This is a genomic window from Pantoea dispersa, assembly GCF_014155765.1.
Taxonomy (GTDB): domain Bacteria; phylum Pseudomonadota; class Gammaproteobacteria; order Enterobacterales; family Enterobacteriaceae; genus Pantoea; species Pantoea dispersa.
Genome location: NZ_SCKT01000002.1, coordinates 537873 through 653215, shown reverse-complemented (window position 1 = coordinate 653215; position 115343 = coordinate 537873). Strand labels below are relative to the sequence as shown.

Sequence of the window (115343 nt, the reverse complement as noted above, 5' to 3'; positions counted from 1 at the left end):
TGGTCAGCTGCTGGAGGTTGATCACCTGCCGCATACGCTGCAGCCAGAGCTGGCGTTCACCCCCGGCCAGCCCGCCACGGGCGGCGAGGAGCTGGCGGACGAGATGCTGAAGCTGATTGAACTGCATGATGCTTCGACTATTGCCGCGCTGATTGTCGAACCGCTGTCCGGATCCGCCGGCGCGATTATTCCGCCGCACGGCTACCTGCAGCGCCTGCGTGAGATCTGTACGCAGCACGATATTTTGCTGATTTTTGACGAGGTGATCACCGGCTTTGGCCGCATGGGACGCTGGAGCGGCGCGGAGTATTTTGGCGTCACACCGGATCTGCTCAACTTCGCCAAACAGATTACCAACGGTGCCATTCCGCTGGGCGGCGTGGTGGCCAGCAGCGAAATCTATCACACCTTTATGTCTCAGCCGCTGCCGCAGCACGCGGTTGAGTTTGCGCACGGCTACACCTATTCGGCGCATCCGGTGGCCTGCGCGGCCGCACTGGCGACGCTGGACGTGCTGGAAAACGAGGCGCTGATTAGCCAGTCGGCCGAACTGGCACCGCATTTTGAACGTGCGCTGCACGGGCTGCGCGATTGTCCGCAGGTGGTGGATATCCGCAACTGCGGGCTGGTCGGTGCCATCCAGCTGGCACCCCGTGAAGGTGACGCGACCGTGCGGCCGTTTGAAGCGGGCATGGCGCTGTGGAAAGCCGGCTTTTACGTCCGCTTTGGCGGCGATACGCTGCAGTTCGGCCCAATGTTTGATACCCAGCCGGCCGAACTGGACCGGCTGTTTGATGCGGTAGGCGAAGCCCTGCACGGCCTCAGATAATCTCAGTGCTGTAGCTGACCGGCTGCGGCGGAATAAATGCCTGCACCGGCGTCAGTTCGCCGCGGTATTTGCGCAGCTGCACCACGGTGATTTGTCCGCTACAGCCCTGCGCCAGCGATGAAGTGCCGATATCCAGCGTCAGCACATTCGGATTGCCGTGGCGACACAGCGGTCGCAGCGCGGTGGGATCGACCGGATCGTACCAGGCGCCGGTCGGCAACTGCACCACACCCGGCATAATGCTTTCGGTGACGCGAGCGCTGGCCAGCACGTGACCGCGCTGATTGTACAACTCGATAATGTCGCCGTCGGTAATGCCGCGCGCGGCGGCATCGTGCGGATGCAGGCTGCACACCTCACGTCCTTCGCGTTTGCCGCTCAGGCTGTAGTCACCAAAATCCAGCTGGCTGTGCAGACGCGTGGCCGGCTGATTCGCGATCAACCACAGCGGATGTTCCGCATCCGGCTGCTGCTGCGGCGCGCGCCACACCGGATGGCCGGGGCAATTTTCATAGCCAAAGCTGGCGATGGTGGCGGAAAAGATTTCGATTTTGCCGCTCGGTGTCGGTAGCGGTGCCGCCGCCGGATCGGCCCGAAACGCATTGATCATCCGCCCGCCATCTTTCAGCTGCGGCAGTTCAATCACACCCTGCAGCCAGAACTGGTCGAAGTCAGGAATCGTCACCTGATGCGCGGCCAGTTTTTCCTGCAGCTGCGCATAGTGATGGCGCAGCCAGCCGCGGGCGTCGCGTCCTTCGGTGAATGCCTCTTCACGGCCTAAACGACGCGCCAGTTCAGCAAAAATGGTGTAGTCATCCTGCGCCTGCGCGTAAGGTTGCGCCACCGGCTGCATGGCAAACAGATGACGATCGGTCGGCGCACCGCCGATATCTTCACGCTCCAGCGTCATGGTGGCAGGCAGCACGATATCCGCATGGCGCGCGCTGGCGGTCCACGCGGTCTCGTGCACAATCAGCGTATCCAGCTGGCAAAACGCCTGCCGCAGCCGCGCCAGATCCTGATGATGATGGAACGGATTGCCGCCCGCCCAGTAGGCCAGACGGATGTGCGGATAGGTCAGACGCCGGCCGTTGTAATCAAACTGCGTGCCGGGATGCAGCAGCATATCGGCGATGCGCGCCACCGGAATCAGCCGGTCAATACCGTTCTTACCCTGCGGCAGCGCCGGGAAACTCACCAGATTATGATGCTTACCGTAATGGCCGAGTGCGCCGAGCGCATAGGTGTAGCCACCGCCCGGCAGCCCCGGCTGGCCCAGCGCGGCCGCCAGCACCAGCCCCAGCCATACCGGTTGCTCACCGTGTTCCGCGCGCTGCAACGCGTGCGCCACGGTAACCAGCACGCGCTTGCCGTGCAGCTGGCGGGCAAAATCGGTGATTGTTGCCGCGCTGACGCCACAAATCTCAGCCGCCCACTGTGCGTCGCGCCGCGTACCGTCCTCTTCGCCGCGAATATAGGCGACCATTTGCGGCCAGCCGACGGTGTAACGCGCGAGGAAAGCTTCATCGGTGCGCTGCTCGTCAATCAGCACCGACAGCAGACCGAGAATGAAGGCCGCATCGGTACCAGGACGCAGCGCCAGCCACTCTCCCTGCGCCTCATCGGGCAGATCGCTCTGCAACGGGCTCACCGAAATAAAGCGTGCGCCGCGCTCTGCCGCCTGCTGCATAAAGCCGCGTTCGGTGTGTTCGCTCAGACCACCGCTTGCCACCTGCGAGTTTTTCAGCGCCAGGCCGCCGAACGCCAGCACGATCTCGCTATGCCGGGCGATCTCTTCCCAGCTGACGCCGCGGCGGGCGATCTCATTCATGTCGCCAACGATATGCGGTAACAGCACCGAAGCCGAGCCGGAACTGTAGCTGTTCACCGAGCGCACATAGCCGCCCATCACCGTGTTAAGAAAGCGGTGCACCTGGCTCTGCGCGTGATGAAAACGGCCGGCACTTGACCAGCCATATGAGCCACCAAAAATACCTTCCGGTCCATACGCGTCCCCGACGCGCTGCAATTCGCGCGCCACCAGCGTGTAAGCCTGCTCCCAGCTCACCGCCACATAGTCATCATTGCCGCGACGCGGATCCGCGCCGGGCCCATTTTCCAGCCAGCCACGGCGCACCATCGGTTGCGCCACGCGCGCCGGGTGATGCAGGACATTGTGAAAGTTTTGCAGCAGCGGGCTGGGATCGGGATCGCCGTGAAACGGTTCGATAGTCAGTCGATCGCCCTGCTGGCGGGCAGTAAAAGCACCCCAGTGGGCGCTGTGCATCACCGGTTTTTGCGTCATCATGCTTCCTGGAGTCAAAAATGAAAAACGGTGCTTACAGCACCGTTGCAATAAAGTTTCTTACCCGTCCGTTTTCCGGATCGTCGAGCACCTGCTGCGTCGGCCCCGCCGCCACAATCCGCCCGCCTTCCATAAACACGATGTTATCGGCCACCTCGCGCGCAAAACCGATCTCGTGCGTCACAATCACCATGGTGATGCCGGAGTGCGCCAGCTGTTTAATCACCTGCAGCACTTCACCCACCAGTTCCGGATCGAGCGCAGACGTGGGCTCATCAAACAGCATCACGCCGGGATCCATCGCCAGCGCACGGGCGATCGCCACACGCTGCTGCTGACCACCGGAAAGATTCTGCGGCCACTCTTCTTCGCGCCCGGCCAGCCCCACCTGCTTAAGCAGCGACAGCGCTTTGCTGGTCGCCTGCTGGCGGCTCTGTTTTTTCACCCGCATCGGCGCATCGACAATGTTTTGCAGTACGGTGCGGTGCGGGAACAGGTTGAACTGCTGAAACACCATGCCGATTTCGGCACGCTGACGCGCAATCTCGCTGCTGCTCAGCTCGTGCAGCGCCTGGCCTTTCTGCTTGTAACCAATGATCTCGCCACCGATACGAATCGTGCCACCATCCAGTTTTTCCAGATGGTTGATGCAGCGCAGCAGCGTCGATTTGCCTGAGCCGGACGGTCCGAGGATCACCGTCACCGAGCCAGCCGGGATATCAAGATTAACTTCATCCAGAATGGTGACGCCGGAAAAACGTTTGGTCACCTTACGTAAGGCGATCGCTTCAGCCATTGCTTACGCTCCTTTCGGCTTTAGGCGCGGAGAAACCGGGCAGCGACTTGAGTAAACTGCGCTTTTCACGGCGCGTGACGCCACGGCCAAAGTAGCGCTCGACGTAGAACTGACCAACCGACAGTACTGAAGTCATCAGCAGATACCACAGCGTCGCCACCAGCAGCAGCGGGATCACTTCATAGGTGCGCTGATAGATGATCTGCGCCGAAAACAGCACATCCTGCAGGGAGATCACCGATACCACCGCCGTGGTTTTCAGCTGGCCGATGATTTCGTTACCGGCCGGCGGCATGATGGCACGCATCGCCTGCGGTAGTACGGTATGACGGAAAATCTGCGCCGGACGGTAACCCAGCGCACGGGCGGCTTCCAGCTGGCCGTTGCCAACGCTCTGAATCCCGGCGCGCACGATCTCAGCCGCATAGGCAGACTGATGCATTACCAGCGCGATCACCGCCGCGCTGAACGGGCTGACCAGCGCATTAGACTGGGTACTCCAGATCTCACCCAGAGCCGGCAGCGACAGCGAAATGGTCGGGTACAGCGCCGCGATGTTGTACCACAGGAACAGCTGTACCAGCATCGGCACGCCGCGGAAAAACCAGGTATAGAACCAGCTGACGCCGACCAGCACCGGGTTGGATGACAGGCGCATCAGCGCCAGCACCGTGCCAAAGGCGAAGCCCAGCACCACCGAAATCGCTGTCAGCTGCAGCGTCATCAGCACGCCCTGCAGGATTGACTCGCCGGTGAAGTTTTCCGCAATCACGCCCCATTCGAAGCGCGGATTGTTGATCATCGAATGCGCCATCGCCACCACGCACAACAGCACCACCAGCGCACTGAGCCAGCGTCCGTAGTAGCGTTTACCGACGATTTTCAGATCGTCGGTGTGGTCGTGAAAGTCACTCATTGAAAGATATCCTGATTACGTTTTGACTCTTTAACCGCGCCAAAGCCGATGCCCCAGTTATCCAGGATCTTCTGGTAGCTGCCATCTTTAATCAGCGAGTTCAGCGCTGCCTGTACGGCAGGTTCAAGCGCGGAATCTTTCGGGAAGGCGACCGATACCGGCGCATCATGCACGGTGATTTCGCCGCTCATGGTCAGCGGTTTGATCACTTTCACCTGCCACAACAGGCCTTCGTACGGACCGAGGAACATCGGCACACGCCCGCTGACCACGGCCTGAACACCCGCCGGGCGATCCGGGAACACTGACACTTTAATCGGTTTTTTCCCGGCCGCTTCACAGGCTTTGCTGGCCTCTTCCAGACGGGTCACCTGAGTGGTGCCGGAACCGGCGCCGACTTCTTTACCGCACACCTCGTCGAGGGTTTTGAACGGCGCGACGTTGGCGTCTTTCCGCGAAATAATGCCGAGACGGCTGGCGTCGTAGTAACTCACGAAGTCGATAATTTTGGCGCGCGCCGGCGTGGCGTTGATGTTGGACAAGGCCACATCGTAGCGGCCGGTTTTCAGTCCCGGAATGGTGTTGTCGAAGCCGCCGGTGTCACGCCACTGCACCTGAATGCCGAGACGCTCACCGACCGCGTTCATGATGTCAATTTCACGGCCGGCCAGCGTTTTGTTGTCTTCTTTATAGAAGGTGGTGGGCGGCGTGTTGGGGTTGGTTCCTGCCACAATATAGCCGCGCTTCGCCACGTCGGCGGGCACCAGGCTTTTCAGCGCGGCATCAGCCTGAACATGCAGTGAGCTGTCGGTTGGGACGGATTGTTCGGCGGCAAACGCGGTGTGCGCACTGAGAGCGAGTGCGAAAAGGGTGATACCTTTTGCGAATTTCACTGGAACCTTTCTCCTGATATTTAAAATGTTTCCCGGCAGGGAAAAGGCGTCGAGGTAGCGATGTATTTTTCCCTTTGCCCATGTCGCGAAAGCCGCGCGGCGCAAAGGATTGTCATCCTCTAACGTCCCGCAGCCATTCTCTGGAAGATAGGCAGCGATCACAAATGCGAAAAACAGATATCTATTGCCGAAATCCGGCAATAGGGTTCTTTGCTGGCCTGAACGCGGCCCTGTCGTCGCGCAAAAATCAGATTGTTACCGCAAATCAGGCACCTGCTTATCCTGCCACGCTGGATGATTTGCTTATTAGCCATAACGTTCCTGTCTAAGCCACTATGTTGCCCTCTTGACAAAAACTGACAAAAAAGCGGCACGGTGAGGCGATTTACGCAGGAATGTAAAGAAGTTGCACACCAATATACAATGCAAACCATTCTCATTATCATGCGCATTTGCTTACAAATGTTAACGCATCAGGGAGATGATATAAGTGAATGTAACTGTATGTGGCAAAAAGCGTCCGGTCGCACTGTACCTGGCAGGCCTGTTAACCTCACCGGTGTTTGCCGCTGAACCCACGGAGAAGCTGGCCGACGATGAGTCAATGATTGTGACGGCAGAGCAAGAGCTGAAGCAGCAGCCGGGGGTTTCCACCATTACCGCTGAAGACATCAAAAAAAGTCCGCCCGTTAACGACCTCGCGGACATCATCCGCAAAATGCCCGGCGTTAACCTCACCGGTAACGGCGCCAGCGGCAGCCGCGGTAATAATCGCCAGATCGACATTCGCGGCATGGGCCCGGAAAACACTTTGGTGCTGATCGATGGCGTGCCGGTCACCTCCCGTAACTCGGTGCGTTACAGCTGGCGCGGTGAGCGCGACTCACGCGGAGATACCAACTGGGTACCGCCGGAAATGGTGGAACGCATTGAGGTGATACGCGGTCCGGCCGCTGCCCGTTATGGCTCCGGTGCCGCCGGCGGTGTGGTCAACATCATTACCAAACGCCCGACCAATGACTGGCACGGTTCGCTGTCGCTGTTCACTAACCAGCCAGAAGATGACAAGGAAGGCGCCACCCGCCGCGCTAACTTCAACCTCAGCGGTCCGCTGGCCGGTGAGGCACTCACCATGCGGCTGTACGGCAACCTGAACAAAACGGATGCCGACGCCTTCGACATCAATACCGCGCAAAATGGCGCTTACGCCGCCGGACGCGAAGGGGTGCGTAACAAAGATATTAATGGAGTGCTGTCGTGGAAAATCACCCCGACGCAGATTGTCGATTTCAGCTATGGCTACAGTCGCCAGGGCAATATTTATGCCGGCGACACGCAAAACAGCAACAGCAATGCCAGCGCCAACGGGCTGGTTGAAGCGCTGTACGGCAGCGAAACCAACCGCCTGTATCGCCAGAACTACGGAGTGGTGCACAACGGCATCTGGGACTGGGGCACCTCTAAGCTTAACTTTAGCTATGAGAAAACCAACAATACCCGTCTGAAAGAAGGCTCCGGCGGCAGCACCGAAGGGATGATCAACAGCGATACGTACGCTACCAGCCGGCTGGAGAGCTATCGCGCCGGCGGCGAGATCAATTTCCCGCTGCAGCTGCTGGTCGATCAAACCGTTACGCTGGGTGCTGAGTGGAATCGCGATGAACTTAACGATCCGGCATCGGTACAGGCCACCAGCGCACCGGGTGTCGATTTCGGCGGCGTTTCCAGCGATGGTTCGCAGCGTGACAGTAAAAACAGCGCCACCATCAGCTCGCTCTATTTCGAAGACAACATCGCCGCCACCGACTCCACCGAAGTGATTCCCGGCCTGCGCTTCGACTATCACGATCAGTTTGGCGCTAACTGGAGCCCGAGCCTCAACCTGTCGCAGGGCCTCGGTGATTACTTCACGCTGAAAGCCGGTATTGCGCGCGCCTTTAAAGCGCCAAATCTGTATCAGTCCACTGAGGGCTATATCCTGTCGACGCGCGGCAACGGTTGTCCGATTGGCCTGTCACGCTGTTACCTGCTGGGCAGCAAAGACCTTGATCCCGAGATCAGTGTGAACAAAGAAGTGGGCATTGAATTCAGTCATCAGGGCTATGTCGCGGGCATCACCTGGTTCCGCAATGATTACAAAAACAAAATCATCTCCGGCACCACGCCGGTGGCTTCAACCGGCTCGTATAACCTGCTGCGCTGGGAAAACGGCGGCAAGGCGATCGTCGAAGGGCTGGAAGGCAATCTGAGCATCCCGCTGATCGCCGACACGCTGGAGTGGCGCACCAATGCCACCTATATGTTCCGCTCGGAGAGCAAAAAAACCGGCAACCCGCTGACGGTAATCCCGGAATTCACCATCAACTCGCAGCTGGAGTGGCAGGCGACCGAGGCGCTCAGCGCCAACATCAACTGGACGCAATATGGCCGGCAGAAGCCACGTCAGTATGCCGAAACCAGCCTCGAGGCCAGCCGCGGTCTGTCGCAGCGTGAAATCAGCCCGTATTCCATTGTCGGGCTGAACCTCAACTACGACATCACTAAAAACCTGAGCGCCAACGCCGGTATCAACAACCTGTTTGATAAGCGCGTTTATCGCGAAAATGCCGGGGCATCGACCTATAACGAACCGGGCCGCGCCTGGTACGCCGGTGTCACGATGTCGTTCTGAGGAATGGACGCCATCGGGTAAAGTGATGGGGGTGATCACACCCAGTCTTCAACCATCAGTCCCGCAACGCGTTGGAACTCCCGCGTGTTTTAAGCACCGCCGTCTGTGCGGCAGGCCTGCGCGCTAGCCGGATGCTCAGCAGCGCGCCGGCCGCCAGACAAATCGACATACACACTATCGCCACGATGAAGGCATGGGTAATCTCTCCTGGCCCCTTGCCCGTGCCCAGCACGGCATAAAAGATCCCGCCGATAATGGCCACGCTCAGCGCCGTGCTCAGTTGCAACGTGGAGCTGGCGATACCGGCAATCATCCCGGCCCAGGCGGGTGCCACGCGTCCGGTGACGATGTGCATCAGCGTCGGCAGCGCCAGCCCCTGGCCAAACCCCACCACAAACAGCCCCACGGCCAGCGGCAGCGCCGCCGGTGACACACCGACCGGCGTGCTGGCCATCAGCCATGCCAGACCCAGCAGGCCGACCACTTCCAGCACCATCCCAGTGGCGTTAACGTAAGGCCCAATCAGCCGTCGCGCAGAGGGCGTGGACAACGGCCCCAGCAGAAAACCCGCACCAAAGGGCAGGAAGATCAGCCCGGCGCTCAGTACGCCCTGATGCAGCGCGCCCTGTAAATAGATCGAGAACAGCAGGAAGAATACGCCAATTGAGTAGAACAGCAGCGCCAGCAGCAGGGACAGCCCCAGACCCGGCACGCTGAAAATCGCCGGATCGATCAGCGGATCGCCGCCCTGCTTTGCCAGCCGGCTTTCATAGCGCCAGAACAGAGTGCCCAGCACCGGCACCAGCAGCAGCGATAGCCACGCCCACAGCGGCCAGCCCGCTTCCCGCCCTTCAATCAGCGGCACGATCAGCAGACCCAGCGTCATCATCGACAGTCCCATTCCGCCAAAATCCAGCTTGCGCGCGTGCTGAGCACGCGTCTCTTTAATCAACGGGATGCCAAACAGCACCACCAGCAGCGCCACCGGCAGATTGACCAGGAAAATGGCGCGCCAGCCGCTATTAAACAGGTTGAGTGAGATCAGGATGCCGCCCAGCGCCTGGCCAATCACCGAGGCCAGACCAAATACCGCGCCGTACAGGCTCAGCGCGCGTGATTTCTCCGCCTCCGGGAAAATAGCCTGAATCGAGGCCAGCGCCTGCGGTGCCATAATCGCTGCAGTGATGCCCTGCAGCACGCGGCCAGCGATCAGCGCGCCCGGTGACCAGGCAAAGCCACACAGCGCAGAAGCCGCTGCAAAACCGGTCAGGCCAACGAAGAACATGCGCCCGCGGCCAAACAGATCGCCGAGGCGACCGCCGGTGATCAGCGTGACGGCGTAAAACCCGGCATAAGACGAGATGACAAATTGCTCCGCCGAGCCGGACGTGGCCAAGTCGCTCTGAATCGACGGCAGCGCCACATTGACAATAAAGAAGTCCAGCGGGGGTAAAAATGCGCCTGTCAGCAGGACGATAAACATCGCCCAGCGGCGTGGCTCGGGATTTAACGCGTGCGGATCAGACATCACAACACCTCACTAAGGAACCGATTGGTTCCAATATGGATAAAAAAATTAGTCGAGCAGACGCATCGTGCAGTCCACTACGGCGTTCATTTCTGCTTCCGTTGCCCCGGTTTTACCGAGGATGCGCATCCCTTCAATCTGGCAAACCAGTAAGCGGGCCAGCACCTGCTCATCACGCTCGGGCAGTTCTCCGCTCAGCTGACCGCGCACCAGTGTTGCCGCATACAGCTGCTGCAAACGCCGGAACATGCGCCCTGTGCGTTCGGCAATCTGTTCATCATGCGCGGCCATCTCGGTGGTGAGTGAAACCACCAGACAACCGCGCCGCCCTTTCTCGCCGCTGGAGAGCGCGGCATAACGCAGCAGCGAGGCACGAATCGCCGCTTTAACCGCGCCGGGCTGCGCCAGAATATCCGAGGTGGCTTTCAGACCTTCGGTCATGTAGATATCCAGCGCGGCCAGCAGCAGCCCTTTTTTATCGCCGAACGCCTTGTAGAGACTGCCGCGCGATAAACCGGTTCCGGCGATCAAATCCGGTAGCGACGCCGCTTCATAGCCGCGATCCCAGAAAACGTGCATGGCGCTGCGGGCGGCCTCTTCCAGCTCGAACTCGCGCGGGCGACCGATGACGGTCAGGTTCTTCATCACTGCCCTCCCCTGTAATTATAAACCAACTGGTTCCTATCTTAGCCGCAATGCCGTGGCTATTGCAAGTCAGCCGCAGCCCCTTCTCGGCGCGGTCGCTTACGCGTGGATATTCACGGTTAAGTGATGCGTTACACAAAAAACTGACGTAACGCGTCGGCCAGCGCCTGCGGTTGCTCATCCGGGATAAAGTGACCACAGTGCGCGAGGCGAATCCCGCTGACGTCGGCCGCAAAAGTGCGCAGCGGCTGGGCCATATCAGCAATAGAGCCCTGATCGGCGCTCACCGCCAGCAGCGGGATCGCCAGTTTGCCCCGGGTTTGCAACAACTGACGATTCTGCTCCGCTGAGGTGCTGACCTCACGATACGCCGCCATGCCGGCGCGCAGCGCGCCGTTTTGCTGCAGCAGCCGCACATATTCCGCCATCTCTTCGTCACCAAACACCATCGGGCTGGCTGCCTTGCGCTGCAAAAACCACTGCAGATAGAGCGCTTCACGACCGGCGATCAGCGCTTCCGGCAGATCCGGCAACAGGTGAAAAGCAAAGTGCCAGGTTTTCCAGGCTTTGTCCGGCGTCGCAGGCAGCGCATCCGGCAGCGTCACGCCGGGAATGCCGGCATCCAGCAGCGCCAGCTTGATAATGGCATCACCGTGCAACATCGCCAGCGGCCAGGCAACCCAGGCACCCACGTCATGCGCGGCCAGGTAGTAATGCTCAACACCCAACTGCTGCAACAATCCCTGCACGCTGTGCGCCAGCGAGGTGGTGTCATAACCGCTGGCAGGCTTGTCGGAATCGCCCTGGCCGGGCAGATCCGGCGCAATGATGAAATAGTCTGCCGCCAGCTGCGCCATCACCTTACGCCAGGCAAACCAGCTCTGCGGAAAGCCCGCCAGCAGTACCAGCACTGGTCCCTGCACATTGCCGCCGCTGACGTAGTGCAGCCGCACGCCCGCGACAGTGGCGTAAGCATGGTTAAATTGCGGCAGGTGACCGACGGGCTGTGACCAGCGCGGCGCGGCGTCCAGGGCAGGCAGTGACATAAGCGTTCTCCGGTTATTTTGGTAAAGAGTATTTCCTTATTGGATGCGATTATGCGCTACCGCGCCGTTAACGCGGACTCATTAAGGAAATGGTTATTTCCTTAATATTAACGACAGCCACGCGCGCCTTGCAAGCGAGTCTGTGAAATAGATCCGGAAGCGAAGGGCGGAGTGAACGCCCCGCCGCCGCGCCTGAGTGATGTGCGGTTATCCCGCCTTCTTCGACGTGGGTTTCAGCGATCGATTGAGATCCTGAATGCGTTTCATGGTTTTAACCGTGCGTGCCGAACTGGCGGAGGCCACCGCCAGAATCAGCATTTCGAGGCACACCAGCACCGTACCGTGCAGCGGCATGCGACCATTTTCACCGCCGCGCGGCACGTTAATTACTACATCCGCCTGCTGCGCAAACGCCGAATCCAGCGCGTGGGTCAGCAGAATCACCGGCATACCCAGCCGCTGCGCCTCTTTCAGCGTCGTCATGCCCTCACGGTGCGCCGATTTCTGTGCCATCATGATCAGTACATCGCCGCGCTGTAGCGTAATCAGCTGTTCTGCCAGCGCAATCCCGGCACGGTTAAGCGTCACCGCCGGCAGGCCGATGCGCCGGAACAGTCGCGCGCTGTACTCCGCCAGAATGCCGGAAGCGTTGATGCCAAACAGCGCCACCTGACGCGCTTCCAGCAACAGTGTCACCGCAGCCGCCACCGCCTGACGGTTAACCGGTTCAGCCAGTACTTCGCAGGCGCGCTGATGGCCGCCCAGCACAAAATCGATGCCGGAGTTGATGTCACACGACAGTTCGCTGATGGTCGCGCTCATCTTCTCTTCCGAGTTTTGCGCCGGGCCAAACCACGCGGCCAGCGTGGTTTTCAGATCGCGCAAACCGGCAAAGCCCAGCGCCTGCACGGTGCGCACCACGGTGGCGTCAGAGGTTTGAGTGGCCTGGGCGATATCCAATGCAGTCGCGTCTAATATAGCCTCACGATGTTCGTGGATATATCGCGCCACCGTTTGCAGGCTGGCCGATAATGTCGTGACGCGCGCACGGTAGCGTTCACCGAATACATCCACCCGATTTTTAATGTTATTTGCCGCCATTATGTTGCCTGTTAGTAATATCGCATCGTTGTGAACCGCGTCGGCAGGCCGGCTTGTAGTGAAAATTTGCGCCGCTACCGCTGTCCACTCCCTTCTCGCCTGGCTTAACCCGGCCAGCTTCAAATGCTATAAAATAAATAATAAGCTGATTTAAAATAAGTTTAATGATAATCCCGGTTCAAAAGTTTCTGCCGCGTTCTGCTGTAGTATCCACACCATCATTTACGTTTACTACTACATTTTTTCATGTTTGAATGATTCTCAATTACATCTCAGCCGCCTTTTTCTGCTGACTGATGGCATAACAATGCCGGGCCGCGAATGTCCTGTTCGTCACCGGCAGCATTTTACTGATAGCTTCGTTGCGCGGAATAAATAATCCCGCAATTACACCAGGTTTATATTCGATGCAGAACAACTCACCGCGGGCGGTTAAATTACTGTGCCATCCGGCTATCCTTGCCGCTATTTACGGCGTAACGGCACTCAGCAGTACTGACAGCCTTGCCGCTGAACAAAACAGCACCCTCACCGTGACGGCGCAGCAGCAAAACAGTGACGACGGCTATAGCGCCACCAGCAGTTCGGTCGCCAGTAAAACGCCGGTGTCGCGCCTCAATGAAGCCCAATCGGTGAGCGTGGTGACGCAACAGCAGCTGGAGGATTATCAGGCCGCCAGCCTCGCCGACGCGCTGCGCTTTGTCAGCGGCGTAAGCGAAGGCAATACGCTGGCAGGTACCGAAGATGGCTTTGTACGCCGCGGCTTTGGCAGCAACTCGGATGGTTCCATCTATCGTGATGGCGTGCGCAGCAGCCAGGGGTTGAATTTCGACGCCACCACCGAACGTGTCGAGGTACTGAAGGGCTCGGCTTCGCTGCTGTACGGTATCCAGAATCCCGGTGGCGTGATCAATATTGTGAGCAAAAAGCCGCAATACACCTGGCACACCAAAGTCAGCGGTCGCGCAGCCAGCGAGGGCGGCGGCGCCGGCACGCTGGACGTCACCGGCCCGCTCGGCAACGGTTTTGCTTTCCGCCTGATTGCTGAAAAGCAGAATCAGGATTACTGGCGCAATTTCGGCAGCGATAAACACACCTTAATCGCCCCCTCGCTACAGTGGTATGGCGAGCAGGCCAGCTTCCTTATCAGCTACGAAGATTATCAGTACGATATTCCCTACGATCGCGGCACGGCGTTTGTTAACGGTAAGCCAGTAGCGATTGGCTATAAAGATCGCCTGGACGATAAAGCTAACCATGCGTGGGGCCACAATAAAACCCTGAACGCGCATTACGACTGGCAGTTCAATGAGGCGTGGAGCACGCGCCTGACTTTTGGCTGGAACCAGCGTCAGTACGACAACAACGAAGTGCGGGTTACGGCGATCAACCCCACTACCGGCGTGGTGACGCGCCGCGCCGACGCCAACCGTGGCTTCAACCATAAAACCAAATACGTGGCGTGGGATGTGATCGGTTCGCCGCAGCTGTTTGGCATGACGCACGATGTGGTGTTCGGCACCGATTATGAAATGAACCAGACTTACCGTGCGCACCAGTATCAGGGTAAAGCGAACACCGGCTTCAACCTGTACGATCCGCAATACGATATGCTGGCACCGATCACCAATAGCAGCAGTGAAAACAGCGCCAACGCCAACCTGCTTAACCGCCTGCACAGTCGCTCGGTATACGCCAAAGACAGCATTTCGCTCACCGACGACTGGATTGCGGTGCTGGGCGGACGTTATCAGCACTATGAACAGCGCGCGTCAAAGGGCTTCGATCCGGTGGTGCAAACGCTGGACAGCGAGGGCAACAAGTTCCTGCCGCAGGCCGGGTTGATTTACAAACTGACGCCGGATGTCTCACTGTACAGCAGCGTGAGCAAATCCTTCACGCCGTCGACTGACGTCGACGATGACGGCAACGTCGGCAAGCCAGAACAGGGCACCACATGGGAAGTGGGCAGCAAGTGGCAGATTTCGCCCCGGCTGTTTGCCAGCGTAGCGCTGTACCGCATCGACGAACGCGATATGTCGCTTAATATCAACGGCACCACGCGCGCCATCAATAAAGCGCGTTCGAGCGGCGCTGAATTTGAGCTCAATGGTGAAGTGCTGCCGGGCTGGGATCTGAGCGCCAACTACAGCTACGATAAGGCCGAAATCGTCGACGATGGCGTCAACCCGGCGAACAAGGGCAACCGCCTGCAGAACGCACCGCGTCACGCCGGGGCACTTTACCTGAGCCATAATCTGACGCTGAACGGCATTCCCGGTGACTTCCGCGTCGGCGGCGGTGCGCGCTACGTTGGCTCACGCGCCGGTGATCCGGAGAACAGCTTTACGCTGCCGGATTATGTGGTCGCCGACAGCTTTATCGCCTGGAATAATCAGCTGTTTGGCGAGAAAACCCAGCTGAAGCTTAATCTGAATAACCTGTTCAATAAGCACTACTACACCTCCAGCGGCGGCAACCTGCGCGTGCGCGAAGGGGAAACCCGTAACCTGATGGTCGAGGCCAGCGTTGAATTCTGATCGAGCGAAAAAGCCGCTGACGTGGCGTGCCTGGCTGGCTGCCCTCCTGCTGCTGGCGTTCAGCACCAGCGCGCTGGCCAGGGTGATCACCGATATTGACGGCAATCGGGTAGAGATTCCCGATAGTCCGCAGCGCATCGTACTGGGTGAGAGCCGCATGCTGTATACCCTGGCGCTGCTGGCGCCGGATGACCCGTTCCGCCACATCGTCGGCTGGCCGCGCGATCTGCAAAAGTATGACAGCCAGACGTGGAACAGTTTTGCGCAGCGGTTTCCGCAGATGCTGAACATACCGACGCTCGGATCGGGCGGCCCTCAGGCGATCAATCCGGAGCAGATTCTCGCCCTGCGACCGGACGTGGTCATTCTGCCGAGTCTGGCGCGCTACGATGATGCCGATCTGAGGCTGGTCAGCATCCTTAATGCTGCGCATATTCCGGTAGTGAAGATCGATCTGCGCGTACATTTGTTAAAGAACACCCGGCGCAGCGTAGAGATTTTTGGTGAGGTGCTGAATCAGCAGGCACGCGCGGCGGCGTTCAACCGCTTTTACAGCGCGCATCTGCAGGTGATCGAGGAACGGCTGGCGCGCTATCACGGGCCGAAACCCACGGTGCTATTGCAGTTGCATCTGGGACGGCGCAACGAGTGCTGCGTGACGGCGATTAACGGCAGTCTGGGCGAGCTGCTCAACGCCGCCGGCGGCGACAATATTGCTGGCAAAACTCAGCACGGCGTGTTTGGCCGTTTGAGTGAGGAGCAGGTGATCGCAGCCCAGCCTGAGTATTACTTTGCCACCGGCTTTGGCGATAACGCCAGCGCAGGCCTGCTGCGCCTCGGGCCGGACGTCGCGCCCGACGCGGTGCTGAGCAGTTTCCGCCAGCTCACCGCGCAGCAGAACGGCCTGCGTGAGCTGAAGGCGATTCGCAACGGCCATGCAGCGGCAATCTGGATGAATTTTTATCTCAGCCCGTGGCATATTGCGGTGACCGAGTTCATGGCAAAAACGCTGTATCCGCAGCTGTTCGCCGATATCGATCCGCAGCAGACGCTGGAAACCCTGTTCCGCGATTTCCTGCCGATCCCCTATCGCGGCACACTGTTTATGCGCATTCCGGCGGTGGATTCATCCAGCCAGCACAAGCCATAGCGGCGCAGCGGTTGGATCAGCTCGATAAATCGCGCCGCTACAAAGCGTGCCAGTGACCAGTACCGTTATCACATTCTGCACCAATCGTAGCGGCGCAATTTATTGCACGAAAACACAGCGGCACAGCGGTTGGATCAGCGCGATAAATCGCGCCGCTACGAAACGTGCCAGCGACCCGTACCGTTATCACATTCTGCACCAATCGTAGCGGCGCAATTTATTGCGCGAAAACACAGCGGCGCAGCGTTTAGATCAGCGCGATAAATCGCGCCGCTACAAAGCGTGCCAGCGACCAGTACCGTTATCACATTCTGCACCAATCGTAGCGGCGCAATTTATTGCGCAAAAACACAGCGGCGCAGCGGTTGGATCAGCGCGATAAATCGCGCCGCTACAAAGCGTGCCAGCGAATAATTCCGTTATTACATACTGCACCAATCGTAGCGGCGCAATTTATTGCGCAAAAACACAGCGGCGCAGCGTTTAGATCAGCGCGATAAATCGCGCCGCTACGAAACGTGCCAGCGACCCGTACCGTTATCAAATTCTGCACCAATTGCAGCGGCGCAATTTATTGCGCGAAAACACAGCGGCGCAGCGGTTGGATCAGCGCGATAAATCGCGCCGCTACAAAGCGTGCCAGTGACCAGTACCGTTATCACATTCTGCACCAATCGTAGCGGCGCAATTTATTGCGCAAAAACACAGCGGCGCAGCGGTTGGATCAGCGCGATAAATCGCGCCGCTACGAAACCTGCCAGCGACCAGTACCGTCATCACATTCTGCACCAATCGTAGCGGCGCAATTTATTGCGCAAAAACACAGCGGCGCAGAGGTTTGATCAGCGTGATAAATCGCGCCGCTACGAAACGTGCCAGCGAATAATACCGTTATAAACACTTATTTATGCCTGCGGCTGGCGCTTAAACACCCAGAACGCCCAACTGTGGTACAGCAGCGTCAGCGGCAACACAATCAATAAACCCGTCACCACGAACCCCTGCGTCACCGGCGAGGAGGCCTGCTGGTGCATCTCCAGCTGCCACGGCAGCAACCACGGATAAAGCCCGCACGCCAGCGCCGCGACCACCACGCCCGTCTGCACCAGCGTGATCATCAATAACGCCACCATCGCTTCCCGCCACAGCGTAAGCAGCTGCAACAGCCACAGCGCAGGCAACAGGCTCAGCAACACTTTTCCCGGCCAGCGCTGCCAGCTCTGCTGCCACAGCGCCGGCTCCAGCAGCAGCACGGCGATAAAGCAAGCCAGCGTCACCACCCACCACAGCATGGCCAGCGCCCGCGCCCGCTCCACCACCGGCTCACCAATGCGCCAGCACAGCCAGCAGCAGCCCAGCAGCAGATCAACCGCCACCAGCCCGAGACCGCACAGCAGCGGCACCAGCGAAAAATCAATCACAATCCCGCTGGGCGGACGCGACACCAGCATCAACCCGCTCATCCAGCCTGGCAGAAACGCCGCCAGCAGCGAGCTGAACATCAGCAGCCGGTCCAGCCAGCGTCGCCCGGTCTCGCCAGGCTGGCCGCGATACGCCAGCGCCAGCCCGCGCAAAAACAGCGCCAGCAGGAAGAGAAACAGCGGCACTTTCAGCGTTTGTAACAGCAGACTGTACAGCGGCGGAAACAGCGCCAGCATGCCGCCCGCCAGCAACACCAGCCAGGTTTCATTGGCATCCCACAGCGGCAGCAGACTGTGCACCATCCACTGCCGCTCTTGTGGCTGGTCGAAACTGTACAGCAGCATCCCCACGCCGCTATCCGTGCCATCCAGCGCCAGATACATCAGCAGGGCAAACAGCAGGAGCACCGCAGAAAGTTCGACCAACATTCTCACCCTCCTCAGGCTGGCGTCTGTATGGTTTCCGCTACCGCCGTCGCCTGCGGATCCGGCAGCGGTGCCGCCAGGTGGCGCAGCAGATAACACAGGCCAAAGGCAAAACTCAGTGCGTAAATCACCACCACCGACACGAAAATGGCGACGCTGCTGCCGAGGGACATTGGCGCCAGGCTGTCGGCGGTACGTAGCATGCCGTATACCGTCCACGGCTGCCGGCCGACCTCCGTCACCACCCAGCCCGCCAGCAGCGCAATGAAGCCAGCCGGTGACATCAGCGCCAGCAGACGCAGCACGCGCCGCGACTGATCAAGGCGGCCGCGCCAGCGCTGCACATTGCCCGCCAGGCTGCTCAGCAGCATCAGCAGCGCCAGTCCCACCATCAGGCGAAAGGCAAAAAACACCGGCAGCACCGGCGGCAGGCTGTCGCGCGGGAATTCACCCAGGCTTTTGATGTGGCCGCTGAGGTTATGGCGCAGGTAGAGCGAACCGATAGCCGGGATCGCCAGCTCGGCGTGATTCCGCTGCTGCGCCTGATCGGGCAGCGCAAATAGCCGCAGCGGCTCGCCCTCCCCTGGCGCAGGCGGCTGCCAGCCGCCCTCGATCGCCGCCAGTTTAGCGGGCTGATAGTCACGGGTGTTTTCGCCATGCAGATCGCCCACCACCATCTGCAGCGGCAGGATGCACAGCGACACCATCAGCGCGCTGCGCAGCATCAGCCGGCTGGCGGCCTCGCCAGCATTACGCAGCAGGCGCCACGCCGCGACGCCACCCAGCAAAAACGCCACGCTGATCCACGAGGCCAGCAGCATGTGCGCCAGCCGCCAGCCAAATGAGGGCGCGGAAATCAAACTCCAGGCGCTGTCAGGCATAAACTGACCGGCGTCATTGAGCGTAAACCCGCGCGGCGTTTGCATCCAGGAGTTAGCGGCGAGGATCCAGAAAGCGCTAAAAATCGCGCCGAGCGCCACCAGACAGGTAATGGCGAAATGCACGCCGGGTTTCACCCGATCGATGCCAAACAGCATCACGCCGGTCAGCGCCGACTCGAGGAAAAAAGCGATCAGCACTTCATACAGCATCAGCGGACCGATAATGCCGCCCGCTTTGCTGGCAAACACCGACCAGTGGGTGCCGAACTGAAACTCCATGATCACGCCGGAGACGGTGCCAATCGCCACGGTGAGCGCGAATACCTTGATCCAGAAGTGCAGCGCCTGATGCGCTTCCGGCCGCCTGCCCCATAGCCAGCGCGCTTCAAACCACACCAGAAACGGAGCCAGCCCCAGCGTCAGCGCCGCCAGAGTAATGTGCATGCCCATCGTCAGGGCAAACTGACCGCGCGCGATCAGCAGCACCCACTCCTGGCTACTCACGGCTCGGCTTACCGCTGTAGCGGGTGATCGGCTTCTCCTCGTCACCCTGCATGGCGCGTGCGAAGGTTTCCAGCGCCGCCAGCAGTGGCCGGATACCCTGCCACAGCGCCTCATCATTTAGCAGTTTGAGCACACCGCTGACGCCCGGCGCGCTTTTCTCCTGCTGCGCCGTGTCGCTGGCCGGCTTCATCGCCAGCAGGGCATCGCGTAGCGCCAGCAGCAAATGGTTGAAGCGCTCTGGCGGCACGGTGCTGAGCGTCATAAACAGCAGCGACAGGTTCTGAACCGCATTCTGCGTGCCGGGCCGGTTAAGCCCGGCGGCGACGATTTTGCCGATGTCATTGTTGGCTTTTACCACGTCGTTAGCCAGACGCAGGAAACCGTGCTGATGCAGATTCTCCAGCAGCTCATTCAGCGCTTCCTGCGCGCTGGGTTCGGTGCGCGTCGGAGTGGGTTGATAGTGCAGCGGTTCGGCCATTAGCTTTTCTCCGGATGCGAAACGTGTTCAGGCGGCAGCCGGTATTCAGGCTGCTGCCATTTTTGTTCAACGGGCAGATGATCCAGCGGCGTGCGCTGGCCGTGGCGGAAGTTGTGCAGCGGAATCGGGTGCGGCTGTGGCGCATGCGCCAGTTTGCGCATCATCACCGCAATTTCCTTGTAGGCGGGCGTGTTGACGTCGGGATCGTGATGTTCACCGGTCAGCCCGTTAATACCCGGTTTGCCATGGTGAATAGGAATGAACAGCACATTGCCGGCCATCCGTTCGGTCACCACCACCGGCACCTCTACGCTGCCCCGGCGCGAACGCAGTTCCACCCAGTCGCCCTGCTGTAATTGCCGCTCCTGCGCCAGCTGCGGCGAAATCTCAACAAACCAGTTGGGCGACAGCGATTTGATGCGCCCGCCCTGCCCGGTCTGATTAGTCGACTGGAAATGCTCCAGCATACGTCCATTGTTGAGCAGCAGATCGTACTGCTCATCGGGGGCTTCCATCGGTGGCTGCCACGTCAGTGGATACAGACGCGCTTTGCCATCAGGAAAGGCGAAACGCTCGGTGTACAGCAGCGGCGTGCTGCTGCCGTCGGCGTTTACCGGCCACAGCTGTGACTGCCAGCCGACGAGGTTCTCATAGCTGACTCCGGCAAACAGCGCGGCGATACCCGCAGCTTCTGCCATGATGGCGCCGGGATTCGGGTAGTGCCAGTGATGGCCGAGACGCGCCGCGACCTCCGTCAGTATCTGCCAGTCAGGCCGGCTGTCGCCGAGTGGCGCAAACGCAGGCGAGAAGTGCTGAATGCGCCGTTCGGTATTCACGAAGGTGCCCTCTTTCTCCAGGCTCGGACAGCCGGGCAGCACCACATCCGCGAACTGCGCGGTACGGCTCATGAAGATGTCCTGCACCACCATGAAATCCAGCCGGCTAAAGGCTTCGTGCACTTTGGTCGAGTCCGCATCAGAAAAGGCGGTCTCTTCGCCGATGATGTACATGGCGCGCACCCGCTGTTTATGCGCGTCTTCCACCATCATGAAGTTATCCAGCCCGGCTTCCTCGGAAAGCGCTTCCGGTGCCACGCCCCAGGCGCGCGCCCATTTTTCCCGCACCTGCGCATCGGTCACTTTTTCGTAGCCGGGATAGACATTGCTTAAGCAGCCAAAATCGCTGGCGCCCTGCACATTATTGTGACCGCGCATCGGGTAACCGCCGGTGCCAGGGCGGCCGTAGTTGCCGGTGACCAGCAGCAGATTGGAGAGCGCGGTGCTGGTATCCGCACCGTGGCTGTGCTGCGTAATGCCCATCGCCCACAGCAGGCAGGCGCTGCCCGCGTTGCCGATCATCTCGGCGGCTTCGGTCAACTGCGCCACGCTCAGACCGGTGATTTCACTGGCCATCTCAAGCGTAAACGGCGCCAGTGACGCGCGATATTCCGCCACCTGATTCACGCGCGTGCGCAGGAATTCTTCATCGGCATAACCGTGATCGAACATGTAGCGCGCCATCGCCGACGCCCACACCATGTCGGTACCGGGACGGATGCGCAGATAACAGTCGGCGCGCTCAGCCATTTCGTGACGGCGCGGATCGACCACCAGCAGCTTTTGTCCGCGATGTTTGTGGCTCTGCTTGATATGTGACGCGAAAACCGGGTGGTTTTCCGCCAGGTTGCTGCCAACGGTGATGATCAGGTCGGTCTGCTGCAGATCGCGCAGCGTACCGGCATCGCCGCCGTAGCCCACGGTGCGAAACAGCCCTTCCGTCGCCGGGTTCTGGCAATAGCGCGAGGAGTTGTCCACGTTATTGGTGCCGAAAATCAGACGGGCGATCTTCTGCGTCAGGTAGGCTTCCTCATTGCTGGCTTTACTGGAACCAATAAAACCAATGGCGTTACCGCCGTGCTGGCGCGCCACCGCGCGCAGGCCGTCGGCCACGCGCTGTAGCGCCTCTTCCCAACTGGCCGGGCGGAACTGGCCGTTTTCACGAATCAGCGGCGTGGTCAGCCGGTTCGGGCTGTTCACAAAATCCCAGCCAAATTTGCCTTTGACACAGGTTGAGATGCCGTTAACCGGCGCATCGGCCACCGGCTGGATTTTCAGGATATGGCGATCGCGCGTCCAGACTTCAAAACTGCAGCCGACACCGCAATAGGTGCAGACGGTTTTGGTTTTTTTAATTTCGACTTTGCGCAGCGCATCATCGATCAGCGAAATTCCGGTGATCGGCTCCATGCCGATGCTGTTTTCCAGTGATTTGACGAAATCTATCAGCGGCCGCTTCAGGTCTTCATCCATCGCGGTGAAGGGACCGGCGTCGGGCTGCATGGTTTTTTCCAGCAGCGCGTTGCACGGACAGACGGTCACGCAGTGCCCGCAGCTGACGCAGCTGGAACCGGCAATCTGCGTCCCGCCATCCCACAGCACGCGCGGGTGATCGGCGTTGTAATCAATCGACAGCGTCTCATTCACCTCGACATTCTGGCAGGCCTCCACGCAGCGTCCGCACAGAATGCACTGATCCGGATCGTAGGTATAAAACGGATTACTGTGGTCTTTGCTGTCCGGTTTGCGCTGGTAGGGGTAATACTGAATCGGAATGTGCATATCCGCGACGGTGTTATGCAACGTGCAGTCGCCGGTATTGTGTTCACATACCGTGCAGTAGAGTTCGTGGCGATTGAGGATGCGGTCCATGCCCTCCTGCTGTGCCGCCTGCAGCACCGCGCTCTGGCTGACCACGCGTAAGCCCTCGGCGCTGCGTAACGTGCAGCCGCGCACCGCTTCGCCATCCACCTCCACCCAGCAAACATCACAGGTTTGCAGCGGCGGCAGCGCCGGGTGATAACAGACATGAGGCAGTTTTTTTCCCTGCTCCTGCAGAAAATCAATTAACGGTTGATTTGCGGTTCCGCTTAAGCGCTCACCATTAAATATAATGGTACATTGTGCTTCGCTCATTTAACGCCTCGTTTAAGCCATCGCTCATAATTATTCGGGCCGGCCAGCGCCGGTTATTATGTAAAGTTATGCTTAGAGCTTAGAAACAAATATCTTTCGTGCAAGCAGGCCGACTCGCTTAATAACTCGCATGGCTTACGCAGCGTTAAAATAATCATTACGTTAGTGATTTTGTAACTAAAAATATCATTTCAGTTACGCCCGTCCCGCTTTAATAAATCGCGACTGCTTATTTTTTGACGTGACAAATATCACATCTCTGCCAGGCTTAATTTACACGTTCCACTGTACAAGGAGATAGGTATGACTTCATTTACTAACAAAACGCTGATTACCCAGGAATATCCAAAGCCGCCATTCAAAAAGCAGCATCAGCCCATTCCGGGATTAGCCAGTAAGATGGAACCCCGTCCCGATCACGGTGAAACCAGCTATCGCGGCACTGGCCGTTTAACCGGGCGCAAGGCGCTGATTACCGGTGGCGACTCCGGTATTGGTCGCGCGGTAGCCATTGCGTATGCCCGTGAAGGGGCAGACGTGGCGATCAACTACCTGCCGGAAGAGGAGCAGGACGCCGCTGAAGTGGTGCAATTAATCGAAGCGGAAGGCCGTAAAGCGGTGGCGATTCCGGGTGATATTCGCTCAGAATCTTTTTGCCAGCAGCTGGTGAAAGAGGCAGCAGAAAAACTCGACGGCCTGGATATTCTGGTGAATAACGCCGGTCGCCAGCAATTTAATGAGTCTATCCGTACGCTCTCAACGGAAGATTTTGACGCCACCTTTAAGACCAATGTTTATGCGATGTTCTGGATCACCAAAGCGGCACTGGAATATCTGCCTGCCGGATCATCCATTATTAATACCTCGTCGGTTCAGGCGTATGAACCGAGCGCCATCCTGCTGGATTATGCGCAAACCAAAGCCGCGATCGCCGCCTTTACTAAAGCGCTGGCGAAGCAGCTGGGCGAGCAGCAAATTCGCGTCAATGCTGTAGCACCAGGACCGTACTGGACCGCGCTGCAGGTGTGCGGCGGTCAGCCGCAGGAAAAAATCGAGAAGTTTGGTGCCAGCGCGCCACTGGGGCGTCCGGGTCAGCCGGCTGAAATCGCGCCGTTGTACGTGACCTTCGCTGAAACCACCAACAGCTTCACCTCAGGTCAGGTGTGGTGCTCCGATGGCGGTACCGGTACCGTCTGACCGGGGAATTCCACCCGCATTACGTGGCTGCCAGCAGGCGGCCACGCTGCCGTTTCTGCTGACAGGGAAGATCCATGAATAATCAAACGTTCCAGTCGCCGGTGCGCGAACGGGGCTTCGCGCGTCTCGGTGACTACGCGGCCATCGGCGAGGGCCGGTCGGTGGCGCTGATCGCGCCCGACGGCGCGATTGACTGGTGGTGCGCGCCCAACCTTGACTCCGCCCCGCTGTTTGATCGCCTGCTCGATCCCGAGATCGGCGGTTTTTTCCAGATCGAACCTGATGCCCCTTATCGTACCGAACGCGCCTACCGTGCTGACAGCAACGTACTGGAAACCCGCTTTTTTACCGATAACGGCAGCGTACTGCTGACCGAATCGCTAAACAGCACGCTGGCTGGTCGTCTGCCGTGGAGTGAGCTGGCGCGGCGCGTGGAAGGCGTTGACGGCGAAGTGACGCTGCGCCTGACGCTGCGCTTTGGCACCGTTGCCGAAACCCGCTCGCCGTGGCAGGACAGCACCGAACAGGGCGACGTCTACCACGTTGGCGATCTGCTGGCGATGCTGCGCACCAGCGAGGACTGGCAGATCGAACAGCGTGACGATGAGCAAATCAGCGCTACGCTGCGGACGGCTGCGGACAGTCGATCGCTAGTGGCGTTGCTGGTCACCGAGCGCGAACCGCTGGCGGTGCCGCCGCTGGAGGCGATCGATACCCGGATTGAAACCAGCCATACCGCCTGGTGCGACTGGACCCGAAGCCTGAGCTATCAGGGGCGCTTTGCTGAGCACGTGCGCCGCTCGGCGCTGTCGCTGAAATTTTTATGGTATTCCCCCACCGGCGCGCTGGCGGCGGCAGCCACTACCTCGCTGCCGGAAGGCATTGACGGGGAAAAGAATTATGACTACCGCTATGCATGGGTACGCGATGCCTGTCTGATCATCAAAGCCTTTGTTTTTCTCGGTGCGCTGGAAGATTGTAAAGCGGCGTTCTCCTGGCTGTCGAAAACCATCATTCGCCATGGTACCGCGCTGCGCACCTGCTACACGCTGGAAGGCGACGAAGTGCCTGCCGAACGCTTCGTGCCGCTGCGTGGCTATCATCATTCCCAGCCGGTACGCGTGGGCAACAACGCCCGCGACCAGCTGCAGCTGAGCATGTACGGCGATATGCTTGCCACCGCCGAGCTATTTATACGCGCCGGGCACGTGCTGGATTTAGCCACCTCGCGCATGCTGGGTGCGCTGGCTAACCACTGTGCCGATTTATGGCGGCTGAAAGACAGCGGTATCTGGGAACTGCCGGAACAGCAGCACTATACCCATTCAAAGATGGCCTGCTGGCTGGCCCTCGACCGTGCCGTGGCGCTGGCCGAAGCGCGCCACATTGAACCGACCTGGCTGAAACGCTGGCAGCGCGAGCGCGACCGCATCAGCAGCTGGATTGAAGCGCACTGCTGGAACGAAGAGAAACAGGCGTATGTGTTTTATCCCGACAGCAACGGCAGGCTGGACGCTGCGCTGGCGCTGGTGCATCCCTATGGCAGCCGCGTCAACCCGGCACGTATGCAGGCCACCTACCGTGCCATTGAGCAGGAACTGGGGCACGGTAGCGCCATGCTGTATCGCTACAGCGGCACGGAACAGGAAGAGAGCACTTTTATCGCCTGCTCGTTCTGGCTGGTGGAAGCCTGGGCGGCGCTGGGAGAATGCACGCGCGCCGAGAACGCCATGCAGCAGATTCTCGGCAAACTGTGCCAGCGCGGCAACGTGGAAACTTTCAACGAAATGTTTGATGTGCGCAGTGACGAATGGCGCGGCAATATGCCGCAGGGCCTCAGCCATCTGGCATTAATTTGCGCCGCACAGGCGCTGACCGATCATGGCTGAAATGCCCCGCCGGCTGGCGGGGCATGATGTTAACGTGAAGGCTGTGGCGCACGAAACACCAGCAGGATACCCGCCAGAATCGCCGCCATGCCCAGCAGGCTCAGCCACGGCAGTCGGTTACCCAGCAGCAGATAGTCGAGCAGCGCGGTAATCACCGGCACCAGATAAAACAGGCTGGTGACGTTAACGATACTGCCCGCGCTCAGTAAGCGATACAGCAGCAGCTGGGCCACCACGGAGATCATCACGCCGAGGAACAGCGCGGCCAGCCAGAAATGTAGCGTGAAGCTGACATGAAAAGGTTTAACCGGCAGCAACAGCAGGCACAGCAGTAAACTCACGCCGTACTGCAGCGGCAGCACCTGCGCCGGATGCTGCGTCACCCGCTGCTGCATGATGGCACCGAAGGTCATGCACAGCAGCGCGGCCAGCGCAAACAGCACGCCGCTGAGCGGCAGCTGCGACGCCGCCAGACTGCGCCACACCAGCAGTATCAGCCCCGCCAGCGCGACCGTTAAGCCCAGCAAGCGCCTGCCCGGCAAACGCCGCTCCACCAGGCACAGCGTCAGAATAGGCTGGATGCCCATGATGGTGGCGATCAGCCCTGGCGTCACGCCCTCCGCCATCGCCTGGAAATAACACAGCGAATAAGCGCCGATCAACACCAGGCCGGTCAGCATCACGCGCGGGCGCGTACCGGGCTGCGGCAGCCAGCGGCGGCGAAACAGTCCCACCAGCAACAGTGCGACCAGCGCGATGCTAAAACGCACCACCAGCAGTGCCAGCGGTGAGGCATTATCCAGCCCGAGACGCGAGAAAATGGCTGCGCTGCCCCACAGCAGCACAAAGCCTGACGTCGCTGCCTGCGAAGTCAGCGAAGAAGAAGAACGCATAGCATTGCTCCTGAAACAAACGTTGTTAGCGCGCTCGCTAAGCGAGGCGCAGAAAGTTCGATACTTAGCGAATCACAACGCGTGCCGGAGGTGGCGGGCAGCAAGGCGCATACAGGCGAAAGTCAGATGACGATGCGGAATCAGCAGAGAGTGTCATAAACGCGCCTGTAGCATGGGGTTGAGGCCAAACGTTAACAGATTGTTTACACCCTGTCATCCATTCAGCCGTTGCGGAAACACCTCACGCAGCCAGTCGATCAGCACCCGCAGGCGCTGGGTGAGATGGCGGCTCTGCGGATAGACCACGTGGAACGGATAGTCGGACGGACGCCAGTCGGCGAGGATCTCCACCAGCCGTCCGGCCTGCAAATCCGCGGCCGCAGCGTAACGGAACGTCTGAATGATGCCCAGACCCGCCACCGCCGCGGCAAGGTGCGCGTTGCTCTCATTGACGCCAACGCGGTGCGCGGTCTTGATCTCGATTCGCTCTTCACCATGGCGAAAGCGCAGCGGAACGCGCGCCCGCTCTGCGGCGACAGATAGCTGATGATGCGGTGGCCATTGTTCAGCTCCTGCGGATACGCCGGAATGCCGTAGGTCCGCAGATAGCCGGGCGTGGCACAGGTGATCATTTGCGCATTGCCTAAGTGCCGTGCCACCAGTGACGAATCGCTCAGCGGACCGCCGCGCACTACGCAGTCCACGTTATCACTGATGAGATCCACGGTGCGATCGGACACGCCAAGGTCCAGGGTGATATCGGGAAACCGGGCGACAAAATCGGGCAGCGCCGGCAGCAGTACATCACGCGCCGTTGAACCGCCGATATCCATACGCAGCTGACCGCGCGGCTTTGCCGTGACGCTATTGAACGCACAATCGATATCTTCCAGATCGCGCACGATGCGCAGCGCCCGCTCGTAGTAATCGCGCCCTTCTGCCGTCACCGTGACCCGGCGCGTGGTGCGCTGCAACAGACGCACGCCGAGATGCGCTTCCAGCTCCTGCACCAGCTTACTCAGGGTGGCGTTAGGCATATCCAGTGAATTGGCCGCCCGGGTAAAGTTACCTGCCTCGACCACGCGGGCAAACGCCCGGATTGCCAGCAATTGATCCATTGTTACCCCTAACCTGATTATCCACCCAGAGAAATAGTCCTTTCGATTTTACACCATTTATCCGTAAAAGCGGCAGCGCTACAGTGCACTTCAGCGACGGCAAGGCCGTCACCACTTAACCTGATCAACTGTGGAGTACATACTATGAACCTGATTCTGCAAGACAAAATTGCTTTAGTGACCGGCGGCACCTCCGGTATTGGCCTCGCCACTGCTCAGGAACTGGCGGCACAGGGCGCACGCGTGTTTATCACCGGTCGTCGTCAGGCTGAGCTGGATGCAGCCGTCGCCAGCATCGGCGCCACCGCCACCGGCATTCGCGCCGATGCGGCACAGTTAAGCGATCTCGACGCCGTCTATGCGCAGATTGCGCGCCAGGCCGGCCGGCTGGATATTCTGTTTGCCAACGCCGGTGGCGGCGACATGCTGCCGCTGGGGGCCATCACAGAAGAACATTTTGATCGTATCTTCAGCACCAACGTCCGCGGCGTGATGTTCACCGTGCAGAAAGCGCTGCCGCTGCTGAGCGATAAGGCATCGGTGATTCTCACCGGCTCCACCGCCGCAATTCAGGGTACGCCGGGCTTCAGCGTTTACAGCGCCAGTAAAGCGGCGGTGCGTAACTTTGCCCGCTCGTGGGCGCTGGACGTGAAAGATCGCGGCATCCGCATTAACGTGGTGAGCCCTGGCCCGGTACAGACGCCAGGCTTAGGCGGCCTGGTGCCGGAAGATCAGCGCCAGGGGCTGTTCGATGCGCTAGCCGCGCAGGTACCGCTCGGTCGTCTGGGTGAGCCGGGAGAGATTGGCAAGGTGGTGGCGTTTCTCGCCTCCGACGCCGCCAGCTTTATTAATGCAGCCGAACTGTTTGTCGATGGCGGTATGGCGCAGGTGTAAGCGGGTATTGTACCGGTGCGCCGCCCGGCGCACCGGCTTTCTGCCTGAAGCATGGCTGCGGTTAACGCAGCGAATGCTCACCTGCCACCGCTGCCGGCTCGCCAGCGGTGAGCTGCTGCTCCAGCTGCTCCAGCGATATGCCTTTGGTCTCCGGCACGCGACGCAGCACAAAGACAAAGCCCGCCGCACAAATCACGCCATACAGCATAAAGCTGCCCGCTGCACCAAGTCCGGCATTGAGGATGGGAAAGGTATAAGTCAGCACAAAACAGGCAATCCACAGCGCCAGCGTGGCGACGGACATCGCCAGACCGCGAATCCGGTTGGGGAAAATTTCCGCCAGCAGCACCCAGGTGACCGGTGCCAGCGTCAGCGCATAAACCGCAATCGCCGCCAGTACCAGAATCAGCACCGGCCAGCCGGTGATGCCCAGCGTGTAGGCACCGGCGATCAGTGCATAACACAGCGTCAGTCCTCCGGCGCCGATCAGCATCAGTTTGCGGCGACCGAGCCGGTCCACCAGCGGCAGCGCCAGCACTGTTGCCAGCAAATTGATCAGGCCGGTGGCCACGATCGACTTCAGCGTACCGTTGATATCGAAACCAGCCGAAGCAAAAATCTCCTGCGCATAATTGAAAATCACGTTGATACCGCACCACTGCTGGAAAATCGCCAGCACGATGCCGGTGATGACAATCGGCAGCGTGCGCGGAGCCAGCAGCGAGCCGGCGCGGGCGCGCGTTTGCTGGCGATCCTGTTCCAGCGCGCGGGCAATCTCGCGCTGCGTCTGCTGCGCATAAGCACACGAACCAATTTTATTCAGCATCGCCAGCGCGCGCTGCGGCTGGCCCACCAGCATCAGCCAGCGCGGTGATTCCGGCACCCACATCATCAGCAGCAGAAACGCCAGCGACGGCACGGCAGCCGAGGCGAACATCCAGCGCCAGCCAACCTGACCGTTCCAGGTTTCACGCAGCGCCGCATGGGTTGATGCGCCGACGACCGGATCGGCAATCATCAGGTTGACCAGCTGCGCCGTCAGCACGCCAATAACGATTGTCAGCTGGTTAACCGCGACAAACTTGCCGCGCTTGTCTGCCGGGCTGATCTCCGCGATGTACATCGGGCTTAGCGCCGAGGCGATACCAATGCCGACGCCGCCGAGAATGCGCCACCAGACAAACAGCGTAAAGCTGCTGGCCAGCGCGGTGCCGATCGCCGACACCACAAACAGCAGTGCGGCGACGATCAACGGCAGCCGCCGCCCCAGCTTGTCCGCTGACCAGCCGGACACCAGCGCGCCAAACACGCAGCCCACCAGCGCCGAACTCATCGCCCAGCCGGATGCCGCCGGATCGGTGACGTTGAACCAGGCCTCATAGAAGGGTTTGGCCCCGCCAATCACCACCCAGTCATAGCCAAACAGCAAACCGCCGCAGGCTGCCACCAGACAGATGCTCCACACGTAACGCATATTCAGATGTTGATGATTGTTCACGGCCACTCTCCGCACCAGGGTCAAAGTGCGGCTATCACACCACCGATACTGCAGGGTGAAAGTTCAGGCCCTCACAGATTTTAGTAACAGGAGTTTAGTAAACTACGCCGTACCGGGATCGGCCTCGACATAGAGATAACCGATGCCGAGGACCTGACGGGCGCGATCCAGCTGACCAAAATGCACGTTGGTGGCTTTGCTTTTCAGCGCATCGCGCGGATCGAAGGGGTTGAAATCAATCTGGTGCACAATGGTCTGCAGCCAGCTCTCACCAAAAGTACAGCTGCGACCGTACAGCCAGATTTGATTGATATTCAGCGTATTAAGGAAATTGTACAGACTCATGCCGATGGCTTCCGCGCTGCGCTGCGCCCACTCGACGATCCACGGCTCGCCGGCCTGCCAGGCGGCCAGCAGCTGACGGCTGGTGGGCTGCAACGCCTGCGGCGCGCGCTGATGCGCCAGCCGCTTAAGCGTGCTGAGCGAGGCGACCGTCTCCAGGCAGCCCTGCCGTCCGCAGTTACAGCGCTCCCCGTGCGGATCAATAATGGTGTGGCCAATCTGCCCGCTGCCGTACAGGTTGCCGCGAAAGATCTCGCCGTTGATGACAAACGATGAGCCGATGCCGTAATCGACATTGATGACGCAGAATTCGGCCAGCACATTGCGGTTCAGCCACTTTTCCGCCAGCGCCAGCATCACGCAGTCGTTATCGACGCGGACGTCAACCGCCAGCTTCTCCTCCAGCAGAAACTTCAGCTGCAGCGGGGTGCGCCACGCCGCCTGCGGCATATGCTGCGAGACGCCGGTTACCGGATCGACCTGCCCGTGCACCGCCAGCGCCAGATTAATCTGCCGCTTCGGCCAGCGTTTACAGGTCGCGCGCCACACCGTTTCAATCTCTGCCAGCAGCTTCTCTGGCGTCTGCGCGTTGATGCTGATTTGCTGATAGTCGCCCTGCGCCACCAGCTGCGCATCCGCCAGCTGCAGTTCAATGCTGGTCGGCTTGACGCACAGGCACAGCGTCCACGCGCCTTGCGCTGGCAGCTGAAAACTGCCGTTGCTGTTGCCGCGCGTGCTCAGCGTGGCGCTGGAGTGCTGCACGTGGCCCTGCTCCAGCAGCTCCTGCAAAATCTTGCTGGCTGCCGGTATGGTCAGGCCGCTGAGTTGCGCCAGCTGCGATTTGCTCAGACGTTTATGACGCCACATCAGCTGCATAAACAGCGCTTTATTGTGCTTACGCACCTGGAAATTATTCAGTCCGACGGTTTTCACGCGGCCTCCTTTCGCTTCATCCGCGCTCATCTTACTAAACAGTGTTTACTGACTTCTGTGATGGTTGCGCCATCCTGCGCGCCTGCCGTGCTTTAGAGTCCCTGCTAATAACAACCCGTTCGGGCTATCCCGGTAAAAAACGTTCTGATAATGCCGGGCGAGCGCTTTATCTGGCTGTGCTGACACCAACCCTACAGAGAAAACATAATGACAACATCACCTGCAACCCATCCGTGGCTGATCCGCCTCGGCATTCCGCCCGCGCTGGCCTGGGGCTATCTGGCGGTCCTGCTGTTTATGATTGGCGACGGCGTCGAGTCCAACTATCTCGCGCCCTATCTGCACGAAAACGGCTTCTCCCTGAATATCGCTGCCTGGGTAATCGCCTTTTACGGCGTCACCGTCACGCTGGGCTCATGGCTGGCCGGTTCGCTGTCAACGCTGATCGGCCCGCGTAAAGTGATGCTGGCGGGCGGCCTGATCTGGATTGTGTTTGAAGTGCTGTTCCTGGCCGTGGCGCTGCCGTCGCACAGCGTGCTGCTGCTGGCGCTAACTTATGGCCTGCGCGGCGTGGCTTATCCGATGTTTGCCTACGCCTTTCTGGTGTGGATTCAGTCGGCGGCCCCGGCGGAGATGCGCGGCTCCGCCACCGGCTGGTTCTGGCTGGCGTTTACCGGCGGGCTGCCGACGCTCGGTTCGCTGGTAGCGATCTTCTCTATCCGCCTGGTGGGCGAATACGCCACCTTCTGGCTGTCGCTGGGTCTGGTGGCGATCGGTTTGCTGGTGATGCTGCTGGCGCTGAAAGAGCGCAGCGGTTATCAGTCGCTGCTGGATGCCGAACATCGTCAGCAGGGCACGCTGCGCACGCTAATGGGCGGCATCGATATTCTGTGGCGTGAGCCGCGCATCGCTGCCGCGGCAGTGGTGCGCATCATCAACACCACGCCCTACTTCGGCTTCTTTATTTTTCTGCCGGGCTTTTTCACCGAACAGATTGGCTTTTCCCAGACCGAATACCTCAGCCTAATCACCATCATGGGACTGGTGGGCATGAGCTTTAATCCGATCGTCGGCAAGCTGAGCGACCGCATCGGCTGGCGCAAAGTGCTGACGGTGTTCGGCGGCCTCGGTTCCGGCGTCTCGATGCTGCTGATGTACTTTGTGCCGCAGTGGAGCCACGGCAGCTTTGTGCTCAGCGTCATCTGCGCCTGCCTGTACGGCATCACGCTGTGCGGCTACGTGCCCGCCGCCGCGCTGTTCTCCTCGCTGTGCCAGCCGAAGGACAAAGGTAACGCCATGGCGATTTACTGCTTCGCCGCCGGTTTGTCCACCTTCTTCGGTCCGGCGCTGTACGGGGCGATCAACGCGCTGCTCGGCACGCTCGGGGTGATTTGGGGCTACGCCTTCCTGTATCTGGTGAGTGCGTTTATCTCGTGGCGTTATCTGCTCAGTCCGCTCGACCCGGGCGAGCAGCACAACCCGGCGGCGCAGCGCCTGCGCCGGTTAGATTCCATCGCATCGGAGTAAACGGAGCGTTATGAAAGAGTACGATTACATTGTGGTGGGCGGCGGGAGCGCGGGCTGTATCGTTGCCGCGCGCCTGGTGAGCGAAGGAAATGCGCGCGTGCTGCTGCTGGAGGCCGGGCGCGACGAATACCATCCGGTGCTGAAAATGCCCGCCGGCTATATGAAGTTTCTCGCCAGCGACCGGTTTCTGACGATGCATCAAACCGAAGCGCAGCCGCAGCTCAACGGACGCGGCGTGATCGTGCCGCAGGCCAAAGTGCTGGGCGGCGGTTCGACTGTCAACGCCATGGTCTACATGCGCGGTCATAAACAGGATTACGCCGACTGGAACCAGGCGCTGGGTCATCAGGGCATCGACTGGTCGTGGGAGGCGCTGCTGCCGCACTTTACCGCCATCGAAGATAACGATCACCTCGGCGCACCCAATCACGGCGTTGGCGGTCCGATGAAGGTGTCGCATCTCGGCCACTTCAGTCCGCTGAGCCGCGCCTATGTCAAAACCCTGCAGGGGCTGGGTATTCCCTACACGGCGGATTTTAACAGCGGCAATCCGTCTGGCGTCGGCTTCATGCAGCACACCATTGACGGTCAGACACGGCAGCGCTGCAGCGTGGTCGATGCGTTTATCAACCCGCTGCGCCATGACGCACGGCTGACGCTGGTTACTGGTGCACAGGTTGAAGAGGTGCTGTTTGACGGCACCTGCGCCAGCGGCGTGCGCTATCGTCAGGATGGCCAGCCGCAACAGGCGCGCGCCAGCCGCGAAGTGATTCTGGCCGCCGGTGCCTACCAGACGCCAAAACTGCTGATGCTCTCCGGCATCGGTCCGCAGGAGCAGCTGAAACAGCATGGCATAGCCGTGCGCCATGCCTTGCCGGGCGTGGGTAAAAACCTGCAGGACCATTACGAAGTACCGGTGGTTGCCAGCACGCGCGGTGCGTTTGGCTACTACGGCCAGGATCGCGGCTGGCCGATGGTCAAAGCCGGACTGCAATATCTGCTGTTCAAAAGCGGCCCGGTGACCACCACCGGTGTGGAAACCTGCGCCTTTTTCGATCCGCTCGATTTCACGGCGACGCCCACCATTCAGATGTTCTGCGTGCCAACGGTATATCTCGATCGCGATGTAATGGGTGCCGATCCCGGTGACGGTGTCACGGTGAACTCCCTGCTGCTGCGCCCTAAAGCCACCGGTGAAGTCACGCTGCGCGATAACAACGCCAGCAGCCTGCCGGTGATCGATACGCAGATTTTCGGCCATCCGGACGATTTAGCCCGCACCCTCGCCGGTTTTCGCTTTGCGCGTCAGGTGCTGGCCGCCGCGCCCATCCGGGAGATGGTCGATCAGGAGATCTTCCCCGGTGCGGAAGTCACCAGTGATGACGCGATAAGCGCCCACTGCCGGCGTATGGTGAAAACCGGCTATCACCCGGTCGGCACCTGCCGCATGGGCCACGATGACGATCCGCTGGCGGTGTTGCACGACGACCTGCGCGTGCGCGGCGTACAGCGGTTGCGCGTGGTGGATGCCTCAATGATGCCGAATATTATCAGCGGCAACACCAATGCGGTGGTGATGGCCGTGGCGCATCGCGCGGCGGAACTGGTTCTGCAGTTGCAGCGCGTTGAGCACAAGGAGGCCGTGTATGAGTGACAAACTGGCGCGCCTGCAACAGGCGCTGGCGCACTGGCAGCTGGATGCGGTATTGCTGACGCGTCGCGATAACATCGCCTGGCTGACCGACGGGGCCAGCTATTATGTGGTAGAGCGTGCCGAGACCGGCGTTGCCAGCCTGCTGATCGGCCGCGACAGCGTGCTGCTGCTGGCACCGGACAATGAGCTACCGCGCATTCTGGCCGAAGAGCCGCTGCCGTTCAGCTGTGCGACCCGGCACTACCCGTGGTACCAGTCGCTGAGCAGCGTGCTGCCGGCGGGCAATATCGGCAGCGATACGCCCATGGCAGGATTGAGCGATATCCAGCCGCAGATGATCACGCTGCGCCAGGGGCTGAGCGCAGCGGAACAGCAGCGCTTTCGCACGCTGGGACAGGAGACGGCGCAGATTGTCGAAACGGTGGCGCGCCAGCTGCGCGTGGGCGTCAGCGAATGGCAGGTCGAAGCCGACATTGCCGCTGGCTGTCTGGCGCGCGGCATTCGCCCGATGTGCACGCTGGTGGCCGCTGATGAGCGCATCGCCGCATTTAAACATCCGGTGCCGACACGCAAAACGCTGCAGCGCATGATGCTGATCACCCTCGGTGCTGAACGGCACGGCTTGCATGTCAGCCTGACGCGCCTGGTGCATCTTGGCGAACCCGACCCGGCGCTGCGCCAGCGCATTGTGACGCTGGCGGAGATCCACGCCGATATGCTGTATGCCACCCAGGCGCAGCGCAGCTGGTCAGCGGTTTTTGCCGACATCACTCAGGCTTATCAACGCCACGGCCACGCTGAGGCATGGCGCGATCATCATCAGGGCGGTCCGGCCGGCTACGGCTGCCGCGACTGGATTATCACCCCGGAGAGTCGCGGCGAGGTGCAGCCCGACACCGCCGTGGCGTGGAACCCGACGCTGAGCGGCGTGAAAAGCGAAGACACTTTTTTGCTCAGCCGCAGCGGGCTGGTGCCGCTCACGCGCAGCGACAGCTGGCCGCTGATTCGCCTGCAGCGCGGTGATAATACCCTTGAGCTGGCCGACTGGCTGATTCTCCCGACATCCTCATAAGGAAGCGACTATGTCCCCACGTTTAGCCAATAAAACCGCCATCATTACCGGTGCCGGCAGCGGCATCGGCAGCGCCATCGCCACCCTGTTTGCGCGCGAAGGCGCCCGCCTGGCGCTGTTCGATCGCGACGCACACAGCAGCGAAGCGCTGGCGGCGCAGCTACAGCAGCAGTCCGGCCAGCGCTGTCTGGCCTGCGCAGCCGATGTCACGCAGCCGCAGCAGGTTAGCCGCGCGGTAGAGCAGGCGCAGCAGGCGCTGGGGGATATTGATATCCTGATTAACTGCGCTGGCGTAAACGTTTTTCGCGATCCGCTGACGCTGGACGAGGATGACTGGCAGCGCTGCATGGACACCAATCTGAAAGGGCCTTACAACCTGATACGCAGCGTCCTGCCGGCGATGTTGGCACGTCAGTATGGCAACATCGTTAACGTTGCCTCGGTGCACGGGCACAAAATCATTCCCGGCGCGTTCCCTTATCCGGTGGCCAAACACGGGCTGATCGGCCTGACGCGTTCGCTGGGCGTGGAGTACGCCGCGCAGGGCATCCGCGTAAACAGTATTTCGCCCGGTTTGATCATGACGCCAGCCGCTGAAGCCTGGCTGGCGAGCTGTCCGGATCCGCAGGCCGAGCGTGCGCGTCAGGCGGCGCTGCTGCCGTGTAAACGCATCGGCGAGCCGGATGAAGTGGCTTACACCGCGCTGTTTCTCGCCAGCGACGAGGCGCGCTTTATCAATGCCACTGATATCCTGATCGACGGCGGGCGCAGCCAGATGTATCACGAGTGAGCCGGAATCACCGGTTACGGATGCACGCGCCGGCAATGGTCGGCACCCGCCGCCACCGGATGGGCGGCGATATCAGCGCGGTCGGCGCGGATTGTCGCGGTATTGACGTCAAAGCGCTTGTCGCGGTCAGCCAGCAGCGCCGGATTAAGCTGACCGTCGGCGGTAAAGCCCATCATCAGCGTCGGCGCGCCCAGCGGCAGCGTTTTATCGCGGTCGGTATGCCAGGTGTGCCAGGTTTTTCCGTAGGTGTTGACGATTTTGCTCATCAGCGCGTGCTCCGCGGCCGGCGGCAGGCCGGGCGCAATCAGCGTACCGGATTTCACTTCATAGCGATGGCTGTGCCAGTACTGCTTTTCCTGCGCCGGCAGCTGCTTAAATAAACGTTCGCTGATGATATATTCCACGCCCATTAATTTGGCGTCTTTTTTGTTACCGTCAAAAATAACCGCCTGCATCACATCGTCATTAAGAATGGTGACGTAGTGATGGGCCTCCATCTGCCCCTGCTGATTTCCGCAGTAATAATGAAAACCATCCAGATACGTATTGATCGCCTCAATCGGCGGCCGCGACTGCAACGCCGCCGCCCCGCTCTCCAGCAGCGCGGTTTTCCCCGCCTCCGGCGCACCAGGTGCCGTAACCGGCGAGGCGCTGTTATTCGCGCCACAGCCGGATAATAACAATAACGCCAGCGCGCTAAATACACGATTTCGCATTTCATCACCCCATTCTTTTATTGAGTGATAAACATAGTTAATCAGCGTCAGGACGCGAGCGCAGCGGGAGCCATATCCGGCGGCGGATTAAAACCGCCACGCGGTAAATATCAGGCCGCTCAACTGGCCGCCGATTCAGTGATGAATGTGTCGGCCACTGTTAGCAGACTGACAGGCTGAGAGGCGAAGCTGGGGGGTGGGTGAATAAGTTTCGTGAGTGAACAGACGATTCCGCTATCATGAGTGAACGCTCATAAAACAAGGCTGCACCGATGAGAGAGTTACCGCCTACCGCCATGCTGCGCGCGTTTGAAGTGGCGACGCGCCATCCGACCTTTACTGCCGCCGCTGAAGAGCTGTTTATCACCCAAAGCGCCGTCAGCCATCAGCTCAAAAACCTGGAAGAGATCTGGGGCGTGCAGCTGTTTCAGCGCGGCAAAACGCTGAGTCTGACGCCGGCCGGCGCGGCGCTGGCACCGATAGTGCGCGAGTTTTTCAGTAATCTGGAAACCACCTTAGCCGACTTACGCGAGCAGAAAGGCCGCGTGCGGCTGCGCGTCAATACCACTTACTCATTTGCGCTGAAGTGGCTGTTGCCGCGCCTGCCGGGCCTGACGCGCCAGCATCCGGAAATTCTGGTGACGCTGGAAAGCACCGATGATGCGATTACCTTCTCGCGCCAGGATTCTGATGTGGCGATCCGCTTTGGACATGGCAATTATCCGGCGCTGCACAGCGAATTTATGTTTCGTGAACAGCTGTTTCCGGTTGCCAGTCCGGCGCTGCTGCAGCGCTTCGGCACACCGCAGGAACCGGCAGAACTGCTGCGCTACCCGCTGCTGATGCGTGATGGCGCCGATCTGGTGCCAAAGTGGGAGATCTGGTTTCAACAGGTCGGCCTGACGCTGGATGCCTTACAGGAGAGCGTACGTTTTGCCGACACCAATATGACGCTGGAAGCCGCGCTGCTGGGGCAAGGCGTGGCGCTGGCGCGCAGCGGTCATGTTGAAAAAGAGCTGCGCGACGGCAGCCTGGTGCGGCTGTTCAACGTCGCGTTTTCCTCGCCCGCCGCCTACTATTTCGTCTGTCCGCAGGGCATCGAAAGCCAGCTGCACATCGTTGATTTTCGTCGCTGGCTGCTCGCTGAATCACGTCAGGCGCAGCAGGATTATCAGTAAAGCATGAGCTTTTACTCATAGCGCAATGATAAATCTTCGCTTTCCAATCCATTTGCGGCTGCATAGCATCAGCCTATGCCTGATTACATTATTGTCTTAACGCTGTGCGCCGCGCTGCTGCACGCCAGCTGGAACACCTTACTGCGCGGCGGGTCCGATCGCCTGTGGTCGATGACCATTATGTGCGTGGCGATCGCGCTGGTGTGTGCGCTCAGTACGCTGTTTTTGCCGCTGCCGGCGCGCGCCAGCTGGAAATATGCGCTGCTGTCGGCGCTGCTGCACGTCGGCTATAACCTGTGCCTGGTGCGCAGCTACCAGAGCGGCGATCTCGGCCAGACCTATCCGATTGCGCGCGGATCGTCGCCGCTGCTGGTGACCTGCGCCGCCGCGCTGTTTGCCGGCGAGCACATCGCCTTTACTACGTTGTGCGGCATCGTGCTGGTGTCCGCTGGCATTGTGTCGCTGGCGCTGCGCGGCGGCAAACTGGCGCTGCCGGGCCTGCGCTACACGCTGGCGACCGGTGCCTTTATCGCCGCGTACAGCGTGGTGGACGGCATGGGCGTGCGCGTTGCCGGCAATGCGTTTGCTTATACCGCGTGGATGTGCAGCTTGTGGGGCATATTAATGCCGGCGGTCTACATTGCGCTGCGCGACAGCAAAAGCCTGCTGCAGTGGCGACCCGGCGTGCTGAGCGCCGCGGCGGGCGGCCTGGTTTCGCTGCTGGCCTACGGCATCATCATTTACGCCATGACGGCAGCGCCGATGGGCGCGGTGTCGGCGCTGCGTGAAACCAGCGTGCTGTTTGCTGCCTTGCTGGGCGCGCTGTTTCTCGGTGAAGCATTAACGGTAAGAAAAATGCTGGCGTGTGTGGTGATTGCACTCGGCACGCTGATGATCGGTTAAGCGATGAGGAGATGGCAGCATGTCTGAACGTTGTAAAATCGCCCTGCTGGGCCCCGGTGCAATTGGCACCACCGTCGCGGCGGTGCTGCATGAAGCCGGGCGCACCCCGCTGCTGTGCGGCCGCACGGCCCATGCCCAGTTAACGCTACGCTACGATGCGGGCGAAATCAGCGTGCCAGGTCCGGTATTGCATGATGCCTCGCACGTGACACAACGCTGCGATTTGCTGTTCGTGGCGGTTAAAACCACTCAGGTCGCGGACAGCGCCGCGTGGCTGGCCACTCTGTGCGATGAAAAAACCGTGGTGTGCGCGCTGCAAAATGGCGTCGAGCAGCAGAGCCAGCTGGCACCTTACGTCAACGGCGCCTCGGTATTACCTTCGGTGGTGTGGTTTCCGGCGCAGCTCGAGCCGGATGCATCAGTCTGGCTGCGCGCCCAGCCTCGCCTGACCTTGCCGGATGTGCCGCAGGCCGCACGCGTAGTGGATGCGCTACGCGACACGCGCTGTGAGGTGGCACTGGCCGCGGACTTTCTCTCCATTGCCTGGCGCAAGCTGTTACAAAATGCCGCCGCCGGTTTGATGGTGCTGGCCAACCGTCGCGCCGGCATGTTTAGCCGCGGCGATATCACGCAGCTGGGATTAGCCTATTTACAGGAGTGCCTGACGGTGGCGCGCGCGGCCGGTGCGGTGCTGGACGACAGCGTGCCGCAGGAAATTATCGATGGCTTTCACCGCGCGCCGCCCGATCTGAGCACCTCGATCCTCGCCGATCGTCAGGCCAACCGCCCGCTGGAGTGGGATACCCGCAATGGTGTGGTACAGCGCTATGGCCGTCAGCATGCTATTGCTACGCCGATTAGCGATGTCGTGGTGCCGCTGCTAGCAGCGGGCAGCGAAGGGCCGGGCTGATAAAACAGGTTGCCTGTCGTGTGGGGAGAAACAGTTATGCTGCGAATTGTTTATACAACGGCCAGGTTTTGATCGCGCCGCTACCAAGAGAGTGCGATGTTGAGCTGATTTAAACCATCGCCTTCCCGGCATAATCACGATGACGGCAACAGGACGCGTTTATGACAGATTACGTTTTTTACCGCAAACAACAGGTTGTCGCCACGCTGGAACGATCGGATGTGGAACGTGCCCGGCTGCTGATGGCGGACGGTTACAGCAAGATGGATGAAGAAATTAATGCAGCCAGCGCGCAGGCGGCGCTGCGGCGACTGGCTGATATTCGCCATGAAGAGCACATGACCGAACACGCTTTTGCCACCGGTTCGGTATTCAGCGCGGTGGTCAGCGCCCTGTTCAGACACTGACGTTATGCGCCAAACGCCCCATCAATGGTGTGCATGGCGCCGGTGACGAAACCGGCTTCGGGTCCTGCCAGCCACGCCACCATGCCAGCCACCTCTTCAGAACGGCCATGGCGTTTAATGGCCATGAAGCTGTGCATCAGATCTTTCATCGGACCATTTTCCGGATTGGCATCGGTATCAATCGGGCCCGGTTGCACCACGTTAATGGTGATGCCGCGCGGGCCGAAATCCCGCGCCAGGCCGCGCGCCAGCCCCTGTAAAGCGGATTTACTTAGCGCATAAGACGCCATACCGGGAATCGGCATGCGGTCGCCATTGACCGAACCGATGATGATGATGCGGCCGCCGGCTGGCATCTGTCGGGCGGCTTCAACCGCAGCATGATACGGCGCGTGAATGTTAATGCGGAACAGGCGATCGACCGCGTCCGGATCCTGTTCCAGCGCATCGCCAAACAGGGCGATGCCAGCATTAACCACCAGCACATCCAGCGGTCCACTGTCGCGCACGGTAGCAATCACCGCATCGCGCTCTGAGCTGTCGGTATGAACGGCAGCCGAACCGGTTTCGTGCGCCAGTTTTTCGGCGGCCTCCGGCGAACCTGAGAAGGTAAAGGTCACGCTGGCACCCTCATCAGCAAAGCGACGCACGATAGCCGCACCAATACCGCGACTGCCGCCCAGAACCAGAACCTGCTTATCGTTAAAGCCACTCATTTGCATCTCCACGTGTGATTTCTTAGTATGCATTACAAAATGAGCCCGATTTAATGTCAATGCAATTTTGTAGCGAGCACTATAAAATATGAAATCACCTGGTCGTCCCCGTAACTTTGACCCCGAACACGCCGTAGCGGTTGCGCAGGGGTTATTCCATGCCAAAGGTTATGACGCCGTCAGCGTCGCCGATGTCACTGACGCGCTGGGCATCAATCCGCCGAGCTTTTACAGCGCGTTCGGTAACAAGGCCGGATTGTATGCCCGCGTTCTCGATCGCTACGCCACTACCGGCTCGATTCCCCTGGCTGAGATACTGCGCGACGACCGCCCGGTGGCTGAAGCCCTCGATGCATTACTGAAAGCGGCGGCGCTGCATTATGCCCGGGATGAGGTGTGTGCGGGTTGTCTGGTGCTGGAAGGGATCCGCTGTCAGGATCAGCAGGCGCGCGAGGCGGCCAGAGTGTTTCATCGCGCCGCTGAGGATACCATCCGGCGCTATATCGCGGCCCGCTACCCACAGGACGCGCAGCGCCTGACCGATTTTGTCAGCACCGTGATGTCCGGACTTTCTGCCAGAGCGCGTCAGGGCCACAGCGTTGAGCAACTGCTGGCCAGCGCGGAGCTGGCGGGCCTGGCGGTGGCTGCTGCGCTTGAGGCGTGATCGCTTTTCAGCGATGTTTTGACTGCGAAGTGATGCCGATCAACTGGCTGAGTCGGTGTCCGCCACCGACCGCTGGAACATGCGCATAATGCCGCCAAGATGCCAGTGCAGAAGTTCCAGCGCCTGTTCATCCTCGTAATTAGTTAACCGCGCCACGATCGCCTCATGATCGTTTTGCGAACCCTGAAACTCATCCGGCGTGCGCGTCAGGTGATTGAGAAAGGCACGAATGCGGTTGATGCTGGTTTTGTAAAAACCGACCAGCTCGCTATTCTGGCTGGCTTCAATCAGTGCCATATGAAACGCCGCATCGGTTTCGCGGTAGGTCTCCGGCGCGTTTTGTAATGCATCGCGTCCACGCGCCAGCTGTTCGTTCAGGCGCGCGATCAGCGCCTGACGATCATGTTGCAGCGCCAGCTTTAATGCGCCTGACTCCAGAATCTGCCGCATCTCACAGGTTTCGCGCATCTCCCGCTCATTAAACGAAAACACAAAAGTGCCGCGCTGCGGGATAATTTGCACCAGACGCTCCATCTCCAGCTTTTGCAGCGCCGCTCTAACCGGCGTCCGGCTCACATTAAGCTGGGTGGCAATGTCGTTCTCGGAAATCAATGCACCGGGTGCAATCTGGCAATTCACGATCAGGTCCCGAATATGATCGGCCAGAATGCTGCTCAATGACTGCGGGCGGAGGATGTTTTTCGATGACCAGTCAATGATGAGTTTATCGGCGGGCATAGCGTGACGAGCGTCCTTTAAACAGCGAGCATTTAGGGGGTCAGAATGACGATGGGCACTGTGTTTTGTAGTATACAAGAGACAGATCCCTCAAACAATAACGGGCCTGTTTGAGGGAACGTTGGGTTATGAGGTGAACAAGTATGTCTGCTGCTGGATATGCGCTGGATTAAGTGCCATGCCCATGCCGGGTCCCTGCGGTACCGGGATTAACCCGTTCTGCGGCACCAGCGGATCGCGCAGGAAGTACTGATGAATATCGTTCCATTTCACCAGATACTCCTGATAAGGCGTGTGGATCGGCGATTGCGTGGTGCTGAAATGGGCCGTTGCGATGCTGGAATGACCGTGCGGGATCACTTGCAAATCGTACAGGGTGGCGATAGCGGCAATTTTTAGCGTTTCTGAAAGCCCACCGCACCAGTAGATATCGGGCTGAATCACATCCAGCGCCCCGGATTCAAAGAAGCGTTTAAAACCCCAGCGCGTGTACTCATGTTCGCCTCCCGCCATCGGGATGGACAGTTTGTCTTTGAGTCGTTGCATACTGCCGATTCTGTCGGCCATTACGCACTCTTCCAGCCAGCGCGGGCGATACGGCTCAATGCCCTTTGCCAGTTCAAGCAGATACGTCACATCCATCGACTGCCAGCAATCAAACATCAGATCGTAATCATCCCCCACGGCTTCGCGCAGCGTTTTTGCCAGTTCGATGTTTTTCTTCAGCCCTTCTCTGCCGCTCATCGGGCCGTGGCGGAAAAACCATTTTTGTCCGCGATATCCCAGCGCCTTATACTCCAGCGCCCGCTCGTGCACCCGCGCCATATCCTGCACCGCAAAGCCCAGCATCGATGCGTACGCCGGAATTTCTTCCCGTAACGACCCGCCCAGCAGGCGAAACACCGGTTGCTGCATCCATTTGGCACGCAAATCCCACAAGGCACAATCCACCGCGCTGATCGCCAGCATGCCATCGCCCTGACGCCCATGAATCTGCGCCCGGTACATCTGATCCCACAAACGCTCGGTGTCGCGCGGATCCTGACCCAGCAACAACGGCCGCAACTGGCCGTGAATGATTGATGCAACGGCATGCGGCACCGGCCCTGCCAGCCCGTCTACGCCCTCATCCGAAACGATCTCAAGAAACACAGTGGTAATGGCAAAACCGTCTTCCAGCTGAACGCCACCGTCATGATTATTCACGGTACGAAACTGCGCATAGACATCGGTGGGACGTGCGAGACGCTCCTCCCAGAAATCGCCCTCTCCCGGCATCACGCCTTTCACCTGAAGTAACCGGACATCAATAATCTTCATACTACTGCCCCTCACGTTGTTCATTGCTGGCCTGGTAAGCCGGTATACGCTGGCGACGAAAGATGATGCTCAGGGTAATGATCGAGAGCATCGCCATCGCCGCCAGCCAGTAAAATCCGCCGTTATAACTGCCGCTGCGGTCGCGTATCACGCCGATGACCCACGGATTCACCACACTGGCAATACTGCCCAGCGCATTGATCAGGGCGAGGCCGCCCGCCACCACGGATGCCGGGATAAACTGCGCGGGCAATCCCCAGAACACCGGCATCGCGCCGAAAAAGCCAAATGCCGAACAGCACAAAAACATCATTTTCACCAGCGAGTTATCGAACCACGCAACGCATAACAGCCCGACAAAGGAGAAGATCAGCGCCAGATAGTTGGCCAGCAGCCGTGACCCGGGACGATCGGCTATGCGTCCCAGCACCAGCATGCCGGCCAGACCAAATACGTAAGGGATGATGGTGATGAACCCGGTCTGAACATGACTTAAGCCGGTTTCGCTGATGATCAGCGGCAGGAAGGTGCTCACCGCACCGTTGAGGTTCGCCAGTCCGTAATAGGTGAGGCTGAACAACAACACCAGCGGGCTGAACAGCGCTTTCAGCAGACCGCCATGGCCGCGCGACGGCAGTTTTTGCCGCTCAGCAGCCAGTGTTGTCACCAGCCAGTGCTGCTCATCTGCGCTGAGGAAGCGGGCATCTTCCGGCCGGTCGGGCAACGCAAAGGGGACGATCAATCCCAGCACAATCGCCGGAATGGCCTCCAGCAGAAACATCAGCTGCCAGCCGCGCAGCCCCAGCCATCCGTGCAGCTCTAACAACAGGCTGGAAACCGGCGTGCCGATAATCAGCGCGATCGGAATGCCGGTCATAAACGAGGCGATGATGCGTCCGCGCCACGCCACCGGAAACCACAGGGTGAGATAAAACACGATGCCGGGGAAGAAACCGGCTTCAGCGGCACCCAGCAGCGCGCGCATCACATAGAGGCTGTTTTCACTCCACACAAACATATGCGCACCGGAGATGATGCCCCAGGTCACCATAATGCGGGCGATCCACCAGCGCGCGCCCACCCTTTCCATTAGCAGATTGGAGGGCAGTTCAAGGATGGCGTAAGGCAGGAAAAACAGACCGGCGGCGAGGCCAAAACTGGCGGCGCTGATGCCGAGATCGGCATTCATGGTGAGGGCAGCCACGCCGATATTGGCGCGATCGATCACCGCAATCACGTAGCAGCCAATCAGCAGCGGAATCAGTCGCCACGACAGTTTACGGATCACCCGCTTTTCAATTTCAGTATCTGTACTTTGCATGGTCTTTCCCGGTGTTGGTGACATGGATAAAAAATGCACTTGTATACAAGTTCTGTTGTATACATCCGCTGAACACTCTTCAATGGGCTGAGTACGGAAATGAGATATGAAACGTTTCAGCGTGAAGCCGCTGGTAAACGTTTATAAGAGGGGCGAGCCGGGCGAAGATGAGCTAAAAACGTGGTGATTAATCGAAGTGAACAGAGTGCGCTGGCACACTCCGGGCAGGGTTATTTTATGCGCAGCCATTGTATAAACGCGCGCATGGCAGGTGACATGGCTTTACCCGCTATCCAGCAAAGTGAATAACCCGGGAATTCCATCTCCCAGGGTTGCAGAAGGCGACAAAGCTTGCCGGCGGCCAGCGATGCACTGACCCGTTCCGCCGTTAACTGAGCAATACCTGCGCCAGCAATAGCGGCCTGCCGCTGCCTTTCGCGATCGTCTACCACCAGATTTCCATGCACGGGAATATCAAAAATTTTCCCCTCATTTAAAAACTGCCAGGGCTCTACCCTGCTACTTCCCGGCCAGCGCCAGCCGATGCAATTGTGATTGAGCAGATCTTCCGGGACTTCAACCGCACCATGCTTTGCCAGATATGCTGGCGCAGCGACCACAATCTGATGGAGCGGCTTGCCTAATGGAATAGCAACAAATCCCGGTTCCAGCACCTCGCCTAAGCGCAGTGATAAATCATAGCCGCCGCGGCTCAGATCGACCGGCGCATCGCTGGTTGTGATATCCAACTGCACGTTGGGATAATCAGTAAGAAACCCGGCAATATTGTGATCAATAAACATTTCAGCACCCGATCGAAAAGCATGAACGCGAATCAGCCCCTTAATATCCTGGCTTCTGGCGTGTGCCTGCTGCAGGGTCTCATGCAGGTTATTCATAATGGGTGCAGTCTGAAGAAACAGGGACTTGCCATCATCGGTAAGATATACCGCCCGGGTGGTCCGGTTCAGCAAACGTTGCCCGAGTTGTGCTTCCAGCGCGGTGATTTGCTGACTGACGGCTGACGCAGATACCCCTAATATTTCCGCAGCGGCTCTGAAATTCAGTTGCTGAGCAACCACGACGAAAGCCCGTAAAGCCAGATACTCCGCGCTGTTAATCATTATTGATGTCCTTTATTAATTGCCACTTAACACACCATTAAGATACAGGAACTTCACGCCTGTAAGTATCTCGTTATAATCACTCAAATCATAATTAATAAATAATATCAGGAGCACTTTATGCTGCAGGAAAACCTTGAATTAGCCCAGAGATTACAAATTATCGAAGACAAACTGGCTATTTATGAATTGATTGCGTCACATCCTCCCAGCGCAGATACTGCAATGGCGGAATATACATTATCGGTTTATCTGGAGAAGAGTGAATTCAATCGCGGCCCTCATCTTGATGGCGCGGAGGGTGCAGAGGCGATAGCCGCCTTTATTTCGCGGCCTGAGCATGAGGAAGCACTGGCTAGCGGATTAGCGCATTTTACCGGATTACCCTTGATTGATCTGCGCGAAGACAGCGCGGTAGTCACCTCTTATTTACAGTTAATTTATCTGGATGATAAAGGCGAATCACGCATGCTGGCCAATCACGGCAGCTCTCCTGGGTATCGCATACATCGCGTTGTAGTGAATCGCTGGGAGTTGAAACGCATTGCGGATCAATGGAAAATTCATCGCAGGACGTTGATTCCGGTGGACGGTAGCGGTTTATCACGCGCATTGCTTTCCCAGGGGCTGAAAGATGTATTCAGCCGGCAATCACGATAATTAACGCGACAAGACAGTCATTGAGCCAGACCACGATATGCAGCTAAGTCATCAATGACAATACGCTACGAGACTGGCGGCGCAGGTTGGTGTCCAGCATGGCAACGGTCTGGCTATTCCTTTCAGCCAAATCCTTTGATGATGTACTTGCCTGTAACCTGTGAAATTTATCAAAGCCGACATTCTTATCCTGTAGCAATGCAGCATATTTCCCTATAAATCATCGCCTCACCAAAGAATATCATGTGCAGAATGCTATTAGCTTTAAGCATCAGCATAATGGGTTATTTCAGCCGCTGCGCCTTTTGACAGTCTCATACTCTAACGCTACGCTTAATTGCAAGGATATATGTCGCAAACTTGCGTAAAGATAAAATATTTCCTAAGGTGACCGCCTTTCAGCCTCTTATAGCTTTCATTTCCCTTTGTGAAGTGCCGGCTGCGAAAGCTATAAGATCGCTCCAATTTTACTCATGGGGAGTTTATGAGCACCGGAACGATGACCAATAAACCTGATTTGACCGTTGACGATATTACCGTCATTGACAACAAATTATTGAAACGCGCCGTCAGCGCAGCAGCGCTGGGTAATACCATGGAGTGGTTTGATTTCGGCGTTTATAGTTACCTTGCCGTGATTATCGGCCAGGTATTTTTCCCGGACGCCAGTAATACCGCGCAGCTTATTGCGTCGTTTGGTACTTTTGCGGCCGCGTTTTTAGTGCGCCCGATTGGCGGCATGGTATTTGGTCCACTCGGCGATCGCTTTGGCCGGCAGAAAGTGCTGGCCTTTACCATGATTATGATGTCGATTGGCACCTTCTGTATTGGCCTGATTCCCAGCTATGCCAGTATCGGTATTGCCGCGCCGATCCTGCTGTTGCTGGCGCGTCTGGTGCAGGGCTTTTCCACCGGCGGTGAATATGGCGGTGCCGCCACCTTTATTGCGGAATACTCCACCGACAAACGCCGCGGTTTTATGGGCAGCTTCCTGGAGTTTGGTACGCTGGCCGGTTATCTGCTGGGCGCCAGCCTGGTGACCGGTATGATTGCGCTGCTGCCGCATCAGGCGATGATGGACTGGGGCTGGCGCATTCCGTTCTTCCTGGCCGCGCCGCTGGGGCTGTTTGGCCTGTATATCCGCCTGAAGCTGGAAGAGACACCCGCGTTTAAAGAGCACATGGATAAGCGTGAAGAGGCCGAGCATAACAAGCCGCAGCTCACGCTGTGGCAAATGCTGCGCACGCAGAGCAAGCCGCTATTGAAGTGTATTGGCCTGGTGCTGCTGTTTAACGTGTCTAATTATATGCTGACCGCCTACATGCCAAGTTATTTAACCGGCATTCTGGGGCTGAGCGAAATATCCGGCCTGTTGCTGGTGATGGTGGTGATGTTTATCATGATGCCGCTGACCTTAATGTGGGGCCATTTTACCGACCGCATCGGCCGTAAACCGGTGATTGGTTTCGGCGCGCTGGGATTATTAGTGCTGGCGATCCCGGCGTTCATGCTGATTGGTTCTGGCAACATGCTATGGGTATTTGCCGGTCTGGCCGTGCTGGGCTTACTACATACCTGCTTTAGCGGCACCATGCCAGCGACATTACCGGCACTGTTTGTCACCGATATTCGTTACAGCGCGCTGGCTATCGGCTTTAATTTGTCAGTCTCGCTGTTCGGTGGCACCACACCGTTAATTACCGCATGGCTGGTCGACACCACGCACAATACCATGATGCCGGCGTATTACATGATGGGTGCCGGCGTGATTGGTTTGTTAACAGTATTAACGCTGAGTGAGACAGCACGTAAGCCACTGAAAGGTTCATCCCCTGCGGTAGCGACTAAAGCCGAGGCGCATAAACTGATTGATAAACTGCGTAAACAGCGCAGCCGTAAAAAACAGCAGCCAGCATAATCCTCGCTGATATTCACATCAGGTGCGCTCAATGCGCACCTTTTTTTGTGCCCTGCGTCAGACTTATAGCTCAGATAATCGCCCCGGGCTGCGGTAGACTGACCCTCTCTGACTGTTTTTTACTCATTAAGGGATAATGATGTCATCTGCAGTGGCTCCCGCCGTTAATCAAAAGCGCGTACTGATTGCCGGATCCGTCGGCAATTTTATCGAGTGGTATGAATTCGCCGTGTACGGTTTCATGGCCACGCTGATCGCTAAACATTTCTTCCAGCTGGAAGGAGAAAGCGCCCTCACCAGCCTGATCCTCACCTATGCGGCCTTTGCGGTGGCGTTCTTTTTTCGCCCGTTAGGGGCAGTACTGTTTGGCCGCCTGGGCGATCGCTATGGCCGTAAACCGATGCTAATCGCGGTGCTGGTATTGATGACGCTGGCCACCGTCGCCATCGGTCTGGTCCCGGTTTATGCCAGCATTGGCGTGGCTGCGCCGCTGCTGATTACACTGCTACGCATTTTGCAGGGACTGTTTGCCGGCGGAGAATACGGCGGTGCGGTCTCGCTGATGACCGAATCGGCGCCGCCCGGCAAGCGCGGATTTTATGGCGCATGGCAGTCGCTGACGGTGGCGCTCGGACTGCTGGCGGGCGCGGGCGTGGTGGCAGTACTGCCGCTGCTGCTGGGAGACGCCGCCATGAACGCCTGGGGCTGGCGCATTCCCTTCCTGCTGGCGCTGCCGCTCGGCGCAGTGGCGCTGTGGCTGCGCACCGGCCTCGACGAATCACCGCAGTTCAGCCAGACACCGGCGGCACCACAACAGCAGGCATCGCTGGGTGTCACGCTGCGCGCTAACGTGCTGGGCATTGGCCGGTTAATGGTATGGTCGGCCGCCGGTTATACCTACCTCGTGATCATGCCTACCTATCTGCAGGCTGCGCTGCATACCGGCTTTAACCAGGCGCTGCTGATTGCGGTGATCTCTAACCTCGGCTTTGCCGCCACCATTCTGCCGGCCGGCATACTCAGCGATCGCTATGGCCGCCGCACATTAATGCTGCTGGCGACGTTTTTGCTGCTGGTGCTGGCTTTCCCGCTGCTGAAAGTGCTGCAACATCCGGAGAGCGGTATGGCGATCAAAGCGCTGGTGGTGTTTATCGCCGGTGCGCTGGTGGGCATGCTGGCCGGACCGGGACCGGCGATGCTGGCCGAGATGTTCCCGACCCGCGTGCGTTACACCGGGCTGGGGCTGGCCTATTCGCTCTCCAACGCGCTGTTTTCCGGCTGCGCGGGTCTGATCATTACCGGCCTGATGAAGCAAACCGGCAACGCCGATATTCCCGCCTGGTATGTGATGGCCACCGCCGTAGTGAGTTTTGTCGCGCTGCTTTCGCTTAATAAGGACGATCACCGCAGACCCCTTTAACATCATGCGGCTTCGTTCCTGCCCCTCATGTGATGCAGCCTTGCCAGGGTGAGCGCTCGCCCTCACCCGTATCGGCGCCGCCGGTTAGTCTGTTGACAATCAGCCCGATTAATAGTTGTACTATACAACCTTATAACCACCGGGCGTTTGTACCATGACCACTGAATCGTTAGTTAATCAGATACGTTCCGCCTCCCGACTGATGGTACGTGAACTCGGGTTTATGCGCCCGACGCTGGCGGCAACGGACTATTCGCCTTCTGCTGTCCACACGCTGCTGGAGATGGAAACCCAGGGCACAGTGACTGCTGCACAGTTAGTGGAGTTGCTCGGTCTGGAAAAATCGAGCGTCAGTCGCATGCTGGCCAGACTGGTGGCGGCTGGTGAAGTGCAGGAAATCGCCGACGGCAGTGATGCCCGGGTTAAAAGGCTGAAACTGACTGCGCAGGGGGTAGCTACCGTCGCCAGAGTCAATCAGTATGCGGCACAACGGGTGCTGGCCGCGCTGGCTGGGCTTGAACCGGCACAGCAGCGCACGGTAGCGCAGGGACTGAGCGCTTACGCTGACTCCCTGCGCCGCTGTCGGACCGGCACGCAGCCACTTCCCTCAGGTGCCATCGACATCGTCAGCGGTTACCGGCCCGGGATGATCGGCCGCATCGCTGAAATGCACGGTCGTTACTATGCCCGGCATCATCAGTTTGGTCACTATTTTGAAGGCAAAGTCGCCAGCGGGCTGGCAGAGTTTGCCGGACGGCTGGGAAGTGAGCGCAATCAAATCTGGCTGGCAGTGCATAACGATAATATTGTCGGTTCAGTGGCGATTGACGGAGAGGATCTCGGCAATAATCAGGCCCATCTGCGCTGGTTTATTCTTGACGAGACGTGTCGCGGTAGCGGCATTGGGCGACGCTTGCTTCATGAGGCTGTGGCGTTCTGCGATCGTCAGCGCTTTAGCGCAACGCAACTGTGGACCTTCAGTGGGCTGGATGCGGCCAGACGACTCTACGAGCAGGCAGGCTTCAACCTGACGCGCGAGTGGCAGGGCGATCAGTGGGGCAAAATCATGACTGAACAGCACTTCACGCGATGATGGCCGGGAAAGATTCTCAACGGCTGATGCGCTGCCGTTTTACCACCGCGTCAGGCCAGAGAAATAGCCGGGTTAATGCGGAAAAAACAGGCATGAATATGAATTTCGGGTTAAGTAATAAATGGTATTGAATAAATGCAAACCGGATTTTAAATTTATCCGGTTGAGATGATAAACAGTCAGAAATAACAAAACCCCGGCACATCAGTGTGCCGGGGATAACCAACACTACCAGTTAAATTTATTACTATCTTCCCACTCTTTGACTTCTTTCTCTGCTTGATCTTTACCGTAGCCGTAGCGCTCCTGAATGCGGCCGACTAATTGATCGCGTTTCCCTTCGGCTACGTCTAAATCGTCATCTGTAAGCTGGCCCCATTTCTCTTTCACTTTTCCTTTGAACTGCTTCCAGTTTCCGCTGATACGATCTTCGTTCATCAGTGTTCTCCTCATTTAGGTGACAGTGCCGCCTGGCATTATTTCGCGCAGCGGTTAACTGCGCAGAGATAAGCGTAGCCTATGATTGAGATTAAAAGGTGCTTAAGCGAACAAATCGGAAAATTTACGTAACGGTACTGTTTAAAGCGCAGCGGGAATTAAATCTGAAAATATAGGCTATGATTTTTCAGGGTACTCAGTGATTTATCTGCGTACCCGTTTGCTACCAGGGCATTTAGTCTTTTGTATTCAGAGAGTAAATGGTTTTAAGGAACGCGAATCGCTTGATGTCGTCCATTCCCCGTGCGGGGCTTAACGAGGCAATAGAATGGAATCCACAACGTTGGAAAAATCCTGGGGTGCTGAAATCCTTGCTGACGGCAGCGTGCGGTTTCGCCTTTGGGCACCCGGTCAGCAGCAAATTACCCTTCACGCCGATGGTCAGCAGCATGCCATGCAGCCGCAGCAGGATGGCTGGTTCAGCCTGACGCTGCGCGGACCTGGTCACGGCAGCGCATATCACTACGAGCTGGCCGATGGCAGCACGGTACCCGATCCGGCCGCGCGGGCACAACGCGCCGATGTCAACGGCCCTTCTCTGGTTATCGACCCACAGCATTACGCCTGGCAGCAGCGTGACTGGCAGGGACGGCCCTGGCACGAAACGGTGGTCTACGAGCTGCACATCGGCACCTTTACCGCCGAAGGCACCTTCCGCGCGGCTATCGCAAAACTCCCCGCGCTGGCCGACCTCGGTATCACCATGATCGAAGTGCTGCCGGTATCGCAGTTTGGCGGCACGCGCGGCTGGGGCTATGACGGCGTTCTGCTGTATGCGCCGCACTCGGCGTATGGCTCACCGGATGATTTCAAAGCCTTTGTCGATGCCGCGCACGCATTGGGACTGTCGGTGGTGCTGGATATTGTGCTCAACCACTTTGGTCCGGAGGGCAATTACCTGCCGCTACTGGCACCGGCCTTTTTCCACGAAGAGCGCATGACGCCGTGGGGCGCCGGGATTGCGTACGATGTCGACGCCGCGCGGCGTTATATCGTCGAAGCGCCGCTCTACTGGCTGAAGGAGTTTAACCTCGACGGCCTGCGCTTCGATGCCATCGACCAGATTGAGGATACGTCCAGCAAGCATGTGCTGATTGAGATTGCCGAACGCATTCGCAGCGAAATCCACTCCCGCCCGATCCATCTCACCACTGAAGACAGCCGCAACGTGATCTTCCTGCATCCGCGCGATGCGGACGGTAACGCGCCACTGTTCAGCGGTGAATGGAACGACGATTTTCATAATGCCATTCATGTCTTTGCCACCGGCGAGACGCATGCGTATTACCAGGATTTCGCCGACGTACCGGAGAAATTAATCGCGCGCATTCTCACGGAGGGCTTTGCTTATCAGGGCGAGCTGTCGCCACAGAGTGGCCAGCGGCGCGGCGTACCCAGCGCAGGCCAGCCGCCGGTCGCGTTTGTCGATTTCATCCAGAACCACGATCAGGTGGGCAATCGCGCCCAGGGCGAACGCCTGATTAGCCTGGCCGGTGTCGATCGCACCAAAGTGCTGCTCGCCACCCTGCTACTGTCACCGCATATTCCGCTGCTGTTTATGGGCGAAGAGTACGGTGAAACCAACCCGTTCCTGTTCTTTACCGATTTCCACGGCGATCTGGCGAAAGCGGTGCGTGAAGGACGGGCGCGCGAATTTACCGGTCACGCCGGTCATGACGATACGGTACCGGATCCCAATGCTGAAGAGACCTTCACGCGTTCGAAACTGGACTGGAGCAAAGTGGAAAATCCCGCAGGCCAGGCGTGGCTGACGCTCACGCGCCAGCTACTGGCGTTGCGCCAGCAGCACATCGTGCCGCTGCTGCCGGATGCACGCCAGCACAACGGCCAGGTGCTGCGCACCGCACCGGGCTTTGTCGCCGTTAGCTGGCAGTTCCCGCAGGGACAGCTGTCACTGGCGCTGAATATTGGACAGCAGAGCCAGCCGCTGCCCGCTATGCCCGGCGAGACGCTCTTTGCGTGGCCACAGGAAAGCGGCGAACTGCCGCAGCACTCTCTCATCGTGCGTCTGGCAAAAGGAGCAGCGCAATGAGCATTCCAACCGCGACTTACCGCATCCAGTTCCGTAACGGCATGACCTTTGACCGCGCAGCGCAGCTGGTGCCCTATCTGCAGCAGCTGGGCATCAGCCATCTCTATGCCTCGCCGATCTTTACCGCCACGCGAGACTCGACGCACGGCTATGACGTCACCGATGCCAATGAGATTGACCCGGCGATTGGCGGACGCGCCGGTTTTGACCGCCTCAGCGCGGCGCTGCAGCAGGCCGGGATTGGCCTGATCCTCGATATTGTGCCTAACCACATGGCAGCGTCGCTGCAAAATGCCTGGTGGCGCGATGTGATTGAACACGGGGAAGCCAGCCGCTACGCGCGCTACTTTGATATCGACTGGTCGCGCAGGCTGACGCTGCCGTTCCTTGGCGATGATTTTGACCGCGTGCTGGCCAATGATGAACTCAGCATCAAGGCCGATCCGCACAGCGGCAATCCGGCGCTGGTCTATTACGACAGTTACTACCCGCTGACGCCCGCCAGCTGGCAGCAGCGTAAAGACGAGGTGCTGGCGTTGCGCGATCGCGCGGCCATCGCGGAACTGCATGCGCAACAGCCGTGGCAGCTAATGAACTGGCGTGAGGCGCGCAGCGCGCTCTCCTACCGCCGCTTCTTTGAAATTACCGGGCTGGTCGGCATGCGCGTCGAAGATGAAGAGGTGTTCGCGGCTTCGCATCGCCTGATTCTTGAACTGGTACACAGCGGTGTGGTGAGCGGGCTGCGCGTCGATCACGTTGACGGGCTGGCTGATCCGCTCGGCTATCTGCAACAGCTGCGTCAGGCCGCGGGCGACGCGTGCTATATCACGGTGGAGAAGATTCTCGCAGACGGTGAGCAACTGCCCGCCGACTGGCCAGTGTCCGGCACCACCGGTTACGAGTTTATCGCCGCGCTATCGCATGCGCTGATTGATGATAATCAGATCGATATGCTGCATCTGGCCTATGAAGCGGTATCCGCCGAACGTAACGACGTGGCGGCTGGCCTGCGTGCGGCACGTGAACTGATGGTTGATCGCAACTTTGCCGGGGAATTCAGCCGCCTGCTGGCGCTGGCTACCGAGGCAGCCGATCTGGTGCATCGCAATTTCAGCGAGGCTGAGCTGCACGTGGCGCTGCGCGAACTGCTGATCGCCTTCCCGGTGTATCGCACCTACGGCCGCAAAGCCGGTATGCCGCTGGAAGGCGAAGCGTTGCTATTACAGGTGCTGGAGCAGGTTAAACACAGCGCCTCGCCTGCGGCGCTGAGCTTTTTGCAGGCATTACTGCTGGGGGCGATCACTGAACAGGGCGAGCAGGATGCGGCGGAATTCCGCGCCCGCTTCCAGCAGCTGACCGGCCCGCTGATGGCGAAATCGGTCGAAGACACGCTGTTTTTCCGCAATCACGTAGCGCTGGCGATCAACGAAGTGGGTGCCGAACCACTGCCACACGCGTTTTCGCTCGAACGCTTCCACAGCGAAATGCAAACCCGACTGCAGCATCAGCCGGATGGGCTGTCCGGCACCTCCACGCACGACACCAAGCGCGGCGAAGATGCGCGCGCGCGGCTGTATACCCTGAGCGAAGCGCCGGCGCTGTGGGCGGAAAACGTCACGCGCTGGCGGCAGATGAATCAACCACACGTAGTCGCGCTGGCGGACGGACCGGCGCCCGAACCGCCGGTCGAGTGGATGCTGTATCAGGCGCTGGCCGGCGTCTGGCCCACCACGCTGCAGCCGGAGGACACAGCGGCACTCGACGCGCTGCGCGATCGCTTTTTACCGTTTGTAGAAAAAGCCCTGCGCGAGGCGAAGTTACGCACCGACTGGGCGGACAGCAACGAAGCTTATGAAAATGCCGTGCTGGAGTATGCCCGCCAGCTGCTGTCACCCACCAATCCGGCGTTCCTGCAGGACTTCAGCCACGCACTACAGCCGTTTATCCGTGCCGGACTGGTTAACAGCCTGAGCCAGACGGTGATCAAACTGACCGCGCCGGGCGTGCCGGATATCTATCAGGGCTGCGAAGCGCTGGATTTCAGCCTGGTCGATCCGGATAACCGACGCGAGCCGGATTTCGCTCAGCTGACGGCGCAGTTGGATGTCCACGCCGCGCCGGATTTCGCCAGCCAGCAGGACTGGCTGAGCGGCCGGCTGAAGCAGCAGATGGTTGCGCGCCTGCTGCATCTGCGCCGCGACCATGCGCAACTGTTCCGCTTCGGTGATTATCAACCGCTCAGTGCATCGGGCGAACATGCGGAAAAAGTGATCGCCTTTGCCCGTCAGGACAGCGACTACGCGCTGCTGGTGATTACGCCACGACTGATTTTCAATGGTGCACAGTGGAGTCATACCCGACTGGCACTGCCGGAATCGCTGGCGCATCGCCACTATCGCAATGTGCTGACCGGCGAGACCGTAGTGATTAATGACGATGTTACGCTGGACAATGTGAGCTATAGCGCGCCGCTGGTGCTGATTAGCCAGTAGCGTCCCCGATAAACCTTTTGTTTTACATGACTATCTATTCACTGGATGGAGAGGATTGAATGTCTAACGGTAAACCTTTAGAAATCACCGCTGGATCGGGGCACCAGCTCGGCGCCAACTTTGATGGGGACGGCGTCAATTTTGCGCTGTTTTCAGCACACGCGGAACGGGTCGAACTCTGTCTGTACGATGAGAGCGGTCAGCATGAAATTGCCCGCTTCGATCTGCCGGAATATACCCACGAAATCTGGCACGGCTACGTGCCCGGGCTGAAACCCGGCGCGCTGTATGGCTATCGCGTTCACGGACCCTTCGATCCGGAAAACGGTCACCGTTTTAACCCAAGTAAATTACTGATTGATCCCTACGCCCGCGAGCTGCAGGGCAACATCGACTGGAATGAAGCGCACTTCGCTTACGATTTATTGCACGAAGATAAAGATCTGACGCTGGATACCCGTGACAGCGCGCCGTTTACCCCCAAGTGTCGGGTAATTGATACCAATGAGTTTGACTGGCAGGACCATAACCGCCCCAGCATTCCGTGGTCCAGCACGGTGATTTATGAAACCCACGTCAAAGGTTTCACCCAGCTTAATCCGGCCATTCCGGCAGAGATGCGCGGCACCTATGACGGCATGAGCCACAAATCTACCGTCGATTACATCAAAAGCCTTGGCGTGACCTCAGTGGAATTGCTGCCGGTGCACTGGTTCCCGGACGATCAGCATCTGCTGGATCGCGGACTGAAAAACTTCTGGGGCTATAACTCGCTGGCCTTTTTCGCGCCTGCCAGCCGCTATTTTGGCCCGCGCGGTATTCAGGGCTTTCGCGATATGGTGCGTGCTTTCCACGATGCCGGCATCGAAGTGATTCTCGACGTGGTGTATAACCACACCGCAGAAGGCAACGAACTGGGGCCGACGCTGTCGTTTAAAGGGATTGATAACTTCTCTTATTACCGCACGCTGCCAGATCAGCACCGTTATTACATCAACGATACCGGCACTGGCAACACGGTGAATACCTCCCATCCGCGCGTGCTGCAGCTGGTGACGGATTCGCTGCGCTACTGGGCAGAATCGATGCATATCGACGGTTTTCGCTTCGACCTCGGCACCATTCTCGGCCGCGAGCCGGAAGGATTCGATCAGCGTGGCGGCTTCTTTGATGCCATGACGCAGGATCCGGTGCTGTCTAAGCTGAAGCTGATCGGCGAACCCTGGGACATCGGCCCAGGTGGCTACCAGGTGGGTGGTTTCCCGCCCGGCTGGGCTGAGTGGAACGACAAATATCGCGACACGGTACGTGAGTACTGGAAAGGCGACAACGTCTCAACCGACTTTGCCGCGCGCCTGCTCGGCTCCGGTGATCTCTACGATCAACGCGGCCGCCGCCCGTGGGCCAGCGTCAATTTCATCACCGCGCACGATGGCTTTACGCTGAACGATCTGGTCTCGTACAACGACAAGCATAACGATGCCAACGGGGAAGATAACAACGACGGCCACAACGATAACCGTTCGTACAATTACGGTGCCGAAGGCCCCACCGACGACGAAGGCATCAACGCGGTGCGCGAGCGGCAGAAGCGTAACTTCCTCGCCACGCTGTTTTTCTCTCACGGCACACCGATGCTGCTGGCGGGCGATGAGTTTGGCCGCAGCCAGATGGGCAACAACAACGGCTATTGCCAGGATAGCGAGATTTCCTGGCTGCACTGGGAAGATCTGCCGGCTTCCGCTGATGCGTTACGCGATTTCACCCGTCAAATCATCGCACTGCGCGCGCAGCAGCCGCTGCTGCGACGTGAAAGCTGGCGCGACGGCATGGAGATCAAATGGTTTAACGCCGGCGGCGGTTTTCAGCAGGCGGAACAGTGGGACGAGGGCTCGACGCTCGGCGTGTACATCGGGCGTCCGGATCTGCAAACCGAAGAGGGTATCTGGCACGATGTGCTGATGCTGTTCAATCCGTTTGAAGGCAATGTGCCGTTCCGCATCCCGCAGTTTGGCGAAGGCGGCTGGGTGCTGGAGCTGACCACCTCCGACAGCGCCAGTAAGGGATTGGTGATTACCAAAGAGAAGGATTTCGAGCTGGAGGGCCGCAGCCTGGCGCTGTTCCGCCGGCCGTGAGTTGTGCGCGGGGTGCCGGTTTCCAGGTGCGCATGAATGCGCACCCTACGGAAACAACGGGACATGCACTCCCCGTTTCCAGGTGCGCATGAATGCGCACCCTACGGAAACAACGGGACATGCACTCCCCGTTTCCAGGTGCGCATGAATGCGCACCCTGCGGAAACAACGGGACATGCACTGTAGGGTCGCCGTTCACGGCGACCGGCTCCACTGTTAACCCGCCAGACTCTTCTGCTACCCGGCACTAAAATTTCATTAACTAAAAACCACAATCTGCCGATGTTCTTTAATCTGCCCTTGTACCCGCCGCGTCAGGCGTCGGGGTGCGTTTAGATTAAGGATAATAAGATGAACATCTCCCAACGATTGTTACTGACCTTTACCATGCTGTTTGGCGCCATCATTCTGCAAGCCGTGCTCGCCATCTCACTGCTTTCCGGCTTCCAGGAGCGCTTTGAATATGTGCAAACCAATGCCATCCCCTCGATCAAAGACCTCAACACGTTAATTGATCGCAGCAATCAGCTGGCGCTGACGCTCTACAAACATCAGACCCAGCTGCAGGACAGCAACATGCCTGCGGTTGAAGCGGACATTGATAAACAGATCGGCGGCCTGAAATCGCTCACCGATTACTACCTGACTCACAACCTCTCCAGTGACGAAGATAAGCGCCTGACCGAGCTGGCCTTTGCCAATATTCAGCGCGTGAGCGAGCGGCTGCCGGCGTTTCTCACTGCCTCGCGCGCGCATCAAAACGCCATCAGCCTTGATCTGATCGAGGGGCAGAACGGCATTGGTGCCGCCATTCGCCAGCTGGTCACCAATTACCAGCAGCAGCTGATGCTGAATATTTCTATCGGCGATGAGTTACGCGCCACCAACCTCAGCACCTTCCATGAAGTGCTGTGGACCACCATTACCGGCGTGATAGCCACAGTGATTATTTTTGGCCTGTTCGCCCTGTTCACCGTGCTGCGCATTCGTCGCAGTCTGTCCGATGTCGGCAAAGTCATGATGCGCGCCAGCGAAAATCTCGACCTGACGCTGAGCGCCGACGAAAGCCGTCGCGATGAGGTGGGCACCATGGCGCACTCTTTCAATCAGCTGATGCGCAGCGTCGCCAGTTCGTTAAGCGCCGTGCGCAGCGCCTCACATTCGGTGGGCAGCGCGTCAGTGGAGATCGCCGCCGGTAACGAAGACCTCTCTGCGCGTACCGAGCAGCAGGCTGCTTCGCTGGAGCAGACCGCGGCCAGCATGACTGAACTGAGTGAAACCGTACGTCAGACCGCCGATAACACGCGTCAGGCCAGCCAGCTGGCGGCTAACGCCAGTTCGCTGTCGGAAAAAAGTGGTACCTCGCTCAGCACCATGCTCTCGACCATGGATGACATTCGTGGCAGCTCGCGCAAGGTCACGGACATTGTTTCGATGATCGAAGGTATCGCTTTCCAGACCAATATTCTGGCGCTCAACGCCGCAGTCGAAGCCGCACGCGCCGGTGAGCACGGCAAGGGCTTTGCGGTGGTGGCCGGCGAAGTACGCAGCCTGTCTCAGCGCTCCACTTCCGCCGCACGCGAAATTAAGGGACTGATTGAAGAGTCGCATCGACTGACCGAAGCCGGGGCCGCCCAGGCCAGCGACGTCAGCAGCAATATGCAGGTAATGAATGACGCTATCCATCAGGTCAGCGAACTGATGAGCGAAATCGCCGCGGCCGCGGTTGAGCAGAGTCAGGGCATCAGCCAGGTGCAGCAGGCGGTGAATCAGATGGATGATGTGACGCAGCAGAACGCCGCGCTGGTGGAGCAGGCCTCAGCCGCGTCGCAATCGCTGCAGGAGCAGGCCCAGACGCTCAACCAGCTGGTGACCCGCTTCGTGCTGACGGAATCCGGCGCAACGCAGGTCATCAAGCCTGCGCCGGCGAGCCACAAAGCGCCACAGCCGGGACGCCTGGCACTGGCCAGCGATGCCGACTGGCAGAGTTTCTAATCCCTTTGCCCTCCGCGTCGTCGCGCGGAGGGGCTTTCTCCCACTGACGAATTTTCCCCGGCGCGCTGACGCGAGCGACATTGCCTCAACGAGCGCCAGCAAAACTGCTATTCTGTGAACCATGCTAACGGTCATCAGCAACGAAAGCGTTTTACCTCCGCATGCCCGCCGCTCCCTAAAGGAACCTTATGCACCCTCAGCAACAGACACGCGGTAAATGGGCCATCTTTGGCCTGATGTTTATTCCTGGCTTTACCTGGGCTTCCTGGGTTAGCCGCACCCCCTTTATGCGCGATGTGCTGCACGCCTCGACGGAAATGATGGGCCTGATTCTGTTTGGCTTCTCCTGTGGCTCCATGCTGGGCGTGCTGCTGGCCGGTAAGCTGGTCGCGCACTTTGGCATCAGCCGGGTGATGCGCACGGGTTACCTGATCCTGCTCGGTGGCCTGGTGCTGATGACCGTTGCGTTAACGCTCGCCAGTAGCGGGCTGGTGTTTACCAGTCTGGTGTTGCTGGGCGGCGGAACCGCGCTGATGGATGTGGTGGTTAATGTCGAAGGGGCGGCGTTTGAGCGGCGCATCGGCAAGTCAATCATGACGATCATTCACGGCTTCTTCAGTTTCGGCACGCTGATCGGCGCACTGGCGGGGCTGGCCATGACCGCAGCCGATATCAGCACCCACTGGCACTTTAGCGTGGTGCTGCTGGTTAACCTGCTGATTGCCGCCCTGGCGCTGCGCCATCTGCCCGCCACCAGCGACAGCGAACGCAGCGAACAGCCGCATCATGGCGGCTTTCTGGCCCAGGTTGGACGTGAACTGCGTGACCGCCAGCTGCTGGTGCTCGGCGTGGTGATTCTGGCGATGGCGCTGGCGGAAGGCTCAGCTAACGACTGGCTGCCGTTACTGATGATCGACGGTCATAACCTCAATCATACCCAAAGCACGCTGGTCTACGCGGGCTTCACCGCTGGCATGACGCTGGGGCGCTTTCTCGGCGGGCTGGTGGTTGATCGTCTGGGCCGTGTCTGGGTACTGCGCGCCAGCGCATTCTCCGCCGCGCTGGGACTGACGCTGGTGATTTTCTCCGATAACCCATGGCTGGCGGCGGCGGCCGTGCTGTTCTGGGGCGTCGGCGCGTCGCTCGGCTTCCCGCTAACGGTCTCGGCGGCGGGCGATGGCCATAACAGCGCGGTGCGCGTCACGATTGCCGCCACGCTGGGCTATCTGGCGTTTCTGGTCGGCCCGCCCGGACTGGGCTTTATCGGCGAACATGCCGGATTGCGCATGGCGATGCTGCCGGTACTGATCATGGTACTGCTGGCGCTGTTGTGCGCCGGTGCGGCTGGCCGCCCGCGTCAGTCAAAAACACCGGCTGAACAATAAATCTCAGGGCACGCGCCAGCTGCCCTGCCAGCCATCCGCAGTGGCCTCGAATCGCGCGCGCTGATGGGGCTCGCGGCTGACATCCAGCCACTCTACGCTGAGCAAGGTGATCTGCACCAGCGCGAAGTGCTCGTCGGGCGCGGTGCCCGCTTTTTGCGCGCTGGCAGGCAGTGCGTCATCAGGATGAGCAATCACGCTGCCCGGCCTGACCGGTGACTGAAACAACGCGTGCGAATGTGGGCGCAATGCATGCCAGGCTGCGGCACGCTGTTGTGCATCGTCAACGCGCTGAGCCGTGCCTGCCAGCCTGAGCTGAACGCGCCTGGCGGCATCATAAGCCAGTAACGCCACCTGCGGCTGGGCTGCAATATCCTGCATTTTGGCGCTGCGCCGATCGGCGGTAAAACGCAGGGCCGGCAGCGCGGGCAAAAACTGCCGTATCACCACGGTGCGCAGGCTGGGCTGGCCGTCAGCGGCCACCGTTGCCAGCTGCATCAGGGTGAAAGCCGAACGCGATGTGGTGGCTGTGCTAAGCAGCTGCCAGATGGCTTGCAGGCGGTCGTCGAGCGAGATCATGATTCCCTTCCTTAGCGGGCGTGAAGCGGGTTGCTGCCCGCACGTTTCAGCGCCGACAGTGCCAGCGCGCTGAGCAGTAACCCAATGACGATCAGCAGCGCGTAGCTTAGCCACTGCAGCAGCAGAATGCCCAGCACGCCGCCAGCGAGAAATGCCAGCACGGTGTAGCAATGCAGTTTTAGCCGCTCAATGTACAGCGGCGCGTCTTTCGGTGACTCTTTGCGACGCAGCACGTCGAACAGCATCGCCAGCTCAATGCCGATATCGGTTGACGTGCCGGAAACGTGCGTCGTGCGCACGCGGGCATTGGAGATGCGCGTTACCACCGCATTTTGCAGGCCCATCAGAAAGCTCAGGCTGAGAATCAGTAACACGCCGCCCTCGCTGAAATGAAAGCCGCTTTCAACAATCCCCAGCACCAGCAACGCAATGCCCTCCAGCAGAATATTGATGGCGTAGATGCCGCGTATCTGCCGCCTGCGGCCGGAATTGATGATCAGCGTGGAGACCGACGAACCGGCGATGAATAACAGCACAATCAGCAGGAAGAACAGCCCGATATGCAGATTGGCTTTCGCCAGATGATCGGACAGGGATGAGACGTTACCGGTCATGTTGGCGGAGAAGAAACCAACCGTTTCGAACGCCGCAGTGTTCAGTGCGCCCGCCACGGCGGCCAGCGTCGCCGCCAGGCGGATGTCGGTGTTGAAAGTGCGCGTATCCTCAGTGGAGATCAGCATGAAAAGGTCCCGGCCCGGCAAAAGGTTTATCATCCTCCGGCAGTCAAAAATTCTCAACTATCAGGGCTGAACATTAACGCGGTTCGCTGTCGATCAGCGCACGCCTGGCCAGGCGTTTGGGCAGGATTTGACCCTGTCACCGATAAGCCGGATAATTTGGAAACGATTCATTCTAAATAGCCCGCATTATGACCAGTAAACCCAATCCGGCGCCGGCTGCCAGAGAGCGCGGCAGACCGCGCAATTTTGATATCGACGAAGCGCTCGACAGCGCCATGATCGTGTTCCGCCAGAAGGGTTTTCATGCGGCCTCGATTGCCGATTTAGGTGAAGCGATGAACCTGACGGCGGGCAGTATTTATAAAGCGTTTCAGGATAAACGTTCCCTGTTTCTGCGGGTGTTTGAGCGCTACATCCTGCTGCGAAATGTGGACCTGCGCGCCCGTTTGCAACAGTACCCGACCGGTCGGGCGCGCATTGCTGAGCTGTTGCAGTTTTATCTCGACTCAGCCAGCGAGATCGAGGGCAGACGCGGCTGCCTGGTGGTTGGCAGTACCGTGGAACTGCAAACGCTGGATGAAGAGTTATCCCAGCTGGTGCGTGAAGCGGTATTACGCAACCGCAACTTCCTGACTTCGCTGGTTGAACAGGGACAAGAGGACGGATCGATTTCGCCACGACTGGATGCCGACACCGCTGCCGGATTGCTGCTTTGCGTGGCATTTGGTATGCGCGTGGTAGGCAAAATTCAGGATGTGACTAATGGCAAAGAAACCATTAATATGGTGCTCAGCATTCTGGACTGATTCGTCTGGCCTATTAGGAAATAGGCGTTTCCTAATTAATATTCGCCGCGATAACGTTTTAAACCCTGGAATCGCGCGCTTAATAATATTTATCAGGCAGTAACATATTACGTAGATTTATGTTTATTTGTTCCGGGGGTTGAGTGAAGCACGATGAATTAGAAGATGCCGATGAGATCTATCTTTTATTGGGCAAAGTCGTCACACAGATTGTACAACCGGGTGAAACCTTATCTGTTCAGCAAATAATTGGCGCGCTGTATCGCACGGGCTTGCGCTCGGAGAATCCGGCCATCCAGCAGGCCTGCGATAATGCGATCAGGCTGCTGGCCAAAAAGCTGAATTAACGCACTGCTATCAGGGTAATGATGATGCGATACGATCCTTTTCATAATAATTCTGAAGATGCATTACCATGGACTGGTGGATCGCTGCAGGCAAAGCAGCATGAGTTACTTGGCACGCTGGTGCAGGAAATTTTGTGTAGCGGCAAGTTGCTGAACCGAAAAACCCTGTTTGTCGCGCTAATAGCACGTCTCGACCAGTGCGACGATGTGATATTGAAAACGCATTATGAGGCTATTTTTTCTCTGCTGCTTGGTCGCCTGGCCGCTGAGTAATATCGCAACGCTATCCTGCCTTCCCAATATACGCGGCGAAACACATTAGCCGCGCCTGGTAATTTCCTCCTCATCAATTGCACGCTAAACCGCATTAATTGTGCAAAGAAAGCGAGTCAGGTCAGACCAGAATCCGGATTTTGTTCTACGCTTATAGCTGGACTTCAGACCAATCAGGGAAATTACTATGAAGAAACTGACTGTAGCGGCTGTGTTATTGACATCGATTTTTGCCATCGCCGGCTGTTCATCGAATCAGGCGATTAAAACCACCGACGGACGCACTATCGTCACCGATGGTAAGCCACAGGTGGATAGTGATACTGGCCTGGTCTCTTATAAAGATGCGCAAACCGGTAAAACAGAACAGATTAACCGTGACCAGATCACCAATATGAGTGAACTGAACAACTGATCTACTCGATAGGGAGAGCGACATGAAAAAAGTGATTTTGTTACCACTGGCAGCCATTGTGGCACTGAGCGCCCTGACCGGCTGTACCCGTACCAGCTACGCCATTCATACCAATGATGGCCGTACCATTGTCAGCGATGGTAAACCGCAGGAAGCGGAAAGCGGACTGCTGGGCTACGTTGATGCCAATGGTGTCAAACAGCAGATCAACAAAGCGGATGTCAAAGAAGTCTCTGAGATTCCGCATTAATCGGTTCTTATCAAGCCCGCGCAGCGGGCTTTTTTGTGCCAGAACTTTGTGATTGAACCCATACGCAGGGCCGTCGTAAGAGAGCAATCCGGTCCATCGCGGCACCTTTGGTCAGGGACGCACGACGGTGAGTTTAAACGGCCCGCTGTTTTTCGCAGCATGCGCGACTGAATCATTCACTCTCTCAAGCGGAAACTCGGTTACGTCATAGTGGCTGAGATCAAGCAGTCCCGCGCGTATAAGGCCGCAGAGCGTATGGACTGCCGAAGGTTCATACATCCACTGCCCTTTTAAGGTAATGAGGTTACGCATTATCCAGGGATAAGGTAGCGAAAGATCGTCCCCTCCCAGCATGCCAACACCGCCCATAAGGACTGCACGACCATAAGGTCTGACTGACATAATCGCATTCCGGGCGACAGAGGCCTGCGCAGACGGCGGAAGGAAATCAAGGACCGCATCAATGGGTCCCCCGGCCATGTGCTTCATGGCAGCAATATCGATCTCTGCTGTACCTGTGAGCTTTACTGTTTCCACACGCGATCCAAAACGTTTTTTCAAATCGTTCAGCACCCGTTCATTACGGCCCGGTGCGATGACTTTATGAGCTCCCATGGCCAGGGCAGCAAGCACAGCGGAACTGCCGAAATTACCGGTTGCGCCACTAACCAGCAGGCGCTCTCCCGCTTTCAAATCCATAGATAACAATCCGCCATAGGCTATAAGCAGCGTATTGATGGCACACCACCGCCCCGCTTCTGCAGGCGATATGTCGCCAATGGGCACCGCGTTTTCAGTCGGAATGCGTATTTGTTCAGCAAGACTGCCATTCAGGTGATATTGCTGGATTTTTTGTCCTCCTTCACCACGGGCACTCCATCCCTGAAGGACAATTTCTGGCGACAGCGCGTTGTCACGGGAACGCACCGTCGGATCGCAGAATACCCAGTCTCCTGGTTTCAGCCAGGCTGCGTCAGGGCCGGTCTGGCGAACCTTTCCGATGGCACCACAGCCCGGGATGACCGGCACAGGTAAAAGATATTTTCTCTCCCCACTCAGTACTTCATTCGTGTAGGAAAGAACGGGCGCCGCAACCACATCGACAATGACTTCCCCGGTTCCCATCACCGGTGCAGGCACATTCTTAACGTCTAGCGGACGGCCAAAGGCAGTAAGCACAGCAGCTTTCATGGTCATATTCTCCTGAGGGCATAGAACAATATGAAACCATCATAGGGCGACCAAAAACGGCGTAAAATACACTAGTTTTATACAGGTATAATTTACTACCAGGTTCAAAAAATGGTTAAGAATACTGAGCTCAGTCAGTTTTTACGTTCACGACGTGCCAGGGTGAAGCCTGAGCGTCCCCCCTCTGCCAGGCCAGAAAGACGGCGAACGCCCGGACTAAGGCGTGAGGAAGTTGCAGCGATGCTGGGAATAAGTACGGAATGGTATACCAAAATCGAACAGGGACGGGTCAGCACGCTTTCCGAACGGATAGTTAACGCCCTGGGTAAAGCTCTGCAGCTGAATAAGGCAGAATTTCTGCACCTGAAAACACTGACAGGCCGGAAAAAAAGTGCAGATATCGAACATGAAGTCCCGGCTAGCTTATCGCATCTGGTCAGGGCGCTGAATGAGCCTGCCTACATCACCAATCACAGATGGGATGTATTGGTGTGGAATTCTGCAGCAGAACAGGTCATCACGGACTTCAGCCTTTTGGCTGCAAATGAGCGAAATATCATGGTTTTCATGTTCACTACAGAGGAGGCCAGATACCTTTTTGGCGACACCTGGCCTGCAGAGGCACAGAGAATGCTCGGCCTGTTTCATTCCAGTTATTCACGAAATGCAGACGATGAGACCTTCACTGCGCTGGCAGAACGCTTAAGCCGTGAATGTCCGGAGTTTGATACATGGTGGAGCGAGCATGTGATAACGGCGCCGGTGTCCGGAGAGAAAAAACTCACAGGGAAGGACGGGATAACGCGGACATACTGCTATTCAACGTTTACGTCAAATGACTCCCCTGCACTCAAACTGGCAATTTATGTCCCGTTGTTATCTGCATCGGGCAGCAAGGTTATATGACATCATGATTCCGCCGGAGCAGTGTTAACGGGGTTTAGCTGAGTCTGCCGTAGCCTATAAAGAGCGATCTAACCTGCCGCTGATCCATGACGAAGTGGAGCGGCAGCAGCGTGAAGAAATATGTTATTACCTCCAGGAGCGCCGACATTATCTGGGGTATGTCGACTGCTGGACTGCACACGTTTTACATACATAACCCATCTGCTATTCAGTACAGGTGACAGGCTGTTTCATATTGCGTCCCGCAGGCTACCAGCGTGGTGTAGAAAACCATGAAGTCAGCCAGTCTGTTAATGCACTGATTTTTGCCGACTGCAACTGGCTTGAAGGTTTCATTAACCAGACACCATCCTCGCCTGTTGCCTGCCAGTCCGACAGCACTGGCACCAGTGAACCCTCAGCCAGTTCTTTCTGTACCAGCCAGTTGGCCGCGAGTAATATCTCCATACCCGATTGAGCGGCCAGTATAAGCCCATCCATTTCGTCACTCTCGTAACGCGTCTTAACAGGTACCCCTATCTGTTGACCGTCTTTCTCGAGTCGCCATTCGGGCCAGCTGTGCATGGGTGTGAAACCCAGGCAATCATGCTTACGAAGGTCCTGAGGGTGTGTTACAGGGGAATGGCGCTCCAGGTAATCCGGCGCGACACCTAAAATGCGACTTGTATTTGCCAGCTTTCGGGCAATTAATCTGCTGTCCTTCAGAACACCAATACGTATTGCCATATCAAAATTATCACCCAGTAAATCTACGTAGCGATCGCTGCAGTGCAGCACAATACGGATGTCAGGATAGGCTTTCAAAAAGAATGGTAAGGCCTGTACGACCCACTTTCGTCCGAATGAGGCTGGAACGGTAAGGCGAATCGTCCCGGCCGGACGCGCTGCCAAATCACGGGCTTCCTCTTCCGCTTCCCGCAGCAGTTCATCTGCCAATTCAATTTTTTGCCGATAGCGTAAGCCCTCTTCTGTGGGACGTATGCGGCGGGTGGTGCGTTCCAGCAGGCGAATTCCCAGACGTTTTTCTAAAGCAGCTACACGCCGGGAAACGACGGAGACATCTCTTCCCAAATCGCGCGCACCAGCACTAAAGCTGCCAGCGCGCACTACCGCAAGAAAAGCTTCCCGCTGACGATAATCGTCATCATGCATTATTGCACCTCATGCAACAGTTATTTGTTTTTCAGGCTCATTATAGCGTCAGTTCTGCCTCAAAATGGTCGTATTAATTGAACCGGGGGACACCATGAAAGCTATCCACTTATCCGCTGCAGGAATAGACGGCTTAAAAATATGTGATATTTCACGACCACAACCAGGGTATGGCGAAGTGCTGATTCGTCAGCATGCTGTGAGTCTGAATTACCTTGATTTGGCGCTGGCCACTGGTAAATTCGGCGCTGTTTCGCAGCCGGTTATTCCTGGTGCAGACAGCGCGGGAGAAATTGTTGAGTCTGGAGAGGGAGTTGAAGGCTGGCAAATTGGCGAACGTGTGGTACCGGGTATGATGTCTCACTGGCATGCTGGAGCAATACGATCCGAACATCATCAAACATTACGCGGAGTTACAACCAACGGTGGGCTGGCAGAATACGCTGTAGTGCCTGCTGAATCACTGGTGCGTATCCCCGATTTTCTCAACTGGCAGCAGGCAGCGACGTTACCCATTGCCGCAACGACCGCATGGAACGCTATAGTGCGCGGTAAAATACAGCCCGGCAGCACTGTTTTACTGCTTGGCACGGGAGGTGTTAGTCTGTTTGCATTGCAATATGCGAAGGCAGCAGGTGCGCGGGTAATCATCATTTCCTCTTCTTATGAAAAACTGGACAGAGTGAAAGCCCTGGGAGCGGATGAAGGAATTAACTATCACGAGGTGCCCGAATGGGATCAACGGGTGCTTAAGCTGACTGAGGGGCATGGCGCTGATCTCGTACTGGAATCAGTGGGCGGCTCAACATTTGCGAAATCGATTAACGCAGCAGCTCATAACGGAACTATTTTCGTTATTGGCTTTGTTGGTGGTGCTGAAGTCAGCATGCCTGTTCTGCCCGTAATGCAAAAGATGTTGAATATTGTGGGTAACAATACGGGTTCGACTTCAGATTTGCGCGCGGCGGTCAGGGCGATTCATACCTCCACGATTTATCCCGTAATTGATCGTATTTTCACTTTTGCCGATACACGGAAAGCTTATCGCTACCTTGAGGCTGCCGGACATATCGGGAAAGTGGTTATTAGTCTGGATGCATAACGCTGAATCAGCCGGGAGTTCATCATGGGGCCTGATACCGGCTGATTACTCCTGTCCAGTAATGATGGACATTCTTTTCCAGGAAACGGAGCCCGCTGCGCAAAAGTGCTAAATGAAACGCTGGCATAAGAGTGCAGGATTCATTTTTTTACTAAGAAGTATTGATAGTCCGATTTTCCATCAGGTGATAAGGTCAGGTTTTCCGGGAATTCTTAAACAGGATTGAGCGTGAGTATTTCAGAGAAATATGAGTGGCATAAAGATAACTACCTGATAATTACAGACAGAAAAAAACTGGATGTGCAGGCTATCCATCTCTATCTCACGAAGTCAACCTGGGCTAAAGGGATTGATCTGGCTCTTGTCCGTGCATCCGTTGAAAACAGCCTTAATTTCGGTGTTTATCACGATGACGCCCAGATTGGTTTCGCGCGCTTAATAACAGATTACGCTACGTTTGCTTACCTATGTGATGTTTATATCCTGGAGGAATATCAGGGAGAAGGGTTGGGTAGATGGGTGATGCAATGCATACATGATCATCCTGTTTTTGAGCGGCTTCGCAGGATCATGTTGTTTACAACCACAGCGCCCTGGCTCTATGAAAAGTTTGGCTACGAGCCTGTTAATCGGGAAAACTATGCATGGAGTATCACACGTCCTGATATCTATACCAGAAGATAAAATCAAATATAACAAGTATTTCTCAATGCCCGGGCACAATTCCTTTGAGAGTACAACATCCGCTTCTGGCACGGAGCTTCCTCTGATGCCCAGGGGCTGAGGAGAGCGAGGAGCGGACGTTGAGGGCTTATTACCTGAGGGGATATTAAAATCAATTTCGCATTCTGCAAAACGCCTTTAGGCACAAAAAATATAAGATTTTGAGACATAATTAGAGGTGGAAGACAGCATCAACATCTTTATTTAACTCTCTTGTGTATTGCTGCGTGCTCATGTTGCGCTGCGGCGGTCAGGGTTATCCAGTCACGGAATCGACGACTTATCTTCTGCAATATAGCTGACTCGTCATACACCAGATAATACGCAATCGGCGAATTAACCTCTACTTGCAGTGGGTTAATTAATAAACCACTTTCCAGTTCTTCAGTTACTAGGGCACTGCGTACGAGGGCGATACCTTTACCCGCGATTGCAGCTTCAATCACGCCGTTAGAATCGATGAAAACAGGACCGGTGTCAGTATTCACATCTTCAATACCCAGAGCCCGGAACCAGACGGCCCAGTCCAGCCGGTGCTCATCGTGCAGCAGCGTGTAATTTGCCATATCGCCCGGCGATGAAAGATCGTATTCTCTGGTTATTAAGCGGGGACTACAAACCGGGAGAAGTTTGTCATTCACCAGACACTCAGACTCCAGTCCGGGATAGTTACCAGCGCCGTGACGGATAGCAAAATCAATCCCTTCAGACAATAAATCAACCTGCCTGTTGGTTGTACTGATTTGCACTTCCACACCCGGGTTGGCTTTTTCAAATGCAGGTAGCCGTGGCAGCAACCATTGAATGGCAAAACCACTTGTGCAACTGACCGTTACTTTGTTGGCCTTTCCCTCATTCATTAAGCGTTGTGTTGCTTCTGCTATCTGGATAAAAGCGGGTCTTATCGCCCTCAGATAGATGCGCCCCTCGGTTGTCAGCTCGAGACGGCGAGGACAACGTATAAACAACCGGATATTCGTCATGTTTTCCAGTTTTGCAATCTGCTGGCTGACCGCGCTGGATGTCACACATAACTCTTCGGCGGCAGCTTTCATGCTCATCAGCCTTGCCGCAGACTCAAAACACATAAGCGCATGTAAAGGTGGCATTTTCATCGGATACACAGTTCCATGAGTTAGGAAATCTTAAGTATAAACAAAAATCTTGTTTGTCAGCACGTCTGACATGTTTCACAGTTTCGCTGTTACTTCCATTTAAATAAAAAGGAACTGTTATGCGTATTGCTGACTATTTTCGGTTATTGCTGCTTGCCGCTATCTGGGGGGCGAGCTTTCTTTTTATGCGCATAGCCGTGCCACAGTTCGGTGCCATTAATACTGCTTTTTTGCGAGTGTTTTTAGGTTTCACGGGCCTCGCTATTATTTTGTTTATGTTTAAATCTTCTTTTGATTTTAAAGATAAGTTCAAGCCTTCAGTCATACTTGGCGTGATAAACTCTGGATTGCCTTTTCTCATGTATTGCCTTGCGGCCAGGTGGTTGCCTGCCGGGTATTCCGCTATTATGAATGCAACAACCCCTTTGATGGGAGCGCTCATCGGGTTTTCATGTTTTTCCGAGAAATTAACATTTAGAAAATGGGCAGGCATGTTCCTGGGACTTGTCGGCATCATAGTGATAACCACCATCGGTGAAGCACAGTCATCGGATAAACAAATTATCGGTGTTATTGCCTGCCTCATCGCTACCAGTTGCTATGGGGTTTCCAGTTTTTTGACACGTAGCTGGATTACAGACAAAGGTGGACTCGATCCTAAAATCGTTGCTTTCGGCAGTCAAATGGGAGCATCTATTTTTTTACTGCCCTTTTTCATATGGAGTACCAGCGTTGGGCCTGCCGTTAACTGGCTACAGCAAGAGCCATGGATTAGTGTCATTGCTGTGGGGGTGATCTGTACTGCGTTAGCGTACATATTATATTTTCGACTGATTGCCGATATCGGACCGTTACGCTCCTTAACCGTGACATTCTTAATTCCTCCGCTTGGCGTACTGTGGGGATACCTGGTACTGAACGAAACCATTAACAATGGTTTCATTATCGGTGCGATAACTATAGGGATAGCTGTCTGGATGGTTGTGAGTCCGGAAAAAAATCAATAAGCTGCAAATTGTGATTAGTCAACCTAAGGGGTTTCATAACCGGAACCCCTTATAAGTTGATAAAAAAAACAGTTGCCTGCATCATTTCTTATAACGGGATTAACTAATGATGGTCCGCTTCTGGCACAAAACGGAGATTCAGCATGCATTTTTACAAAGTACCAACATCCCAATGGTCAGTATGTGAAAGCATGTAACCCTTCACTCGTACCGTATTTATAAGCCCCATACTCCACACCTGTTTTTTTGAGAATACTTACTTAACCCAGTGCTGACGCGGATATGAGCATTCCCGCACTTTCTGGGCATAAACAGAGAAAAGGTAGGATATGGCACGATTTATATGGCTGTAACCGGCTACGCCGGGCGTACGGCGCCGTCCAGCTTCACACCTGAACGCTCTGCATGCCTTAAAAATAAGGTAAAAGATCGTTCATATGGAGGAAACCTATTTTTCAAGAGGCTCAATCAGGAGTGATGATACGGGGAGATTGTCATTCAGCTACCGTATTTTTATTGTGGGAGTTGCGATCGGCTTCAGGGCTCTGGTCGATATTTATTGCCCTGGCTAACTCCTCCATTGCCCGTGTTGCTGACCGGAGTCGGTCATCACCCATCTTGATGGACAACTTATCTTTAGCTGATTTCCATACAGGCAAGGCATCTGCCATGAGCTGGTATCCGGAATCCGTCAGATTTAGCCGCTTTCCTGCGCGGCCGCGTCCACCTTCGGAACGGACTAAACCTCTCAATTCCAGGTTCTGAACATTTCGGCTCAGAGTTGTCGCATCAACACCCGCGCTGACCGCAAGATCAACTATTGTGGCGCCCTCGAAAGCGCCAATTCCAACCAGCAGGCTGAATTGCTCGGCGGTGAGACCGAGCGATTTGAAACAGACATTGTAGTAGCGCGTGACTGCGCGCGCCGTGGCACGAGCCTGAAATCCCGGACATTCTGCTGCTACATCCCTGAAATATTTTGGATCAAAACCGCTCATGAGGTACCTCTTGAAATCCCGTTCAACGAATAATACTGTATATGCATTATTTAACAACTGGAGAAGCATCATGCCAGCATACGTGCATATCAATCTGCGTGTTATCGACCCTGACAGGCAGTCTAAACTCGCACCCCGGTTTCAGGCAGCTCTGAAAGAAGCCGGCGGGCGAATTCTGCATTTTGGCACCGTCTCGGAGGTTCTTGAAGGCGATGAGGTGCCTCTGCCATTAGCTGGCGTATTTGAGTTTCCAACCCTTAACCAGGCGTTAGCCTTCTACAACTCTGAAAAATACGCCCCCATCAAGGCCGAACGCCGGGAAGCTCAGGAAGCACGGATGTTCATTGTCGAAACCGACTGAGATCCTTTACTGGAATAAAGACAGATTCTTTTGAGTCCATCCTGTGCCTCATAAGGCTTTGCCAGGAAACCAAAAATATCCTGCGCAGAGCCTGTTTATGATGAAGACAAAACCTGCATCCCTGGGCAGGCTGTAAAAATAAGATTCATATAAATCAGTCGTTAAATGCAACTCTTGATTCCAGATCACAAAAACTGTTGCTGTTTTCAGTACGCCATAACACCGGTGAACCCGTTTTTGCATCAGTGCGCCGATGGTTACCATTTCAGGTTTGCCTCTGAGACACATTTCCTTGTAGATATTACGCATCCGTTTATTGTTAATTTTCCGCACAGGGCAGACATGCAGAGCTTTGCTCTGAGCTGATGCGGCCGATTTAAGATATGCGTGGCCGTCCCCGAACGTTTTTCAAGAGGCACCACGCCCGCAAAGCCGCAGCCTGATCTGCTGATTCAACGTTATGGCTGCGCAGCACAACCAGCATGTGCATCCCAGTGGGGCCCGACAGATTTAATCGAGGTCAGCAGCGCACAATCTCGTTTCTGGACTGGGCTCGCCTGAATGTCCGCTTTAACCTGCCGTTCAATCTTTCTTAATTTTTCATGGAGCAGCTGCGCCATTCTGATGCATGAACTGATGACGTCTGCAGGCGTGTCAGTAGACTGATATTTTTCGAGCCGGTTTTCCCCCCGCATAGCGTCAGCCAGCAGCACATCCCAGCAATACCGACTGGAAACATGATTTCACTCCTCTCACATAGTTTCTGAGCTGCAGAACCTGATGGCTTCATTTGTTGCCCCCCTGGTGAAAGACGTTCTGATTTCCGCAATGAGCGGAAAGCGGAGTGCTGCAGAGTCTGAAAAACTCATATTTGATTGAAGATCATTCATCTGAAATCCGGCATTCCATGGGAATACCGAATCTCAGTTAACTTTTGATGGTTGTATACTCAGACCGGGCGTTCTTTTGGTGTTAGCAGTGAATGAGCAGGAAAATCACTGTAGCCCCGCTCACCTCCGCCAAAGAAAGCGTCACGGTTGTACGCAGCGAGAGGAAAAGCGTTTCTTATACGCTCTGGCAGGTCCGGATTGGAGGTAAAGAGACGACCAAAAGCAATCAAGTCGGCCTCACCTTTTTGCAGCGTATTCCCGGCATCCTCTGGTTTAAAGCCGCCCGCCGCAATAATTTTTCCCCTGATAAAAAGCGCGCAAATCGCGGCTGGCTACCGGCTCCGCATAATAGCCCGCCTCCCTGTCTTCCGGCCCCACGATGCGGGGTTCGATAACATGCAGATAGGCCAGGTCAAACAGGTTCAGCTGCCCGACCAGATAACGGAAAGTGGCTATCGGATCGCTGTCATGCATATCACCGTATATCCCGCTGGGAGAAATGCGCACAGCAACGCGCCCCGGCCCCCAGACATCAGTCAGTACGCTAACGGACTCAAGCAGAAAGCGCGCACGGTTTTCAAGGGAGCCGCCACAACTGTCAGTGCGCTGATTGCTGCCATCCAGCAGAAACTGTTCAGGTAAGTAACCGTTGGCGGCATGGAGCTCAACGCCATCAAATCCTGCAGTTCTGGCCCGAATGGCTGCCTGCCGTAACTCCTCCATGAGCTCATGAATTTCATCCAGTTCCAGAGCGCGAGGAACAGGAAAAAGCTTGCCCTCATAGGATCCCCGTTCATTTTTCACCACGCCATAAGTATCTCTGGCGATGAGCGCTGAAGGCGCGACGGGCTGACGTCCCGCTGACAGTTCAGGCAGGGACTGACGACCCGGGTGCCACAACTGCAGTACAATCTGAGCGCCTCTGGCATGCACGGCTTCAACCAGGCGCTGCCATCCCGCCTGTTGCTCGTCAGTAAAGATTCCCGGTGCATCTTCATAGGCATTCGCATAGGGCGAAACCGCCGTGGCCTCAGCGATAAGGAGCCCTCCGAGACTCGCTCGCTGGCGGTAATATTCTTTCATCAACTTGCCGGGAACACCGCCCGGTTCGGTCCTCATGCGCGTGGTGGGCGCCATAACGACGCGATGGTTCAAATGCAGTTTTCCTGCAGTCACAGGTGAGAATAAAGGGTTCATTAAATCTACCTCACGTTGAGCCAGAGCACATGGGCCCTGGCGCAATATCAAATGAATTCAGTAATGCCAAATAATCTGAGTCAATATCCGACAGGCTTACTGCCGGGCCAGTGTGTGGGCAACCTGCGCGGCACTGATACCTTCCAGCGCCAGGCCATAACCCAGCCCCTCATCTACCAGACGCTTAAGACGCTGAGTCAGTGCAATCCGGGTGTAGTGCGAGGTCAGTGGCGGAAGTGCAGCAATCCCGTCGGCAATTTCGTGAGCGCGGGCCAGAAGCTTATCAGCGGGCACAATTTCGTTTACTACGCCCCAGTCTTTCGCCGTTTCCGCATCAAGCACCTGACGGGTCAGCAAAAAGTGGCGGCCCCGGAGCGATCCAATAACTTCTGGCCACAGAATGTGCACGCCGTCACCGGGGACGATCCCGAATTCGAAATGCGGTTTATCCTGAAAAACGGTTTCCGGGGTGGCCAGAATGGTATCGGTCAGCAGGGCATATTCACTGTGAAGCAGCACCGGGCCGTTTAGCGCGGTAATCATCGGAACTTCGATATCCAGAATGTTGTTCAGCACCTTTCTGCCTTCGCGCAGAATTTTGTCGAAACCTGCCGGGGTGAAGAAATCAAATCCTTCCGGACTGATCGCGTCCATAAAGGCATCACCCGAACCGGTCAGGATCACTGCGCGGTTTTCACGGTCTTCGCCGATGGCATGGAAGAGCTCGACGAACTGCTCGTGGGTATGGCCATTGAAAACCAGTTTTTCACCGGCAGTATGGAATTTAACCTCCAGTACGCCATTGGGTTTACGGGTCAGGCGGGCATTAGGAAAGGCATAACGATAAGTTTCAAACGTAGACATAGTGGCGATCCTTGTTGTTACCAGACCGGAGTGGCTGGACATGAAACAACACTATTCCATTCCAGTTACATTGGGATCACCTGGAAATCAGATAACAACTATTCCTGAATGGAATATCATGTTCTACTCTCCCCCATGATGGTTTCAACAAAACCAGCAAACTGCCGGGCTTTGGCACTCGCTAGTCGTCCGTTTGGGAATACGGCCCACAGGTCGATGGAAGGCAGTTGCCATGACGTCAGCACCTTCTGAACGGTTCCGTTTCTTAATTCCTCGGCAAACATCCAGTCGGAGGCAATACACAACCCCATATGGCTCAGCACGGCAGCTCGCTGTCCTTCAGCGGCGCTGACGCGGATGCGACCGCTCACGGCGGTGGACACAACGGCACCCTGCCGGGTAAATGACCAGAGGCTGGGCTGTGAGTTATAGAGAATTGCCTGATGTTCTGCGAGTTCAGCTGGCGTTTTCGGCTCCCCCCTTTCTGAGAGATATTCCGGCGTGGCAATCACTGAGCGGGGTCCTGTTGCCAGCTTTCTGGCGACGACACCTGAGTCGGGCAGATTTCCCATGCGCAGTGAGATATCAATACCTTCAGCAATCAGGTCGATCACTCTGTCATCCAGGATCACGTCCACATCCAGTTCCGGATGCTCATCAAGGAACGCCGGAAGGCGGGGAATGATATGCAGCCGTGCAAAAGTGGTTGCGGCTGAAATCCGCAGCTTTCCGGACAGGCCTTTTCCTGCTCCCCGGGCGGCCAGTTCAGCCTCTTCGGCTTCCTGCAGGGCGGCACGCGCACGCTCATAATAGCGCTGCCCGGCCTCGGTGGGCGTCAGGCCGTGGGTCGATCGGGTCAGCAAACGGGTCTGTAATCGCGACTCCAGCTGAGCAACAATTTTGGAGACCGCAGGCTGGCCCACGTTTAGCTGTCTGGCAGCTGCAGAGAAGGAGCCTGTATCCACAACACGAATGAAAGTGGCCATTGCCTGAAAGCGATCCATTTTATTCCTCTGAAGAATAGATGTTATCCGTTGAGCATATCTACCATTCCTGTCTCATGCCAGCCATTATCATTTCCAGCTTGCCGGGGCTGGCCCGGCAAAACTCTCAGCAGGAAATGATCATGATTGATATTCATGCTTTCGCCACGCCTAACAGCATCAAGGTGCCTGTCGCGCTCGAAGAACTCGGTTTTGAATATGTTTTACACCCGGTGAACGTCCGTAAAGGGGAACAGAAGTCAGCTGAATTTCTGGCCTTAAACCCCAACGGCAAAGTCCCTGTGCTTGTTGATACTGATGCCTTATCTGAGCCGCTGGTACTGACGGAGTCGGCCGCCATCCTTATCTATCTTGCTGAAAAAACGGGGAAGCTTTTACCGGCTTCAAGCCCGGCCAGGTCACGGGTATTTGAGCAGCTGTTCTTTCATGCTTCAGGACTGGGACCGGCTTTCGGTCAGGCAGGTTTTTTCCAGCGTCAGGCATCCGAACCACAGCCGCTGGCAATTCAGCGTTTCACTACTGAAGCAGACCGCACCCTTAAGGTGCTGGATACCCTTCTGGCTGACCGCCAGTTTGTTGCCGGAAAGGAATACAGCATTGCTGATATTGCGCACTTCGGCTGGCTGTGGCGTCGGGAGTTTGCCGGGGTGAGTTTTGAAAACACACCAAATGTGGCTCGCTGGTTTGATGAAATGATTAACCGGCCCGCCGTACAGCGCGCCACAGAACGCATTAACGCGCTTGTCCCCCGGTAAGTGACTGTTGTAAAGCCGCCCGGAAATTAAGAGATCACCCTAAATAACTTTTCAGAGAAAACATCATTATGCTGCAGGCAAAGCTTGACGCTTTTAAGGCGGATTTTGAAGCAGGTAAGCCCCCCTTTAATATCCCTCAACCGGTGGCGGAAATTATGCGCCGCGCGACGGATGAACTGATTCAGTCCGGCGCCGCTACGCGGTAAGCCTGAACATCCATAGGAACCTCAATTTACGGGCATGAAAAACCCGCCGGAGCGGGTCTGTTTGCGGAGCTCAACATACAAAAGGGATACTGAACTTTAACGTTTAACTGTCGATAATTGGCCTGGACCCAATTATAGGAGCCTCAGGCTATGGATAAGCTCTCCCGGTTATTCGAAAAATCCCGAGATGTTCAGTCGCTTTATGAGCGAACAACTGACACTCAACTCAACTTTATCGCGACAAAATGCAATCGAGATGAAGTGGCGGCTATCCATATCAGGCTGAAGCTATTTCGCTCTGAACTAGCAGCTTGCCCCGAATGGGACGGTGACACTCAAGACCAGATATGGGATGCGATCGAGACACATAAGCGCCTACTTCTGCAGATTGATTTGCTAAAGAAGCCATAAACAGTGCTCATTCACACTGAATAATTAAGGTTAAGTGCCGATACTGAAGGCATGCAACTCAAGGAGAACGCTTAATGGAACAACCAAACCCTCTCGCAGTCCTGTCGTCAATCATCTGGTTTTTAATGTTTATCCCATGCTTCCGCATGGCTCAGAAAGCTGGTTTCGGATGGAAGATGGCCTTATTACTCTCGTGTCCCGGTCTTCACTTTTTCATGCTTTTCGTCTTCGCTTACAAGAAGTGGCCGAACGCTCCTTATAGATAAGCACTGATCATTTGTCAGGATGGGCGGAGCATCAAAGCTAGGTTAGGATTGTTCTTAATCGAATAGTCAGATTCTACCTATAAAGAAAAAACAGCATTAATGCTCTCATAGGTAATGAGAAAAGGTGCATGGATGGATAAAGTCTGTTTTCCCCCACTACTACCACCCGGTTTTCATGACTTGGATGACATTGGATTAAAAGATCTATGTGTAAATGCTTTCCCTACTTCAGTTAGGAGGAGTACGCTACACTGTAATTTTGTACAGCTAATAGGACTGAATCGCCACGGATAATCTAGACACTTTCGAGCCGTTGATAATATTTGTTTTCGTATTCAGTTGGTGGCATCTGATCGCTCGAGCCATGCCGACGCTTACTGTTATAAAACATTTCGATGTAATCAAAAATATCACTGCGGGCTTCTTCCCGTGTTCCGTAGATCTTTTTCTTAATCCGTTCGCGTTTCAGTAGCTGGAAAAAGCTTTCCGCAACCGCGTTGTCGTGACAGTTACCGCGACGACTCATGCTGCCTTCCAGACCGTGTGATTTCAGGAACGATTGCCACTCATGGCTCGTGTATTGACTGCCCTGATCAGAATGAACCAGTACCTGTTTTTGAGGATTACGCCTCCACACCGCCATTAATAATGCGTTCAGGACAATCTCTTTTGTCATGCGGGGTTGCATTGACCAGCCGACAACTTTCCGGGAGAACAGGTCAACCACCACGGCCAGATACAGCCAGCCTTCGTGAGTTCGGATGTAGGTTATGTCCGTCACCCAACGCTCATCTGGTGAGTCCGGATTGAACTGCCGCTGGAGCCTGTTCGGTACCACGATGCTGGCTTCGCCTTTACGTGCCCGTGGGCTACGGTACCCAACCTGAGCTTTTATACCGGCACGCTTCATCAGCCGCCAGACCCGGTTCACTCCGCACTGCTGCCCGCTATCCCGCAGGTCCAGATGGATCTTGCGATAACCATAGACGCAGCCAGACGCAAGCCAGAACTGTTTGATCTGCCCGGTCAGCATCTGGTCTGCCTGGTGACGCTGTGAATGTGGCTGCTGAAGCCAGACATAAAATCCACTCGGATGGACGTCCAGAACCCGACAGAGCAAACGAACAGGCCAGCAACGGCGGTTGTCGCGGATAAAGGCGTACCTCAGTCGGACAGTTTTGCGAAGTACGCCGCGGCTTTTTTTAGTATGTCTCTCTCGTCGGTAACCCGCTTCAGCTCTTTCTGGAGTCGGCGGATCTCGGCCTGAGCATCTGACTGTTCTTTATTAGTGGATGAGTCCGGGCCGTACTTCTTTATCCAGGCGTAAAGACTGTGGGTGGTGATATCGAGACGTGTTGCAACGCTGGAAACAGAATGACCGCGATCAACAACCTGTTTGACTGCTTCGATTTTAAACTCTTCGGGATAACGCTTACCGCTCATGGGCACCTCTCTTTAAGCCATCTTAAATGACTCCGAGGTGTCTGTTAAAGCCGTGGCGATTCAATTCTGCGCTATGAGGCGCGTTTAAATAACCAAACCGCCGCTTGGGAAAAAACATTTACTCTTGAATATTCTTACAATTACAATGCGGGCTGTCATTTCAATTCCTGAAGGCTTGAGGGAGTTTTTTATAATGCCGTTGAAAAGCCCTTCTCATTCTGGCTGAGTTACCGAACCCGCAGCATCTGGAAACTTTTTCTACGGAAAGCCCTGATGTTTCCAGAAGAGACTTTGCTGAATCCAGACGAATTTTTTCAACCGCTTTGGCAATGGTTTCACCTGTTTCTTTAGTAAAAAGCCTGGTGAGTTGCCTTGAGCTAAGGCAAGCAACCTCAGCTAAACTTTCAACTCGCAAGTCATGATCTAAATGCGTATGAATATAATTCAAAACAGCTTTAATTTTTGATGACTGAGGTTCTAAAAATAAAACAGGTGAAAATTGCGATTGTCCCCCTGTGCGGCGCTGCGCGACAACAAGTTCCTGAGCAACTTTTAATGAGACTGCAGTGCCAAGATTATCCTCAATTATCGCAAGCGCGAGATCGATACCGCTGGATATTCCTGCTGATGTCCAAACGCCACCATCTTTCACGAACAGAGCATCAGTGGATAGTACTACATCAGGGTATAAATCACTAAAAATATGCCTATATTTCCAGTGAGTAGTAGCGGTTTTCCCATCCAGAAGACCCAACTCAGCGAGGACAAAAGCTCCTGTGCAGATACTGCCAAAACTTTTACTGGATAGGCAGGCTTTCTTCAGCGCTCTACCTTCCTGGCTATCTCTTGAGATATTCCGGCCTCCCTGACCTCCTACAACCAACAGTAAATCGAAGGATTGCTCCGGGTAGAGTTTTTGAGATTCAATTGAGAATCCAGCTGTACACGTAACAGCACCACCCCTCATGGATAAAACATGTTGTTTATAAACAATATGATGCCCCGTGAAGCTCACGAACTGAAAAGCAGCCAATGGCCCACTAAGATCTAAAAGTTGAAAATCATCAAAGATGTAAAAACCTATGTTCATAATGTCCTTTTTTGAATGATTAATGTCATTTTGGCCACCACTATAGATGGTAGGCTCATTTCAGGCCATTACAATCTTAGGGATTCATCATGTCTAATTTCTTCAAAGTATTGATTCCAATCTATAACGGCGTAACGCAGCTTGATTTCACTGGTCCTTACCAGTTCTTTTCCCGTACACCTCAGTTCGAAACAATTCTCGCATCAGTAGACGGTGAAAATGTTTATGCTGACGGCATGCATTTCACAGGGCTCAGGGATCTCATGTATGAGAAAGAATGTGACATACTGTGTGTTCCAGGTGGAAGTGGATGTACGGATGCTATTGAGAACGATAGATATATGGAATCAATAGTAAAACTGGCTCATACAGCATCTTATATAACCTCTGTTTGTTCTGGTTCATTAATACTCGGCGCTGCCGGTTTACTCTCAGGAAAGAGAGCAGCCTGCCATTGGGCATGGCGTGATCAGCTCAGCTTGTTTGGCGCGATACCGGACGAAGGCCGAGTGGTAAAAGATGGAGATGTCATAACGGGTGGAGGCGTTACCGCAGGTATTGATTTTGCTCTGGTATTGATTGGAGAGCTTTGCGGTGAAGATGCAGCCATGCAAGTTCAGCTGGGGCTGGAATATGCACCACATCCCCCCTATGAAGCTGGACGTCCTGAGACAGCCCCAGCCTGGATTGCTGCCAAACTAAAAGAAGCATCAGCCACAAGAGTAAGCGAGCGTTTGCATATTTTAGAAAATGCTGCCAGAAAAATTAGCAAAACAATGCATTCCTGACTCTTTAATTAGTGGATATGAAGATCTTTTATGAATCGTAGAGAATTTATTTCATCATGTTGTTGTGTGCTGTGTGCATCTGCGCCAATGTTCAAAGCAATGGGTAAGACTACCCAAGCCATACCTCTTTCCAGATTCAACGGCGAATTGCCAGCAACATTGGCAGGGGTTACTATACCCCATACACGCTTCACTGATGGGGCTACTGAGCTTGTTGCTTCATGCTCATCAGCTCCCCTTTTCAATCATGTTGTAAGAACATATTTATTCGCAGCTTCTATTGGAAAAAAACTTGGTAAAGCTTTTGATGAAGAAATGCTTTATTTAGGTTGTATAATGCACGACCTGGGGCTTACCGAAAAGTTCATCAAAGATGCCAGATTCGAACTGGATGGAGCTGATGCGGCACGGCAGTACTTAGTCGATAACAAATTCCCTGAGGAAAAAGCAGAAGTTATCTGGGATGCAATCGCTTTACATGCAACAATGGAATTGCCGGAACGAAAAAGGCCAGAGATTGCGCTTGTCCATTTAGGTGCTTTTATGGATGGGGGATGAATGCAAATATTTTCCCCTTGTCATTCTTTGAAGAAGTATTTGAGGAATTTCCGCAAAATGGAAACAAAACGCACTTTATCGAACTCGTTGCTAATGTTTTGAGAAAAAAACCTCATACTGCCTATCTTTCCTTTGAAAAAGATATTGGAGTAAAAATGGTAGAAGGCTTCCCAACAGTTAACTATTGCGATATTAAACCAAACTATCCTTTTAATAGATAACAAACCTTTTATTGCCTGTTATAACACAGCGTTTACGCAAGGAGCAGCGGTCGTGTCGAAAGAGCGTCATTCACCTACGCCGGAATGAACCGATAACGCAGATTACGCTTAATTCTGGATTTTAACAAAACCTGCCCGGCCACAAAGAGCCGGGCTCTAAAGATACAGCCCGGCTCTCCATGTCTCCCGGCCCTGAGCTGAGCATAGTGGCGCCGTTCTGTATCTGCCATGCTGACCTTAATAAAAAATCTCCCGGCGAGTCAGTCAGATGGCTTCGCTTCTGCACCAACCGTTTCAATCCCTCTTGCCAGATAATTCCGCCCCAACAATACTGTATGCATGAACAGTAAAATAACAGGAGGAATTTTATGCGCGATTTACTCAGCTCTTTCGCAGTCACACTGCAGCATGGCAAGGGCATCAGATCATGAACCCAGTAGCTGTACCGCCGGCCTGACGCTCCTCTGGCCACCCATTTTTACGCCCCGGGTCCGGGTGCCGCTTTATGCCGATCCGTGCGCCGCCGGCTTTCCCGCCCCTGCGCAGGATTACGTCGAGAAAGAACTTGATCTGAACGAACTGTGCATCCGCCGGCGTGCATCAACCTTCTTCGTGCGCGCCAGCGGCAACAGCATGCGGGACCTGGGCCTCTGCGACGGCGACGTCATGGTGGTTGACCGGATATTTACCTGATGATAGGCGTGAGTGACCGGCAGGTCGATCTCGTACAGGAGGGAGTCGACTGCGTGATCAGAACAGGTGAGCTACTAAACTCCACGCTTGTTGCCCGTCCACTGGGGAAGTTCCGCTGGATAACCTGCGCCTCTCCGGACTATCTCAGGGAGTACGGGATCCCCCGTTCTCCTGGAGATTTATCAAATCATCGGGCTATACACTACTTTTCCGGGCAGGCCCGGCGTACCAGCGAGTTACGTTTTGTCCAGGGGACGGAAGCGCTTTCTGTATCGGTCAGCGGTCAGGCAGCCGTTAACGAGACGGGACTCTATATAAAAATGTGTCTGGAAGGTTTCTGGCTTGCCCAGCTTGCTGAGAGCGTTGTATCAGAGCACCTTCAGAAGGGAGCGCTGGTTGAAGTGCTGGCCGACTGGCAGCCGTCATCAGTCCCGGTCAACTTACTTTACCCACATCAGAAATTCCTTTCCCCTGCCGTAAGCGCATTTGCAGACTGGATAAATGAAATTATGTGACACCTCAGTAGACAATGTATCGACTCTCAAATGCTTTTGAAATTTAAATAGATTATCCATTGCACTTACGCCAAAGTATGTCGCAGCGCATAATGACCACCCCGGAAGAGCTACGCCCCGCGCTGAGCAGTATTCCATTGACGAAATGTCCCTGGACCTGACCGGCATTGATGGCAGCGAGGACGGTGAGCATTTCTGCCGGCGCCTGCACTGGCCAGACTGACACCCAAAAGTTTCCAAAATCAGCAGATGAATCTGTAAAGCTCCCCTACCCTCCCCTGAACCCTTCAGGTATTTCATAATCCATCCCAGATACCAGCATGCAGTCTCGTCTTTCTCTGGAGCGCTTAGAGGAAAGGTGTTTGCGCCCCTTTTCAATATAGCGTGCCAGTTTCAATTCCCACTGACTCTGGTAGTACGCCACGCTTTCTGCTTTCCAGTAATTCACGAAATCAGCCAGCTGCAGCCTGTCAGGTGCAGCTGAAATCTTAATATCTATACGATTGGCGGTGTCACTAAACGTTGCTGAAGGCTGCCACCCGTCAAACATAACAAATTTATTTTCAGGTAATTCTGGGGTAGTAGCAGAGCGGAGACCCGGTCCGGTACGCCCGGAAAATCTGACGCAGGCATTTACGCGCGCGAACCCGCTGCGGTCTGGATGAGGCGGACAACCCGCCCACTTTCCATGAGATCCGCAGTTTATCGGGAAGGTTATATGAAGCGCATTAGGATGAGGTGTTTACACAGCGGTTAATCTCTCCATGACACCGAAGTATCCTGACCCCCGTGGCGATGAGTACGTACTGGTATGAGGCATAGGCAATTACGGACAAATTCCGCAAATTTACGCACAGCTGAAAATCTGACCTTGCAAATCATGCCGTTGTGGATATGCTATATACATAGCATATTTGTTAAAAAACGCACATTTAATCTAGTAAATTCAAAGAGATATGCGCTAACCACCAGCTTATGAATGGTAGCAATACTAATCAAAGCATCTCTTTATAATCAGACAGTTAGAATTTTTTCGGCCTCTATTCGGACAGATTTCGGCCAGCCTATACCAGCCAGAATAAAGTTTACCTGGACTGAGAAGATAAAAGTATGGCGCGACTGGCAGTGGTCAATGTCAGGTTGTGATGAAGCGTTCTGGATACCATGCAAACGTATCTCAGTGTCCGACAGATTGCCGATTGTGTAATGCAGCGATAGCGTTTATTCAGGGTAAAATCTTAAGAAAAATGTCTGAGTGAGGTAACTGTCAGGCATCAGTTTCATGTGAAAGGCGCTTAAGGTAGGGGCTCTCACTAACATATTCGCCGATAATGCTTTTGCGACCGTCTCATCCCCCAGCCGTAAAAACCGTGTCCCTTCCTTCGGCACGTTAAGCATCACTGCACTGCACTATCACTTAACGCCAACTCCTCCCCATGCGCTGCGACTCGATCAGCCCGGTAATAGCGCACCACATCGCCCACAATCAGTAACGACGGCGACACCGGTTTTTGCTGCTCAACAGTTTCAGGCAACCCGGCCAGCGTGGTGATCAGCACCCGCTGGTTCTGACGCGTACCGTTCTCAATGATCGCCACCGGCGTTGCCTCACTGCGGCCATATTCCCGTAACCGGGCGCTAATCACGCTGCTCCAGCTTAACCCCATGTAAAACACCAGCGTCTGATTGGTTGCGGTCAGCGCCGCCGCATCCAACTGCGGCTCGCCGCTGCGCCCGTGTCCGGTGATAAAGCGCAATGACTGGGCACAGTCACGGTGCGTCAGTGGAATGCCGCTGGCAGCCGCACAGCCCACGGCGGCGGTAATGCCGGGCACCACTTCGCAGACAATATTCGCCTGTTGCAGACTGACCATCTCTTCACCGCCACGGCCAAAGATAAAGGGATCGCCGCCTTTTAAACGTACGACATTGCGCCCGCTGGCAGCCAGGTCCACCAGCAGTTGATTAATCTGTGCCTGCTTCAGGCCGTGATGGCCCGGCTGTTTACCTACGTCGATACAGAGTGCGCTGCTGGCGACTTCCGCCATCACCGCTTCGCTGACCAGGCGATCATAGACCACGACATCCGCACGTTGCAGCAGGCGCAGCGCCTTGACTGTCAGTAGTTCCACATCCCCCGGTCCGGCCCCTACCAGCCAGACTTTGCCAGGGCTGGACGCGTTGTCCGGCGCCAGCAGTTTATCTAAAGGATTGATCGCAATCATCATTCTTCCTCCGGTACAGCAACGGAAAGCAAAAGGTGTTTTAGCTCCGGCAGGCAGGAGCCGCAGTTGGTACCACAGTTGAGTGCGTTACCCAGTGCCTGAGTGCTGTGACAGCCCTGTTTAATCGCCTGTAAGATGGTGTTTTCCCCAACGCCAAAGCAGCTACAGATCGTCCGGCCAGCCACGGCACGTTGTGCCGATTGTCCCGCCAGCAGAGCATGCCGGTCCGCCGCATTCACAGGTGCCTGGCGAAAAGCCTGCGCAACCCAGTCATGATTGATCTCGGGTAAAGACGCGCCTGCATAAAAGACCAGGTGCAGCTCACCGTTACGCCAGGCCAGCAGGCGGTAATGCGGTTCCGCCGCATGAGCGGTTTGCAGTTGCAGCCCGGCCAGCGGGATCGTTGCCATGAGCCACTGTTCTGGTGAACCGTCTCCAGCCACGCTAAAGCGTTGCACGCCCTCATAGGGTGTTCGCGCCCAGTAGCGCAGCGCATCAGGCGGGCTTGCGTCGCGCTGCCAGAGCCAGCCCTGCCAGCTGGCGTTGAGCGGGTGGATACGCACAGCGGTTTGTTTAAATGCAGGCTGTGCCGAGACTGGACAGCGGGTTGAAGCCACCAGTCCGCCAACCGTGCCCTGCAGGCTGAACTGTCGGTTCCAGTGCATAGGGACAAAGATCTCACCGCGCCGCAGACCGCTGTCCAGCGTCACACGCACCGTCACCCAGCCCGCGTCGGACTGCACCCGTGCCAGTGCGCCCGCGCACAGGCCATAGCGTTGTGCGTCCTGCGGATGCAGGGCTGCAAATGGCTCATCACAATGCTGCATGAGCCGGGGAACCAGGCCGGTACGCGTCATGGTGTGCCACTGATCGCGGATCCGTCCGCTGTTCATTAATAACGGGTAAGCCGTTTCGCACACCACTGGCTGCGGCGTGGCCGGTGGCAACAGGCGGGCTTTACCATCAGGATGGTAAAAGTGCCGGTCGCTAAACAGCCGGGCGCAGCCCTCGGGATAACGAGCGTTGATTGGCCACTGTACCGGCTTCATCGCATCCCACTGTGCGTCGCTCATACCGGCCAGACCGCTGATATCAAAGGCGCGCTGGCCGTTGTTCTCAAACCCCGACAACGCCGCATGCTCGCGGAAGATGGCTGCCGGATGCGTCCAGGTAAAGCCTTCATGAAAGCCCAGACGCTGGGCGACCTGCGCGAGTAACCACCAGTCCGGTTTAGCTTCTCCGGCCGGAGGCATAAACGCGCGCTGACGGGAAATCCGGCGTTCAGAATTGGTCACGGTGCCGTTCTTTTCCCCCCAGCCCTGCGCGGGTAGCAAAATATGCGCAAAGGCGGTGGTATCCGTTTGCGCCAGCACGTCTGACACAATTACCAGCGGACAGGCAGCCAGCGCCCGGGCAATGCGATTGCCTTCTGGCATCGAAACCGCCGGATTGGTGCCCATAATCCACACAGCTTTGATTGCTCCACGGTCAATGGCGTCAAACAGATCAACCGCCGTCAGGCCGGGCTCACGCGCCATACGCGGACTGCGCCAGAAACGCTGTAAACGGTCGCAATCTTCTGCGGTGAAACTCATATGCGCCGCCAGTTGGTTGGCCAGCCCCCCTACTTCCCGCCCGCCCATCGCATTCGGCTGTCCGGTCAGCGAAAACGGGCCGCAGCCGGGTCGGCCAATCTTGCCGCTCAGCAGGTGCGCATTGAGAATAGCATTGTTGTTGTCACTGCCGCTTTGTGACTGGTTAATGCCCATGCACCATAAGGTCAGTACGCGCTCATGCCGGGTAAACAACCCGTAGAACGCGGCGATCACTTCATGGCTGATATCACAATGGGCTGCCACCGCCGCACCATCCCACTGCCGCGCGGCCCGTAAGGTTGTGTCTACACCGTCCAGATGCGGCAGCATCGTGACGTCAATGCCGTCATGCTGTTCCAGCCAGTGCAGCAGGCCCGAGAACAGGGCCGGATCGCTGCCCGGCCGGAGCGGTAAATGCAGATCGGCGAATTCACAACTGGCCGTGCGGCGCGGATCGATAACCACAACCTGCATCTCAGGGCGCTGCACTTTTGCCTGTTTCAGGCGCTGAAACAGCACCGGATGGGCCCAGGCGGCGTTCGAGCCGACAAGAATGACTACCTCGGCCTCATCCAGATCCTCGTAACAGCACGGTACGGCATCCGCCCCAAATGCCCGTTTATAGCCTGTCACCGCGGAGGCCATACACAGGCGTGAATTGGTATCGATGTTGGCGACGCCGAGAAAGCCTTTCATCAGCTTGTTCGCCACATAGTAATCTTCCGTGAGCAACTGGCCGGAACCGTAGAAAGCCACCGCCTCCGGGCCATGCGCATCGATAATCCTGCGCAAACCATCAGCCGCGGCATCCAGTGCCGTCTCCATGCTGACCCGCTGGTGATGAAGCTGAGGATGCAGCAACCGTCCGGCCTGTGTCAGGGTTTCGCCCAGTGCCGCGCCCTTTACGCATAGCCGCCCGGCATTCGCCGGATGACGGGTATCGCCACTGACCTGAGGCGACGCGCTCTGCGGCTGCGTGACCTCGACGCCGCAGCCCACCCCGCAATAAGCGCAGGTAGTTTTCATGATGCCTGCGCCATCAGGTTAAGCGGACGGTTTGCGACCCAGACCTGGCCGTCCTCCAGTTTAACCGGCCAGCAACGCAGCTGATGCTGGGGATTATCAAGGCTCTGTCCGTCACGCAGGCGTACACGCTGTTTGTAAAGCGGCGAGATCACCACCGGCTCCCCCGCAACATCACCAAGGATACCGCGTGACAGTACGCTGGCTTCGCTGCCCGGCTCACGATCCTCCAGCGCATAACAGTCATCACCCATGCGGAATAAGGCAATACGGACGCTGCCAAGACGGGCTCCGATGCCGGCCTCTGGCGGAATGGCCTCCAGTGGGCAGATTTCGCTCCAGGGTTCGGCGGGCAGATGCATCAGGGGAATACCACTAGCCTTGTGTGGCTGGCGCTGTCCGCGCACGCGTGCATAGTGCAGCGTTTCATCCGGCTGATCGCTGTTCACTGTGGCGGTAAACAGCGCACGTCGCGAGGGATCGGCCAGCGTGGTCTGCCATTCGCATTGCCAGGTGTCCGCCACCTGTTGCATTTCCTGTTCCAGCGTGGCGGCGATCCCCAGGCTGTCATGAATCACCACCTCACGCAGGTAGTCCAGCCCGCCCTCCATGTTATCCATCCAGACGCTGGTACGCTGCAGGCGATCCGCCGTGCGCACGTAGAACATCAGAATCCGGTCGACGTACTGGATTAGCGTGTCATCGTCCAGATCGCTGGCAAACAGTTCCGCATGGCGCGGCTTCATGCCGCCATTGCCGCAGACGTACAGGTTCCAGCCGTTTTCCGTGGCGATGACCCCGATATCTTTACTTTGTGCTTCCGCACATTCGCGGGTGCAGCCGGACACCGCCATCTTGATCTTATGCGGTGCGCGCAGACCCTTATACCGGTTCTCCAGCGCGATGGCGAAGGCGGTAGAATCCTGCACGCCATAACGGCACCAGGTCGAGCCGACGCAGGATTTCACCGTACGCAGGGATTTTCCGTAGGCATGACCGGTTTCAAAACCGGCTTCCAGCAGGGTTTCCCAGATAGCAGGCAGCTGGTCCAGCCGCGCACCAAACAGATCGATACGCTGGCCGCCGGTAATTTTGGTATAGAGATCGTAACGCACGGCCACTTCGCCGATGGCAATCAGGCCCTGTGGCGTGATCTCGCCCCCCGGCACGCGCGGTACGACCGAATAGGTGCCATCTTTCTGGATATTGGCAAAGTAACGGTCATTCGTGTCCTGTAACGGTAAATGTGCCGTTTTCAGCAGGTAATCGTTCCAGCACGAGGCCAGTAGCGACCCCACCAGCGGTTTGCATACCTCGCAACCACAACCCCGTCCGTGGCTGGCCAGCAGATCGTCAAAGGTTTTGATGCCATTAATACGGATCAGGTGATACAGCTCCTGACGGGAATAGGCGAAGTGCTCACAGATGTCTTTTTTAACAGCGACGCCCAGGTTTTCCAGCTGAAGCTCCATCACCTGTTTTACCAGCGCGGCGCAGCCGCCACAGCCTGTTGCGGCTTTAGTGCAGCTTTTTATACTGGCCATATCGCCACAGCCACTCTGCACCGCATGGCAGATATCGCCTTTACTGACGTTATGGCAGGAACACACCTGGGCACTGTCCGGCAGCGCAGCGACGCCCAACCCTTTGGCCGGCGCGCCATTCAACGCAGGCAAAATCAGCGCTTCCGCTGCCGTCGGCAGCGGCATGGCGTTTAACATCATTTGCAGGAGCGTGGCATAGTCGCTGCTGTCTCCCACCAGCACGCCGCCCAGCAGTCGTGCATTGTCGGCGCTAACCACGATCTTCTTGTAAATGCCTTTTGGCCCGTTGGCCCAGTGGTAGCTCAGGCTGCCCGGCGTTTTGCCGTGCGCATCGCCAAAGGAGGCGACTTCTACGCCCAGCAGCTTCAGTTTAGTGCTCATGTCGGCACCGGTGAACTGCGCCGGTTCGGCCGCCAGATGCCCGGCCAGCACACGCGCCATCTGGTAGCCAGGCGCTACCAGGCCAAAAATCTGCCCGTTCCACAACGCGCATTCGCCGATAGCATAAATGTCGCTGTCACTCGTCTGGCATTGATCATTGATGGTAATGCCGCCGCGCGGCCCCACGCTGATGTCGGCGCTCCGGGCCAGCTCATCACGCGGGCGGATACCGGCAGAGAACAGCACCAGATCGGTGGTCAGCTCGCCGCCATCGGCAAAGTGCAGCACCAGACTGCCGTCAGGCTGGGTGGCAATCTGTTCGGTCTGCTTCGAGGTATGCACCGTCACGCCCAGCGAGTCGATCTTTTGCCGCAGCATCAGCGCCCCGCCGTCGTCCAGCTGCACGGCCATCAGGCGCGGCGCAAACTCAACCACGTACGTCTCCAGCCCCAGCTGCTTCAGCGCATTGGCGGCTTCCAGCCCCAGCAGCCCGCCGCCGATCACCACGCCGCGCTGACTCTGGCGGGCACAAGCTGCGATGGCATCCAGATCGTCCAGCGTGCGGTAGACAAAGCAGCGCCCGGCGTCATGGCCGGGTACCGGTGGTACAAAGGCGCGGGAGCCGGTGGCCAACACCAGCTTATCCCAGGCCAGCTCACGTCCCGCGCTGTCACGCAGGCTGCGCTGCTGGCGATCGATCGCCTCTACCCGGCAATCGCTGCGCAGTTCAATTGCGTTCCGGGCAAAAAAATCCTCGCTCACCAGCGACAACTCTGTTGCCGTTTTACCGGTGAAATACTCAGAAAGGTGAACCCGATCGTAAGCCTGATAGCGCTCTTCGCCGTAGACCACAATGTGATAATGCTGATGCAGGTTACGGGCGACCAGCTGCTCCAGAAAATGGTGGCTGACCATGCCGTGACCCACCACGGCTAATACAGGTTTCGTTTGGCTCATCACAGGGTTTCCTGCAGCCAGCGGCTGCGTTTCAGGTTCATCAAGGCCGAACAGCGTATTCACAGAAACCGGTCCGGCATTATGGAGTTGGTTCAGCAGCGCGCCACTTTGCTGGCAGTCGCCATACAGCAGCACGCCGTTCAGTCGGCCGTCTTTGAGGAACAGGCGGCGATAGTGCCCGGCGATCGGGTCAAAACTGGTGACAGACGGGGCTTCGCGAACGTCACCAGCGCTAAACAGGGAAATGCCGCTGACTTTGAGACGGGTGCCCGTGGCCGCACTGTAGAAATCTCCCTGAGGCCGATCGGCCAGTTGCGCCGCCAGAATCTTTGCCTGGGCCAGACAGGGCGCGACCAGACCGAAGGTCTCGCCGCTGATTTCACAACATTCGCCTACGGCATAAATTCCGGCGTGCGCAGTGCGCAACTGGCGATCCACCAGAATGCCGCGCTGACAGGGAATACCGGCGGCCTGCGCCAGGGCGATCGCCGGCTGGACACCAATGGCCATCACCACCTGCTGCGCCGCCAGCACACGGCCATCGTGGAGGATCACGCTATCCGTGCGGATCGCCGCAAGGCTGGCATTCAGTTCACAGCGAATGCCGCGCGCCCGGAGCTGAGCCAGCAGTAATTCCCCTGCCCTGATATCCAGCTGTCTGTCCAGCAAACGTGACTGACGATGAATCAGCGTGACCTGACGTCCCTGCGCCTGAAGTCCGGCGGCGGCTTCAATACCCAGATAGCCCCCACCGACCACCACTACCGGACCGTGCCCGGCCAGCAAAGTGTTCACATCCTGCAGCGTGCGAAACGTGCTGACATGCGGCAGGTCGCTGCCTGGAACAGACGGCCTGCAGGGCTGCGATCCGGTCGCCAGTACCAGGCGGTCCCAGTGCAGCAGGCGCTGGTCGGTGCGTAAGGTCCGCTCAGCAATATTCACCTGTTCCACCGTCTCTCCCACCCGCAATGTTATGCCGTGACGGTGATACCAGTCAGGGTCGTGGATCAGCGTTTGCTCAACGGTGGTTTCTCCGGCCAGCAGCGGCGACAACAGCACACGGTTATAGTTGCCGTGCGGCTCACGGCCAATCACAGTGATGTCGTAACGCATCGGCGCCAGCTGCAACAGAGTTTCTACCATGTGCATGCCCGCCATCCCGTTACCCGCAACCAGCAGCCGTTGTCTCATGGTGTCGTCCTTATGCCGCCGAAGTCTGTTTTTCGTAGAGAAAATGCAGCACTTTCTGGCGCAGCTGGTGATAACGCACGTCATCCGCCAGCGCCACGCGTGAACGCGGCCGGACCAGGTCGATCGTCAGGATATCGCCCACCTGCGCCGCCGGACCGTTGGTCATCATCAGTACCCGATCGGACAGCAACACGGCTTCATCCACATCATGGGTAATCAGGACGATGGTGGTGTTCAGCGCCTGCTGGATGCGCATGACGCTGTCCTGCAGATGCGCGCGCGTTAAGGCATCCAGCGCACCGAAGGGTTCGTCGAGCAGCAGCACGCGAGGTTTCATTGCCAGCGCGCGGGCGATACCGACACGCTGCTTCATGCCGCCGGAGATCTCGCCGGGGCGTTTATGCATGGCATGACTCATTTGCACCTGGTTCAGGTTGTGCTCGATCCAGTCACGCATTTCCGCCTTGTTCATCTTGCCTTTAAACACCTGCTCTACCGCCAGCTCAACGTTCTGATACGCCGTCAGCCAGGGCAACAGCGAGTGGTTTTGAAACACAACGGCGCGCTCAGGGCCGGGGCCGGTGACTTCGCGGTTATCGCATAACAGGACGCCGCTGGTAGGTCGGGTTAAACCGGCGATCAGGTTGAGCAGCGTGGATTTACCACAGCCGGAGTGGCCGATCAGGCTCAGGGTTTCCCCCTGATGAATATCAAAGCTAACATTATCGAGCGCCAGAAAATCGCCGCCGGAAGTGGTAAAACGCTGGCTGACCTGCTGTACACGAATGATAGGTTGCATAGTGTTCCCCTTATTTATCCCAGCTAAAGCGACGCGCCAGCAGCATCAGTCCCTGCTCCAGTAGCAGGCCGACGACGCCAATCAGCAAAATGGCAATCAGGATGTTTTCAACATTGAGGTTGTTCCACTCGTTCCAGATCCAGAAGCCGATCCCCAGGCCTCCCGTCAGCATTTCGGCAGCCACGATCACCAGCCAGGCGATACCAATCGACAGGCGGACCCCGGTCAGCACCGCAGGCAGAACGGCGGGAAACAGGATGCGGCGCAGGATGGTCCATTCCGACAGTTGCAGCACGCGCGCCACATTGAGGTAATCCTGTGGAATGCGCTGTACACCTTCGGCGGTATTAATTATCATCGGCCAGATAGAACAGATAAAAATGGTCCAGCTGGAGGCCGGTTCGGCGCGCTGGAACAGCAGCAGGCCGATAGGCAGCCAGGCCAGCGGGCTGACCGGACGCAGTAGCGCGATAACCGGATTGAACATGCGTGCCACAAAGGCAAAACGCCCCAGCAGAAAGCCTGCGGGAATCCCCACCAGCGCGGCCAGGCCAAAGCCGATAGCGACGCGCTGCAGCGAGGCCAGCACATTCCAGCCGATGCCCTGATCGTTAGGGCCGTTGTTATAGAACGGATCGGCGAACAGGATTTTCGCCGCTTCCCAGGTGGCGTACGGGCCGGGAAAGCCTTTGCTGGAAAGGGCCGCGATCTGCCAGATCAGAAGCAGAAGCATCACACCGCACAGCGCGGGAATGGCACGCTGCAAAAACGGACGCAGGCGCGCAGGCGAGCGCATCTTTTTTGGCGTGACCTGAAGGGGCACCACCGTGGCCCGGGTGGGCAGCGTCTCAGGCTGCGTCAGGGAGCGAGTCTGGCTTTTCATCACGACCTCTCTTTGTGGTTAATGGCAAAGCTGGCGGCGTAAACGGCAGGATTCGTGCCATCCCACACCTTGCCGTCGATCAGGGTGCTGCTGCGCATCTCACTGCCGGGCAACGTGATGTTGCCGACGGCGCTCGCTGCCTGTTTGTAGATATCAATTCGGTTGATCTGATTTGCGACGCCCAGATAGTCCGGATCCTCGGTCAGCATTCCCCAGCGCTTAAGCTGGGTGAGGAACCACATGCCATCGGACAGATACGGGAAACTGACGCTGCCGTCATGGAAGAAGCGCATCGCATGCGGGTCCTGCCATTTCTGTCCCAGCCCGTTTTCGTACTGGCCGAGCATGCGACCCTGCAGAATCTCAGGTTTGGTGTTGATCCAGGCGCGTCCGGCCAGCACCTGCGCCGTTTCGCGGCGGTTATCATCGGAGGCATCGATCCAGCGTGCCGCCTCCAGGACAGCCGCCGTCAGCGCGCGCGCCGTATTGGGGTTCTCTTTCACCCACGCGGCGCGGGTGCCAAGAATTTTTTCGGGGTGATCGGGCCAAATCTGCTGACTGGTAGCGACGGTAAAACCAATATCATCACTGATAGCGCGCTGATTCCACGGCTCGCCCACACAGAAGCCGCTCATATTGCCAATCTTCATATTCATCACCATCTGCGGCGGCGGCACGACGACAGTGCGCACGTCATCAAATGGATTGATACCGGCATTCGCCAGCCAGTAGTAGAGCCACATCGCGTGGGTACTGGTCGGAAAGGTATGCGCAAAGGTGAGACTGCCTTTGGCCTTGCTGTCGATGGTCTTTTTCAGGCTGGCGGCATCGGTGACCTTTTGCGCTTTAAGCTGGTTCGACAGGGAGATTGCCTGGCCATTGTTATTGAGCGTCATCAGGTTCGCCATCGCATGCTGAGGGCCGGCAACGCCCAGTTGCAGGCCATAGATCATGCTGTACAGGACGTGTGCCGCATCGAGCTCACCGGAGATCAGTTTGTCGCGGACGGCTGCCCAACTGGCTTCTTTACTGGGCTGTAGCGTCAGACCATATTTTTTGTCGAAGCCTTTCACCGAGGCCATGACGACCGGCGCACAGTCGGTCAGTGGAATAAATCCCACCCGCACGGTGGCTTTTTCTGGCGCATCGGAACCCGCCGCCCATACGGCGTTGCGCAATCCCGGCAACAGCCACAGCCCGCCAGCGGCGGCGCTGGATAACAGCAGTTGACGTCGAGACAGTGAAACTGGCGATTTGCTCATTTTTTGCCACCCTCAGGAAATAAAAAAAGGCGTCCTCTCCACTGCTTTCACAGGGAGATGGACGCCTTTATCCAAAAGCACTCGCTTTACCGCCGTTGGCAAAGCAAATGCATACACTTAATAGGGTAAAGCAAACTGCATGCCAGCTTTGAAACGGCCCTGCGCGTGGCGATCAGGGCTTTCGCCGGGCTGGTTTTTTAACCGATTTTGCACGTTTGTGACGCAGACCACGCACAAGCATTGTGCAGCTAACGCTTTAGAGTTATCTCTTCATTGTGGCTGCCACCGTGACGATCGCCTGGGCGATTTCCGGTAGCCGTTTATTCTGATCCATCGCGCTTTTACGCAGCCGTTGCCAGGCGTGCTCTTCACTCAGCCCATGCTGCTGCATCAGCCAGGTTTTGGCCTGGTCGAGCAGTTTGCGCTCTTCCAGCGTGGCGCGCAGGGTGGCCAGCTCATTGGCCTGATGCTGTAAACGCTGAGACTGCTCCGTGATCAACGACAGCAGTGAACGACCCAGCTGGGGTGCCAGCCCGTCGCTGTTCAGCGCACCGGACTCGGTGGGCAGCCAGTCCACCCCGGAGACATATAATGTAAAATCGCAGCCCGACTGCGCCACATGCAGAGGTTCAGCTGCCTGATGCTGTGCCAGTGCGATCGCCTCGCGGCAGCGCAACATCAGCGTGGCTGACAGCCGATCCTCCAGCAATTTCATTTGGTCGATGCGCTGTGACAGCAGCGAAAACCAGTGCAGCGCGCCACTGTCGTCCCGCCGACCGTCGGTACAGGCAATGCGTCGCAGTCGTTCAATTTCACGACTGGCCTGCGCCAGCGGCTGCCAGTGGTGTAAAACCGCCTCATCGGCAAACTGCTGGAAGGTCGAAAAGCTTTGTTCCTGTGCTTCAATTAAGGCCACCATGGCGCTGCGCTGCTCCGCGCTGAATTGTCCGGCAGCAAAGCCGGCCGCTCCCAGGGCGCGTTCCTGTCCCGTCAGCTCTTTGCCCTGCATAAAGCTGAACAGCGCAATGAGCGCGCGGGTAATGTCAGGATGGCTGGCGGTGTCGGCGGCCTCAAAAACCAGGTTCAGTAAGCTACGGATAATGGTACTGAACGCCGCAACGGCCTGCGCGTGCGCGATCTGCTGTTGCGTAATCTGCTGGCGCAACGCCGGTAATCCGGCCAGGGCCTGCAGCGCGGCGGCGATCAGGTTGCAGAAGCGGCTGTATCCCGGCTGGGCTTCAACCCTGGGTAAGGCCTGGCAAAAATCCCGTTGGCAGCGCGTCACATCCTGCTCACTGGCGAGCCGCTGCTCGCCGTAAAGCCTGCCTTCTGAACATATCCACAGATTGCTCGCCCCCCGCTCGCGCTGAAGCTGATGCACCAGCTCGCTGACGGTGGTAATGAGTTTGCCGGTCTGGCGAAGGCGTTGCAGGCTGGCAATATCGCTTTGCCTTGAGGCCTGTAACCAACTCAGTGCGTCATCCATTGCTCCCCCACCCTTTGATGCCAAAAAGTGAGTCAAGCAAAAGCCGTGCCGTTTTCGTATCACCTCATTTCTCTTCACGAGAATCGCAGCGGCTGCCCGGTCATAAAAATCTTTCTATGACCAAAAAGTATCCCGGTCCGCGTGGAGACGAGAACGTAGTGGTCTAAACAATGTATTTGATTTTCTGACAAATTCCGCAAATTTACGAACAGGCGAAAATCTGAACTTGCAAATCATGCCGTTGTGGATATGCTATATACATAGCATATACGTTTCATATAAAGGCCAGCCATGGGTATCGTCAAAATTTCGGATTTAATGCATGAGAATCTGCGCATCGCCAGCACGGCGCTCAGTCGTTCGATCAACGCGCAGGCGGAGCACTGGATGAAAATCGGCATGCTGGCCGAACTTTATCCGCAGCTCAGCCATCAGGAACTGACACGCCTGCTGATGCGGGTCGAACGTGATGGCGGCGCTGAACTGGCGCAGCTGCTTGACCAACCTTCCTTTATTCCGCAGGGAATCGCGCAATGAGTATTAAACTGCATACCGCTGAAGAGATTGAACGGGCGCGTGCCGCCGGTCACGACGCCGCCAAAGTCCTCGAGATGATCGCGCCCTGGGTGAAACCCGGCGTTACCACCGATGAACTGGATCGCCGCTGTCATGACTATATTGTCAATGAGCTAAAGGTCATTCCGGCTAACATTGGCTATCAGGGTTACACCCGTACCGTTTGCACCTCGGTTAATCACGTGGTGTGCCACGGGATTCCGGGCGAGAAAAAGCTCAAAGACGGCGACATCGTCAATATCGACGTGGCGGTCATCAAAGACGGCTGGTACGGCGACACCAGCCGCATGTATTTCGTCGGTCAGCCTTCGGTACGCGCTAAGCGCCTGGTTGACGTGACGTATGAATCAATGGTGGCAGGCATTCGGGTGGTGAAACCCGGTGCAACGCTGGGCGATATCGGTGCGGCTATTCAGCAGGTCGCTGAAAAGGCCGGGTTTTCCGTGGTCCGCGAGTATTGCGGTCACGGCGTTGGCGAGATCTACCACGGCGATCCACAAATCCTGCATTACGGCACGCCGGGCCAGGGGCTGGCGCTGCAGGCTGGCATGATTTTTACCATTGAGCCCATGATTAACGCCGGTAAAGCGGGCACCAGCGTGCTGTCCGATGGCTGGACGGTGGTGACCAAAGATCGCTCCCTGTCCGCGCAGTGGGAGCACACTGTCGCCGTCACGGATACCGGCTTCGACCTGCTCACACCCTGGCCGGAGGGTACCGGTGATTACGCCGCGATCGTTTAACGCCTGCCAATCGTCTAATCTGTGATCTCTATTGTAGTACAATCAAAATAGATTGTACTACACTGCTAACTCATGACGATTTATATCGCTCATGTGCAATATCACTATCGGCATAGTTAATGCTGCCGCGTGGCCGAAATAAAATGATTTTTATTTTCGGCTGCACTTCATTTATTGCTTAGCAAGCGAAACAGATCATTCATGACATCGCTACCCTTGCGCCCGTCTGCCGGCGCGGAGTGGCGGAATGCTGCGTGACGAGGTGGATATGATAAGTTCCGATGTTTCTGGTTCTACGTTGAGTCAATTAAATAAGCGCATCATCCCGTTTATCGTGATCTGTTATTTTGTCGCTAATCTCGATAAAACCAATATCTCTATCGCTGCGCTGCAAATGAATGCCGATCTCGGGCTTACCACCAGCATGTACGGCCTCGGTGTCGGCATGTTCTATATTTCCTACATTCTGTTTGAAATTCCCAGTAATGTCATAATGACCAAAGTCGGCGCCCGGCGCTGGATAGCGCGCATTATGATTACCTGGGGTATTGTCAGTACCGGCATGGCGCTGGTTCATAGCGCCAATCAGTTATATGTGATGCGTTTTTTACTCGGTATGGCCGAAGCCGGTTTTGCGCCGGGTATTATCTATTATATTTCCTGTTGGTTCCCTAAAAGTAACCGCGCACGTGCAATGTCTTTCTTTTATATGGGATCGGTGGGCGCGTCGATTATTGGTCTGCCCATTTCCGGTGCCATTCTCAATATGCATGGCATTGCCGATATCGCAGGCTGGCGCTGGCTTTTCGCGCTGGAAGGCATTCCCGCAGTGGTGCTTGGTTGTCTGGTGCTGTGGCGCTTACCCGATAAGCCCGACGATGCTGTCTGGTTAACTACACCGCAAAAACACTGGCTGCGTCAGCGCCTCGAACAGGACAATCTGGGTGTTACCCTGAATAAGAACCACTCCTGGCTGCAGGCATTAAAAGATCGTACGGTGTTATTGCTTAGTCTGGTGTGGTTTTTACAGGCGTTCGGTTCCATCGGCATTACGCTGTTCATGCCGTTGATTATTAAAAGCATGGCCGCAGAGCAGAGCAATTTTATTATCAGCCTGTTATCCGCCCTGCCCTTTGTGATGGCCTGCGTATTTATGTATTTAAACGGACGCCATTCCGATCGTAGCGGTGAACGCGCCTGGCATATGGGTTTGCCATTAATTTTATCGGGCCTGGCATTAACCGGCGCGATTTATTCGGGCAGCCTGCTGCTCGCCTATATTTTGCTGGTCTTGACCGTCGGGCTTAACTTTGCCCTGACGCCAATATTCTGGGCCGTGACCACAGAAAAATTAGCTGGCGTAGCCGCTGCGGCATCGATTGCCTTTATCAATACGGTGGCAAACTTTGTCGGACTGGGTTTACCGCCGCTGCTGGGAAAAATGAAAGATGCGACGCAAAGTTATCACTCAGGATTGCTGATTGTGGCGATGGCGCTGATTGCCGGCGGTATTCTCGGTATTATTATCGCCCGTCCATCGGGCGGTGCCGGTGCCAGCAAAACCCGCGCACCGCATGCCGAAACCGGGCACTGAACGTGATTACGGCCCGCCTGCGGGCCTGACACTGGCCATCGCCTCTATCACCTCAGTCATGCGCTGAATCACCATCTGCGCCGCCCGCGACAGCTGGCGCGACGGCGCAGTACACAGCGCCAGGGTCAGCGGTCGCATCACGCTGTGCCTGAGCGGTACAAAGCAGAGCTGGTTCTCCTGCACCTCGGTCATCACGTCCAGCAGGCTCAGCACGCTGATGCCGGTGCCCTGCGCAATCAGGCTGCGAATCAGGCGGATGTCATTACAGGCGATAATGTTTTCCGGCGCCAGGCCCTGCTTGCGGTACAGCGCATCGACACGTTCATGGACCACCAGCGCGGCACCAGGCACAATGTGTCGCTCATGACTGAGTTCGCTGAGCGACAGCAGCGGCCTCGTGCTGAGCGGATGGTCAGCGGCCATCACCACGCCCATCTCCAGTTCGGCAAACGCCAGCACTTCCAGTCCGCTCTGCCCGGCGGGATCGAGAATCAGGCCAAAATCGATTTCCGACTGGCGAATCATCTGGCTGATGCAGTGGCTGTTGTCCACCGTCAGCTCCAGCCGCAGCCACTGATGCTGGCGTGCGATATCGGCGATGGCGTCTGCCACGCTGCCTTTGGTCAGCGACTGCACCAGCCCGGCCGTGACGTTACCGCGCTTGAGTCCCTGTATATCATCGAAACGCTGCCGCGTGACGCGAAACTCACGCTGCCAGCGCATCACATCGTCATACAGCAATTCTCCGGCGGTGGTCATGCGCAGCCCTTCCGGCAAACGCTCAAACAGCGGCGTACCAAAACTCTCTTCCGCCTGCAGAATCTGCCGGTTAATGGCGGAAGCGGAAACGTGCAGCTGCTCAGCGGCTTTGCGCAAACTGCCGCTGCGCGCCACTTCGGCAAAATAGACGGCAAAGCGGGAAAACGGGCTCATTGCTCACCTGTACGGTTTTTTGCAACACCTGGCTGCATTCTTGCTGATGGATTTGCACAGGCAAGCATATTAACAATGTCCTGACAAAAATGAAGCCTTCTATTACGCCTTGTGTGAGCACCTGACAGGACAACAGCATGAATAACATTACGCCTCCCGCACACTGCACGTTTGAACCTGATGACTGGCTGCGTCTGGCGCGTCAGTGGCATCCGGTTGCCCGTTCCTGTGATATCGCCGGCGCACCGACCAAAGCGGTGCTGCTTGACGAGCAGCTGGTGCTGTATCGTCTGCAGGGTCAGGTGGTAGCGGCACGCGACGTTTGCCCGCATCGTGGCGTCCCGCTGACGCTGGGTTTTCATGATGAAGAGGGTATCATTTGCCCTTATCACGGCTTGCGCTTCGGTGCCGGTGGCCGCTGCAATCGCATCCCGTCCAGCCCCGACCAGCCGATTCCGGCCAAGCTCAATCTGATCAGTTACGCGGTGGAAGAGCGCTTTGGGCTGATTTGGGTGTGCCTCGCGCCGGATGCTGACCAGCCCGCGCCGCTGCCCACCATGCCGCACTGGGATGATGCAGGTTTTCAACAGATCAACTGCCCCGGTTTTGACGTCAACGGCTTTGCCGGACGTCAGGTGGAAGGTTTTCTGGATGTGGCGCACTTCGCCTGGGTGCACACGGAAACCTTCGCCGATCCCAACAACCAGGTAGTGCCTGCCTATAACCCGGTCGAAACCGAGACCGGTTTTGCCGTAGATTACTGGAGTTCAGTGAGTAACTTTGCCGCTGACAGTCCGCAGCAGGCGCCGGAAGGATTTAGCTGGCTGCGTCATTTCGAGATGCATCTGCCGTTTACCGCCACGCTGACCATTCATTTCCCCGGCGAATCGCGCCTGGTGATCATGAATGCCGCGTCGCCGGTGTCGGCGCGCAAAACGCGGATGTTTGCGCCCATCGCGCGTAATTTTGACCTGCACATCCCGGTCGAAGAGGTGCACGCCTTCAATCAGCGCGTGTTCGAGGAAGATCGCCTGATGGTGGAAACCCAGCAGCCGGAGCGTTTGCCGCTTGACCTCGCTCTGGAAGCGCATATTCCGGCCGATCGCAGCTCCATTGCTTATCGCCGCGGCCTGAAGCGCATGGGCTTCGGCGAATTTTTCCTGGTGTAAGGAGGCAACGATGAGTGATCTGCTGAATGTGGTGGTGGATGGCCTGTACCGTCAGGGACGTCACAATCTCAGCGTCACGCTGGTGGCGGAAAATGGCCAGCCGCTGCCGGACTGGCAACCGGGTGCGCACATTGATGTCCACCTGCGTGATGGTCTGATACGTCAGTACTCACTGACCGGACGCTGCGATGACGCGCGCGGCTATCAAATCTGTATTGCCCGCGACGGGCAATCACGCGGGGGATCACGCTACGTGCACGACACGCTGCGCCCCGGCCAGACGATTGCGATTTCGCCACCGCGCAACCTGTTTCCTCTGCAACCGGCCACTAAAGTCATTTTGCTGGCGGCCGGAATTGGCATTACGCCGCTGTACGCCATGGCGCTGGCGCTGGAGGCCGCTGCCGTGCCTTTTGTGCTGCATTATTTTGTGCGCCAGCGCGGTGATGAAGCTTTTGCCGCCGAACTGGCGCAGCGTTTTCAGCATGGATTTTGTGAAATCTGGTACAGCAGCGAAGGCCGCAGCGCCCGTGATTATCCACCGGCGGAACTGCTTGATGCTGCCGCCGACACGCATCTGTACCTGTGCGGGCCGGAAGGGTTTATGACGCACATGCAGCAGCAGGCGCTGGCGCGCGGCTGGGACAGCGCCAATATTCACGCTGAAGCGTTCAAACCTGTCGCCCGCACGGCTGGCGCGGAAGAGGGCTTTACCGTGACGCTGGCACGCAGTGGGCAGCAATGTACCATTCCGCCTGACAAAACCATTGCCACGGTGCTGCTGGAGCATGGCGTGGACGTTCCGCTCTCCTGCGAGATGGGCATGTGCGGCGCCTGCCTGACGCGGGTCACCGCCGGAGAGATCGATCACCGCGATACCGTGCAGTCTGACAGCGAAAAAAGCGCCCCGGAGCAGTATATCGCCTTGTGCTGCTCGCGCAGCAAATCGGCGGAACTGGTGATTGATCTCTAGGGCGCGCCGCAGGATGACTTAATCCGTGCCGGAAAGCTCAGGTTCCGTGCGCAGCACAATGGCTTCTTCTGCCGCCTGTGGCAGCAGCTGCAGCAGCCTGCTGGCCATCTGGCTTTCCTGCTGCAGGATGCGCCGCACGATCCTGACATCCTCCCCCTCTTCCGCCTGCTCTGCGGCCACCAGCAACGTCGAGTAGGTGGCGATTTTATAGTTACAGAACACGTAGCTGCTGACGGCCACACGGATGCCCTCTTCATCCTGCAGCATGTCGCTGGCGGCCTGACCGACCGCCGACATCCGGCCTAACGACTCCTTCAGCACCGACCAGCTGCTGTCATACTGGCGCAGCAGCGTTTTCACCTGCTGCTGCTGTTCACGACTTTGCTCAAGATACTGCTCAAGGCGCGTCTGCAACGCGGGATGCTCCGTCAGGCGCAACACCGCCGCTTTCAACAAGCTTTCCGCGTGTTTTTCCATAGCATGCGCATCGCGCAGCCAGTCCAGATACACAGATTCCTTCGTCATGTTTCGCTCCAAAGTAAAGTGACACCGGCCAGGCACATCAGCCGCGTTGGATGCTCGTCACTGAGCCGGCAGCACGCTCTTACCTCATCGCTTTCAGGCTGTTTATCTGAAAATAAGCGAAGCGCTAATTAAGTCCAGGCGAACAACTTAATTAAACGTAGCAAGTAAGCGCAGCTGTGCAAGAAAGGTTTTTAAGAATTGCGACAGCGGATAATTGTCATAACCTCATCGAATCACATTAGCGGCGCTAAAAGAATGCTTCCCTTTATGAAAGTAAAATGTTAACAATTCCACCCCAGATGTTTTGCCGGAATAAATCAGCTGGAATTGACTCATAGTTAAACAACCAACGTGCTGTAAATTAAAAGTTAAGATTATTCCTGGCTTGATTATGGTAAAAACATCGCTACATTTATTTTTGCTTCATGCGGGTATGAACTGAGAGGAAAAAAATGAAGGATCCAAAGAAGAAACCTGAAGAGGAAGAAAAAGTGACGCAACGTCGTGGGGGTTCAGGCAACTTCGCAGCCGATAAGGAGCGCGCGGCTGAAGCAGGCCGCAAGGGTGGTCAGGTCAGTGGCGGTAACTTTAAGAACGATCCACAGCGTGCCATTGAAGCCGGCAGGAAGGGAGGAAAGATCAGTCGTCGTAAATAAGACTTTCCCCTCTTAATACTGATTTAACCTCGATAACCTTTGGCACCACACTCTCCTGACATTGTGTTTACGCTTCGCTTAAATGCGTGATAAACCTTGTCAGGAGAGTAATTTTCTCGCTGGAAAACAATTAATCGATCAAATCTTCAGCGATCCGGCAGCATTTACCGCTTCGCTTATAATGTCTCAATTGCATCGTTTATTTACCACGAATTTAAACCATTGCTTATTTAACTAACAAATCCGCAGCGGCTATATTTGTACAAGCCACACGGACTTGTACACTTTTATTTAAGCGGTTTTTATTATCGGCGCTGATATATACACAAGCTTACAATTAGCTAACTCCGCATTATTAAAGGGATAATTGCATCTGCGATGCACCTTACCGGGGTTAATCCGCCGCTATCCACTTGATATCCCCTCTGTTTTAGCTAAATTCTCTCTTCAGGCTCACATATGCGTCGTTTTACCCTGACGCTAAGGAAACCCATGAACGCTGAACTCAATGACTGTATCGCGCTGTGCTATCGCTGCGCGACCGCCTGCGACCACTGTGCGGCGGCTTGTCTGCTGGACGCTGACGCCAGTGAGATGAGCGTCTGCATTAGCCTGAATCAGCAGTGCGCGGCGCTGTGTCGCGTAACCGCCCAACTGCTGGCTGCCCAGAGTGAACTGAGCGAGCAGCTCTGTACCATTACGTCGATGGCCTGTCAGCTGGCCGGTTGGGAGTGCCAGAAGCACCAGCATCCGCACTGTCAGACCTGTGCTGAAATTTGCCTGCAGTGCGCAGATAGCTGCATGACGGTGGGCATGGCGGAATAACGGATAGAGGTACCGGGAGGGCGGTGGCAGGTCGCCAGTGCAGCGACTGGCGACCTGGCTTAATGGTCCTGCATCACCAACCCGCCATCGACATACAGCGTCTGGCCGGTGACAAATTCGCTCCACGCTGATGCCAGAAACAGCACCGGCCCGGCGATATCCGCAGCGCGCGCCAGTCGTCCCAGCGGCGTTTGCGCCGTCAGCGCATGGCGTACCGCTTCTGGCGTATGCTGACTGGCATCGGTGGGATACACCAGTCCCGGCGCCACGCAGTTCACCCGAATGCCCAGCGCCCCCAGTTCGGCCGCCAGCGTCCGGCTAAAGCCCGTCAGCGCGGCTTTTGCGGTGATATAGTCGTGATAAGCCACCGCTGGCCGGGCGATCAAATCACTCACCAGATTGATGATACTGCCGCGCGCGCGGCGGCGCATCAGCGGCAAGGCCGCCTGACACACGTTGTAGCAGGCGTTCACTGCGCCATCAAACTGCGTCTGGTAAGCGGACCAGGACGTTTCCCAGAAGCGCTGGCGCTGGTCCGGATCGAAGCGATAAGGTGCGAAGTCATTGTTCACCACCACATCCAGTCGGCCGGTGGCGGCGTCGATCTGCTGCATCATATCGGCTACCTGTGCGGCACAGGTCACATCGGCGGCAATCGCCAGTGCCCCCCCGCCCTGTGCTTCACAGGCCGCCACCACCTGCGCAGCGGCGTCGTGATTACGTAAATAGTTGACCACGACAAACGCGCCTTCGGCGGCAAAGGCCTGGGCAATGGCGGCGCCAATACCGCGGCTGGCGCCGGTCACCAGCACGGTGTGATTGCTGAATTTCATTGCGTTTCTCCACGCCCGCTCAGTCAAGATAGGGCGCATAGTGTTCAGCGGCGGTTTCCGCCGCCTGTTCGATTTCGCACAGGGTGACCAGATCCAGCAGGCTAAAACGGCCATCGTGATGCCAGCCCGCCTCCGGTGAAGTCATGTTACCCAGCGCCGTGATGCGCGTGACGCCCGCCGCACCGAGCTGCGCCGCCAGCCGAAACAGCACCTCGGGCGCGGCCGCGAGGCCAACGCTTTGCAGATACGCGCGCTGCGCGGCTACCCAGCTTACCGTCTCCTCCAGCGTATCCACGGCAATCACCTTCAGCGTGCGTCCGAGCGCGCCCGGTTGTAACGGCTCCGGCTTGTCGACGTACACCACCGCCCAGGCATCGTGCTCATCACCGTACAGCGTGCGGTCACCGCTCAGCGCACGCATTTCCTCCGCGTTGCGCCACGCGGCCACAGCCTGACTTTCACCCAGCGTCAGCGTCGCGCGCGGATAGCGCTGTGCCAGCGCGGCAAGTTCATGAGCGAGGTAAGCAGCAAACTCCTGCGGCGACACCCGGCCGCCGCGCTCAATAAACAGCGCCTGCGGCGAGTAACAGCCGGCCTGGTCATAGCGCATCACATCGTAAGCCACCTGACGCGCCAGCGCCGTACCGCGCCGCACGTCCAGCGCCGACCGCGCCACCATGCCAAAACTGATTTTGTGGCCGTGCGGCAGAAAGCGCGTGGCTGGCGGCAGACGCCGCTGCATCGCCGTCAGCGCGGCTTCTCCGCCATAAGCCATCACCACGTCTGCCTCGCGGAACCACTGCTGCTCAGTGCGTTCATCACCGCCCTGCCACCATACAACGGCCAGACAGTCGCCCAGCTGCGGATCGATCTCCGCCAGCAGCTGGGCGAACCAGCCCGCCATCAGCGGCTCAGCGCTCGCCACTTTGCCCACGCTTCCCGCCTTCACCAGCAGGCCGGCAATCAGGCTCCACAGTGGCAAACCCGGCACATTGCCGGCCCAGACCTGCAGCAACAGCTGCGGACCAAACGCGCGGGCAAAGCCGCCTTTTGGCCGCGGCTGAAAATCGTCCAGCATCTGCACGTTGCCGAAATCTTCCGCCAGAAAACGCCGCAGCTGCGGTTCACGGAAGGTTTTGAGATAGCCGGTTAAACCGAGCCGCAGCATCTCGGCGTCATAGCCGGTAACCAGCGGCAGCAACCGCTCCGCCTGCTGGCGCACCGGGTGCGAACGGTCAAGCAGGTGCGCGATGGCTTCATCAATCAACGCGGTGATGCGCGCTACGCTCAGGGTGTGCAGGTAGCGGCGCGCGTTATCGCGTACGCTGGCCGCCAGCGTGGCAATCTGCGCCTCGGACAGCACCGGCACGCACACTTCCAGCGTGCTGCCTTGCTGGCCAAAGTGCAGGCTGTGCCACGCCACCTCGCTGTGGCGGATGCCCGGCAGATGGCCGGCATACACTTTCATGCCCGTGCCTGCGCAGCAGCGAGAAACGATTCCATCGCCAGCGAGCAGCCTTTGGCATCGGCGCCCGCGACGCGGCCCAGCAGCTGAAACCCGCCGGGCACCATCACGCCGGCATCTTCGGTCAGAATGGCGGAAACAGAATTGAAATGGGCGAGATCGTGATGCACCAGTACGCCTGTCTCCCCTTCCGGCACGTCCGCACCGGTCAGCGGATTGACCACGCGCGTGCGGATCCAGTGCGGTCCGGATTTCACCGGCGGGCAGATTTCATTGCCGGCATCGTAAAACTGGGTGCTGAGTTCAGTCATGCCGTACATATTGATGCAGTGCGAACGTGGCACGCCGAGCGTCTGCTGCAGCGCGCTATAAAACGCTTCCGCCGCCACTTCACGCGACTGGCCCTTAAAACCCCCGGTGTCGAGGATGCGGCTGCCCGGCGGCAGCCTGAAACGCCGCTGCTGACGCGCCAGTTCGTCCAGCAGGTGAACAAAACTGTAGCTGGCACCCAGCAGGGCATAGGGTTGACCGCTGGCCTGCGCCTGCTCCAGCGCGGCGATCAGACGCGGCAGTTTCAGCCCCTGCGCATCCACCATCACTTCGCTGTCTGGCGTGCCACATTCTTGCATCGCCAGCGTCAGATAATGGGCCAGCGAAGAGTTGGGCAGCTCGCTGCTGTGTGGAAACAGGATCGCCATCGGCAGGCGCGGATATCCGGCCATAAAGCGCTGGCGGAAATTGATCAGCATCGAGCGATCGTAAACCGCCAGCGTCGGGTGATAGCTGCGCCCCCGGCCGGTCCCCGTAGTGCCGCTGGTCATAAAGATGTGGGGAATATCCGCGACCGGACGGCAGCTCAGCGTCAGATCTTTAAACGCCGTAATCGGCACCGCCGGAATCTGCCGCCACTGTTTTACCGTCAGCGGCGTGCGGCCGCGCTGGCGGGCGAAACGGGCGTAAGGGAGATTGTGTTCGAATTGCCACGCGAACAGCTGCAGCGCCAGCTGGTTGAAATCCGCTTCCGTGGTTTCTTCGCGCTGCATAAACGCCAGCAGCGCGGCGATGATTGACGTTTCGGTCATGAAGGTGCCCTCTTTGGACTGCGGCATAACGGCCAGCCAGGGGCTGAGTGATGCGCAGGATTCGCAGAAAGGCGCAAAGAGGGAATGAGGGCGTGCAGTGACCCCGGTTCCACATCCCTACGCCGGTATTAGCCGGATCAGGTTCAGAGGGTCACTACGTTGCCGGCCGTGACAGCCGCGCGGGTAGAATCTCAGCCCTCTAACAGGGCACCCCTTGGAACAAGCTGCATTCTGGGGTCGGAACGGAGGGCGTGTCAAGGCGGGAAGGCGCAGCCCCCCACGCTTCAGCAACGCGATTATTAACGCGCAATATCACTCATAGGAGCGCGATCAGCCCGACTGACGCAGGCAAAGCGATCGCTGAGCAGCGGATAGTTTTGCGCATCCGGCAGTTCAAAGTGCCACCATTCGGTGGGCATGCCGACAAAACCGCCGCCGAGCATGATGGCGTTCAGCAACAGGCGATGGCGCTGCGCCTGCTGCGGCACGTTGGGATGGAACGGGTGCGACTCAGCAGTCATGTCGTCAAACCCGGTCCCCATCTCCAGAATGTTGCCCGCCTCATCCACCAGCGTCACATCGATCGCCACGCCGCGGCTGTGATTCGAGCCCCGCGCCGGTGGCACCACATAATCCGCGTCGGGACAGGCATCCCACAAGTGCCACTGCGCCTGCTGCGGACGATACGCGTCCAGCACCAGCAGGCGGAACCCCGCCAGCCGGGCGATGTCACTGCTGCGGCGCAGCGCGGCGGCGGCATCCGGATGCAGCAGCGCCTGCGCGTCGCGATAAATAGCATACCCGGCGATGTTATCGGCGGTGGCGTACTTCAGATCAAACATCAGGCCCGGCAAGGTGGCAGCCAAATCGATTAATTCAACGTCCTGCACTGTACATCATCCTGTTAATTGTTAGCCGGCAGCGTAAACGGCTGGCGCGGCAGCGTGGTGAGTCGCTCTGCGCCCTGTGCCGTGACGCGCACGGTTTCACTGAAGGCGAGGCCCTGCGCTGAAATATACATGTGAAATACCATGTTTTCCTCCAGTAACCACGGCGCCTGAGGATGAAAACAGCAGCTGAAATCGCTCGGACGCGGGGTGCGCGTATACAGACCCAGCGCATAACCGGTGATGTTGCTGTAATCGTCACGCAGCCCGGCGCTGAGCACCGCCTCGCGCGCGACGGCATCCACCGTACAGGCCGCAACACCCGGCTTCATCGCCCGCAGCTGGCGATCCTGAATGGCGATCAGCTGTTGTGCCAGCGCCGCGCGCGCCGCAGAGATTTCACCGACAATCAGCGGACGCATCAGGCGCGCGCTGTAGTGCCGCACTTTTGGGATCAGCTCAACGTGCAGCACATCGCCCGCTTGCAGACGCTGCTCATGGCCGCTGGCATGCAAAAATCCGCTGTCGCCGCTGGCGATAACAATCGGTCCGGTTTCACCGCTGTCAGCGCCAAGCCGCAGAAATTGTGCCGCCGCCAGCGCGGCGACATCACGCACGCGCCAGCCGCCCTGCACCTGCGCACTCAGCTGGGCCAGCGTGGCATCGGCAATGCTGGCGGCCTGGCGTAAGCTGGCGATTTCAGCCTGAAATTTGACGCTGCGCAGCCGGTCGCTGATGCCGCTGACATCACACCAGCGCACCCCGGGCAGATGGCGCGCCAGCTGCTGCCAGCTGTGTACCGTCATGCCGTAGGATGCATAATCCGCGCCCAGCCGCGCCCGCTGATAGCCGCGCCGCGTCAGGCTTTGCGCCACCGCCAGCCACGGATCGTCTTCATCACGGTACGCGTCAATCGCCAGCTGCGGTGACTGCGCGCGGCACGGCGCGGCATCCAGCTGGCGCAGCACCATCCACGGTTCGTCCTGCAACGGCACCAGACAGGCACGATAACGCGTTTCCGACACGGTATAACCGGTTAACCATGCCAGCAGTTCGCCATGATCGATCAGCATCACCTCAATGTCGGCGGCGAGCATGGCGCTGCGCAGCCGTGACAGCGCGTCGGCGATCATGACGCCGGTTCAACCGGCTGGCAGATGTCGAGGATCGCCAGCAAATAGATGCGCACCATATCGAGAAACTCACTGATCTCGACGCGCTCGTCCGGCATGGTGTTGTACTTGCCGCCGGGCCCGCACACGATGCCCTCCATGCCCGCATGCTGATACAGGTGCGCCGCATCGGTACCGTAGAAGGCGGGCGGCGTGATCACCCCGGTGGGCTGCGGCGTGCCGCGCACGGTCTGCCAGCCGCGATTGACCGCTTTAACGATTGGCGATTCCGGCGACACCTCAAACGGCAGCATGGTGGGTTTATCGCGCAGGCCGTCATCGAACAGCTGCGCCTGCAGACCCGGATAGCGCTGGCACAGTGCATCCAGCAGGGCCTGCAGATCGGCCAGCACACCGTCCACTGTTTGCCCCGGCGCAAAGCGGGCGGAGCCTTTCAGGCGGACAAAATCCGCGACCTGCGGCGGCCGCCACTCCTGCAAATCACGCCCCAGCGCACCGTGTACGGTGCCAATATGGCCACGGTTAATTTTGCGGTGTTCTGCACTTTTCGCTCCGCTGAAAGTGATGTTATTGATCTGCGGAATCAGTTCGACCGCCGCCGCAATCGCGTCGACCGCCTCCTCACGCTTTGACAGATGGCGCGTATCGCCGGTCAGTTCAATGGTGAACATCAGCGAGCCGGCATGCATGGTCAGTGCCTGTAAATCCGTGGGTTCGGCATTGATGAAATAGTCGGCGCGTACGCCCTGCTCAATCGCCGCCAGCGTACCGATGCCGCCCTGTAACTCGCCGACCACATAAGTAAGGATCACGTCGCCCCTGAGCTTCACGCCGGCATCAATCAACGTCTTTAGCGCGCAGAAATAGGCGGCATCGCCCGCTTTCATGTTAGAAACGCCGATGCCGTAAATAAACTGCTCGTCGATTTTTCCCGCCCAGGGATCGACGGTCCAGCCTTCGGTGACCGGGTTAGTATCAAGATGACCGTTGAACAGCAGGCTGTGGCCGCCTCCGCTGCCGGCCAGCCGCCCAATAGCGTTCAGCCGATCGCCGGCCACCGGCTGCAGTTCCGTCTCCAGCCCGAGCTGCGCCATCTGTTCTGCCATATAGCGGGCTAATTCGCGCTCGCCCTCGGTGGCACTGTAACTTTTGTGCTGCACCATTTTTGCCAGGAAAGCGAGGCAGTATTCACGATCGATGTGATGAATTAACTCTTCAGGGTTCATGCGCTTCTCGTTATGCCACGGATTGGGTCAGATCAGGGATGTGCACGGCATCAAGCAGTGCACGGGTATAAGGATGCTGTGCCTGCGCCCGCATATTCTCGCCGGGCAGCACTTCCACCACATCGCCGCGATACATCACCGCCACGCGATGAGCGATCTGGCGGATGAGATTGAGATCGTGGGTGATGAACAGATACGCCGTGCCGTAGCGACGGCGCAGCTCCAGCAGCAGCTCAATAATGGTGGCCTGCACCGACACATCCAGCGCCGCCGTGATTTCATCGCAAATCACCAGGTCCGGCGGGTTAGCGAAGGCGCGCGCAATCGCTACGCGCTGCTTTTGCCCACCCGACAGCGCGTGCGGATAGCGGCTGGCAAATTCCGCGGGCAGCCGCACTTCCTGCAGCAGACGCGCCACCGCCTGCGCCTCGCTTTCTCCTGGTGGCAGTCCATACAGCCGCAGCGGACGGGCGATGATTTCGCCGACGGTCATGCGCGGGTTGAGTGACGCATCCGGATGCTGAAAAATCATCTGCACGCGACGGCGATACGCCGGGTCCATCTGCGCGCGGCCATATAACGTCGCGCCGCAGAAGTCGATGCTGCCAGTGAACGGCACCAGGCCGGTTATCGCCTTACCGAGTGAAGATTTACCCGAACCGGACTCGCCGACCACGCCGAGAATTTCGCCCTGATGCACCGTCAGCGAAACCGCATTGGCGGCCCGCGTCGTGTTCGCCTCCCGTTTCAGCAGCCGATCGAGCACGCCGTGCTGGCCATAATTAATCGTCAGCGCCTGCAGGCTGAGCAGCGGCTGACTGCCGGCCGCATCCGCGACCAGCCGATGCTGCGGATCCGGCACCGCGGCAATCAGTTTGCGCGTATACGCATGCGCGGGCGCGCTGAACAGCGTGCGCGTCGCGGCCTGCTCCACGATGCGGCCCTGCTCCAGCACGCATACGCGGTCGGCCACTTTCGCCACCAGCGCCAGATCGTGTGAGATATACAGCGATGCGACGCCGGTCTCGGCGCGCAGTCGCTCGTAAAGATCGAGGATTTGCGCCGAGCTGATGACGTCCAGCGCCGTGGTCGGCTCATCAAAAATCAGGCAGTCCGGCTGGCAGGCGAAGGCGGTAGCGATCAGGATGCGCTGCTTCTCACCGCCGGAAACCTGATGCGGATAGCGCTGCATCATGCGTGCCGGGTGCTTCAGCTCGACATCGCGCAGCAGCGATTCCCCCAGCTGCTGCGCTTCGCGCGCTGACAGCCCACGATGACGGCGCAGCACTTCGGTGACCTGTTCACCCAGCGTCAGCGTCGGGTTCAGCGACGCGCTGGGATCCTGAAAAATCATGCCAAGCTTTTTACCGCGCAGCGCCATCAGTTGGTTCGCTGGCAGCTGCAGCAGGCTTTCGCCGTTCAGCCGGATATCACCCGCCTGCTCGCGTGCGTTACTGGCCAGCCAGCGCATGATCGCCCAGCCGAGGGTGGTCTTGCCGGAGCCGGACTCCCCTACCAGCCCCAGCACTTCGCCCGGCATCACCTGCAGGGTGATATCGCGCAGTACCGGCAGCGAATGGCCGCGCGCTAACGCATAATCGAGGCTGTAATTGTCCACCGACAGCACCGGGTTGTGCGGACTCTTCATTTGTGGCTCCCTGGATTTAACACATCACGCAGGCCATCGCCCAGCAGGTTGAAGCCAATCGCCACCAGCGCGATAGCCAGACCGGGGATCATCATCATCCACGGTGCTTTAAAGAAATAGCTGCGCGCCTCGGACACCATCAGCCCCCACTCCGGCTCGGGCGGTTGCGCGCCGAGGCCGAGAAAGCTCAGCGTGGCAAACAGCATGATGGCGAATGCCACGCGAATGGTGGCTTCTACGATGATCGGCGCGAGAATGTTCGGCAGCATTTCGCGCAGAATGATGTAGTAACCCGCTTCGCCGCGCGCGAT

Annotated in this window: 99 protein-coding genes, 5 pseudogenes and 1 riboswitch (2 of these 105 cut by a window edge); of the genes and pseudogenes, 50 read left to right on the top strand and 54 right to left on the bottom strand. The window is 57.3% G+C overall.

Features of this window, described 5'->3' with window-relative positions; genetic code table 11:
* Positions 1-829: the 3' portion of an omega-aminotransferase AptA gene (gene aptA, locus H7K56_RS09825; RefSeq protein WP_150360213.1), read on the top strand. The gene continues 503 nt to the left of window position 1, outside the view; 829 of the gene's 1332 nt are visible here — the last part of the coding sequence; the start codon falls outside the window, past its left edge; it ends in the stop codon at positions 827-829.
* Here aptA and H7K56_RS09820 read toward each other — a convergent pair.
* From H7K56_RS09820 to H7K56_RS09805, 4 genes are read right to left on the bottom strand one after another with little or no spacing between them, the layout of a single operon-like run.
* A complete protein-coding gene (locus H7K56_RS09820; RefSeq protein ID WP_150360343.1) occupies positions 822-3134 on the bottom strand; it encodes a molybdopterin-dependent oxidoreductase in 2313 nt (770 codons plus the stop codon). The two genes, aptA and H7K56_RS09820, sit on opposite strands and share 8 nt — an antisense overlap.
* Positions 3135-3168: 34 nt before the next feature.
* Positions 3169-3930: an amino acid ABC transporter ATP-binding protein gene (locus H7K56_RS09815; protein WP_058758829.1), complete on the bottom strand. Its 762-nt coding sequence runs from the start codon at positions 3928-3930 to the stop codon at positions 3169-3171.
* A complete protein-coding gene (locus H7K56_RS09810; protein WP_150360212.1) occupies positions 3923-4846 on the bottom strand; it encodes an amino acid ABC transporter permease in 924 nt (307 codons plus the stop codon). The genes H7K56_RS09815 and H7K56_RS09810 overlap by 8 nt, the downstream gene beginning before the upstream one ends.
* Positions 4843-5739, bottom strand: coding sequence for an ABC transporter substrate-binding protein (locus H7K56_RS09805; protein WP_150360211.1), 897 nt, complete (start codon positions 5737-5739; stop codon positions 4843-4845). Before H7K56_RS09805 ends, H7K56_RS09810 begins: the two co-directional genes overlap by 4 nt.
* Positions 5740-6229: 490 nt before the next feature.
* Between H7K56_RS09805 and H7K56_RS09800 the strand changes: the two genes are divergently transcribed.
* Complete coding sequence (locus tag H7K56_RS09800; RefSeq protein ID WP_150360210.1) at positions 6230-8410, top strand: TonB-dependent siderophore receptor; 2181 nt, start codon at positions 6230-6232, stop codon at positions 8408-8410.
* A gap of 55 nt (positions 8411-8465) precedes the next feature.
* Here the strand turns inward: H7K56_RS09800 and H7K56_RS09795 are convergent, their stop codons facing one another.
* The 4 genes from H7K56_RS09795 to H7K56_RS09780 all read right to left on the bottom strand — a co-directional run bounded on the left by H7K56_RS09795 (position 8466) and on the right by H7K56_RS09780 (position 12730).
* A complete protein-coding gene (locus H7K56_RS09795) occupies positions 8466-9938 on the bottom strand; it encodes an MFS transporter (RefSeq protein WP_211368502.1) in 1473 nt (490 codons plus the stop codon).
* Positions 9939-9986: 48 nt separating this feature from the next.
* Positions 9987-10583, bottom strand: a complete 597-nt coding sequence (locus H7K56_RS09790) for a TetR/AcrR family transcriptional regulator (RefSeq protein WP_058770527.1) — start codon at positions 10581-10583, stop codon at positions 9987-9989.
* 131 nt (positions 10584-10714) lie between these two features.
* On the bottom strand, positions 10715-11629 hold the full coding sequence (locus H7K56_RS09785; protein WP_058770526.1) for an alpha/beta fold hydrolase: 915 nt from the start codon (positions 11627-11629) through the stop codon (positions 10715-10717).
* Between the two features lie 207 nt (positions 11630-11836).
* The gene (locus H7K56_RS09780; RefSeq protein ID WP_058770525.1) at positions 11837-12730 is read right to left on the bottom strand and encodes a MurR/RpiR family transcriptional regulator; all 894 of its coding nucleotides are present in this window, start codon (positions 12728-12730) and stop codon (positions 11837-11839) included.
* 407 nt (positions 12731-13137) lie between these two features.
* Between H7K56_RS09780 and H7K56_RS09775 the strand changes: the two genes are divergently transcribed.
* Both H7K56_RS09775 and H7K56_RS09770 read left to right on the top strand, forming a co-directional pair.
* Entirely contained in the window at positions 13138-15270 is a 2133-nt protein-coding gene (locus tag H7K56_RS09775) for a TonB-dependent siderophore receptor (RefSeq protein ID WP_150360209.1), read from the top strand.
* A complete protein-coding gene (locus tag H7K56_RS09770; protein ID WP_375140411.1) occupies positions 15260-16420 on the top strand; it encodes an ABC transporter substrate-binding protein in 1161 nt (386 codons plus the stop codon). The genes H7K56_RS09775 and H7K56_RS09770 overlap by 11 nt, the downstream gene beginning before the upstream one ends.
* 905 nt (positions 16421-17325) lie before the next feature.
* Here H7K56_RS09770 and H7K56_RS09765 read toward each other — a convergent pair.
* From H7K56_RS09765 to fdhF, 4 genes are read right to left on the bottom strand one after another with little or no spacing between them, the layout of a single operon-like run.
* Complete coding sequence (locus tag H7K56_RS09765; protein WP_104187202.1) at positions 17326-18270, bottom strand: cytochrome d ubiquinol oxidase subunit II; 945 nt, start codon at positions 18268-18270, stop codon at positions 17326-17328.
* Positions 18271-18281: 11 nt separating this feature from the next.
* Complete coding sequence (locus tag H7K56_RS09760) at positions 18282-19652, bottom strand: cytochrome ubiquinol oxidase subunit I (RefSeq protein WP_150360208.1); 1371 nt, start codon at positions 19650-19652, stop codon at positions 18282-18284.
* Positions 19645-20130 (bottom strand): DUF1641 domain-containing protein, encoded by a 486-nt coding sequence (locus H7K56_RS23365; RefSeq protein WP_150360207.1) that lies wholly within the window; start codon positions 20128-20130, stop codon positions 19645-19647. Before H7K56_RS23365 ends, H7K56_RS09760 begins: the two co-directional genes overlap by 8 nt.
* Positions 20130-23102, bottom strand: a complete 2973-nt coding sequence (gene fdhF / locus H7K56_RS09750) for a formate dehydrogenase subunit alpha (protein ID WP_150360206.1) — start codon at positions 23100-23102, stop codon at positions 20130-20132. Before fdhF ends, H7K56_RS23365 begins: the two co-directional genes overlap by 1 nt.
* 303 nt (positions 23103-23405) lie before the next feature.
* Between fdhF and H7K56_RS09745 the strand changes: the two genes are divergently transcribed.
* Both H7K56_RS09745 and H7K56_RS09740 read left to right on the top strand, forming a co-directional pair.
* A complete protein-coding gene (locus tag H7K56_RS09745) occupies positions 23406-24299 on the top strand; it encodes an SDR family oxidoreductase (protein WP_021509546.1) in 894 nt (297 codons plus the stop codon).
* 74 nt (positions 24300-24373) lie between these two features.
* Positions 24374-26188 carry a glycoside hydrolase family 15 protein gene (locus H7K56_RS09740; RefSeq protein ID WP_150360205.1) on the top strand — a complete coding sequence of 605 codons (1815 nt, stop codon included), beginning with the start codon at positions 24374-24376 and terminating at the stop codon, positions 26186-26188.
* 29 nt (positions 26189-26217) lie between these two features.
* Here the strand turns inward: H7K56_RS09740 and H7K56_RS09735 are convergent, their stop codons facing one another.
* The gene (locus H7K56_RS09735) at positions 26218-27081 is read right to left on the bottom strand and encodes a DMT family transporter (RefSeq protein WP_021509548.1); all 864 of its coding nucleotides are present in this window, start codon (positions 27079-27081) and stop codon (positions 26218-26220) included.
* Between the two features lie 213 nt (positions 27082-27294).
* Positions 27295-28199 (bottom strand): annotated as a pseudogene (locus H7K56_RS09730) (LysR family transcriptional regulator).
* Between the two features lie 144 nt (positions 28200-28343).
* Here H7K56_RS09730 and H7K56_RS09725 point away from each other — a divergent pair.
* Positions 28344-29093, top strand: coding sequence for an SDR family oxidoreductase (locus H7K56_RS09725; protein WP_150360204.1), 750 nt, complete (start codon positions 28344-28346; stop codon positions 29091-29093).
* Positions 29094-29154: 61 nt separating this feature from the next.
* Here H7K56_RS09725 and H7K56_RS09720 read toward each other — a convergent pair whose 3' ends face one another.
* Positions 29155-30591, bottom strand: coding sequence for a sugar porter family MFS transporter (locus H7K56_RS09720; protein WP_150360203.1), 1437 nt, complete (start codon positions 30589-30591; stop codon positions 29155-29157).
* Positions 30592-30693: 102 nt separating this feature from the next.
* On the bottom strand, positions 30694-31866 hold the full coding sequence (locus H7K56_RS09715) for an ROK family protein (protein ID WP_150360202.1): 1173 nt from the start codon (positions 31864-31866) through the stop codon (positions 30694-30696).
* Positions 31867-32073: 207 nt separating this feature from the next.
* Here H7K56_RS09715 and H7K56_RS09710 point away from each other — a divergent pair, with 207 nt between their 5' ends.
* The 4 genes from H7K56_RS09710 to H7K56_RS09695 are packed head-to-tail and all read left to right on the top strand — an operon-like array spanning position 32074 to position 36909.
* Positions 32074-33393, top strand: coding sequence for an MFS transporter (locus tag H7K56_RS09710; protein ID WP_059011891.1), 1320 nt, complete (start codon positions 32074-32076; stop codon positions 33391-33393).
* A 10-nt stretch (positions 33394-33403) separates the two neighbouring features.
* Positions 33404-35047, top strand: a complete 1644-nt coding sequence (locus H7K56_RS09705) for a GMC family oxidoreductase (RefSeq protein WP_150360201.1) — start codon at positions 33404-33406, stop codon at positions 35045-35047.
* Complete coding sequence (locus tag H7K56_RS09700) at positions 35040-36119, top strand: M24 family metallopeptidase (RefSeq protein ID WP_150360200.1); 1080 nt, start codon at positions 35040-35042, stop codon at positions 36117-36119. The genes H7K56_RS09705 and H7K56_RS09700 overlap by 8 nt, the downstream gene beginning before the upstream one ends.
* Positions 36120-36129: 10 nt before the next feature.
* Positions 36130-36909 carry an SDR family oxidoreductase gene (locus tag H7K56_RS09695; RefSeq protein ID WP_088517547.1) on the top strand — a complete coding sequence of 260 codons (780 nt, stop codon included), beginning with the start codon at positions 36130-36132 and terminating at the stop codon, positions 36907-36909.
* A 14-nt stretch (positions 36910-36923) separates the two neighbouring features.
* Here H7K56_RS09695 and H7K56_RS09690 read toward each other — a convergent pair whose 3' ends face one another.
* Positions 36924-37625, bottom strand: coding sequence for an OBAP family protein (locus H7K56_RS09690; protein WP_150360199.1), 702 nt, complete (start codon positions 37623-37625; stop codon positions 36924-36926).
* A 272-nt stretch (positions 37626-37897) separates the two neighbouring features.
* Here H7K56_RS09690 and gcvA (H7K56_RS09685) point away from each other — a divergent pair, with 272 nt between their 5' ends.
* The 4 genes from gcvA (H7K56_RS09685) to H7K56_RS09670 all read left to right on the top strand — a co-directional run bounded on the left by gcvA (H7K56_RS09685) (position 37898) and on the right by H7K56_RS09670 (position 41023).
* Positions 37898-38803 carry a transcriptional regulator GcvA gene (gcvA, locus tag H7K56_RS09685; RefSeq protein WP_150360198.1) on the top strand — a complete coding sequence of 302 codons (906 nt, stop codon included), beginning with the start codon at positions 37898-37900 and terminating at the stop codon, positions 38801-38803.
* Positions 38804-38878: 75 nt separating this feature from the next.
* Positions 38879-39706 (top strand): EamA family transporter, encoded by an 828-nt coding sequence (locus tag H7K56_RS09680; RefSeq protein WP_150360197.1) that lies wholly within the window; start codon positions 38879-38881, stop codon positions 39704-39706.
* 19 nt (positions 39707-39725) lie between these two features.
* A complete protein-coding gene (locus H7K56_RS09675) occupies positions 39726-40616 on the top strand; it encodes an oxidoreductase (protein WP_150360196.1) in 891 nt (296 codons plus the stop codon).
* 161 nt (positions 40617-40777) lie between these two features.
* A complete protein-coding gene (locus H7K56_RS09670) occupies positions 40778-41023 on the top strand; it encodes a hypothetical protein (RefSeq protein ID WP_150360195.1) in 246 nt (81 codons plus the stop codon).
* A 2-nt stretch (positions 41024-41025) separates the two neighbouring features.
* Here the strand turns inward: H7K56_RS09670 and bdcA are convergent, their stop codons facing one another.
* Entirely contained in the window at positions 41026-41739 is a 714-nt protein-coding gene (bdcA, locus tag H7K56_RS09665) for an SDR family oxidoreductase (protein ID WP_132463630.1), read from the bottom strand.
* Positions 41740-41827: 88 nt separating this feature from the next.
* Here bdcA and H7K56_RS09660 point away from each other — a divergent pair, with 88 nt between their 5' ends.
* The gene (locus H7K56_RS09660) at positions 41828-42403 is read left to right on the top strand and encodes a TetR/AcrR family transcriptional regulator (RefSeq protein ID WP_150360194.1); all 576 of its coding nucleotides are present in this window, start codon (positions 41828-41830) and stop codon (positions 42401-42403) included.
* Positions 42404-42442: 39 nt separating this feature from the next.
* Here H7K56_RS09660 and H7K56_RS09655 read toward each other — a convergent pair whose 3' ends face one another.
* The 4 genes from H7K56_RS09655 to H7K56_RS09640 form a co-directional block, all read right to left on the bottom strand.
* Positions 42443-43141 (bottom strand): GntR family transcriptional regulator, encoded by a 699-nt coding sequence (locus H7K56_RS09655; RefSeq protein WP_058758854.1) that lies wholly within the window; start codon positions 43139-43141, stop codon positions 42443-42445.
* 126 nt (positions 43142-43267) lie between these two features.
* Positions 43268-44461, bottom strand: coding sequence for an enolase C-terminal domain-like protein (locus H7K56_RS09650; RefSeq protein ID WP_058770506.1), 1194 nt, complete (start codon positions 44459-44461; stop codon positions 43268-43270).
* Between the two features lies 1 nt (position 44462).
* Entirely contained in the window at positions 44463-45782 is a 1320-nt protein-coding gene (locus tag H7K56_RS09645) for an MFS transporter (protein ID WP_164861073.1), read from the bottom strand.
* Positions 45783-46012: 230 nt separating this feature from the next.
* The gene (locus H7K56_RS09640; RefSeq protein WP_058770504.1) at positions 46013-46906 is read right to left on the bottom strand and encodes a LysR family transcriptional regulator; all 894 of its coding nucleotides are present in this window, start codon (positions 46904-46906) and stop codon (positions 46013-46015) included.
* Between the two features lie 120 nt (positions 46907-47026).
* Between H7K56_RS09640 and H7K56_RS09635 the strand changes: the two genes are divergently transcribed.
* From H7K56_RS09635 to H7K56_RS09620, 4 genes are all read left to right on the top strand, one after another.
* Positions 47027-47566: a nuclear transport factor 2 family protein gene (locus H7K56_RS09635; protein ID WP_104093546.1), complete on the top strand. Its 540-nt coding sequence runs from the start codon at positions 47027-47029 to the stop codon at positions 47564-47566.
* Positions 47567-48050: 484 nt separating this feature from the next.
* The gene (proP, locus tag H7K56_RS09630; RefSeq protein ID WP_031280122.1) at positions 48051-49484 is read left to right on the top strand and encodes a glycine betaine/L-proline transporter ProP; all 1434 of its coding nucleotides are present in this window, start codon (positions 48051-48053) and stop codon (positions 49482-49484) included.
* 136 nt (positions 49485-49620) lie between these two features.
* Entirely contained in the window at positions 49621-50904 is a 1284-nt protein-coding gene (locus H7K56_RS09625; RefSeq protein ID WP_150360192.1) for an MFS transporter, read from the top strand.
* A gap of 154 nt (positions 50905-51058) precedes the next feature.
* Positions 51059-51997: a helix-turn-helix domain-containing GNAT family N-acetyltransferase gene (locus H7K56_RS09620; protein WP_150360191.1), complete on the top strand. Its 939-nt coding sequence runs from the start codon at positions 51059-51061 to the stop codon at positions 51995-51997.
* Positions 51998-52225: 228 nt separating this feature from the next.
* Here the strand turns inward: H7K56_RS09620 and H7K56_RS09615 are convergent, their stop codons facing one another.
* On the bottom strand, positions 52226-52435 hold the full coding sequence (locus H7K56_RS09615) for a CsbD family protein (protein ID WP_021509571.1): 210 nt from the start codon (positions 52433-52435) through the stop codon (positions 52226-52228).
* Positions 52436-52763: 328 nt separating this feature from the next.
* Here H7K56_RS09615 and treZ point away from each other — a divergent pair, with 328 nt between their 5' ends.
* From treZ to H7K56_RS09590, 5 genes are all read left to right on the top strand, one after another.
* Positions 52764-54548 carry a malto-oligosyltrehalose trehalohydrolase gene (gene treZ / locus H7K56_RS09610; protein WP_058770502.1) on the top strand — a complete coding sequence of 595 codons (1785 nt, stop codon included), beginning with the start codon at positions 52764-52766 and terminating at the stop codon, positions 54546-54548.
* Positions 54545-57040 (top strand): malto-oligosyltrehalose synthase, encoded by a 2496-nt coding sequence (treY, locus tag H7K56_RS09605; protein WP_150360190.1) that lies wholly within the window; start codon positions 54545-54547, stop codon positions 57038-57040. Before treZ ends, treY begins: the two co-directional genes overlap by 4 nt.
* A 59-nt stretch (positions 57041-57099) precedes the next feature.
* Positions 57100-59175 (top strand): glycogen debranching protein GlgX, encoded by a 2076-nt coding sequence (gene glgX / locus H7K56_RS09600; protein ID WP_104093542.1) that lies wholly within the window; start codon positions 57100-57102, stop codon positions 59173-59175.
* Between the two features lie 351 nt (positions 59176-59526).
* Positions 59527-61170, top strand: a complete 1644-nt coding sequence (locus H7K56_RS09595; protein ID WP_150360189.1) for a methyl-accepting chemotaxis protein — start codon at positions 59527-59529, stop codon at positions 61168-61170.
* Between the two features lie 188 nt (positions 61171-61358).
* A complete protein-coding gene (locus H7K56_RS09590; protein ID WP_150360188.1) occupies positions 61359-62555 on the top strand; it encodes an MFS transporter in 1197 nt (398 codons plus the stop codon).
* Between the two features lie 3 nt (positions 62556-62558).
* Here the strand turns inward: H7K56_RS09590 and H7K56_RS09585 are convergent, their stop codons facing one another.
* Positions 62559-63131: a pyridoxamine 5'-phosphate oxidase family protein gene (locus tag H7K56_RS09585; protein ID WP_150360187.1), complete on the bottom strand. Its 573-nt coding sequence runs from the start codon at positions 63129-63131 to the stop codon at positions 62559-62561.
* Between the two features lie 11 nt (positions 63132-63142).
* Positions 63143-63871 (bottom strand): YoaK family protein, encoded by a 729-nt coding sequence (locus H7K56_RS09580; protein WP_010615793.1) that lies wholly within the window; start codon positions 63869-63871, stop codon positions 63143-63145.
* Positions 63872-64059: 188 nt separating this feature from the next.
* On the opposite strand from H7K56_RS09580, the gene H7K56_RS09575 reads away from it, so the two are divergent.
* The 5 genes from H7K56_RS09575 to H7K56_RS09555 all read left to right on the top strand — a co-directional run bounded on the left by H7K56_RS09575 (position 64060) and on the right by H7K56_RS09555 (position 65962).
* Positions 64060-64677: a TetR/AcrR family transcriptional regulator gene (locus H7K56_RS09575; RefSeq protein WP_058770495.1), complete on the top strand. Its 618-nt coding sequence runs from the start codon at positions 64060-64062 to the stop codon at positions 64675-64677.
* Positions 64678-64820: 143 nt separating this feature from the next.
* Positions 64821-65024 carry a hypothetical protein gene (locus H7K56_RS09570; protein ID WP_021508701.1) on the top strand — a complete coding sequence of 68 codons (204 nt, stop codon included), beginning with the start codon at positions 64821-64823 and terminating at the stop codon, positions 65022-65024.
* An 18-nt stretch (positions 65025-65042) separates the two neighbouring features.
* Positions 65043-65297, top strand: a complete 255-nt coding sequence (locus H7K56_RS09565; protein ID WP_125310694.1) for a biofilm development regulator YmgB/AriR family protein — start codon at positions 65043-65045, stop codon at positions 65295-65297.
* Between the two features lie 187 nt (positions 65298-65484).
* The gene (locus H7K56_RS09560; protein ID WP_021508703.1) at positions 65485-65712 is read left to right on the top strand and encodes a YgdI/YgdR family lipoprotein; all 228 of its coding nucleotides are present in this window, start codon (positions 65485-65487) and stop codon (positions 65710-65712) included.
* A gap of 22 nt (positions 65713-65734) precedes the next feature.
* Entirely contained in the window at positions 65735-65962 is a 228-nt protein-coding gene (locus H7K56_RS09555) for a YgdI/YgdR family lipoprotein (protein WP_021508704.1), read from the top strand.
* 111 nt (positions 65963-66073) lie between these two features.
* On the opposite strand, the gene H7K56_RS09550 is transcribed toward H7K56_RS09555, so the two are convergent.
* The gene (locus tag H7K56_RS09550; protein WP_150360186.1) at positions 66074-67153 is read right to left on the bottom strand and encodes a zinc-binding dehydrogenase; all 1080 of its coding nucleotides are present in this window, start codon (positions 67151-67153) and stop codon (positions 66074-66076) included.
* A gap of 111 nt (positions 67154-67264) precedes the next feature.
* Between H7K56_RS09550 and H7K56_RS09545 the strand changes: the two genes are divergently transcribed.
* Both H7K56_RS09545 and H7K56_RS09540 read left to right on the top strand, forming a co-directional pair.
* Positions 67265-68059, top strand: a complete 795-nt coding sequence (locus tag H7K56_RS09545) for a helix-turn-helix transcriptional regulator (RefSeq protein ID WP_150360185.1) — start codon at positions 67265-67267, stop codon at positions 68057-68059.
* A gap of 46 nt (positions 68060-68105) precedes the next feature.
* Positions 68106-68255, top strand: a pseudogene (locus H7K56_RS09540) (hypothetical protein); the annotation flags it as partial.
* Positions 68256-68308: 53 nt separating this feature from the next.
* On the opposite strand, the gene H7K56_RS09535 reads toward H7K56_RS09540, so the two are convergent.
* Positions 68309-69211 (bottom strand): LysR family transcriptional regulator, encoded by a 903-nt coding sequence (locus tag H7K56_RS09535; protein ID WP_150360184.1) that lies wholly within the window; start codon positions 69209-69211, stop codon positions 68309-68311.
* A 94-nt stretch (positions 69212-69305) separates the two neighbouring features.
* Here H7K56_RS09535 and H7K56_RS09530 point away from each other — a divergent pair, with 94 nt between their 5' ends.
* Both H7K56_RS09530 and H7K56_RS09525 read left to right on the top strand, forming a co-directional pair.
* Positions 69306-70313, top strand: a complete 1008-nt coding sequence (locus tag H7K56_RS09530) for a zinc-dependent alcohol dehydrogenase family protein (protein ID WP_150360183.1) — start codon at positions 69306-69308, stop codon at positions 70311-70313.
* Between the two features lie 228 nt (positions 70314-70541).
* Entirely contained in the window at positions 70542-70997 is a 456-nt protein-coding gene (locus tag H7K56_RS09525) for a GNAT family N-acetyltransferase (RefSeq protein WP_150360182.1), read from the top strand.
* A 239-nt stretch (positions 70998-71236) separates the two neighbouring features.
* On the opposite strand, the gene gcvA (H7K56_RS09520) is transcribed toward H7K56_RS09525, so the two are convergent.
* Positions 71237-72151 (bottom strand): transcriptional regulator GcvA, encoded by a 915-nt coding sequence (gene gcvA, locus H7K56_RS09520; protein ID WP_150360181.1) that lies wholly within the window; start codon positions 72149-72151, stop codon positions 71237-71239.
* A 119-nt stretch (positions 72152-72270) separates the two neighbouring features.
* Between gcvA (H7K56_RS09520) and H7K56_RS09515 the strand changes: the two genes are divergently transcribed.
* Positions 72271-73158, top strand: coding sequence for a DMT family transporter (locus H7K56_RS09515; protein ID WP_150360180.1), 888 nt, complete (start codon positions 72271-72273; stop codon positions 73156-73158).
* 494 nt (positions 73159-73652) lie between these two features.
* Here H7K56_RS09515 and H7K56_RS09510 read toward each other — a convergent pair whose 3' ends face one another.
* Positions 73653-74156, bottom strand: a complete 504-nt coding sequence (locus H7K56_RS09510) for a MarR family winged helix-turn-helix transcriptional regulator (protein WP_150360179.1) — start codon at positions 74154-74156, stop codon at positions 73653-73655.
* 70 nt (positions 74157-74226) lie between these two features.
* Here H7K56_RS09510 and H7K56_RS09505 point away from each other — a divergent pair, with 70 nt between their 5' ends.
* On the top strand, positions 74227-74517 hold the full coding sequence (locus H7K56_RS09505) for a DUF1330 domain-containing protein (RefSeq protein WP_088517520.1): 291 nt from the start codon (positions 74227-74229) through the stop codon (positions 74515-74517).
* A gap of 189 nt (positions 74518-74706) precedes the next feature.
* Here the strand turns inward: H7K56_RS09505 and H7K56_RS23580 are convergent.
* From H7K56_RS23580 to H7K56_RS09485, 5 genes and pseudogenes are all read right to left on the bottom strand, one after another.
* A pseudogene (locus H7K56_RS23580) lies at positions 74707-75233 on the bottom strand (transposase); the annotation flags it as partial.
* Positions 75234-75466: 233 nt separating this feature from the next.
* The gene (locus tag H7K56_RS23525; RefSeq protein ID WP_369974298.1) at positions 75467-75658 is read right to left on the bottom strand and encodes a hypothetical protein; all 192 of its coding nucleotides are present in this window, start codon (positions 75656-75658) and stop codon (positions 75467-75469) included.
* A gap of 22 nt (positions 75659-75680) precedes the next feature.
* On the bottom strand, positions 75681-76604 hold the full coding sequence (locus H7K56_RS09495; protein WP_199189137.1) for an alkene reductase: 924 nt from the start codon (positions 76602-76604) through the stop codon (positions 75681-75683).
* Positions 76605-76700: 96 nt separating this feature from the next.
* The gene (locus H7K56_RS09490) at positions 76701-77510 is read right to left on the bottom strand and encodes an enoyl-CoA hydratase/isomerase family protein (protein ID WP_233209793.1); all 810 of its coding nucleotides are present in this window, start codon (positions 77508-77510) and stop codon (positions 76701-76703) included.
* 74 nt (positions 77511-77584) lie between these two features.
* A complete protein-coding gene (locus H7K56_RS09485) occupies positions 77585-78472 on the bottom strand; it encodes a LysR family transcriptional regulator (RefSeq protein ID WP_104187149.1) in 888 nt (295 codons plus the stop codon).
* Between the two features lie 122 nt (positions 78473-78594).
* On the opposite strand from H7K56_RS09485, the gene H7K56_RS09480 reads away from it, so the two are divergent.
* Together H7K56_RS09480 and H7K56_RS09475 are read left to right on the top strand one after the other, a co-directional pair.
* Entirely contained in the window at positions 78595-79227 is a 633-nt protein-coding gene (locus tag H7K56_RS09480) for a glutathione S-transferase family protein (RefSeq protein WP_104187752.1), read from the top strand.
* A gap of 356 nt (positions 79228-79583) precedes the next feature.
* Entirely contained in the window at positions 79584-79844 is a 261-nt protein-coding gene (locus H7K56_RS09475; protein WP_058775123.1) for a hypothetical protein, read from the top strand.
* A 561-nt stretch (positions 79845-80405) separates the two neighbouring features.
* On the opposite strand, the gene H7K56_RS09470 is transcribed toward H7K56_RS09475, so the two are convergent.
* Both H7K56_RS09470 and H7K56_RS09465 read right to left on the bottom strand, forming a co-directional pair.
* Positions 80406-81553 (bottom strand): IS3 family transposase gene (locus H7K56_RS09470; protein ID WP_117111563.1). Its coding sequence is split into 2 segments (ribosomal slippage): positions 80406-81316 and positions 81316-81553, totalling 1149 coding nucleotides; the frame shifts between segments, so codons are not numbered across the junction.
* A gap of 160 nt (positions 81554-81713) precedes the next feature.
* Positions 81714-82643, bottom strand: coding sequence for a GlxA family transcriptional regulator (locus H7K56_RS09465; protein ID WP_104187750.1), 930 nt, complete (start codon positions 82641-82643; stop codon positions 81714-81716).
* Positions 82644-82732: 89 nt separating this feature from the next.
* Between H7K56_RS09465 and H7K56_RS09460 the strand changes: the two genes are divergently transcribed.
* The 5 genes and pseudogenes from H7K56_RS09460 to H7K56_RS09440 all read left to right on the top strand — a co-directional run.
* A complete protein-coding gene (locus tag H7K56_RS09460; RefSeq protein WP_072208567.1) occupies positions 82733-83431 on the top strand; it encodes a DJ-1/PfpI family protein in 699 nt (232 codons plus the stop codon).
* A gap of 30 nt (positions 83432-83461) precedes the next feature.
* Positions 83462-83989: an HD domain-containing protein gene (locus H7K56_RS09455; protein WP_150360178.1), complete on the top strand. Its 528-nt coding sequence runs from the start codon at positions 83462-83464 to the stop codon at positions 83987-83989.
* On the top strand, positions 83986-84210 hold the full coding sequence (locus H7K56_RS09450) for a hypothetical protein (protein ID WP_150360177.1): 225 nt from the start codon (positions 83986-83988) through the stop codon (positions 84208-84210). Before H7K56_RS09455 ends, H7K56_RS09450 begins: the two co-directional genes overlap by 4 nt.
* Before the next feature lie 408 nt (positions 84211-84618).
* Positions 84619-84891, top strand: a pseudogene (locus H7K56_RS09445) (S24 family peptidase); the annotation flags it as partial.
* Positions 84888-85418: pseudogene (locus tag H7K56_RS09440) on the top strand (LysR substrate-binding domain-containing protein); the annotation flags it as partial. The pseudogenes H7K56_RS09445 and H7K56_RS09440, both read left to right, overlap by 4 nt.
* Positions 85419-85686: 268 nt before the next feature.
* On the opposite strand, the gene H7K56_RS23520 reads toward H7K56_RS09440, so the two are convergent.
* From H7K56_RS23520 to H7K56_RS09400, 8 genes are all read right to left on the bottom strand, one after another.
* Positions 85687-85968, bottom strand: coding sequence for a DnaT-like ssDNA-binding domain-containing protein (locus H7K56_RS23520; protein ID WP_058775716.1), 282 nt, complete (start codon positions 85966-85968; stop codon positions 85687-85689).
* Between the two features lie 847 nt (positions 85969-86815).
* Positions 86816-87646 carry a uroporphyrinogen-III C-methyltransferase gene (cobA, locus tag H7K56_RS09430; protein ID WP_104187748.1) on the bottom strand — a complete coding sequence of 277 codons (831 nt, stop codon included), beginning with the start codon at positions 87644-87646 and terminating at the stop codon, positions 86816-86818.
* The gene (locus tag H7K56_RS09425; protein ID WP_021508709.1) at positions 87643-90264 is read right to left on the bottom strand and encodes a nitrate reductase; all 2622 of its coding nucleotides are present in this window, start codon (positions 90262-90264) and stop codon (positions 87643-87645) included. Before H7K56_RS09425 ends, cobA begins: the two co-directional genes overlap by 4 nt.
* On the bottom strand, positions 90261-94334 hold the full coding sequence (gene nirB / locus H7K56_RS09420) for a nitrite reductase large subunit NirB (RefSeq protein WP_150360176.1): 4074 nt from the start codon (positions 94332-94334) through the stop codon (positions 90261-90263). The genes H7K56_RS09425 and nirB overlap by 4 nt, the downstream gene beginning before the upstream one ends.
* A gap of 10 nt (positions 94335-94344) precedes the next feature.
* Positions 94345-95133 carry an ABC transporter ATP-binding protein gene (locus tag H7K56_RS09415; protein WP_021508711.1) on the bottom strand — a complete coding sequence of 263 codons (789 nt, stop codon included), beginning with the start codon at positions 95131-95133 and terminating at the stop codon, positions 94345-94347.
* A 10-nt stretch (positions 95134-95143) separates the two neighbouring features.
* Positions 95144-96016, bottom strand: a complete 873-nt coding sequence (gene ntrB / locus H7K56_RS09410) for a nitrate ABC transporter permease (protein WP_021508712.1) — start codon at positions 96014-96016, stop codon at positions 95144-95146.
* Positions 96016-97278 carry a CmpA/NrtA family ABC transporter substrate-binding protein gene (locus tag H7K56_RS09405; RefSeq protein WP_150360175.1) on the bottom strand — a complete coding sequence of 421 codons (1263 nt, stop codon included), beginning with the start codon at positions 97276-97278 and terminating at the stop codon, positions 96016-96018. The genes ntrB and H7K56_RS09405 overlap by 1 nt, the downstream gene beginning before the upstream one ends.
* A gap of 262 nt (positions 97279-97540) precedes the next feature.
* Positions 97541-98764: a nitrate regulatory protein gene (locus H7K56_RS09400; protein ID WP_021508714.1), complete on the bottom strand. Its 1224-nt coding sequence runs from the start codon at positions 98762-98764 to the stop codon at positions 97541-97543.
* Positions 98765-99055: 291 nt separating this feature from the next.
* Here H7K56_RS09400 and H7K56_RS09395 point away from each other — a divergent pair, with 291 nt between their 5' ends.
* The 3 genes from H7K56_RS09395 (at position 99056) to H7K56_RS09385 (ending at position 101677) form a co-directional block, all read left to right on the top strand.
* Entirely contained in the window at positions 99056-99301 is a 246-nt protein-coding gene (locus H7K56_RS09395) for a ParD-like family protein (RefSeq protein ID WP_010615787.1), read from the top strand.
* Positions 99298-100083, top strand: coding sequence for a type I methionyl aminopeptidase (map, locus tag H7K56_RS09390; RefSeq protein WP_150360174.1), 786 nt, complete (start codon positions 99298-99300; stop codon positions 100081-100083). Before H7K56_RS09395 ends, map begins: the two co-directional genes overlap by 4 nt.
* 268 nt (positions 100084-100351) lie before the next feature.
* Positions 100352-101677, top strand: a complete 1326-nt coding sequence (locus tag H7K56_RS09385) for an MFS transporter (RefSeq protein ID WP_220496546.1) — start codon at positions 100352-100354, stop codon at positions 101675-101677.
* A gap of 6 nt (positions 101678-101683) precedes the next feature.
* On the opposite strand, the gene H7K56_RS09380 is transcribed toward H7K56_RS09385, so the two are convergent.
* Positions 101684-102610, bottom strand: coding sequence for a LysR family transcriptional regulator (locus H7K56_RS09380; protein ID WP_150360173.1), 927 nt, complete (start codon positions 102608-102610; stop codon positions 101684-101686).
* A gap of 137 nt (positions 102611-102747) precedes the next feature.
* Here H7K56_RS09380 and hpxD point away from each other — a divergent pair, with 137 nt between their 5' ends.
* Positions 102748-103779 (top strand): molybdenum cofactor-independent xanthine hydroxylase subunit HpxD, encoded by a 1032-nt coding sequence (gene hpxD / locus H7K56_RS09375; protein ID WP_150360172.1) that lies wholly within the window; start codon positions 102748-102750, stop codon positions 103777-103779.
* 10 nt (positions 103780-103789) lie between these two features.
* On the top strand, positions 103790-104752 hold the full coding sequence (locus H7K56_RS09370) for a PDR/VanB family oxidoreductase (RefSeq protein WP_150360171.1): 963 nt from the start codon (positions 103790-103792) through the stop codon (positions 104750-104752).
* Between the two features lie 18 nt (positions 104753-104770).
* On the opposite strand, the gene H7K56_RS09365 is transcribed toward H7K56_RS09370, so the two are convergent.
* On the bottom strand, positions 104771-105277 hold the full coding sequence (locus tag H7K56_RS09365; RefSeq protein WP_041387188.1) for a YciE/YciF ferroxidase family protein: 507 nt from the start codon (positions 105275-105277) through the stop codon (positions 104771-104773).
* Between the two features lie 491 nt (positions 105278-105768).
* On the opposite strand from H7K56_RS09365, the gene H7K56_RS09360 reads away from it, so the two are divergent.
* Both H7K56_RS09360 and H7K56_RS09355 read left to right on the top strand, forming a co-directional pair.
* Complete coding sequence (locus tag H7K56_RS09360; protein WP_010615780.1) at positions 105769-105933, top strand: con-10 family general stress protein; 165 nt, start codon at positions 105769-105771, stop codon at positions 105931-105933.
* A gap of 492 nt (positions 105934-106425) precedes the next feature.
* Positions 106426-106758: a four-helix bundle copper-binding protein gene (locus H7K56_RS09355; protein WP_058758661.1), complete on the top strand. Its 333-nt coding sequence runs from the start codon at positions 106426-106428 to the stop codon at positions 106756-106758.
* Positions 106759-106817: 59 nt separating this feature from the next.
* Here H7K56_RS09355 and H7K56_RS09350 read toward each other — a convergent pair whose 3' ends face one another.
* The 8 genes from H7K56_RS09350 to H7K56_RS09315 all read right to left on the bottom strand — a co-directional run.
* Positions 106818-107591, bottom strand: coding sequence for an SDR family oxidoreductase (locus H7K56_RS09350; RefSeq protein WP_150360170.1), 774 nt, complete (start codon positions 107589-107591; stop codon positions 106818-106820).
* A gap of 19 nt (positions 107592-107610) precedes the next feature.
* The gene (locus tag H7K56_RS09345) at positions 107611-109059 is read right to left on the bottom strand and encodes an acyl-CoA reductase (protein ID WP_150360169.1); all 1449 of its coding nucleotides are present in this window, start codon (positions 109057-109059) and stop codon (positions 107611-107613) included.
* Complete coding sequence (locus tag H7K56_RS09340; protein WP_150360168.1) at positions 109056-110165, bottom strand: LuxE/PaaK family acyltransferase; 1110 nt, start codon at positions 110163-110165, stop codon at positions 109056-109058. The genes H7K56_RS09345 and H7K56_RS09340 overlap by 4 nt, the downstream gene beginning before the upstream one ends.
* Positions 110166-110233: 68 nt before the next feature.
* Positions 110234-110363, bottom strand: a riboswitch (TPP riboswitch).
* A 74-nt stretch (positions 110364-110437) separates the two neighbouring features.
* On the bottom strand, positions 110438-111028 hold the full coding sequence (ddpX, locus tag H7K56_RS09335; RefSeq protein ID WP_150360167.1) for a D-alanyl-D-alanine dipeptidase: 591 nt from the start codon (positions 111026-111028) through the stop codon (positions 110438-110440).
* A 14-nt stretch (positions 111029-111042) separates the two neighbouring features.
* Positions 111043-112158 (bottom strand): M24 family metallopeptidase, encoded by a 1116-nt coding sequence (locus tag H7K56_RS09330; RefSeq protein ID WP_150360166.1) that lies wholly within the window; start codon positions 112156-112158, stop codon positions 111043-111045.
* Positions 112155-113384 (bottom strand): M20 family metallopeptidase, encoded by a 1230-nt coding sequence (locus H7K56_RS09325; RefSeq protein ID WP_150360165.1) that lies wholly within the window; start codon positions 113382-113384, stop codon positions 112155-112157. Before H7K56_RS09325 ends, H7K56_RS09330 begins: the two co-directional genes overlap by 4 nt.
* Before the next feature lie 10 nt (positions 113385-113394).
* Entirely contained in the window at positions 113395-115032 is a 1638-nt protein-coding gene (locus tag H7K56_RS09320) for a dipeptide ABC transporter ATP-binding protein (protein ID WP_150360164.1), read from the bottom strand.
* Positions 115029-115343: the 3' end of an ABC transporter permease gene (locus tag H7K56_RS09315; protein WP_150360163.1), read on the bottom strand. The gene runs 516 nt beyond the window's last position; 315 of the gene's 831 nt are visible here — the last part of the coding sequence; its start codon lies off the right edge, out of view; it ends in the stop codon at positions 115029-115031. The genes H7K56_RS09320 and H7K56_RS09315 overlap by 4 nt, the downstream gene beginning before the upstream one ends.

Excerpts from the sequence above, each read along its gene's own strand:
- H7K56_RS09555 (WP_021508704.1), top strand. The coding sequence starts at position 65,735 with ATGAAAAAAGTGATTTTGTTACCACTGGCAGCCATTGTGGCACTGAGC.
- H7K56_RS23365 (WP_150360207.1), bottom strand. The coding sequence starts at position 20,130 with ATGGCCGAACCGCTGCACTATCAACCCACTCCGACGCGCACCGAACCC.
- H7K56_RS09580 (WP_010615793.1), bottom strand. The coding sequence starts at position 63,871 with ATGCTGATCTCCACTGAGGATACGCGCACTTTCAACACCGACATCCGC.
- H7K56_RS09725 (WP_150360204.1), top strand. The coding sequence starts at position 28,344 with ATGAACCTGATTCTGCAAGACAAAATTGCTTTAGTGACCGGCGGCACC.
- H7K56_RS09815 (WP_058758829.1), bottom strand. The coding sequence starts at position 3,930 with ATGGCTGAAGCGATCGCCTTACGTAAGGTGACCAAACGTTTTTCCGGC.
- H7K56_RS09450 (WP_150360177.1), top strand. The coding sequence starts at position 83,986 with ATGAATGCAAATATTTTCCCCTTGTCATTCTTTGAAGAAGTATTTGAG.
- H7K56_RS09775 (WP_150360209.1), top strand. The coding sequence starts at position 13,138 with ATGCAGAACAACTCACCGCGGGCGGTTAAATTACTGTGCCATCCGGCT.
- fdhF (WP_150360206.1), bottom strand. The coding sequence starts at position 23,102 with ATGAGCGAAGCACAATGTACCATTATATTTAATGGTGAGCGCTTAAGC.
- H7K56_RS09820 (WP_150360343.1), bottom strand. The coding sequence starts at position 3,134 with ATGACGCAAAAACCGGTGATGCACAGCGCCCACTGGGGTGCTTTTACT.
- H7K56_RS09385 (WP_220496546.1), top strand. The coding sequence starts at position 100,352 with ATGATAAGTTCCGATGTTTCTGGTTCTACGTTGAGTCAATTAAATAAG.
- H7K56_RS09325 (WP_150360165.1), bottom strand. The coding sequence starts at position 113,384 with ATGAACCCTGAAGAGTTAATTCATCACATCGATCGTGAATACTGCCTC.
- H7K56_RS09345 (WP_150360169.1), bottom strand. The coding sequence starts at position 109,059 with ATGAAAGTGTATGCCGGCCATCTGCCGGGCATCCGCCACAGCGAGGTG.
- H7K56_RS23520 (WP_058775716.1), bottom strand. The coding sequence starts at position 85,968 with ATGTTTGACGGGTGGCAGCCTTCAGCAACGTTTAGTGACACCGCCAAT.
- bdcA (WP_132463630.1), bottom strand. The coding sequence starts at position 41,739 with ATGAGTGGCTTTAACGATAAGCAGGTTCTGGTTCTGGGCGGCAGTCGC.
- H7K56_RS09485 (WP_104187149.1), bottom strand. The coding sequence starts at position 78,472 with ATGGATCGCTTTCAGGCAATGGCCACTTTCATTCGTGTTGTGGATACA.
- treZ (WP_058770502.1), top strand. The coding sequence starts at position 52,764 with ATGGAATCCACAACGTTGGAAAAATCCTGGGGTGCTGAAATCCTTGCT.
- H7K56_RS09675 (WP_150360196.1), top strand. The coding sequence starts at position 39,726 with ATGTCTGAACGTTGTAAAATCGCCCTGCTGGGCCCCGGTGCAATTGGC.
- H7K56_RS09405 (WP_150360175.1), bottom strand. The coding sequence starts at position 97,278 with ATGAGCAAATCGCCAGTTTCACTGTCTCGACGTCAACTGCTGTTATCC.
- H7K56_RS09625 (WP_150360192.1), top strand. The coding sequence starts at position 49,621 with ATGATGTCATCTGCAGTGGCTCCCGCCGTTAATCAAAAGCGCGTACTG.
- hpxD (WP_150360172.1), top strand. The coding sequence starts at position 102,748 with ATGAATAACATTACGCCTCCCGCACACTGCACGTTTGAACCTGATGAC.
- H7K56_RS09660 (WP_150360194.1), top strand. The coding sequence starts at position 41,828 with ATGAAATCACCTGGTCGTCCCCGTAACTTTGACCCCGAACACGCCGTA.
- H7K56_RS09740 (WP_150360205.1), top strand. The coding sequence starts at position 24,374 with ATGAATAATCAAACGTTCCAGTCGCCGGTGCGCGAACGGGGCTTCGCG.
- H7K56_RS09490 (WP_233209793.1), bottom strand. The coding sequence starts at position 77,510 with ATGTCCAGCCACTCCGGTCTGGTAACAACAAGGATCGCCACTATGTCT.
- gcvA (WP_150360181.1), bottom strand. The coding sequence starts at position 72,151 with ATGAAAATGCCACCTTTACATGCGCTTATGTGTTTTGAGTCTGCGGCA.
- H7K56_RS09745 (WP_021509546.1), top strand. The coding sequence starts at position 23,406 with ATGACTTCATTTACTAACAAAACGCTGATTACCCAGGAATATCCAAAG.
- H7K56_RS09415 (WP_021508711.1), bottom strand. The coding sequence starts at position 95,133 with ATGCAACCTATCATTCGTGTACAGCAGGTCAGCCAGCGTTTTACCACT.
- H7K56_RS09710 (WP_059011891.1), top strand. The coding sequence starts at position 32,074 with ATGACAACATCACCTGCAACCCATCCGTGGCTGATCCGCCTCGGCATT.
- H7K56_RS09575 (WP_058770495.1), top strand. The coding sequence starts at position 64,060 with ATGACCAGTAAACCCAATCCGGCGCCGGCTGCCAGAGAGCGCGGCAGA.
- H7K56_RS09475 (WP_058775123.1), top strand. The coding sequence starts at position 79,584 with ATGGATAAGCTCTCCCGGTTATTCGAAAAATCCCGAGATGTTCAGTCG.
- H7K56_RS09785 (WP_058770526.1), bottom strand. The coding sequence starts at position 11,629 with ATGTCACTGCCTGCCCTGGACGCCGCGCCGCGCTGGTCACAGCCCGTC.
- H7K56_RS09695 (WP_088517547.1), top strand. The coding sequence starts at position 36,130 with ATGTCCCCACGTTTAGCCAATAAAACCGCCATCATTACCGGTGCCGGC.
- H7K56_RS09790 (WP_058770527.1), bottom strand. The coding sequence starts at position 10,583 with ATGAAGAACCTGACCGTCATCGGTCGCCCGCGCGAGTTCGAGCTGGAA.
- H7K56_RS09495 (WP_199189137.1), bottom strand. The coding sequence starts at position 76,604 with ATGAACCCTTTATTCTCACCTGTGACTGCAGGAAAACTGCATTTGAAC.
- H7K56_RS09350 (WP_150360170.1), bottom strand. The coding sequence starts at position 107,591 with ATGAAATTCAGCAATCACACCGTGCTGGTGACCGGCGCCAGCCGCGGT.
- H7K56_RS09380 (WP_150360173.1), bottom strand. The coding sequence starts at position 102,610 with ATGAGCCCGTTTTCCCGCTTTGCCGTCTATTTTGCCGAAGTGGCGCGC.
- glgX (WP_104093542.1), top strand. The coding sequence starts at position 57,100 with ATGTCTAACGGTAAACCTTTAGAAATCACCGCTGGATCGGGGCACCAG.
- H7K56_RS09670 (WP_150360195.1), top strand. The coding sequence starts at position 40,778 with ATGACAGATTACGTTTTTTACCGCAAACAACAGGTTGTCGCCACGCTG.
- H7K56_RS09425 (WP_021508709.1), bottom strand. The coding sequence starts at position 90,264 with ATGAAAACTACCTGCGCTTATTGCGGGGTGGGCTGCGGCGTCGAGGTC.
- H7K56_RS09620 (WP_150360191.1), top strand. The coding sequence starts at position 51,059 with ATGACCACTGAATCGTTAGTTAATCAGATACGTTCCGCCTCCCGACTG.
- H7K56_RS09480 (WP_104187752.1), top strand. The coding sequence starts at position 78,595 with ATGATTGATATTCATGCTTTCGCCACGCCTAACAGCATCAAGGTGCCT.
- ntrB (WP_021508712.1), bottom strand. The coding sequence starts at position 96,016 with ATGAAAAGCCAGACTCGCTCCCTGACGCAGCCTGAGACGCTGCCCACC.
- H7K56_RS09460 (WP_072208567.1), top strand. The coding sequence starts at position 82,733 with ATGTCTAATTTCTTCAAAGTATTGATTCCAATCTATAACGGCGTAACG.
- treY (WP_150360190.1), top strand. The coding sequence starts at position 54,545 with ATGAGCATTCCAACCGCGACTTACCGCATCCAGTTCCGTAACGGCATG.
- H7K56_RS09395 (WP_010615787.1), top strand. The coding sequence starts at position 99,056 with ATGGGTATCGTCAAAATTTCGGATTTAATGCATGAGAATCTGCGCATC.
- cobA (WP_104187748.1), bottom strand. The coding sequence starts at position 87,646 with ATGATGATTGCGATCAATCCTTTAGATAAACTGCTGGCGCCGGACAAC.
- H7K56_RS09560 (WP_021508703.1), top strand. The coding sequence starts at position 65,485 with ATGAAGAAACTGACTGTAGCGGCTGTGTTATTGACATCGATTTTTGCC.
- nirB (WP_150360176.1), bottom strand. The coding sequence starts at position 94,334 with ATGAGACAACGGCTGCTGGTTGCGGGTAACGGGATGGCGGGCATGCAC.
- H7K56_RS09780 (WP_058770525.1), bottom strand. The coding sequence starts at position 12,730 with ATGGCGGCAAATAACATTAAAAATCGGGTGGATGTATTCGGTGAACGC.
- H7K56_RS09795 (WP_211368502.1), bottom strand. The coding sequence starts at position 9,938 with ATGTCTGATCCGCACGCGTTAAATCCCGAGCCACGCCGCTGGGCGATG.
- H7K56_RS09330 (WP_150360166.1), bottom strand. The coding sequence starts at position 112,158 with ATGATCGCCGACGCGCTGTCACGGCTGCGCAGCGCCATGCTCGCCGCC.
- H7K56_RS09585 (WP_150360187.1), bottom strand. The coding sequence starts at position 63,131 with ATGATCTCGCTCGACGACCGCCTGCAAGCCATCTGGCAGCTGCTTAGC.
- H7K56_RS09505 (WP_088517520.1), top strand. The coding sequence starts at position 74,227 with ATGCCAGCATACGTGCATATCAATCTGCGTGTTATCGACCCTGACAGG.
- H7K56_RS09515 (WP_150360180.1), top strand. The coding sequence starts at position 72,271 with ATGCGTATTGCTGACTATTTTCGGTTATTGCTGCTTGCCGCTATCTGG.
- H7K56_RS09340 (WP_150360168.1), bottom strand. The coding sequence starts at position 110,165 with ATGCCGCAGTCCAAAGAGGGCACCTTCATGACCGAAACGTCAATCATC.
- H7K56_RS09400 (WP_021508714.1), bottom strand. The coding sequence starts at position 98,764 with ATGGATGACGCACTGAGTTGGTTACAGGCCTCAAGGCAAAGCGATATT.
- H7K56_RS09615 (WP_021509571.1), bottom strand. The coding sequence starts at position 52,435 with ATGAACGAAGATCGTATCAGCGGAAACTGGAAGCAGTTCAAAGGAAAA.
- H7K56_RS09355 (WP_058758661.1), top strand. The coding sequence starts at position 106,426 with ATGAACGCTGAACTCAATGACTGTATCGCGCTGTGCTATCGCTGCGCG.
- proP (WP_031280122.1), top strand. The coding sequence starts at position 48,051 with ATGAGCACCGGAACGATGACCAATAAACCTGATTTGACCGTTGACGAT.
- H7K56_RS09735 (WP_021509548.1), bottom strand. The coding sequence starts at position 27,081 with ATGCGTTCTTCTTCTTCGCTGACTTCGCAGGCAGCGACGTCAGGCTTT.
- H7K56_RS09645 (WP_164861073.1), bottom strand. The coding sequence starts at position 45,782 with ATGCAAAGTACAGATACTGAAATTGAAAAGCGGGTGATCCGTAAACTG.
- H7K56_RS09765 (WP_104187202.1), bottom strand. The coding sequence starts at position 18,270 with ATGTTGGTCGAACTTTCTGCGGTGCTCCTGCTGTTTGCCCTGCTGATG.
- H7K56_RS09550 (WP_150360186.1), bottom strand. The coding sequence starts at position 67,153 with ATGAAAGCTGCTGTGCTTACTGCCTTTGGCCGTCCGCTAGACGTTAAG.
- H7K56_RS09595 (WP_150360189.1), top strand. The coding sequence starts at position 59,527 with ATGAACATCTCCCAACGATTGTTACTGACCTTTACCATGCTGTTTGGC.
- H7K56_RS09655 (WP_058758854.1), bottom strand. The coding sequence starts at position 43,141 with ATGCCCGCCGATAAACTCATCATTGACTGGTCATCGAAAAACATCCTC.
- gcvA (WP_150360198.1), top strand. The coding sequence starts at position 37,898 with ATGAGAGAGTTACCGCCTACCGCCATGCTGCGCGCGTTTGAAGTGGCG.
- H7K56_RS09535 (WP_150360184.1), bottom strand. The coding sequence starts at position 69,211 with ATGCATGATGACGATTATCGTCAGCGGGAAGCTTTTCTTGCGGTAGTG.
- map (WP_150360174.1), top strand. The coding sequence starts at position 99,298 with ATGAGTATTAAACTGCATACCGCTGAAGAGATTGAACGGGCGCGTGCC.
- H7K56_RS09510 (WP_150360179.1), bottom strand. The coding sequence starts at position 74,156 with ATGAGCGGTTTTGATCCAAAATATTTCAGGGATGTAGCAGCAGAATGT.
- H7K56_RS09700 (WP_150360200.1), top strand. The coding sequence starts at position 35,040 with ATGAGTGACAAACTGGCGCGCCTGCAACAGGCGCTGGCGCACTGGCAG.
- H7K56_RS09650 (WP_058770506.1), bottom strand. The coding sequence starts at position 44,461 with ATGAAGATTATTGATGTCCGGTTACTTCAGGTGAAAGGCGTGATGCCG.
- H7K56_RS09545 (WP_150360185.1), top strand. The coding sequence starts at position 67,265 with ATGGTTAAGAATACTGAGCTCAGTCAGTTTTTACGTTCACGACGTGCC.
- H7K56_RS09565 (WP_125310694.1), top strand. The coding sequence starts at position 65,043 with ATGATGATGCGATACGATCCTTTTCATAATAATTCTGAAGATGCATTA.
- H7K56_RS09370 (WP_150360171.1), top strand. The coding sequence starts at position 103,790 with ATGAGTGATCTGCTGAATGTGGTGGTGGATGGCCTGTACCGTCAGGGA.
- H7K56_RS09530 (WP_150360183.1), top strand. The coding sequence starts at position 69,306 with ATGAAAGCTATCCACTTATCCGCTGCAGGAATAGACGGCTTAAAAATA.
- H7K56_RS09635 (WP_104093546.1), top strand. The coding sequence starts at position 47,027 with ATGCTGCAGGAAAACCTTGAATTAGCCCAGAGATTACAAATTATCGAA.
- H7K56_RS09365 (WP_041387188.1), bottom strand. The coding sequence starts at position 105,277 with ATGACGAAGGAATCTGTGTATCTGGACTGGCTGCGCGATGCGCATGCT.
- H7K56_RS09690 (WP_150360199.1), bottom strand. The coding sequence starts at position 37,625 with ATGCGAAATCGTGTATTTAGCGCGCTGGCGTTATTGTTATTATCCGGC.
- H7K56_RS09640 (WP_058770504.1), bottom strand. The coding sequence starts at position 46,906 with ATGATTAACAGCGCGGAGTATCTGGCTTTACGGGCTTTCGTCGTGGTT.
- H7K56_RS09680 (WP_150360197.1), top strand. The coding sequence starts at position 38,879 with ATGCCTGATTACATTATTGTCTTAACGCTGTGCGCCGCGCTGCTGCAC.
- H7K56_RS09320 (WP_150360164.1), bottom strand. The coding sequence starts at position 115,032 with ATGAAGAGTCCGCACAACCCGGTGCTGTCGGTGGACAATTACAGCCTC.
- H7K56_RS09705 (WP_150360201.1), top strand. The coding sequence starts at position 33,404 with ATGAAAGAGTACGATTACATTGTGGTGGGCGGCGGGAGCGCGGGCTGT.
- H7K56_RS09455 (WP_150360178.1), top strand. The coding sequence starts at position 83,462 with ATGAATCGTAGAGAATTTATTTCATCATGTTGTTGTGTGCTGTGTGCA.
- H7K56_RS09590 (WP_150360188.1), top strand. The coding sequence starts at position 61,359 with ATGCACCCTCAGCAACAGACACGCGGTAAATGGGCCATCTTTGGCCTG.
- H7K56_RS09810 (WP_150360212.1), bottom strand. The coding sequence starts at position 4,846 with ATGAGTGACTTTCACGACCACACCGACGATCTGAAAATCGTCGGTAAA.
- H7K56_RS09465 (WP_104187750.1), bottom strand. The coding sequence starts at position 82,643 with ATGAACATAGGTTTTTACATCTTTGATGATTTTCAACTTTTAGATCTT.